The organism is Taibaiella soli (genome assembly GCF_003236175.1).
Lineage (GTDB): Bacteria > Bacteroidota > Bacteroidia > Chitinophagales > Chitinophagaceae > QKTW01.
Genome location: NZ_QKTW01000018.1, coordinates 1 through 115343 on the forward strand (window position 1 = coordinate 1; position 115343 = coordinate 115343).

Annotated in this window: 90 protein-coding genes and 4 tRNA genes (1 of these 94 running past the window's edge); 55 read left to right on the forward strand and 39 right to left on the reverse strand. The window is 43.5% G+C overall.

The genetic code is table 11. From position 1 onward, the window contains the following. Positions 1–533: hypothetical protein (locus DN068_RS12990; RefSeq protein ID WP_207798933.1), on the reverse strand; the 533-nt coding region annotated here is incomplete at its 3' end. 145 nt (positions 534–678) lie between these two features. On the opposite strand from DN068_RS12990, the gene DN068_RS12995 reads away from it, so the two are divergent. Then, positions 679–2964 carry a T9SS type A sorting domain-containing protein gene (locus tag DN068_RS12995; RefSeq protein WP_165836392.1) on the forward strand — a complete coding sequence of 762 codons (2286 nt, stop codon included), beginning with the start codon at positions 679–681 and terminating at the stop codon, positions 2962–2964. 297 nt (positions 2965–3261) lie between these two features. After that, positions 3262–5613 carry a T9SS type A sorting domain-containing protein gene (locus DN068_RS13000; protein WP_110999367.1) on the forward strand — a complete coding sequence of 784 codons (2352 nt, stop codon included), beginning with the start codon at positions 3262–3264 and terminating at the stop codon, positions 5611–5613. A 199-nt stretch (positions 5614–5812) separates the two neighbouring features. Here the strand turns inward: DN068_RS13000 and DN068_RS13005 are convergent, their stop codons facing one another. The 6 genes from DN068_RS13005 to DN068_RS13030 form a co-directional block, all read right to left on the reverse strand. Further along, positions 5813–6676, reverse strand: coding sequence for a penicillin-binding transpeptidase domain-containing protein (locus DN068_RS13005; RefSeq protein WP_110999368.1), 864 nt, complete (start codon positions 6674–6676; stop codon positions 5813–5815). Between the two features lie 220 nt (positions 6677–6896). Continuing rightward, positions 6897–8342, reverse strand: coding sequence for a TolC family protein (locus tag DN068_RS13010; RefSeq protein WP_110999369.1), 1446 nt, complete (start codon positions 8340–8342; stop codon positions 6897–6899). Between the two features lies 1 nt (position 8343). After that, positions 8344–11517 carry an efflux RND transporter permease subunit gene (locus DN068_RS13015; protein ID WP_110999370.1) on the reverse strand — a complete coding sequence of 1058 codons (3174 nt, stop codon included), beginning with the start codon at positions 11515–11517 and terminating at the stop codon, positions 8344–8346. A gap of 347 nt (positions 11518–11864) precedes the next feature. Continuing rightward, on the reverse strand, positions 11865–12965 hold the full coding sequence (locus DN068_RS13020; RefSeq protein WP_110999371.1) for an efflux RND transporter periplasmic adaptor subunit: 1101 nt from the start codon (positions 12963–12965) through the stop codon (positions 11865–11867). Positions 12966–13130: 165 nt separating this feature from the next. Next, a complete protein-coding gene (locus DN068_RS13025) occupies positions 13131–13559 on the reverse strand; it encodes a hypothetical protein (protein ID WP_123985341.1) in 429 nt (142 codons plus the stop codon). Positions 13560–13850: 291 nt separating this feature from the next. After that, on the reverse strand, positions 13851–14825 hold the full coding sequence (locus tag DN068_RS13030) for a M23 family metallopeptidase (RefSeq protein WP_110999373.1): 975 nt from the start codon (positions 14823–14825) through the stop codon (positions 13851–13853). A 458-nt stretch (positions 14826–15283) separates the two neighbouring features. Between DN068_RS13030 and DN068_RS13035 the strand changes: the two genes are divergently transcribed. The 5 genes from DN068_RS13035 (at position 15284) to DN068_RS13055 (ending at position 23958) form a co-directional block, all read left to right on the forward strand. Further along, a complete protein-coding gene (locus tag DN068_RS13035) occupies positions 15284–17305 on the forward strand; it encodes a T9SS type A sorting domain-containing protein (protein ID WP_110999374.1) in 2022 nt (673 codons plus the stop codon). A 221-nt stretch (positions 17306–17526) separates the two neighbouring features. Continuing rightward, positions 17527–18276, forward strand: a complete 750-nt coding sequence (gene gldF, locus DN068_RS13040) for a gliding motility-associated ABC transporter permease subunit GldF (RefSeq protein ID WP_110999375.1) — start codon at positions 17527–17529, stop codon at positions 18274–18276. Positions 18277–18348: 72 nt separating this feature from the next. Then, positions 18349–20079 carry a gliding motility-associated ABC transporter substrate-binding protein GldG gene (gene gldG, locus DN068_RS13045; protein ID WP_110999376.1) on the forward strand — a complete coding sequence of 577 codons (1731 nt, stop codon included), beginning with the start codon at positions 18349–18351 and terminating at the stop codon, positions 20077–20079. 18 nt (positions 20080–20097) lie between these two features. Further along, complete coding sequence (locus DN068_RS13050) at positions 20098–21180, forward strand: DUF4340 domain-containing protein (protein ID WP_110999377.1); 1083 nt, start codon at positions 20098–20100, stop codon at positions 21178–21180. Positions 21181–21453: 273 nt separating this feature from the next. After that, a complete protein-coding gene (locus tag DN068_RS13055) occupies positions 21454–23958 on the forward strand; it encodes a bifunctional UDP-N-acetylmuramoyl-tripeptide:D-alanyl-D-alanine ligase/alanine racemase (protein ID WP_110999378.1) in 2505 nt (834 codons plus the stop codon). 116 nt (positions 23959–24074) lie between these two features. On the opposite strand, the gene DN068_RS13060 is transcribed toward DN068_RS13055, so the two are convergent. Continuing rightward, positions 24075–27431 (reverse strand): GEVED domain-containing protein, encoded by a 3357-nt coding sequence (locus tag DN068_RS13060; protein ID WP_110999379.1) that lies wholly within the window; start codon positions 27429–27431, stop codon positions 24075–24077. A gap of 370 nt (positions 27432–27801) precedes the next feature. Here DN068_RS13060 and secDF point away from each other — a divergent pair, with 370 nt between their 5' ends. From secDF to DN068_RS13075, 3 genes are all read left to right on the forward strand, one after another. Beyond that, positions 27802–30924 carry a protein translocase subunit SecDF gene (gene secDF, locus DN068_RS13065; protein ID WP_110999380.1) on the forward strand — a complete coding sequence of 1041 codons (3123 nt, stop codon included), beginning with the start codon at positions 27802–27804 and terminating at the stop codon, positions 30922–30924. A gap of 321 nt (positions 30925–31245) precedes the next feature. Beyond that, positions 31246–31989, forward strand: coding sequence for an MlaE family ABC transporter permease (locus DN068_RS13070; RefSeq protein ID WP_110999381.1), 744 nt, complete (start codon positions 31246–31248; stop codon positions 31987–31989). A 315-nt stretch (positions 31990–32304) separates the two neighbouring features. Next, positions 32305–33924, forward strand: coding sequence for a T9SS type A sorting domain-containing protein (locus tag DN068_RS13075; RefSeq protein WP_110999382.1), 1620 nt, complete (start codon positions 32305–32307; stop codon positions 33922–33924). Positions 33925–34176: 252 nt separating this feature from the next. Here DN068_RS13075 and DN068_RS13080 read toward each other — a convergent pair whose 3' ends face one another. Together DN068_RS13080 and DN068_RS13085 are read right to left on the reverse strand one after the other, a co-directional pair. Beyond that, positions 34177–35295, reverse strand: a complete 1119-nt coding sequence (locus tag DN068_RS13080) for a mechanosensitive ion channel family protein (protein WP_110999383.1) — start codon at positions 35293–35295, stop codon at positions 34177–34179. A gap of 41 nt (positions 35296–35336) precedes the next feature. Beyond that, entirely contained in the window at positions 35337–36158 is an 822-nt protein-coding gene (locus DN068_RS13085; protein ID WP_110999384.1) for a 2,3,4,5-tetrahydropyridine-2,6-dicarboxylate N-succinyltransferase, read from the reverse strand. A gap of 273 nt (positions 36159–36431) precedes the next feature. Between DN068_RS13085 and DN068_RS13090 the strand changes: the two genes are divergently transcribed. From DN068_RS13090 to DN068_RS13100, 3 genes are all read left to right on the forward strand, one after another. Then, positions 36432–36506 (forward strand) — tRNA-Val (locus DN068_RS13090). A 26-nt stretch (positions 36507–36532) separates the two neighbouring features. After that, positions 36533–36607 (forward strand) — tRNA-Val (locus tag DN068_RS13095). 128 nt (positions 36608–36735) lie between these two features. After that, on the forward strand, positions 36736–37140 hold the full coding sequence (locus DN068_RS13100) for a DUF3052 family protein (protein ID WP_110999385.1): 405 nt from the start codon (positions 36736–36738) through the stop codon (positions 37138–37140). Positions 37141–37256: 116 nt separating this feature from the next. On the opposite strand, the gene DN068_RS13105 is transcribed toward DN068_RS13100, so the two are convergent. Further along, on the reverse strand, positions 37257–37763 hold the full coding sequence (locus DN068_RS13105) for a hypothetical protein (protein WP_110999386.1): 507 nt from the start codon (positions 37761–37763) through the stop codon (positions 37257–37259). Positions 37764–38230: 467 nt separating this feature from the next. On the opposite strand from DN068_RS13105, the gene DN068_RS13110 reads away from it, so the two are divergent. After that, on the forward strand, positions 38231–39004 hold the full coding sequence (locus DN068_RS13110) for a DNA-formamidopyrimidine glycosylase family protein (protein WP_110999387.1): 774 nt from the start codon (positions 38231–38233) through the stop codon (positions 39002–39004). Positions 39005–39045: 41 nt separating this feature from the next. Next, complete coding sequence (gene rmuC, locus DN068_RS13115) at positions 39046–40380, forward strand: DNA recombination protein RmuC (protein ID WP_110999388.1); 1335 nt, start codon at positions 39046–39048, stop codon at positions 40378–40380. 176 nt (positions 40381–40556) lie between these two features. Here the strand turns inward: rmuC and DN068_RS13120 are convergent, their stop codons facing one another. After that, the gene (locus DN068_RS13120; protein WP_110999389.1) at positions 40557–41663 is read right to left on the reverse strand and encodes a lipase family protein; all 1107 of its coding nucleotides are present in this window, start codon (positions 41661–41663) and stop codon (positions 40557–40559) included. A gap of 403 nt (positions 41664–42066) precedes the next feature. After that, positions 42067–43083, reverse strand: coding sequence for a homoserine O-acetyltransferase MetX (gene metX, locus DN068_RS13125; protein WP_110999390.1), 1017 nt, complete (start codon positions 43081–43083; stop codon positions 42067–42069). 115 nt (positions 43084–43198) lie between these two features. Here metX and DN068_RS13130 point away from each other — a divergent pair, with 115 nt between their 5' ends. The 4 genes from DN068_RS13130 to DN068_RS13145 all read left to right on the forward strand — a co-directional run bounded on the left by DN068_RS13130 (position 43199) and on the right by DN068_RS13145 (position 47471). Further along, a complete protein-coding gene (locus DN068_RS13130; protein ID WP_110999391.1) occupies positions 43199–43618 on the forward strand; it encodes an OsmC family protein in 420 nt (139 codons plus the stop codon). A 135-nt stretch (positions 43619–43753) separates the two neighbouring features. Then, the gene (locus DN068_RS13135) at positions 43754–44917 is read left to right on the forward strand and encodes a trans-sulfuration enzyme family protein (RefSeq protein ID WP_110999567.1); all 1164 of its coding nucleotides are present in this window, start codon (positions 43754–43756) and stop codon (positions 44915–44917) included. Positions 44918–45420: 503 nt separating this feature from the next. Next, positions 45421–46602: a hypothetical protein gene (locus tag DN068_RS13140; RefSeq protein ID WP_110999392.1), complete on the forward strand. Its 1182-nt coding sequence runs from the start codon at positions 45421–45423 to the stop codon at positions 46600–46602. Next, positions 46599–47471, forward strand: coding sequence for a tetratricopeptide repeat protein (locus DN068_RS13145; protein ID WP_110999393.1), 873 nt, complete (start codon positions 46599–46601; stop codon positions 47469–47471). Before DN068_RS13140 ends, DN068_RS13145 begins: the two co-directional genes overlap by 4 nt. Positions 47472–47550: 79 nt before the next feature. On the opposite strand, the gene DN068_RS13150 is transcribed toward DN068_RS13145, so the two are convergent. The 3 genes from DN068_RS13150 to DN068_RS13160 all read right to left on the reverse strand — a co-directional run bounded on the left by DN068_RS13150 (position 47551) and on the right by DN068_RS13160 (position 49565). Next, entirely contained in the window at positions 47551–48201 is a 651-nt protein-coding gene (locus DN068_RS13150; RefSeq protein ID WP_110999394.1) for an NAD(P)-dependent oxidoreductase, read from the reverse strand. 153 nt (positions 48202–48354) lie between these two features. After that, a complete protein-coding gene (locus DN068_RS13155) occupies positions 48355–48765 on the reverse strand; it encodes an RrF2 family transcriptional regulator (protein WP_110999395.1) in 411 nt (136 codons plus the stop codon). A 74-nt stretch (positions 48766–48839) separates the two neighbouring features. After that, a complete protein-coding gene (locus tag DN068_RS13160; RefSeq protein ID WP_110999396.1) occupies positions 48840–49565 on the reverse strand; it encodes a peptidase associated/transthyretin-like domain-containing protein in 726 nt (241 codons plus the stop codon). 89 nt (positions 49566–49654) lie between these two features. Here DN068_RS13160 and DN068_RS13165 point away from each other — a divergent pair, with 89 nt between their 5' ends. From DN068_RS13165 to DN068_RS13195, 7 genes are all read left to right on the forward strand, one after another. Then, complete coding sequence (locus tag DN068_RS13165; RefSeq protein WP_110999397.1) at positions 49655–50692, forward strand: quinone-dependent dihydroorotate dehydrogenase; 1038 nt, start codon at positions 49655–49657, stop codon at positions 50690–50692. Then, complete coding sequence (locus DN068_RS13170; RefSeq protein ID WP_110999398.1) at positions 50693–51472, forward strand: TerC family protein; 780 nt, start codon at positions 50693–50695, stop codon at positions 51470–51472. 220 nt (positions 51473–51692) lie between these two features. Continuing rightward, positions 51693–52712 (forward strand): tetratricopeptide repeat protein, encoded by a 1020-nt coding sequence (locus DN068_RS13175; RefSeq protein WP_110999399.1) that lies wholly within the window; start codon positions 51693–51695, stop codon positions 52710–52712. 264 nt (positions 52713–52976) lie between these two features. Further along, positions 52977–53630: a ribulose-phosphate 3-epimerase gene (gene rpe / locus DN068_RS13180; protein ID WP_110999400.1), complete on the forward strand. Its 654-nt coding sequence runs from the start codon at positions 52977–52979 to the stop codon at positions 53628–53630. A 29-nt stretch (positions 53631–53659) separates the two neighbouring features. Beyond that, entirely contained in the window at positions 53660–56113 is a 2454-nt protein-coding gene (locus DN068_RS13185) for a TonB-dependent receptor (RefSeq protein ID WP_110999401.1), read from the forward strand. Between the two features lie 153 nt (positions 56114–56266). Further along, positions 56267–56339: transfer RNA gene (locus tag DN068_RS13190), tRNA-Lys, on the forward strand. A gap of 117 nt (positions 56340–56456) precedes the next feature. Beyond that, the gene (locus DN068_RS13195; protein ID WP_123985342.1) at positions 56457–56933 is read left to right on the forward strand and encodes a hypothetical protein; all 477 of its coding nucleotides are present in this window, start codon (positions 56457–56459) and stop codon (positions 56931–56933) included. Positions 56934–57022: 89 nt separating this feature from the next. Here DN068_RS13195 and DN068_RS13200 read toward each other — a convergent pair whose 3' ends face one another. Further along, entirely contained in the window at positions 57023–57454 is a 432-nt protein-coding gene (locus DN068_RS13200; protein WP_110999403.1) for a VOC family protein, read from the reverse strand. Positions 57455–57955: 501 nt separating this feature from the next. Here DN068_RS13200 and DN068_RS13205 point away from each other — a divergent pair. The 5 genes from DN068_RS13205 to DN068_RS13225 all read left to right on the forward strand — a co-directional run bounded on the left by DN068_RS13205 (position 57956) and on the right by DN068_RS13225 (position 62077). After that, complete coding sequence (locus DN068_RS13205) at positions 57956–58525, forward strand: Crp/Fnr family transcriptional regulator (RefSeq protein WP_110999404.1); 570 nt, start codon at positions 57956–57958, stop codon at positions 58523–58525. 124 nt (positions 58526–58649) lie between these two features. Continuing rightward, positions 58650–59933, forward strand: a complete 1284-nt coding sequence (locus tag DN068_RS13210) for an adenylosuccinate synthase (RefSeq protein ID WP_110999405.1) — start codon at positions 58650–58652, stop codon at positions 59931–59933. A gap of 20 nt (positions 59934–59953) precedes the next feature. Continuing rightward, positions 59954–60559 carry a Crp/Fnr family transcriptional regulator gene (locus tag DN068_RS13215; RefSeq protein ID WP_110999406.1) on the forward strand — a complete coding sequence of 202 codons (606 nt, stop codon included), beginning with the start codon at positions 59954–59956 and terminating at the stop codon, positions 60557–60559. Between the two features lie 61 nt (positions 60560–60620). Beyond that, positions 60621–61070 (forward strand): carboxymuconolactone decarboxylase family protein, encoded by a 450-nt coding sequence (locus DN068_RS13220; protein ID WP_110999407.1) that lies wholly within the window; start codon positions 60621–60623, stop codon positions 61068–61070. A 365-nt stretch (positions 61071–61435) separates the two neighbouring features. Beyond that, positions 61436–62077 carry an HD domain-containing protein gene (locus tag DN068_RS13225; RefSeq protein WP_110999568.1) on the forward strand — a complete coding sequence of 214 codons (642 nt, stop codon included), beginning with the start codon at positions 61436–61438 and terminating at the stop codon, positions 62075–62077. A gap of 109 nt (positions 62078–62186) precedes the next feature. Here DN068_RS13225 and DN068_RS13230 read toward each other — a convergent pair whose 3' ends face one another. Next, positions 62187–62564: a VOC family protein gene (locus DN068_RS13230; RefSeq protein ID WP_110999408.1), complete on the reverse strand. Its 378-nt coding sequence runs from the start codon at positions 62562–62564 to the stop codon at positions 62187–62189. Positions 62565–62790: 226 nt separating this feature from the next. Between DN068_RS13230 and chrA the strand changes: the two genes are divergently transcribed. Next, the gene (gene chrA / locus DN068_RS13235) at positions 62791–63939 is read left to right on the forward strand and encodes a chromate efflux transporter (protein ID WP_110999409.1); all 1149 of its coding nucleotides are present in this window, start codon (positions 62791–62793) and stop codon (positions 63937–63939) included. A 119-nt stretch (positions 63940–64058) separates the two neighbouring features. Here the strand turns inward: chrA and DN068_RS13240 are convergent, their stop codons facing one another. The 5 genes from DN068_RS13240 to DN068_RS13260 form a co-directional block, all read right to left on the reverse strand. After that, positions 64059–65363 (reverse strand): TonB family protein, encoded by a 1305-nt coding sequence (locus DN068_RS13240; RefSeq protein ID WP_110999410.1) that lies wholly within the window; start codon positions 65361–65363, stop codon positions 64059–64061. A gap of 3 nt (positions 65364–65366) precedes the next feature. Then, positions 65367–65756 (reverse strand): BlaI/MecI/CopY family transcriptional regulator, encoded by a 390-nt coding sequence (locus tag DN068_RS13245; RefSeq protein WP_243630237.1) that lies wholly within the window; start codon positions 65754–65756, stop codon positions 65367–65369. Between the two features lie 105 nt (positions 65757–65861). Next, the gene (locus DN068_RS13250; RefSeq protein ID WP_110999411.1) at positions 65862–66323 is read right to left on the reverse strand and encodes a DinB family protein; all 462 of its coding nucleotides are present in this window, start codon (positions 66321–66323) and stop codon (positions 65862–65864) included. 9 nt (positions 66324–66332) lie between these two features. Continuing rightward, positions 66333–66716: a YciI family protein gene (locus DN068_RS13255; RefSeq protein WP_110999412.1), complete on the reverse strand. Its 384-nt coding sequence runs from the start codon at positions 66714–66716 to the stop codon at positions 66333–66335. Then, complete coding sequence (locus DN068_RS13260) at positions 66713–67294, reverse strand: dihydrofolate reductase family protein (RefSeq protein ID WP_110999413.1); 582 nt, start codon at positions 67292–67294, stop codon at positions 66713–66715. Before DN068_RS13260 ends, DN068_RS13255 begins: the two co-directional genes overlap by 4 nt. 134 nt (positions 67295–67428) lie before the next feature. Here DN068_RS13260 and DN068_RS13265 point away from each other — a divergent pair, with 134 nt between their 5' ends. Beyond that, on the forward strand, positions 67429–67854 hold the full coding sequence (locus DN068_RS13265) for a hypothetical protein (protein ID WP_110999414.1): 426 nt from the start codon (positions 67429–67431) through the stop codon (positions 67852–67854). Positions 67855–68190: 336 nt separating this feature from the next. Here DN068_RS13265 and DN068_RS13270 read toward each other — a convergent pair whose 3' ends face one another. After that, positions 68191–69066, reverse strand: a complete 876-nt coding sequence (locus DN068_RS13270; RefSeq protein WP_110999415.1) for an SDR family oxidoreductase — start codon at positions 69064–69066, stop codon at positions 68191–68193. A 77-nt stretch (positions 69067–69143) separates the two neighbouring features. Then, positions 69144–69722: a Crp/Fnr family transcriptional regulator gene (locus DN068_RS13275; RefSeq protein ID WP_110999416.1), complete on the reverse strand. Its 579-nt coding sequence runs from the start codon at positions 69720–69722 to the stop codon at positions 69144–69146. A 78-nt stretch (positions 69723–69800) separates the two neighbouring features. On the opposite strand from DN068_RS13275, the gene DN068_RS13280 reads away from it, so the two are divergent. Further along, positions 69801–69992, forward strand: a complete 192-nt coding sequence (locus DN068_RS13280) for a hypothetical protein (protein ID WP_123985343.1) — start codon at positions 69801–69803, stop codon at positions 69990–69992. Between the two features lie 20 nt (positions 69993–70012). Here the strand turns inward: DN068_RS13280 and DN068_RS13285 are convergent, their stop codons facing one another. The 4 genes from DN068_RS13285 to rpsO form a co-directional block, all read right to left on the reverse strand. After that, positions 70013–70324, reverse strand: coding sequence for a hypothetical protein (locus DN068_RS13285; RefSeq protein ID WP_110999418.1), 312 nt, complete (start codon positions 70322–70324; stop codon positions 70013–70015). A gap of 143 nt (positions 70325–70467) precedes the next feature. Further along, positions 70468–70539: transfer RNA gene (locus DN068_RS13290), tRNA-Gln, on the reverse strand. A 456-nt stretch (positions 70540–70995) separates the two neighbouring features. Next, positions 70996–73377 (reverse strand): polyribonucleotide nucleotidyltransferase, encoded by a 2382-nt coding sequence (gene pnp, locus DN068_RS13295; RefSeq protein WP_110999419.1) that lies wholly within the window; start codon positions 73375–73377, stop codon positions 70996–70998. 82 nt (positions 73378–73459) lie between these two features. Further along, positions 73460–73732, reverse strand: a complete 273-nt coding sequence (gene rpsO, locus DN068_RS13300; RefSeq protein ID WP_110999420.1) for a 30S ribosomal protein S15 — start codon at positions 73730–73732, stop codon at positions 73460–73462. Between the two features lie 269 nt (positions 73733–74001). Here rpsO and DN068_RS13305 point away from each other — a divergent pair, with 269 nt between their 5' ends. Then, positions 74002–74292, forward strand: a complete 291-nt coding sequence (locus tag DN068_RS13305; protein WP_110999421.1) for a helix-turn-helix domain-containing protein — start codon at positions 74002–74004, stop codon at positions 74290–74292. Positions 74293–74434: 142 nt separating this feature from the next. Further along, the gene (locus DN068_RS13310) at positions 74435–74716 is read left to right on the forward strand and encodes a DUF721 domain-containing protein (protein WP_110999422.1); all 282 of its coding nucleotides are present in this window, start codon (positions 74435–74437) and stop codon (positions 74714–74716) included. A 135-nt stretch (positions 74717–74851) separates the two neighbouring features. On the opposite strand, the gene DN068_RS13315 is transcribed toward DN068_RS13310, so the two are convergent. The 3 genes from DN068_RS13315 to DN068_RS13325 form a co-directional block, all read right to left on the reverse strand. After that, complete coding sequence (locus DN068_RS13315) at positions 74852–75550, reverse strand: YjjG family noncanonical pyrimidine nucleotidase (RefSeq protein ID WP_110999423.1); 699 nt, start codon at positions 75548–75550, stop codon at positions 74852–74854. Between the two features lie 102 nt (positions 75551–75652). After that, positions 75653–75973: a DNA-directed RNA polymerase subunit omega gene (locus DN068_RS13320; RefSeq protein ID WP_110999424.1), complete on the reverse strand. Its 321-nt coding sequence runs from the start codon at positions 75971–75973 to the stop codon at positions 75653–75655. Beyond that, positions 75960–76787, reverse strand: a complete 828-nt coding sequence (locus DN068_RS13325) for an outer membrane protein assembly factor BamD (RefSeq protein ID WP_123985344.1) — start codon at positions 76785–76787, stop codon at positions 75960–75962. Before DN068_RS13325 ends, DN068_RS13320 begins: the two co-directional genes overlap by 14 nt. 395 nt (positions 76788–77182) lie before the next feature. Here DN068_RS13325 and mraZ point away from each other — a divergent pair, with 395 nt between their 5' ends. From mraZ to DN068_RS13400, 15 genes are all read left to right on the forward strand, one after another. Then, on the forward strand, positions 77183–77644 hold the full coding sequence (mraZ, locus tag DN068_RS13330; RefSeq protein ID WP_110999426.1) for a division/cell wall cluster transcriptional repressor MraZ: 462 nt from the start codon (positions 77183–77185) through the stop codon (positions 77642–77644). A 12-nt stretch (positions 77645–77656) separates the two neighbouring features. Continuing rightward, entirely contained in the window at positions 77657–78568 is a 912-nt protein-coding gene (gene rsmH, locus DN068_RS13335; protein ID WP_110999427.1) for a 16S rRNA (cytosine(1402)-N(4))-methyltransferase RsmH, read from the forward strand. Then, the gene (locus DN068_RS13340) at positions 78568–78933 is read left to right on the forward strand and encodes an FtsL-like putative cell division protein (protein WP_110999428.1); all 366 of its coding nucleotides are present in this window, start codon (positions 78568–78570) and stop codon (positions 78931–78933) included. The genes rsmH and DN068_RS13340 overlap by 1 nt, the downstream gene beginning before the upstream one ends. A gap of 5 nt (positions 78934–78938) precedes the next feature. Further along, a complete protein-coding gene (locus DN068_RS13345; RefSeq protein WP_123985345.1) occupies positions 78939–81062 on the forward strand; it encodes a penicillin-binding protein in 2124 nt (707 codons plus the stop codon). Between the two features lie 9 nt (positions 81063–81071). After that, positions 81072–82538 carry a UDP-N-acetylmuramoyl-L-alanyl-D-glutamate--2,6-diaminopimelate ligase gene (locus DN068_RS13350; RefSeq protein ID WP_110999430.1) on the forward strand — a complete coding sequence of 489 codons (1467 nt, stop codon included), beginning with the start codon at positions 81072–81074 and terminating at the stop codon, positions 82536–82538. Between the two features lie 13 nt (positions 82539–82551). Beyond that, entirely contained in the window at positions 82552–83823 is a 1272-nt protein-coding gene (gene mraY, locus DN068_RS13355) for a phospho-N-acetylmuramoyl-pentapeptide-transferase (RefSeq protein ID WP_110999431.1), read from the forward strand. A gap of 286 nt (positions 83824–84109) precedes the next feature. Continuing rightward, positions 84110–85501: a UDP-N-acetylmuramoyl-L-alanine--D-glutamate ligase gene (murD, locus tag DN068_RS13360; RefSeq protein ID WP_243630238.1), complete on the forward strand. Its 1392-nt coding sequence runs from the start codon at positions 84110–84112 to the stop codon at positions 85499–85501. A 120-nt stretch (positions 85502–85621) separates the two neighbouring features. Continuing rightward, entirely contained in the window at positions 85622–86878 is a 1257-nt protein-coding gene (locus DN068_RS13365) for an FtsW/RodA/SpoVE family cell cycle protein (RefSeq protein ID WP_110999432.1), read from the forward strand. A gap of 9 nt (positions 86879–86887) precedes the next feature. Continuing rightward, a complete protein-coding gene (gene murG, locus DN068_RS13370) occupies positions 86888–87982 on the forward strand; it encodes an undecaprenyldiphospho-muramoylpentapeptide beta-N-acetylglucosaminyltransferase (RefSeq protein ID WP_243630241.1) in 1095 nt (364 codons plus the stop codon). A 6-nt stretch (positions 87983–87988) separates the two neighbouring features. Continuing rightward, the gene (murC, locus tag DN068_RS13375) at positions 87989–89347 is read left to right on the forward strand and encodes a UDP-N-acetylmuramate--L-alanine ligase (protein WP_110999434.1); all 1359 of its coding nucleotides are present in this window, start codon (positions 87989–87991) and stop codon (positions 89345–89347) included. Between the two features lies 1 nt (position 89348). Beyond that, the gene (locus DN068_RS13380) at positions 89349–90554 is read left to right on the forward strand and encodes a hypothetical protein (protein WP_110999435.1); all 1206 of its coding nucleotides are present in this window, start codon (positions 89349–89351) and stop codon (positions 90552–90554) included. A 27-nt stretch (positions 90555–90581) separates the two neighbouring features. Beyond that, complete coding sequence (ftsA, locus tag DN068_RS13385; RefSeq protein ID WP_110999436.1) at positions 90582–92015, forward strand: cell division protein FtsA; 1434 nt, start codon at positions 90582–90584, stop codon at positions 92013–92015. Positions 92016–92116: 101 nt separating this feature from the next. Then, positions 92117–93877: a cell division protein FtsZ gene (gene ftsZ / locus DN068_RS13390; RefSeq protein ID WP_110999437.1), complete on the forward strand. Its 1761-nt coding sequence runs from the start codon at positions 92117–92119 to the stop codon at positions 93875–93877. A 942-nt stretch (positions 93878–94819) separates the two neighbouring features. Beyond that, positions 94820–95404, forward strand: coding sequence for an RNA polymerase sigma factor (locus tag DN068_RS13395; protein ID WP_110999438.1), 585 nt, complete (start codon positions 94820–94822; stop codon positions 95402–95404). Between the two features lie 997 nt (positions 95405–96401). Further along, entirely contained in the window at positions 96402–98321 is a 1920-nt protein-coding gene (locus DN068_RS13400; protein WP_110999439.1) for a T9SS type A sorting domain-containing protein, read from the forward strand. 174 nt (positions 98322–98495) lie between these two features. On the opposite strand, the gene DN068_RS13405 is transcribed toward DN068_RS13400, so the two are convergent. The 3 genes from DN068_RS13405 to tyrS all read right to left on the reverse strand — a co-directional run bounded on the left by DN068_RS13405 (position 98496) and on the right by tyrS (position 103300). Then, positions 98496–99866: a hypothetical protein gene (locus DN068_RS13405; protein ID WP_110999440.1), complete on the reverse strand. Its 1371-nt coding sequence runs from the start codon at positions 99864–99866 to the stop codon at positions 98496–98498. Positions 99867–99987: 121 nt separating this feature from the next. After that, positions 99988–101940 carry a tetratricopeptide repeat protein gene (locus DN068_RS13410; RefSeq protein ID WP_110999441.1) on the reverse strand — a complete coding sequence of 651 codons (1953 nt, stop codon included), beginning with the start codon at positions 101938–101940 and terminating at the stop codon, positions 99988–99990. Between the two features lie 85 nt (positions 101941–102025). Continuing rightward, positions 102026–103300 carry a tyrosine--tRNA ligase gene (gene tyrS, locus DN068_RS13415; protein ID WP_110999442.1) on the reverse strand — a complete coding sequence of 425 codons (1275 nt, stop codon included), beginning with the start codon at positions 103298–103300 and terminating at the stop codon, positions 102026–102028. A gap of 232 nt (positions 103301–103532) precedes the next feature. Between tyrS and DN068_RS13420 the strand changes: the two genes are divergently transcribed. The 3 genes from DN068_RS13420 to porG all read left to right on the forward strand — a co-directional run bounded on the left by DN068_RS13420 (position 103533) and on the right by porG (position 110993). Continuing rightward, on the forward strand, positions 103533–104696 hold the full coding sequence (locus tag DN068_RS13420; RefSeq protein WP_123985346.1) for a putative type IX sorting system protein PorV2: 1164 nt from the start codon (positions 103533–103535) through the stop codon (positions 104694–104696). 42 nt (positions 104697–104738) lie between these two features. Beyond that, on the forward strand, positions 104739–109847 hold the full coding sequence (gene porU2 / locus DN068_RS13425) for a putative type IX secretion system sortase PorU2 (protein ID WP_110999443.1): 5109 nt from the start codon (positions 104739–104741) through the stop codon (positions 109845–109847). A gap of 282 nt (positions 109848–110129) precedes the next feature. After that, the gene (gene porG, locus DN068_RS13430; RefSeq protein WP_110999444.1) at positions 110130–110993 is read left to right on the forward strand and encodes a type IX secretion system protein PorG; all 864 of its coding nucleotides are present in this window, start codon (positions 110130–110132) and stop codon (positions 110991–110993) included. 711 nt (positions 110994–111704) lie between these two features. Here porG and DN068_RS13435 read toward each other — a convergent pair. From DN068_RS13435 to DN068_RS13445, 3 genes are all read right to left on the reverse strand, one after another. Then, positions 111705–112295 carry a DNA-3-methyladenine glycosylase I gene (locus tag DN068_RS13435; RefSeq protein ID WP_110999445.1) on the reverse strand — a complete coding sequence of 197 codons (591 nt, stop codon included), beginning with the start codon at positions 112293–112295 and terminating at the stop codon, positions 111705–111707. A gap of 1 nt (position 112296) precedes the next feature. Beyond that, positions 112297–113691: a histidine--tRNA ligase gene (gene hisS, locus DN068_RS13440; protein WP_110999446.1), complete on the reverse strand. Its 1395-nt coding sequence runs from the start codon at positions 113689–113691 to the stop codon at positions 112297–112299. 62 nt (positions 113692–113753) lie between these two features. Further along, positions 113754–114230: a low molecular weight protein-tyrosine-phosphatase gene (locus DN068_RS13445; RefSeq protein ID WP_243630243.1), complete on the reverse strand. Its 477-nt coding sequence runs from the start codon at positions 114228–114230 to the stop codon at positions 113754–113756. A 122-nt stretch (positions 114231–114352) separates the two neighbouring features. On the opposite strand from DN068_RS13445, the gene DN068_RS13450 reads away from it, so the two are divergent. Continuing rightward, positions 114353–115273 (forward strand): glycosyltransferase family 2 protein, encoded by a 921-nt coding sequence (locus tag DN068_RS13450; RefSeq protein WP_110999447.1) that lies wholly within the window; start codon positions 114353–114355, stop codon positions 115271–115273. Position 115274: 1 nt separating this feature from the next. Here DN068_RS13450 and DN068_RS13455 read toward each other — a convergent pair whose 3' ends face one another. Then, on the reverse strand, positions 115275–115343 hold the 3' end of the coding sequence (locus DN068_RS13455; RefSeq protein WP_110999448.1) for a DUF6798 domain-containing protein. 1521 nt of this gene lie beyond the right edge of the window; the window shows 69 of its 1590 coding nt (coding positions 1522–1590); the start codon falls outside the window, past its right edge — the gene reads right to left on this strand; its stop codon occupies positions 115275–115277.

The window sequence follows — 115343 nt, forward strand, 5'->3', positions numbered from 1 at the left end:
CCGATTTTTTGGGGGGACGTCATATTCCCATCGGTATGTGTATACTCTGAGCCTGTACCAGTATAAACTCTTGATTGCACGTCTTCTTTTACAATAAAGGGAATGCCAAAAGTTGGTATGAAATTAAGCTCAGTTGTTCTGTGTTTTCCTAAAGCGATACCAATCATTGGCATCAGATTCAGGCAGGCATTCTGATAATTTATAGACGCATCGTCATGGCTCAGCACAAAGCTTGTGGAGAATTTAGTCATGGATATTCCGGCTCCTGTTCCAAGTCGAAAGCGGGTTCCGATTTTCCATTGAAAACGGCCGGTAATGATTGGCAGCGGATGTTTTTGAGTCTCGACAGCTTCCGAAAATTTTCCGGTCGAAACAGCCCACGGACCGGATAAACCAGCGTCAATTGTCCAGCTGTCTTGTGCCTGAGCGGATATGTAAATGGCCGATGTGAAAAAGAGAAGGATGAATTTGCGCATAAGGTCAGGTGTGTTGTTTTTGCCTAAACAAAATAATTCAATCGCCATTGATTTCATATAGCATCTGGTTCTGGAATGTCACAGTATGATAATTTTTATTGTCATACCATGTGAGGTGCTATGATAGTGCAGTGATACTTTTTAAATTTGGTTATCGCTCATTTTAATGTCACCAAAAATGATAAAGAACTCTATCTTATTAATGACCGCAATATTTTGCATGGCAGGTGGACGTATCTATGCACAAAACTGTGGTACCGATGCGTATAACCAGAACTATAAAGCGCAACATCCCGAAGTGGCCGTTTATGAACAGCAATTGCAGCAGGAATTGCTGCAAAGCATGAAAAAAATAAATCTCAATAAGTTTGCCCGCACGACCAATCAAAACGAAACTACGGTTTACGATGTACCTGTTGTGTTTCACATTATTCACGATTATGGAAACGAATACATCAGCGATACCGTAGTGTACAATGTGCTGGAACGGGTCAATAGTGTTTTTGCCAAAACAAATTTTTCGGAACTGGCGGACATCTTTCCAAATTATGCGGGTGTAATACCTGGCACTACCAAAGATTACGTCGGTAAGGCCAATATTCATTTTCATCTTGCTACAATAGATCCGCAGGGTAATCCCACACATGGCATTACGCACCGCCGGTCTTATCTGGCTTACAGAGGAGACGACAACTGCAAATTTGACCAATGGACACCGGCATCTTATGCTAATATCTGGATCGTGGGGTCTATGGCTCAGATTAGTTCGGAAGGAGGCTATACATATGGCATTCCGGCCGCCAACGGAAATCCGTATATCGATGGAATTATACAGTCCTACGGGTATATTAATGTCAACAATAATCTCAGTCATCATTTTGGACATTTTCTGGGTTTGCAACATCCGTTCACAAGTGGTGGCTGGTGTGGGGACGACGGGGTAGACGACACACCGCCGGTTGGAGCTACAGGTGCGGTTGTAAATGGTTGTGTATTTGATACCTCATGTGCACACGGTTATTTGAAACAATACACGTACAATGAAATGATGACATTGTATGGTGAGATATATCCAGGCTTGTCTTTCAATCCTGTGGACAGCACTTCGTTAATCGACTATCCAGATACGTCGAATGCTCAAAATATAATGTTAGCCTACCCCTGTTCTAAAATGTTTACCTATGGACAAACACAGGTGATGCGCGCTGTACTCAACGGCACAATGGCCAATAGGAGCAATCTGATCAGTAGTTCGAATCTTACGGTAACCGGAGCGTTGGCTCCCTGGCCAGATCTTCAGCCAGTGGCCGATTTCTCGTTGAGCAGGGTCACGCAGAGCTTTGCGGATCATGTTCCGGCGGACAGAGTTTTCGGTTGTATGAATGATTGCACGTTTACTTTTACTGACCGTAGCTGGAACGATACCATTATTGATCGTCAATGGACGTTTTCCAACGGCGCAACCAGTCCAGTTGCCACTACACCAACTGTAACCAATAAATTCTCACAACCAGGTTGGGTGGATGTAACACTCACTGCAACCGGCAACGGAACGGGCAGCAGTACTATAACCCGGAAAGCTGTATTTGTCGCAGATACCGCGGCTATCAATCCGGATGGTTATTTTCAGGAATTCCGGCCTGGCGATATCAGTAACTGGCCCATGTTTAATTATTACAACAATGATTTCAAATGGTCTGCGTCGAAGTACGGCGTTTACGATACGACAGCTATTTGCTATAATAATTTTGACCCGCGTATCGACAATGTGTATTTGTTGGGCACGTCTGAATTGCTGGGTACACCCGGTGGCGATTATGACGATCTGTTTACGCCTGCTTTCGATCTCTCGGGTCCACAGTACACCTACAATTGTAACCTGAATTTTATGAGCGCTTCAGCTACGCGTGCTACCGTTTTTAGTGATATGAAAGATTCGTTGGAAATCTGGTATTCGATAGACTGCGCGCAGAGCTGGAAAGTGTTGAAGATATTCACCCAGGATTTGCTGCACAGACAAGGAATGGTCGCAACAAGCTATCATCCCGCATCGCCCGCAGACTGGACTTTTCAAAGCATCGATATACCGCAGAACGCAAAAACCAGTAAAACATTTTTCCGCTTTCGGTACAAGCCAGGTGTCAATAGTCATGGCTTTGGGACAGGAAATAATTTTTATATGGATCGTTTTCAAATCAATAATGTGCCTACCGGCGTAAACGCTGTAACGCTTGAAACAACAGGCTTAACGCTTGCTCCTAATCCAACTGTGGGCAGCACCAATTTGTATGTAAAAGGAGGTAGTGGGCAGGCACAGATTCGTGTAACGGATATTACGGGAAAGCTTGTGTATTGTACACAACAGGTCTTAAATGGAAATTTGGCTACTATAGAGATTCCTGCTGCAAGCCTTGCTGTGAAAGGTATGTATCTGGTACAGATAATTTATAACCAGCAAACGCATACAGAGAAGTTGATGGTATATTAAAGCTGAACGCCTGAGACTGAAAGCATGCTCTTTTTTTGAATGGAGTTAGATAAAAAAACAAGCCGTTCCACTGTATTGGAGCGGCTTTTTATTGCTGCTTTAAACGTCATGCTGTGGTAAAATGATTGTCATGAAATAAAACATCTGATGTATTTGGTCGTTGGAAACTCTTTGTGGTATTGCCTTTGCAGAGAATGTCACAGTAGGATAATTTAATTGTCATATAGGATTGGTTTGAATGTCTGTGTAGTGGTACAGTCTACTTTTGAAGTATCTCTATATTTTAAATATCACCTAATGACTAGAAAATCTATCTTATTTGTCTCAGCACTCACATGCCTCTCCGGCGGACTAGTTCGTGCACAGCAGGTTTGCGGCACGGATGAATTTTACAGGAAGTACAGAGCGGAACATCCTGAAGTCGCGGTTTACGAAAAGCAATTGCAGCGGGAATTGTTGCAAAACATGAAGCAATTGAATCTTCAGAAATTTGCCAGGACGACCAATGAAAATGAAGACATCGTTTACGATGTGCCGATCGTGTTTCACATCATTCATGATTATGGCGCCGAATATGTCAACGATACGTTGATTTACGCCACTGTTCAGGGTATTAATGAAGTTTATTCCAAAACAAATCTTGCGCAGATGGCTGGTGTGATTCCAACATTTGCAGGTGTTATTCCGGGTACAACGAAAGACTATATTGGTAAAGCAAATATTCAGTTTCATCTGCCGACAAAAGATCCGAATGGTAATCCGACTCATGGTATTACCAGGCGCAGGTCTTATCTGGCATCAAACGGTGATGAAAACTCTAAGTTTGACCAATGGGCACCAGACTCCTACGCGAATATCTGGATCGTAGCCAGGATGAGTGCCAATCACGATCGTGCTGCGGCTTATACAGTCCCGATTCCGGGCGCGGCGGCAAATCCGTATATAGATGGAATCAACTGTCTGTATGATTATACCAACCGCGACAACACACTTAGCCATGAGCTTGGTCACTACCTGAGCCTGGATCACCCATGGGGAAATACAAACAATCCGGATATTGCCTGCGGCGATGATGGTGTAGACGATACGCCACCTACAAAAGGCCATAATCCGCCACCGGCAGGCCAAAGCGGATGTACTCCGGCAAATTTGTATGATACTGTTTGTACACAAGGGTATTTCAAAAAATATTCCTACGATCAGATGATCACATTGTATGGTGAGATATATCCTGGTTTGTCTTTTAATCAATATGACAGCACCTCATTTATTGATTATCCCGATACAACGAATTCGCAGAACGTAATGGACTATACCTACTGCTCTAAAATGTTTACCTATGGGCAGACACAAAAAATGCGTGCGGCGCTGATCAGTACAGTTGCCAATCGTAATCATCTTTTCGCTGACGGAAATCTTGTAGCGACGGGCGCGTTGGAATCCTGGACAGATCTGCCTCCTGTGGCGGATTTTTCACTGGGTCGTATCAGTGGCAGTATTGGAGATAAAGTGCCTGCCGACAAAGTTTTCGGTTGTGTCAACAGCTATACTTTCACCTTTATTGACAGAAGTTGGAACGATACCATTGCCGGCCTGAGTTGGACATTCTCCAACGGCGCTGCCAATGCCACCGCATCTTCCAAAACGGTAACCAATACATTTTCAGAACCGGGCTGGGTGGACGTAACGCTAACGGCAACCGGAAACAATGGTTCAGGTAGTAATACGATAGAACGGAAAGCCGTGTATGTGGCTGATCTTACAGCAATCAATCCTGATGGTTATCTGCAGGAATTTAATCCGGCTGATATCGGAAACTGGCCCATGTTTAATTACTACAACAATAATTTTAAATGGTCGGTATCGAAACACGGCATGTATGATACAACGGCCATCTGCTATAATAATTTTGATCCTCGTGCCAATAACGCATATACTTTGGCCACATCAGAATTACTGGGAACGCCTGCCGGTGATTACGATGATATGTTTACACCAGCTTTTGATCTTTCGGGTTCACAATATGCAGCCAACTGCAATTTGAATTTTATGAGCTCCAGTACTTCCCGGACAACAGTGCCTGCAGATATGAGAGATTCACTGGAAATCTGGTATTCTACAGATTGTGCTAACAGTTGGAAGCTACTTACTATTCTAAGCAAGGGGGCATTGCATGTTCAAGGCATATCGGAAGTAAATTACAGTCCGGCGTGGCCTGCTGACTGGACGCTGCAAAGCATCAATATTCCTGCCGGGGCAAAATCCAATAAAACGTTTTTCAGGTTTCGTTATAAACCCGGCGCTGGCGCAAATGGTTTAGGTTCCGGAAATAATTTTTACATGGACCGTCTGCATATCAATAACATGCCGACAGGTGTAAATTCTGCGATGCTGGAAACAGCGGGCGTGACAGTGGCGCCAAATCCTACGAAGGGCAATGCAAATTTGTATGTAAAAGGTGGCAGTGGTCGGGCAGAAATTCAGGTTGCAGACATTGCCGGAAAGGTTGTGTATCGAACACAGCAGGCATTAAATGGAAATGTAACCGTCATCGACATTCCGGCTGCGAGCATTGCTGTGAAAGGGATGTATCTGGTGCAGGTAATTTCAAACCAGCAAACGCGTACCGAGAAGTTAGTGGTTTATTAAAGGCTGAAAGCTTGCTCGTGCGAATAACGGTCGGACGGTCAGTGTCGGCTGGCTATTATTCATTTTCAATAATACAAGAAAAGGTTGTCCCGTTCGGGACAACCTTTTCTATCAATTTGACTATTGTGAAGGTTTAAGTCATAACAGCTGTATACTTGGTACCTAGTACTTACTACTTAGTACTTGCCACTGCCCGAGGCTAGTTGATCGCTCCGTAGTCTCTGAGAATATTGTGAACAATATCGAGGCGGATTTTTGCCCAATCCTTTGTGGTATCGCCGTTCGGAATTTCGAAATTCTCTGCGAAGAAATAAGGATAAGCACGCATATTGCCTTTGTTCATAGATTCTTTCGGTTCTTTTACTGAAACCTCTCTTTCTGCGAAGCCAACTATCCAAAGCAACTGACGGCCTGGAAGATCGCTCCAGCCTGTTTTATAATACAGTTTATAACCGGCAGTATCTTCACGCAGCATCATACTGCGCACGATACGCTGAGAACGTTCGGAAAAAGGTAATTCATTGAAGTAGAGGCGTTTTACAAAGCCGAGTTGTTCGTCTGCGGAGATTTTTAGTGTATCATTCAGCCAGAACTGATCGATAGCGCCGCCGATACGCATATTGCCATATTTCGCAGTGTCAATATAGTGCTGCATCAGGTTTGGACCAATACGACGTGCCAGCTCCTGAAAGTAGCCTACATTGCTCAGCTTAAATGCTTCACGCATATTCATATCCTTGTTCCATTCAGGCTTCGAACGCACTACGCTGTCCCATTTAATCACCATCTGCTCGTCTGGTGCAATACCTGTTTCCAGGGCTACCAGTGAGTTGAAGATCTTAAATGTTGATGCCGGTGAAAATCGCTCCAGGCAACGGTCTTTGTTGTAATAATGGATCGATTCATGGTTGTTGTCCCGCAGGATAAAACAACTTTTCTGAATGCCATTATCCGTAAAATATTTGCTCCATTCGTCATGATCCTTAATGCGGCTTTCCCGGCAAGAAGAAAAAATAACGGCGGTCAAAGGAAGTAGAAAAAGAAAAATGCGACCTATACGCATATCAATGCAGATTTTTTGCAAAAGTAATTAATCAGTTGACAATGGACAATTGACAGTTGACAATGTCCATTGTTTGTTGGCACAGATACAAAATCATTTCAATGTCAGCAGTTTTTTTAATTTTTTTTATTGTCGGCACGGTAGCTACGGTTAAACATCCGTTGCGTCGCACATTTCGTCGGCAGTACTACTATTGAGGGTAACTGTCAATTGTTCACTGTCAATTGTCAACTGTAAAAGAGCCGCCTCCCAGCGCCCTATAAAGTTCTATCGATTGTGTAAATAATAATTTTCTTGCATGGTTTTCTTCAATCTCGGCTTCAAGCGCACTTTTTTGAGCCGTAATAATTTCCAGGTAAGTAGCGTAACCGGAAACATATAGATCACGGGCGGAAGAAACAGCATCCTGTAGTGCCTGCGTTTGTTGCTCTTTCATGTGTAGCATTTTTTTTGTTTGTTCCAGTTGCTGCATCGTCGTTACTACCTCGCGAACCGCGTTGAGTACCGTTTTCTGATACATGTAGTAGGCCTCTTTGTTTTGTGCAATGGAAATAGCGTAAGCAGCGCTGATCTGTTTTTGATTGAAAACAGGCGCTGTCAGTCCGCCGAAAATACCCCATACAAACGAGCCAGGGTTAAAAAGCAGCGAAGGATCGAACGCGTTGAAACCAACCGAAGGATTAATCGTCAGTGAAGGTAAAAATGCAGCACGTGCTACTTTTACATCTGCCTTAGCGGCTTGCAGTGATAATTCTGCTTCCTGGATGTCAGGACGATGCAGCAGCAAATCTGACGGAACACCTGTGTGTAGCCGCTCCGGAAGATTTTCAGGAGATAATTCCTTGCTGCGATCGATATGCGCAGGATATTGCCCCATCAGGAATCGTAGCTGGTTTTCCAGCGCTATGATTTGTTGACGTGTACTGTATTCAAAACTTTTGGTGTAGTACAGCTGCGCTTCAAACTGTTTTACCGCAAGCTCTGTAGCGCGTCCACCTTCTTTTTGCACCTTCACGATATCTAGTGCTGCTTCCTGTAGTTGCGTATTGCGTTTGACGATAAGCAATTCATTGTCGAGTGCCAGCAATTCATAATAAAGCGTTCCCGTTTGTGCGATCAGGGCAGTTGCAATGAGTTGCCTTCCTTTTTGAGTTGCCGCAAAACGTGCTATGGCAGCCTTTTTCCGGTTTCTTAATTTTCCCCAGAGATCAATTTCCCAGGAACTCCGCAACCCTAAATAATAATCCGGTGTGGGTGTAGGAATACGTTGCTTGTCGGAGATATTCTCAGAAAATTCCGTGTCATAGTTACCGACACCATTCATCGTATAATCTCCATAACGCTCTACGCCGGCCGTTGCCACCGCATTGATCGATGGCAATAAAGCTGCCTTAGCCATGCGTAATTGTTCTTTAGCAATCGTCACGCGCTGCAATGCAATCAGCATGTCCTGGTTGTTCCGCAATACAGAATCAATAACCGTTTGTAAATGCTGGTCTTTAAAAAACTGCTGCCAGGCGATGTTTGCGGCGTTGACGGAATCACTGTTGTGATATACATCGGTGGGTACAGAAACCGAATCTGGGATCTGTACGCGTTTTGCTGTGTGGCAAGATGCCAGCAGCAAAGCGCTGATTATAAAATATAGCAAGAATGATCTTTTCATTTTAATTGACTTGTTCTGGTAAAGAATGATGATGATGTTGCTGGTGGCGATTGGCTTTTCTGCGTTTGCTTTTTTCAGCGAGTGAGGCGAAAATCACATACAAACCTGGTGTAAGGACTAATCCGAAGATCGTACCGATCAGCATACCGCCAGCCGCCGCTACGCCAATGGAACGATTACCGGCAGCCCCTGCGCCACTGGCAATGCACAATGGTATTAACCCGGCAATGAATGCAAACGATGTCATGAGGATTGGACGCAAACGCGCGACCGCACCTTCTTTTGCAGCCTCTAAAACAGTGATCTTTTTTTCTTTCTGTTGCTGAATGGCAAATTCTACAATGAGAATCGCGTTTTTGCCCAGCAATCCAATAAGCATTACCAATGCCACCTGCGCGTAGATATTATTTTCCAGACCGGCAATTTTCAGCAATAGAAGTGCTCCGAAAATACCTGCGGGAAGTGATAGTATAACCGATAGCGGTAGAATAAAGCTTTCGTATTGCGCAGCCAGCAAGAGATACACAAATACCAGACATAACGCAAAAATGGCAGCGGCCTGATTGCCGGAAAGAATTTGTTCACGCGTCATGCCCGACCATTCATAACTGTAGCCGCGTGGTAATTTTTCTTTCGCTACTTTTTCAATCGCCTTGATCGCTTCACCACTGCTGTATCCCGGTGCAGCGTCACCATTGATCATTGCCGAAGTGTACATATTATAGCGCGTCAATTGCTCTGGTCCGTACACACGTTCCAAACGAATGAATGTGGCATATGGAACCATTTCGCCACGATTGTTTTTTGTGTACAGATTCAGAATGTCTTCTGGTTTCGTTCGGTATTGAGGTCCCGTTTGCACCATCACTTTATACAACTGTCCGAAGCGAATAAAATTTGTGGCGTAATAACTGCCCAGCAAGGTTTGTAGTGTAGACATTGCATTGTCAATTGTTACGCCTTTTTTCGCAGCCATATCCTGATCCACATGTATCAGGTATTGTGGAAAACTTGGATCGAAACTGGTGAATGCACTGCCAATTGCTTTTTCTTTTTTCAGCGCGGTAATAAAATCGTTCGCTACCTGTGCCGTCTGCGTCAGGTCCGTCGTTCTGTTTTTATCTAGAAGACGAAGTTCAAAACCACTGGCGTTACCGAATCCCGGTACGGTTGGCGGCGGAAAGAATTCAATCGTTGCATCTGAAATTGTTTGTGCTTTCTTTTGCAGTCGTGCCATGATTTGCTGCATGGTTTCTTTCCGATGATCCCAGCTTTTCAGATTGATCATTGCCATGCCGTAAGAAGAGCCCGCCACATCGTTCATCAAACTATAACCGGCCAGCGTACTGATGTTTTCTACAGAAGATTCCTGCTTTGTAAGATCTGAAACGGCTTCCAGTACTTTCTGTGTACGTTCTACCGTAGAGCCTGATGGTGTAGTAACATTCACATAAATCATACCCTGGTCTTCGGTAGGAATAAAACCACCCGGTAATATGCTGTTTACACCCCAGGCTGCAACACAGAAGAACGCCAGCATTGCAACTGTAATGCCTTTGCGGCCGGCAATACGGCCAACGATCGATTTGTATTTACGTTCTGTTTTGTCGTAATTTTTATTGAACAGCGCATAAAATTTTTGTAGTCCTGTTGCTTTGGTTGGTTTTGGTGAATGTTTCAGCAGCAGTGCGCAAAGTGCCGGCGTCAGGGTCAATGCATTGATGCCGGAGATAACAATGGCGACAGCGAGCGTCAGCGAAAACTGCCGATAAAAAACACCCACAGGGCCAGATAAAAATGCAACCGGAATAAACACCGCAGACATTACTAACGTGATTGCCACAAGTGCCCCGGATATTTCCTTCATGGCTTGTATAGCCGCTTGCAGCGGTGGTAAATGTTCTTCCGACATCTTTACGTGTACAGCTTCTACCACTACAATTGCGTCATCAACCACAATACCAATGGCCAGCACAAGTGCAAACAAAGTCAGCAGATTGATGGAGAAACCCATCGCCTGCATAAATGCAAGTGTTCCGATCAGGGCCACAGGAACGGCTAATGCGGGTATCAATGTAGAACGGAAATCCTGCAGGAAAATAAAAACTACGATAAATACGAGGATGAATGCTTCCAATAAAGTGCGCAACACTTCGTGAATACTCGCGTCCAGAAAGCGTGATACATCATATGCGTAGTTGTAATCCATGCCCGGTGGGAAGCTGGAGCTTTTCAGCTCATTCATTTTCTCTTTGATGTTGTGAATCACTTCCCGCGCATTTGAGCCTGGTCTTTGTTTGATCATGATGGAGGCAGAGGGGCGGCCGTCGGTTTCGGAAACCATACCATAGCTAAGCGTACCGAATTCTATATCGGCGAGCTCTTTGAGTTTAAGAATAGTACCGTCATCTGCGGCCTTGATGACTATGTTTTCATATTGTTCCGGTTCGAAGAATTTGCCTGTATAACGAAGCACATATTGCACGTCCTGCGCATGTTTTCCTGAACTTTCACCTGTTTTGCCGGGCGCTGCTTCTATATTCTGATGTTTCAATGCTTCAATCACTTCATCGGCAGAAACATTGTAAGCGAGCATTCGGTCAGGCTTTAGCCAGACACGCATAGAATACTCACGCGCGCCCATGATTTCTGCAAAACCCACGCCATCTATACGTTTCAGCTCTTGCAATACATTGATGTCCGCAAAATTGTAAATAAATTCTTCATCGGCAGCAGAGTCGGTACTCACGATATTGAGGTAAAGCAGCATGCTGTTTACTTCTTTTTCTGTAGTGACACCGGCCTTAATTACTTCTTCGGGAAGCTCATCAAGAATAGTAGTGACGCGGTTTTGCACGTTCACAGCTGCCTGATCGGGATCGGTGCCCACTTTGAAGAAAACCTGTATGAGCGTCATGCCATTATTGCTCGATACGGAGGTCATATAGGTCATGGCGGGAACCCCGTTGATAGCACGTTCCAGCGGCGTGGCCACTGCTTTGGTACATACCTCGGCATTGGCGCCGGTATACTTGGCCGTCACTGTTACAGACGGCGGTACAATGTCGGGAAACTGTGTAACTGGCAATGTGTATAAAGCCAGCACACCCAACAGTGTAATGATTATGGAGATGACCAGTGATAACACCGGCCTTTTTATAAATGTGGATGTCATTTTTTATTTCTGATTGGGATGAAGTCAAAATTCAAAAGTCAAAATTCAAAACAGGGTGAATCAAACGTGAAACGTCAGATGTTAAAGCACGGATTGTGGTAAAACACATGTCATCCTGAGCGGAGGCGAAGGACGATCGTCAATGGTCAATGGTGAACGGTCAATAAGAGTCGAGTAACGAACATGTCATGTCGACGCAAGGAGACATCCCGCGTAATGAGGATATAACTCGCGAATTGAAGCATGTCGTGCTTCGACTACGCTCAGCATGACAAAAGTGCTTCGAGCGCTTAGCATGACAAGGCAACGCTGCGCAGTTTTAAGCTTTAGGCTTTCAGCGTTGAGCTTTAGTATTTCGGTGCTATTTTGTTTCCGTCTTTAATTGTTTGAATGCCTTCATAGACCAGTATATCGCCCGGCGCTAAACCTGACTGCACAATGTAGTAGGCGCCGATACGCTGTTTCGGTGTAAAGTTCCTTTGATGTACAATGTTGGCCTGATCTACTACAAATACATAATTCTTGTCCTGAATTTCAAACACCGCCTTTTGTGGCACAAGTAATGCGTCTGCCACGTCATTGGTAATAATGATTTTTCCCGTAGCACCGTGTTTTAGCACTTTTTGTGGATTCGGAAATTTAGCGCGGAAGGCAATAGCGCCTGTACTTTTGTCAAACTCGCCTTCACCGGTTTCAATCTTTCCGGGGAAAGGATAGATGCTGCCATCTGCCAGTTGTAGTTGCACATCACCAAGCCAGGTGCTGTCTGCCGTATGTTTTCTTGATTTGATATGATGCAGGTATTCGTTTTCCGAAACCGAAAAATAAGCATGTACAAAACTGAGGTCAGATACGGTTGTCAGCAGCGCACCTTCATTCACAAGACTGCCCAGCTTTAGCGGTATACGGTCTATGACACCGCTGAACGGTGCGCGGATGGACGTATAAGAGAGTCGCGTCGCTGCATTGGAAACTACTGATTGCGCTTCAATGATGCGTGCTTTGGCAACTGCCTCTTTTGCCTCTGCTAATTGCTGTTCGGTTGCAGAAATGATTTTTTTATCTACGAGCAATTTCACCCGGGCTACTTCCAAACTGGCAGCACGCGCTTCGGCTTTGGCGCTGGTTAACGCTGCCTGCGCTTTCTCCAGTTCCATCCGGAATTCTTTGTCATTGATCTGAAACAGTAGATCACCTTGTTTTACTTCGCGGCCTTCGTCTACGGATATTTTTTCTAGGTAACCTGAAACTTTGGTGCGTATCTCTACGTTCTGGCGCGCTTCAATCGCCGCCACATAATTGCTGTGCAAAAATGTATCGGACTGGCTCAGCTTAATAACCGGATATACTGGCGGTTTTTCTGTTTCGTTTTTATCTGATGCTTTTATCTGGCAGCCGGCAATTGCAAAAGCCAATACTGCACACAAATAGAAGATGTGTTTGTTCATCACTGAAAATTCATTGCATGGCCGTCCGCAGTCGATTTATAACAAATGCGGCACAGCAATACAGCTAGTAAAGGAATAAGAGTAAAGCCTGTAAAAGGCAAAGACATTTTAAGCAGACAACGGATGTTGTCAACTAAATATAAATGTGGAGGGAAAAATCAGTGGTTAAAACAAGGCGAAACGATGCAGATAACTATAATACGCAGAACGTATTCCTTCGTCGTAAGTAAAATGTGGTGGCGGATTTTGTGCCGCGGGCGGATAGTCTGTAATCTCTTCCGGTGCCGGAATCGTTTGTGCTACCTGAACGCGGACTGACTTGGCTATATGATGTACAACGTAATCACAATGGGAAAGTGAAGAATCATTTTGACGATCGCCGAAACCTAGAAAATCAGCAAAGAAATCGCCGACTTCATTGACTACAAAATGCCGAAACGAACCGGAAAGTTCATGAACGTCAGCCTCGCCATATACATATTCATCTGTAGTAGGCGTAACGCCGGAACCATAACTGCCGGGCAACACGAAGCTCATCAAGCCCATGGCAATGATGAAAAGAATACATGCTGCTTTATTTATAATTCGGTTCAACGCCGCAAATTTACTTTATTCGGTTGACAGTTGACAATGGACAGTTGACAGTGTTTGTGTTTTAGTTTTTCCTGTGTCGAAGGACGCGCTGGAATCCTCCTTCTTTGAAGGTGTTAGAGTAGGCCTTGTCATGCTGAGCGCAGTCGAAGCATCGTGCACTGGCCTTTCTTTACCTCAGAAATGCGTATCTCGCGGGCCCCTTCCTGCGTCAGGGTGACATTTTTTACAATAACCCGTGCTTTGACATCTGACGTTTCACGTTTGACCATTCGCCATTGCCCATTCACCAACCTAGTCAAACGATTGGTTCGTAGAGCCTGCCATGCGGATCATACGTTCGTAATCGGTTGCCGAAAGATCGTTGAAGAAATAATGGATCGGGTCAATTTTTTGTCCGTTTCTGATTACTTCATAGTGGCAGTGCGGTCCCGTACTTTTTCCGGTGCTGCCTACCCAGCCAATTACCTGTCCACGTTTTACTTTCTCACCTGGGTGCACTTTTATCTTGATCATGTGACCGTATAAAGTGCCATATCCATAGCCGTGATTGATCACCACGTGATTGCCATAACCGCCATCATCATAAGAAGTAGAAACAATAGTTCCATCGGCAGTAGCGTATATCGGCGTGCCCAGTGCAGCCGCAAAGTCAAGACCCGTGTGCATTTTAGGCGTTTTGTAAATAGGGTCGATACGATAACCGAAACCCGATGCCATATGCGAAAGGTCTTTGTTGGAAATCGGTTGTATTGCCGGAATAGAAGCGAGCATCTGTTCTTTGGTCTGAACAAGGTGCTGCAGCGTATCATAAGATTTTGACTGAATCTGAACGCGGCCGCGTAAATCTTCGAGCTGACCAGTGACTTGTTCTGCGAGATCATCAGAACTCAGGTAAGCAAATTTCGCAGGATCTATTTTACTATAATTCTTTCCGTGGCGGACACTGTCCGGAAGCGGTGCAGATTCAAAAATGCTGCGATAGACATTATTGTCGCGGTCTTCAAGCTCCGTAATATTTTTATTGAGATCATTGATTTCTTTCTGCAGCAGACCGTATTTTTCATACATCGTCTGCATATCGCCACGCATTCTCTTTTCTTTCGGCGAATCAAGAAAGCGAAACGCAATTGCCACAATAATCAGGGCCGTCACCAGACTCGAAGATAAGAAACCCAATACCCGCAGCAATTTGGTACGCAGTGGCACTATGAGTTTCTCAAAACGATGTGTGGTAGTATTGTAGTAATATTTTTTAATGCGTTTCAATACAGACGAAATTGATCGGCAAAATTAACTGCTTCATTGCTAATAAGCAGATATAAAGAGTTTGTTTGTGTATCTGAATGATACAAAGCTATTTTTGATAAATAAAAATGATAATGTTTTTAAAAAGATAATTTTACATTTAGCTGATACCATAGGAAAGCTGCAAATAATATCTGTTTTCACTTTCCGACCTAAACCAAATCATACCGCATGAAACCATATCCAACCTCGTACGCACCGGCGTCGTTTGAAGGGGTGAGTCTTACACTTCGTGGCTCGCCAGTCAATCTTTCTCTTTTTTCAATTATTCCCAAAACCAGACAATTGTTCCGGGGCTGTTCGATATAATGGTCGCAACCTAAAGCAATCGTATCAGTTCGTACGAACGGGTCGCATCTCTATGCATTTTATCAACCTAAAATATTTTTTCCCCTTTTAAACACTAAACCAAAAACAACATGAAAAAAAATTACCACAAGAACGCAGGTGCGTTCCGGAGAAAGGCATGCCCGAAAAGTTTCCGTCAGTTGCTTGTCGGTTCAGTGCTTGCTGCATCTGCGTTTATGCCATCTTTGTCTCATGCGCAGACCAATGAGGTGTCTTATCTCCATTGGATTAATGATACCAAAAATTACTCAATGACACCGGCTACGCTCGGCGGTGTTGATGAATACCTCATGGCGGGTACCATTTTTGACAATTCAGGATCTGGCGCTTACAATCAGCAACTGCACTACCAGCGGGTAGATAATGGAGGGAATGTCATTTTCAGTTATTCATATGATGATTACAACCACCTCTATGACGAGCGGGTAGTGGGCAATGACTTGATTGACGATAATACGAGTGTGATTACCGCAATGCGCCGCGATCCTACCGGCCAAACAGATTGCAATATTGAAGTGCTGAGAGTGGATCATGGAGGTAAACTCATCAGCGGGAAGGTGATTCAAAGCATTATGCCTCCAGGTGATTATAACAATATGGTTCCTATGGGAACGTTGATCGTTGACAACCAGCTTTATATTTGTGGATATGTGGCGCCGAATGTAAACATGGGCATGTTTGCAGGACCCCGCAAAGCATTTGTGATCGATTATGATCTGGCCACTGATGCAGTAGTGAACGGCCATACCTGGGATTATACTTTTAGCGGAGGAACCACCTCCATATGGGATTACGATATGGCCATGCGTATGACGCTTACCAGCAATGGCTATATCTATGTAACCGGCGGTTGTAATGTGGTGCACCCGGACCCAGGTACCGGCGGCGATCAGTTCGTTGGCGGCGTAATGTCTATGATTATTGATCCGGGATCTCTCGCAGATATCGCGAATCAACCCTATTGTAGTCAGAACGTACAGAACGCGACTGAGAATGCGGAAAACGGTTTCGATCTTTTTGAAGATGGCGGCTTTTTTTATGTATTCAGCAATGGGTATGAAACGCGCGATAGCTTCTTCTATGGCACCAATCCGGGTTACAATCCAATTCCGAAACAATGGGGCGTTACCTGTCTCGATCCTAATTCATTGATGCCGGCATCCGGACAAGCATTTTATCGTGATCAGAGCATCAATAATGCATGGGGCGTCAATCTGGTAAGAGGTAATAATAGTGGTACCGTTATTTTAAGCGGCTATCAGAATAACCGTACCAGTAATAGTTATCCACTCACCGATGATAATAACATCAATCCGTTTCTTGCAGAGTTGGCTCCAGTCAATTTAGGCTCCTCTACCGTTATGAATTATTATTCCTGGAACACTTATCTCTCTCATGTAGGAACCGGAACTTATGGCACACAGCATGATTATAGTTACAGAGGATATAACTACTCCAATATTGCATGGGGGCCTCGTACTACGATCAGAAATGCTTCTGTGACTTCGGATATTATGATGACAGCTCCGGTGTTTAATTGGGGATTAGTTCCGCCGGGAATCGATTTGCTGGCAACAAAATTTGTCCGTACTTATTTTGATGGTACGACGACGTGTTCTTTTGATCCTGGTGCTACCAATGGTTCTTCGGAACCGGCAGATATTACCGGAACGCCTACTTCACAGCCAATCATAAGTGGTAATGTTTATTACGCGCAGGCCTTTGGTGAAAAATGGATACAGGACGATTTCCGTCCGGACAGAATACTTGACTGTAACAATGATGGTTTTTACCGCAAGGCAAATATGACAACGGTTCAAAATGCAAATGTCGAAGCTAAAGTTGCCGTAACGCTTTATCCAAACCCGGCAATTGATTATGTACAGGTAAAACTGGATGGTATTGCGGATGACGCGGCTATTTTGGTAGAAATGACCAGTATTACCGGCCAGAAAGTAGCGACACTTTACAAAGGAATCGTCGGAAATATGAACAGCAAGTTGAAACTACCTGAATTGGCTTCCGGAAGTTATATGGTAACTGTTTTCAATGGAAGCAAACGCCTGAGTGTGCAGCCATTGACTGTACGCTAGGGAAATGGATCTGATATGCATTTAATAATGCATGAGTATTTTTTAGAAGCGGGGTAAGCGAAAGGCTTATCCCGCTTTCTTTTTAGTCGTTTGAGGGAGATATTCGCAAAACGGATATGTATTTATAATCAGCTGAAGGTCATTTAACATTTCCCGGCAAGCGCAAAGCTGCCTTTATTTACTATTTTTGCCCACTTTCGGAAAGCGACAGTTACATAAACATGCGCAGTATATTTACTAAAGAAATCAATTCATTTTTCAGTTCCATAGTCGGCTATGTAGCCATTATGGTATTTCTGATCGCCTGTGGTTTGTTCATATGGATCATGCCAGACAGCAGTATCCTTTCTGACGATTACGGGTATGCCTCACTGGAGCGTTATTTTGATATGGCGCCATGGTTTCTGATGCTGCTGATTCCCGCGGTGACGATGCGTTCGTTTGCAGATGAATTTCGCGGTGGTACCATCGAGTGGCTTTCTACTAAGCCGCTATCTGAAATGGACATCATTGTCGGTAAATATCTCGCGTCGGTTGCGCTCATCATATTCGCCATTTTGCCAACACTGATATATATATATACCGTGAGCAGCCTTTCTGCAATTCCTGATAGTCTGGATAGCGGCGGCATTGTAGGTTCTTATATCGGTTTGCTTTTTCTGGCTGCCAGCTTTGCGGCGATCGGAGTATTTTGTTCTTCTGTGACCAACAATCAGGTAGTGAGCTTCCTTATTTCGCTTTTTGCTTGTTATCTGTTGTACAGCGGGTTTGAGTCGTTGAGTAAATTGTCTTCTCTGGTAGGTGGCGTAGATTATTACCTGAGCATGATCGGAATGTCTTTCCATTATAATTCCATCAGCCGCGGTGTGATTGATACAAGAGATGTCATCTATTTCCTTTCAGTAATTGCGCTGTTCATTTCGCTGACCAGACTTTCGCTGAACCGTCGCACATGGGATACTGCACAGTAATAAAGCGCACAACGGAAAATATTGATTTTTTAAAATACAGAATCTTTTAGCCGGAAACGGTCAATATAAAATATGGCAACAACCGCCTCATCAAAAAGAAAAAAGCAACAACGGCAGGCCACTGTCCGTATCGCCATAATGCTTGCCATTCTGGTGTGCGTAAATATGCTGGCTGCGCGTTTTCACTACGGTTTTGATCTGACGAAGGAAAAACGTTTTACACTTTCTGAGCCAACAAAAGATATGCTGCGCGAAATGAAAGGTACCGCCGTGGTGACGGTATATCTTCAGGGTAAATTTCCCGCCGGTTTTCAGCGTTTGCAGGAAGCTACAAGAGAACGTCTGACGTCTTTTAAAGAATATGCAGGAAATCACGTTGTGTATCGTTTCATAGATCCGTTTGAAGGAAAATCGGAAAATGAAAAAGCGGCGCTGTATAAACAGTTCGGCGATAAAGGCATTGAGCCGGTAAATCTTTCTATTAAGAGCTCCAGCGATTATACACAACAGATCATCATCCCATATGCGGTTGTTTCTTACAACGGTCGTGAATTGCCGGTAAAATTGCTGGAAACCCACCTGGGTCTGTCTGACAAGGAACAGCTGAATAACTCAGAGTCGCTGCTGGAATACAAACTGGCAGATGCTATTCACAAACTGATGTCTCCGGACAAAGCAGAGATCGCTTATGTAATGGGTAATGGTGAAGTGCTTGGTGAGCGTACTTATGACGCATTGACCACTTTGCAGAAACTTTATCGTGTAGATACTATTGATCTGAAGAGCGGTGCGGCTATCCCTACGGTTTATAAAACAATTATCATCAATCGTCCTACGGTTCCTTTTGACGATAAAGATAAATTTAAGCTCGACCAGTATATTATGTACGGCGGTCACGTGCTTTGGCTGATCGATCCGCTGAATGCGCCGGTAGACAGTCTGCGCAATTCACAGCAGTTCATTACTTCAGAATACAATCTTAATCTCGATGACCAATTGTTTAAATACGGTGTGCGTATTAACAATGATCTGATCGAAGATCTGCAGTGTAATAAAATTCCGGTCATCCAGGAAGGTAGCACGGCAGACCAGCCACAATACGATTTCAACAACTGGTATTATCTGCCGGTGTTTACGCCGTCTTCACATCATCCGATAGTAAACAATATGGATGCGATCATGGGCTTCTTTGTGAGCAGCATGGATACAATCGCCAATCCGGAAGTGAAGAAAACAATATTGCTGGAGTCTTCCAACTACAGCCGTGTCACGCCATCTCCAGTGCGTGTATCGCTTGCGATGACCAAGTTTGCGCCGCGTCCGGAATTGTTTAATAAACCGTTCCAACCGGTAGCGGTATTGCTGGAAGGTAAATTCCAGTCAGTGTTTCAAAATCGTCTGGCACCATCTTTCCTGAAAGTATTGAGTGACTCGCTGAAACAACCGTTCAAGGCTCAGTCCGATACCACGGGGAGCATGATCGTTATTTCTGACGGTGATATGTTGCTCAATGAATTTTCGCAGAACCAGGGTATGCTGGAAATGGGTTACTGGCGTTTCCCGCCAACCCGTTATGCAAACAAAGCATTTTTCCTGAACTGTATCGAATATCTGACTGATCATTCCGGCTTGCTGGAAGCACGTTCCAAAGATCTGCGCCTTCGTCTGCTGGATGCTGGCCGCGTTGGTAAAGAACGTACCCTTTGGCAGTTTGTAAACATCGGTATTCCTATCATCCTTGTATTGATTTTTGCTGCTTGTTACCTGTTCTTCAGAAAACGCAGGTACGAGAAGATTAAGTAAACTTTTTAAGAAGAAGAGATGCGTAAAACGATTTTATACCTGCTCGTTCTCGCCGTATTGGGCGTTGGGGTTTGGTATGTGCTTTTCAGGAATAGTGACAATAATATTTTTGGCGCTTCAGAAGCAGGCTTTACCATTCCGGATACGGGAAGCATTGGTAAAATATACATGGCGCGCACTGATGGTACGGGTGTTACTATTGAACGTGAAGGCAACGGCTGGAAGGTGAATAAACAATATGATGTTTTGAAGTCTTCCCTGAAAAGTCTGATGAGTGCTATGGCAAAACAAGTGGCTGATTATCCGGTTCCGGAATCAGAGCACAACATGGTGATTAAAAGCATTGCCGGTAATGGCGTGAAAGTAGAAGTCTACAACCGGGAAGGAAAGAAAATGCGTGTGTATTATGTCGGTGATGAAGTGCATAATTTTATGGGTACTTACATGCTGATGGAAGGTGCTAAACGTCCGTATGTAGTAAATATTCCGGGTTTTGATGGTTATCTGACGCCGCGGTATACTACCAATATCAAAGACTGGCAGGATCGTAACGTGTTTGATTTTTCTGCTGATCAGATCAGAAGTGTGACTATAAAATATGATGAGTCTCCGCTGAACAACTTCGTTATTTCTCAGGATGATAAAGGAAAGGTTTCCGTAAAATTGGATAGTAATCTGACTAATTTGAAGGAACTGAATGAGGAACGGGCCACTAAATACCTGACTTTCTTCCAGAATGTAAACTGTGTGGGTTATGTAAATGGCGCAATCGGTATGGATTCTATTATCCGTTCGGTGCCGAGACGCTGTACTGTTGATGTACTGGCGAAAGACGGTACCTTGAAACATATTGATGTATACTGGCATATTCTTGACCGCCGTAGTAAAAACACGCTGACGCCGATGAAGAATTACCGTAATGAATTTGACTCTGATCGTTTTTATGCAATCATGAATAACGGAAAGGACACCGCGGTGATTCAGCGTTTTATTTTCGATAAGATCTTCCGTAATGGTTATGAGTTCTACGAAAAAAATCTGGAGCCACAACCGGAAGAACATCTGGAAGGTGAGATCCAGAAGAAAATTCAAATGAAATAATTTAGAAAGTCAAAAGTCAAAGGTTTGCCTGATTGACAATATGGAGTTAAGCAAGGGTGCTGGAACGGCACTCTTGCTTTTTTATTCGTTTTGGCTGAAATTGACCGGCTAGTTATTCAGTTTGTCGATTTACTGTAGTTGATTATCAATAACAATACTTCGGCAATCAATATACAGTTGCATGGCCTGTTTTCAGTTAGCTTTAGTTTTTGACTTTTTAATTTAAACCCTAACTTGCTTATTATTCAGTTTTAAGTCTTAGCCGCAAAACATATGCTCGCCGCCCAACAAATCTGTGCCTGGAGTCAGGGAACATGGATGGCTTTTCATGCCGATATCGTAATAGAAGAACTCATTATAGACAGCCGGAAGATCAATGAGCCGGAGACTGCTTTATTTATTGCACTTAAAGCGCCGCGTCGCGATGGGCACAGCTTTATTGCCAGTGCTTATGATAAAGGTGTGCGCAATTTTTTAGTGCAGGAAGAAATCAATACTTCTGATTATCCCGGCGCTAATTTCATTCTTGTAAAGGATACGCTCAAGGCGTTGCAGCTGTTTGTAGCGCAATACCGCAAACAATTCAGCATTCCGGTAATCGGTATAACCGGCAGTAACGGAAAAACCGTAGTGAAAGAATGGTTGTTTCAGCTGTTGAGCAATAGTTTCAGCATTGCGCGCAGTCCTAAGAGTTATAATTCACAGATTGGCGTACCGCTTTCGGTGTGGCTGCTAGAGCCCGAAAACGAATTGGGCATTTTTGAAGCCGGGATTTCCCAACCCGGTGAAATGGAAAATCTGGAGCGCATCATCAAACCAGACATTGGCATCTTTACCAACATTGGTGAGGCGCACAGTGAAGGGTTTATGAATTTGCGTCAAAAGATCAACGAAAAACTGATTCTTTTCCGGAACGCCAAACAACTTATTTATTGCAGCGATCATCCTGAGTTAAATGAGGCAATGGCGCAATACATTCACCAGATAAAAGGAAATGGCAGCGAACCGGATCTTCAGTTATTTACCTGGTCGCAAAAGCACGAAGCAGATCTGCGTATTACGCGACTGGAGCAGATTGATAGCAAAACAAAAATAGAAGGACAATATCAGGGTGTCGATCTTGCGATCACAATTCCGTTTACAGACCCTGCGTCGGTAGAAAATGCGATTCACTGCTGGTGCACGTTGTTATTGCTGAAAGTGCCGCAGCAGGAAATCGAAAAGCAAATGGAGCAGCTGCACACTGTGGCGATGCGCCTGGAGCTGCGTCATGGCATTAATGACAGCACGCTTATCAACGATACGTACAATTCAGATCTTACCTCTCTGTACATTGCGCTTGATTATCTTGAACAGCAAAAACAACACAATCACCGCACGGTGATCCTGTCAGACATGCTGCAGATTGGCAAGCCCGATATGTTGCTCTATGAAGAGGTTGCAGAAGCCATAGCACGCAGAAATATTCAGCGTTTTATTGGTATCGGACCGGCTTTGTATAAAAGCAAATCATTGTTCAGAGCGCATAAAAAGCTGCGTAGCATTTTCTTCAAATCGACAGAAGAGTTTATTAAAAAACTGCACCTGGTCGATTTCGATAAGGATGCCATTTTGTTGAAAGGTGCACGTAGTTTCCGATTTGAAAAGGTATCCATTCTGCTGGAGCAGGAAGTGCATCAGACCGTACTTTCCATTGACCTCTCTGCCATGATGAATAACCTGAATGTTTTTCGCACGCGAGTTGCGCCGGGCGTAAAGGTGATGGCGATGGTAAAAGCATTTTCTTACGGAAGTGGTAGTTACGAAGTCGCTTATGCGTTGCAATACGCAGGAGTGGATTATCTCACCGTTGCTTATACCGATGAAGGTATTGCGTTGCGCAAGGCGGGTATCAGCTTGCCGATTATGGTGATGAGTCCGGATTCCGGTTCTTTCGACCGGATGATTGCCTGGAAACTGGAACCTGAAATTTTTAACCTCCGTTCACTGGAATTATTTACCCGTATGGCGCAAACGATGCAGGTAAAGGAATATCCGATCCATATCAAACTAGATACTGGCATGCATCGCCTCGGATTTATGGTACATGAATTACCAGATCTATTTACAGAGCTGGCGCAAAATGAACATGTAAAAGTGGCAAGTGTATTCAGTCATCTGGCGGGCAGCGAAGATGCGGGACTGGATGAATTCACGCGTCAGCAGGCCGCAGCATTTCGCTCTATGAGTGATTCGCTGACGCTGCAACTTGGCTACAAGCCTTATTTGCATTTGTGTAACTCGGCAGGTATAGCCCGTCATCCGGAACTGCATTTTGATATGGTTCGCCTTGGTCTGGGATTGTATGGTGTAGACGGCAGTGGTGTATTGCATGATGAACTGATACAGGTGGGTACGTTAAAAACGACGATTGCACAGATTAAAGAGCTTGATCCTGGAGAAACAGTTGGTTATAACCGTCGTGGTAAAGTAGATCATCCGATGCGGATCGCTACCATTTCTATTGGCTATGCAGACGGTTATCCACGAGCTTTGGGGAACGGGACTGCGCACGTATTGATTCACGATAAACCTGCAAAACTTGTAGGCGTTGTGTGCATGGATATGTGTATGGTAGATGTTACCGGTATCCCAGAAGCAAAAGAAGGCGATGAGGTAATTGTATTTGGTAGAGAACTACCGCTCACACAACTTTCACAATGGGCTGATACCATTCCGTATGAGATGATGACGGGTATTTCGCAAAGGGTGAAAAGGGTGTATGTGAATGAGGGATAAATTCAAATTCAAAAACAAAATGTCATTTGTTCCCGCGGATATGTTTTGATTTTTGACCTAAATAAAAAAGCGGCGGCCTACAATTTGTAGGCCGCCGCTTTTTATCATTTGAAAGATTACTTAGTAAGTGTCACACGTGCAGTGCCGGTATTGCCACTTGCATCGCGCAGTACTACAAAATAAGTACCGCTTGCAAAATGCGACAGATCGAGCACTTTACGGTTGGTGTTGCTGATATCTTCATGCAGCAGACCCTGGCCAACGCTGTTGTATACATCTACTTTCATGCTGACAGATTTGCCATTCCAATCCAGTGTCAGTAAACCGTTTGTTGGGTTAGGGAAGATGCTCAGTTCACTCATGTTGTATGTATTTACGTTCAGGAGTGTAATGTTCAGGATATTCGAAGAACCAGAGCTACAAGCACCGTTGGTAGCTACGCAGTAGTATTGGCCTGCTTCAGTTGGAGCATACGTTGGATTTGTTGCGCCAGCGATCAAGCCGTTAGGACCATACCATTGTACAGAAGCGCTTGTGTTAGCAACCAGCAAAGTTCCGATCAGAGAAATAACAGGAGCGCCCGGCGTTGGAAGACGAACGATTGCGATCTGTGCAGAGTTAACCGTGTCCTGTGTACGACAACCAGTAGCTGTAGCAATTACACGTACAGTAAGAATATCGCCGTCAGCCAGTGAATTACTGCTGTAAGTATTGCCGTTAGCAACAGGATTGCCGTTTACAAACCATGTGTAATCAGGATTTGCACCCATGTTTACCGCAGTTGCAGTATAAGCAAGTACTGAGTCCGCACAGCCTGGGTTGTTGCCCGCAGTCAATGCAGTCGTTACAGAAGTTGTATCCAGTTGGTCGATTTCGATAGACAGTGTGTTTGATGTTACAACAGGATTCGCTACACAGCTATTGCTTGAAGTCAGCACGCAAGTAACAACATCGCCGGTAGCGAGGGTTATACTTGTAAAAGTTATAGCGTTTGTGCCGGTAGAAACACCGTTGATTTTCCAGTCGTATGTTGGCGTTGTGCCTGGATTGACAGCAGTTGCAGTGAACGTGATCGTTTTACCTGCGCATGAAGGATTAGTACCAGCTGTCTGCGCAATATTTACTGTAGCCGTCAGTGGTGTAAATGTAACCGTAACCGGGCTGGATGTTACAGGACCAGAAGTTACACAGTGACTGCTCGATGTCATTTGTACTGTAACAACGTCGCCATTATTTAACGCAGTAGAAGCATAGGTTGTATTTGTAGCTCCCGGAATAGCGGAACCATTCAGCATCCATTGGTAAGTAGGAGCTGCGCCACCATTTGTTGGTGCAGCTGTAAAAGTGATCAACAGACCCGGGCAGCCAGGGTTACCAGTTGCAGTGTTTGCTACAGATGCAATCAGTATGTTGGTATGAGCAACTGTAATTACGTTTGAAGTTGCAGGACCATTGGTAACACATGAAGAAGAAGACGTCATGATTACTTTAACCAGGTCGCCGGCATTCAGTCCGCTTGGTGCTGTATAAGTAGCATTCGTAGCACCTGCAACAGCGATATTGTTTACATACCACTGGTAAGCAGGAGTAGCGCCGCCATTTACTGGCACAGCTGTAAAGCTCATCGGATCAGATGTACAGGCAGGATTCGTTGGCGTAGTGATAGAAACAGATGCAGACAGGTTATTTACGCGTGAAACGACAAATGGCGCAGAGAATACGCTGTCAGTTCCGCCGCAGGTAGCAGCGGTAGTGTAAAACATTTCTACTGTTACAATGCTGTTGTTCGTCAGCGTACTGTTGGTATACGTAGAACCGGTTGCACCGGCAACCAAAGTATTATTTACATACCATTGATAAGTAGGACTTACAGCATATTGATCAGGAGTAGCAGTAAATGTTACTGCGCTGGTCACGCATGAAGGATTGGCACTCGCTGTAACTGTTACAGTAGAGGTGCTGTGTGCTGGTCTGATGTACACTGTGTAATCTTCCGCCTGTCCATATGCCAATTGCGTACAAGGGCCAGGGGTAGTGCCAAGATCAGAAACGACGCGCATGCGGAGTGGCGTACATGTAGGCGCACTTGCAGGAACTGTAAATGAAGCTGTATGCGTTTTAGCATTGCTGCTGGTCAGAATCATTTCATTACTTGTGAATTGACCATCGTTATTGTAATCGATATAAGCTACACAGTTTTCATTGTTGTATTGATTCGTCTGAACAGTGATCGTGTAGTTTACGCCTACCATCAGGTTAGCGCGTTGCGAGCAAGTTCTGTCATAAAAAACTTTATAGCCATCAGTAGTATAACCACCAGAATTAGCCTGAAGGTCACTTACTTTCACACTGCGAGGACCGATGTCATATTGGTTGCCCGAGTTGGTGATTGTTGGTGTACACTGTGCTGCAATTACGCTTGTTGCTGCCGGAGGTGTAGCGCCCAGTGAGCTCAGCAGGCCAGAACGCAGTGATGTCAGATTGAAAATTACTTTGGTACGCTGACCAGCAGTAAAACGATTCTGACAGTTAGAATAGTTCATGAAATTTCTCTGTGTGTTCTGCCATGCAGCATTCGTACATGGGTTGATACCATTCGGACAAGTGCCTGGAGAATACTCCATCATTGGTTCTGTATCACACACCTGGTCGCCGTCTGTATTACAGTTGTTATTTGCCGGGCAACTAGAGGTAGTGCCACCCTGGAAGGTGTGGTAAAGACCCATTGCGTGACCGATTTCGTGCGGCAGTGTAATATCGCCTGCGTTGGATTGAGTAGCCAGCATGATGGTACCATCATATACCGGTGCAGCACCTGCGAAATAAGCAAAGCCCGCGGTGAATACCTGACCCGGAGTGGTACCGTCTTCACCGTCAATTTTATTTACGATCCAGATATTATAGTAGTCGTAAGTAGGCCAGCGATCATAATTTTTCAGCGTAGTATCATCCAGTCCGCCAACGTTACCATTTATATTGCCGTTAACGCCGGAATTAATGTATTGTTGATTAGTTACCGTATAGCGGTCAATACCACTGGTGCTGCCGCAGTTTGGATCGCGTTGTGCCAGTTTAAAGCGCAGTGGAATGTAAGCGCCGCCATTCGTAGAATCCGGATAGCCTGACCATGTGGCCGCGTATGATTTGTTCAGATAATCGATCATACTGATGATCTGAGCATCTGTTGGGTTGTATATTGATCCAATAGCGCCACCGGTATTCATTACGTGTACTACTACAGGAATTTCATAAACCGTTCCGCCCGCTGTATTGAGTATCAGTGCATTTGGGTTTGACAGCGACTGCATATGCTGCGCCCATTGCATTGCATTCTGCTGGATGGACTGATTGTAGGCAGGGTTGGTGGTCATCATATGCTGATGGATGGCATCAAAACCGCACACAGCCTGCGCCTTCGCTGATAAGACGGCACTACAACAGGCTAGGAAGAGTAGCGTAATTTTACGTATCATGTGTGTATTAAATTTATGTAAACCCAGATACAGGGTTCAGTGTCGTAAAAATAAAAGATTCGGGAGATAAATACTAATACATTGGAATATTTGACAAATGAAGCGACAAACGACCTAAGAATGCCTGTCTACACTCAGAAGTGATAGTTGGTCGCGCAATAAATATATAGGTTGTTCCAGCCGCAGAAAAAACGTTTTTCGAAGGTAGAATTTATGCATTGTTTTTGAGTATATATTAATCTTCCACGAAGTCAATAATATTTTTTTCTGAAACTATTTCAATCTTCTTTGCTAAAACTTCCTTTTTTTATATTAAATCCTATCTTTGCCCACTCTATTTAAAAAATTATTGTTATAATCTACAGCACCTATGCAATTAAAAGGGTTGGTTAAGTTTTTTACCGCAGCGCTCATCCTTATCTCGCTGTATCAGCTGTCGTTCACGTTCGTCGTGCGTAGCGTAGAGGGCAAGGCCCGCGCGCAGGCAAGCCGTGAAGCAAAGGCCCAGAATCCGGCCGTGGCAGGTGATGATTTGGCGAAACTGGTGGACGCACGCTACGAGGCTATCACGGACAGTTTACAAGGAGAAACAGTATTTAACGTACTCGTTAAAAAGTACACTTATCAGGAAGCAAAAGAACAAGAACTGAATCTTGGTCTTGACCTGCAGGGCGGTATGAACGTTACGCTCGAAGTTAGCCTGGATGAGCTCGTACGCTCTATGTCAAACAATCCGAAAGATGAAACGCTGAACAAGGCTATCGCTGATGCTAACAAGCTGAAAGCTAACAGCCAGGCAGATTTCGTAACGCTTTTCGGTCAGGCTTTCAAACAAGATAATCCAAATGCAAAACTGGCTTATCTGTTTACCAAACCTTCTGAAAAAGAAATTACGCTGAACTCGACTAACGATCAGGTTCTGGCTAAAATTCATAAAGAAGCAGCTGACGCGGTTAAACGTACGTACAATGTATTGCTGACCCGTATCGATAAATTCGGTGTGGCACAGCCAAACGTAAACCTGGATGAAAGTAAAGCGATCATCACAGTAGAACTGGCTGGTGTACGTAATCCTGAACGTGTTCGCGAATACCTTCAGTCTACTGCCAAACTGCAATTCTTCGAAACTTATACTAACCAACAGATCTATGGTGGCCTGATCTCTGCAAACACTGCACTGGCTGCTTACCTGTCTGGCGAAAAAGTAGATACTACTGCTACTGCAAAAGATACTACAAAAACTGCCGGAGTAACTGCCGCAGATACTACTAAAAACATCGCGAAAGCTGCTGATACAGGTAGTCTTGGTTCTTTGCTGGCTAACAACAAACCTGCTGCTAACGCAACTGGTAAAACGGCTGATTCTGCTGCTAATTCAAGAGACGAAGCAATCCGTAAAAATCCGTTGTTGTCTGTAATGATCATCCCTAATGATCTTCAGACAAACGAAGTGCCTACGGTTTGTTACGTAATGAAAAAGGATACTGCACGCCTGAATCATTATCTGCAACTCGATGTTGTAAAAAATAAATTCCCGAACAACGTACGTTTCGTATACGGTGCTGAAAACAAAGATGCCCGTCGCGATCCGAACGCTCCACTGCAAGTATATGCGATCCGCACTGTACCAGGTTCTGCTGATGCAAAACTGGAAGGTGATCACGTGACTGACGCTCGTATGGACTACAACCAGCTGACTGGACAACCAGAGGTTTCTATGGAAATGGATCCTACAGGTTCTCACATCTGGCGCAAAATGACTGCTGACAACAAAGGCAAGTATGTAGCGGTAGTTCTGGATGATCGTGTTTATTCTTCTCCGATTGTAAATGATGAGATCTCCGGTGGTCGTACTTCTATCAGCGGTCACTTCTCTCCACAGGAAGCAACTGACCTTGCAAACATCCTGAAGTCTGGTAAACTCCCTGCTCCTGCACGTATTGTTCAGGAACAAGTAGTAGGTCCAACACTCGGTGCTGAAAATATCCAGTCAGGTGTCATGTCACTCGCTGTATCGTTTATCATCATCTTCGTTCTGATGCTGGTTTACTATAACACAGGTGGTATCGTAGCAAACATCGCCCTGATTCTGAACTTGCTGTTCACGATCGGTATCCTGTCTGCGCTGCACGCAACACTGACAATGCCTGGTATCGCTGGTCTCGTACTGACAATCGGTATGGCCGTGGATACGAACGTAATCATATTTGAGCGTATCAAAGAAGAGCTTGCCGCAGGGCGTTCTTATAAAGATGCCGTGACAGAAGGTTACAAACGCTCTTATGCTCCGGTACTCGATGGTCACATTACACAGTTGCTGACTGCCGTGATCCTGTTTACTTTCGGTCTTGGTCCGGTACTCGGTTTCGCTACTACACAGATCATCGGTTTGCTGTTGTCTCTGTTCTGTGGTATCCTGGTATCTCGTCTGGTAACTGATATTTATACTAAACGTGAACGTCACTTCAACTACTTCACAGTTCTGTCTAAATCGATCTTCCGCAAAGCACACTTCAAATTCATCGAAGTTCGTAAGTACGCTTATATCATCTCTGCGGTAGTAGTACTCCTCGGTATTGGTTCTTATTTCCACGGTTTCGACTATGGTGTTGAATTCTCCGGTGGTCGTAGCTATACTATCAAGTTTGATCAGAAACACACTGTTACAGAAGTAAAAGACAAACTGAAATCTCACCTCGGTGATGAATTCCCTGTAGTAAAAACTATTGGTACAGATAACCACATGAACATTACTACTGGTTACCGTATCAAAGAAACGGGCATCAAAATTGACCAGGAAGTAAGCCAGAAAGTATATGAAGGTCTGAAAGCAGAAAATCTGATTCCTGCAGGTACAACTTTCGATCAGTATTCTACTAAATATCTGCAGCGTTCTGAAACCGTATTGCCAACGATCTCTGATGATCTGAAAGCAGGTGCGATAAAAGCAACAATCATTTCCCTGATCGCGATCTTCGTTTACATCCTCCTGCGTTTCCGCAGATGGCAGTATTCACTTGGTACGATCTTCTCATTGTTGCACGACGTTTGCGTAACATTGGCTGTGTTCTCGTTCTTCCGCGGTGTAGTACCTTTCGCACTCGAAATCGATCAGCACTTTATCGCTGCGATCCTGACGGTGATTGGTTTCTCGATGAACGATACGGTAATCGTATTTGACCGTGTACGTGAATACTTCCGTAAGTCACCGAACGAAGACAAGAAAAGCGTTATCAACCGTGCGATCAACGATACACTGAGCCGTACGATCATGACGTCTCTGACTGTGTTCCTGACGATCCTGATCCTCTTCATCTTTGGTGGTGAAGCGACTCGTGGTTTCTCTTTCGCAATGTTGATCGGTGTGGTTACCGGTACTTACTCTTCAATCTTCGTAGCTGCTCCGGTGTTGGTTGACATGGACAAAGGCGACAAACTGAAAGAAGAAGTAGATCGCGAAGCACATATTGAAGAGTTGAAAAAACTCGCTTAATTAAGACGCAATCTTTTTTAAATAGCAATCCCGCCACGTTTGTGGCGGGATTTTTTTGTGATGGTCTGTTGTGAGTGAAACCTGAAACGTCAAATGTCAAACCAGGGATTGTGGTAAATAATGTCACCCTCTGAGCAAAGTCGAAGGGCCATAGCACAATGCTTCGACTTCACTTAGCATGACAAGGCGCACCGGCACGAGCGCTAGTGCAGTTCCCGCAATAGGCATGCTTTCTGCCTTTGACTTTGGGCTTTCAGCTTTAAGCCTTATGCTTTCAGCTTTTAGTTTTAAATTTGAGCAACGACTCTATAGCTACGAGATATGATCAAGAAATTTTTAGACCATCTGGGGCGCTTTACGCTGATGCTGAAAGAAACCATCAACAAGCCCGAAAATGGAAAGGTTTACTGGATAGAATTTATGGAGCAATGTAACGATATTGGTATCCGTTCGTTGCCAATTGTTCTGATCATCTCTGTCTTTCTCGGAATGGTACTGACTGTGCAGACGGCTTATCAGCTGGTAAGTCCGCTGGTTCCAAAGCCGGTAATCGCTGGTATCGTTCGTGACTCTGCGATTCTTGAATTGTCACCGACGGTAATTTGTGTGGTGCTGGCCGGTGTGGTGGGATCTAAAATTGCGTCTGAGTTGGGGAATATGCGTGTAAGCGAACAGATCGATGCTTTAGAAATTATGGGTATCAATACCCGCACTTATCTGGTGTTGCCGAAAATTCTGGCGGCCATTATTATGGTTCCTTGTCTGATCATTATTTCCATTGCTGTAACCATCTGGGGTGGCTATATCGCCGGTATGTTCTCCAGCATCCTGAGCCGCGACCAGTTTGAACAAGGACTTGTTTCGGGATTCTTGCCATACAACTTGTTTTTTGCCATGGCAAAGGCGTTTGTATTCGCCTTTATCATTTCCAGTGTACCCGCTTATTATGGTTATTATGTGCAAGGCGGCGCTCTCGAAATCGGCCGTGCTTCTACAACCTCGGTGGTAGTAAGCTGTATTCTTATTCTGTTTGCAGATTATGGATTGACGGTGCTGCTGCTGTAAACGCTCGATGCATGAATGAATCGTCTTAAAAAAAGCAACAAGTTTTACTTGTTGCTTTTTTTATTACTCAGCGTGCCAGCCAGGTGCTTCAAACGTCGAATCCCTATTCTGGCGAATCCTGTTTAGAACGTTGAATATTTTTCAACTTTTTTGTAATCCTCATTCCTCCCTTGCCAGCTGATTTTTCATCGAATCACGCTGTGCTTATTTTCTTTCGCATGTTTAATGATCTGTTTTTCAGCCGGATATTTATTTACATTCGCCTGAGGTGCTTTGTCGCTAATGCATTGTCAGCGGGACGAAATTAAATGAGAAATGAGAAAAAGCTTTATTGTAAAAAAGTTGCTGGTTTTTAAAGCAGATGTAAAGGGACAGATGCGAAGCAATCTGCTGCTTTTATTTTTATTTGTTATTCTGCCGGTAATCGCGGCAGCTCAAAGGGAATCTTTTCCTGGTTATTTTAAATTCTATGATCCGGCGAATTCGGGCGTACCAACAGGATCCGACACAGCCAGTAAAGCCACCATTTTTCATGTTAGAAACATCGGACAGAATCAACTAAGTACCGGTACGATGTTTCTGATAAATACTTTTCGTGATGATGATACGATATGTGCGTGCCTGACCGGACACCAGATTTCTTCTTTTTTTCCCAGTGGCAATGTTGCACTCGGGCCATTTAGCGGGATGCATGCACTGCTGATGAATTATCTTGGCAAAGACTCCCTGGCAAGCATTGGCGGTATTAATTATACGCTTGCGCGACCGATACCCGGTTTTTCCAAAAGTTACATCACAGGCGGAGAATTGGTGGCTTACCGTTACGACCCAAACGACCTGCTGAAAATACAGCCCGATATTGCATTGATTTTACTTGACAAACGACAATTAACGGAATCTTCTTACGCGACATTAGGGTATGGCTTTGAAGATAATAACTGGACGACAGACAACTACTATTCGCTTAATCACCCATACACACAACCACAACGTATTCAGGACAACTATTCTGTTAACGTATTCGGATTGGGAGCTTCGGTTATAGAGGCAACGACAGCGTCTCCTTTTGGCGCGGGTGAAGGAAGCTCAGGTGGGCCAATTATCAAGCGGCCTCTTGCTCCTTCAAATGCTGGATATGTACGCGGGGTGTTAGTGTCAATACGACAACCTATCAGTCTATTCGACCAAATTACATTTCAAACGCTTAGTTATTCCAATAATGTCGTGTTTACCAAAATGAATGTTATTGAACAAGAAATAAAACGCCACTGTTGGAAAAATAGAGACAGCAATGAAATTATCAGCAATGGTCTGTATCGTAAATCTGTATTGGTTGATAATAAGACTAGTATTGAGCCTTACAGCCTGAAGCGAACGATAAGCAGTGTTTCGGATATCACCGGTGCAGCAGAAACCGGTCCTGCTAAAAAGAGCATAAAAACCTCTTATCTAAAAGGAGATCAATGCACGATAAGCGGGTTTACTTTGCCGGTAGTATATCCTGGCGGGACGGATTTCTGGCAAGTTGCTATCGTTGGAAAAGAAATTATAATAGGCGATGGTTTCAGCTATAATGCTTCAGGTTCATCAGAATTGAACATCGGTGCCATAGTGATTAATGGAGGTGCTGAGAGTAGCTTTTACAGGAAAGTGGATAGTAGTAGTGCCGCGTTACCGAATACAATCAATACTGAAGAAGGCCTGGACTTTAAAGTCTACCCTAATCCTAGTCCTGATGGTCGTTTTAATATTACGTTTCCAGAGCAGGGACAATATTGGGTAGTTGTTTACACTATCGAGGGAAAGGAGATTTACGCTGCAAGTTCTTCGGTCAATTCATTGCAACTTCCTTCAGTTGCACGTGGTACTTATGTTCTGAACATTTACCGGTTAGAAGATGGGAAGCCTATGTTTAAAAAACTGATTGTTTATTAAAGCGCTTTCTATGCTTCCGCGAGTATTGCGCAGGACCCCCATGTCTATTAGTTTTTGCCCAGATTGAATCGGGCGTTCTGAGCTTTCATAATTATCTGGAGACGTAGCATGGTCTGCACAGAATATTAAAATGAGCTGCTTAATTTGGTACTGTCGTTGCAATGTGCGACGCAACGAAGCTAAACCGGAGAGACTCTGCCGGTGACAAAAAGAAATGAAAAAAAATAGGAACGTTGCCCGCTGTCAATTGAATCAGGCTTTGCTGGATGGTTTCGGCCCCGTATATCGATCTACAATGTCGAAAAGCTGCAGATTGATTTCTTGCTTCACCGTATTGAGTGTGGTGCCGGTGAGTGGATAGGGAAGATGGTATATGACCATCACCTGAAAGGAATTTTCACCAAATGTTTCCACATTTACCTCTACAGGATCCAGAACCTGCGCGGTTTTCGTGACCATTTCTTTTAGCTCACTGATCATTTTAGACAAGTCACCCGGAGCTAAGCGATAGCGCACTGCAATAGGTACGCGTACGCGACGCATATTGCGCTGTGTTTGGTTTTCGAGCGTTTGTGAAACCAGATTTTTGTTGGGAATTACAAATACAGAACCATCTGCATGTCGCAAACGTGTACTACGGAAACCAATACTTTCAATCACACCTTCCAGTTCGCCCATTTTTATAGAGTCGCCTGTTTGAAAAGGTTTGTCTGAAAGCAACGTAAAAGCGGCGAAGAAGTTTTCTACACTTTCTTTCGCAGCGAGTGCGATGGCCACACCACCAATACCGAGACCCGTAATCAGCGCGGGAATATTGACATGAAAAACGCTGCCCAGTATCCAGAAGAAACTCATGGTCCAGGCAAACATTTTCGTTACTTCCCTCATGAGTGGCAACAGCTGCTGGCGCTCGCGATTGTGTTCCGTTTGTGCTTTTTCCAACGAAAGCTGAAAGAAGAAATCAAGCAGACGTACAATAAACTGCGTAACGAACAGGATCGTAAAAAACAGGAAAACATGATCCGCTACATCGCTCAGTGTGATTTCCAGTTTACTGTCGTCTTTATAACGATGTAAAACCAGATGATTCAGTAAAATGCCCATCTGGCTGATTGCTACATAAAACAAAATTGTTTGCAGCAATGCCCCCAGTGGTTTGCGGATGGTTTCTTCCAGTTCACGATTACGGCGCTGAGTATTAAACCGGGCTGTAAGCTTAGAAGTAATAAAAGTAAGTGCTTTGGTGAGGGGCTTTTTTAGTAAAAATGCAGCCAGTATAATACCAGCACACCAGAGGAGATTTGCGATGCGCTCTCCTCCGATGCGATTATCAATAAAATGCCAATCGATAGCCAGTAATATAGTATTCATGAGTTGGCTCAGTTAATGCAAGCAAGTTCGGCCTTTAAATTTTATACAGATACGTTGAAATCTCTCAGCGCATCATTAAGGCTTGTTTTCAGATCGGTAGAAGCCTTACGCTGACCAATGATCAGTGCACAACCTACCTGGTATTCGCCCGCAGGGAATTTCTTGGTGTAGCTTCCCGGAATTACCACGCTGCGTGCAGGGATGCGACCTTTGTACTCTACAGGTTCGCTGCCGCTCACGTCAATGATTTTTGTGCTGGCAGTGAGCACTACGTTTGCACCCAATACTGCTTCTTTCTCTACGATCACGCCTTCAACTACGATACAACGGGAACCAATAAAGCAACCGTCTTCGATGATTACCGGACCAGCTTGCAACGGCTCCAGTACACCACCGATACCAACACCGCCACTCAGGTGTACATGTTTGCCGATTTGTGCGCAAGAACCAACGGTAGCCCATGTATCAACCATTGTTCCTTCATCTACATAAGCACCAATGTTTACGTAAGAAGGCATCAATACTACATTACGACCAATGAATGCGCCGTAACGAGCTACTGCAGATGGCACCGCACGTACGCCGAGATCGGCATAGTTGCTTTTCAGGAGCATCTTGTCATAAAACTCCATCGGGCCTGCCTGCCATGTCTGCATCGTCTGGATACCGAAATACATCAGGATCGCTTTTTTCACAGTTTCCTGCACCTGCCAGTTGCCGTCTTCACCTTTTACAGCTACACGCAGGCGACCTTTGTCTACTTCTTCAATCACGTGACGAACGTTGTCTTCGTGATCAAGTTCTTTCAATAATTCTCTGTTTGCGAACGCAGCCTCGATCATCTCTTGCCAATTCTCTTGCATAGTATTGTTTTTACAGCGCGAAAATAATAATAGTAAAGGAGCCAGCTCAAAATTTGTTCGTCAATTGCTTTCGTATTTCGTCCAATCTGATTGCAAATTTTCTTGCGATTTCCCTTGGCTACCGTGATTCGTACAATTAGCTGACGCTGATAAACTTTATATTAGTGAATATTTTTTTTGAAGACTTTCTGAAAAAGGTTTGGAGAAATGAGAACCGTGCGTATCTTTGCAATCCCAAAACAACGGAGGTTGCTCGGGAAAAGGTCTTAAAAAGGAAGCATAGCTCAGCTGGTTCAGAGCATCTGCCTTACAAGCAGAGGGTCCGCGGTTCGAATCCGTGTGCTTCCACTTATTTTTTTAGTTCTTGTTATTGAGGAAGCATAGCTCAGCTGGTTCAGAGCATCTGCCTTACAAGCAGAGGGTCCGCGGTTCGAATCCGTGTGCTTCCACACAAAGCCGATAAGATTATTCTTATCGGCTTTTTTATTTTACCCATCCCTGAAGAGAGTCTCGCAGAGAATACTCCTTAGGCTGTCTAAAAGTTTTAACTTTAATCAGATCAAATTTTCTCCGGGGAATGGCGGGTTATTCTTCAAATTCACTTTCAAAAAAACTTGGACTTAAGGCAGGCCTCGAAGTTTGTATTATGCACGCGCCGGAAGATTATGCAGTGCTCACAGCCGATATCTATGATCAATTGATTTTTAAAAAAGAGGGTAGTAAAGAACTCGATTTTATTCACCTGTTTACGAACTCATTCGCTGAGTTGAAAAAGCAATTGCCGAAGTTAAAAACGCAGATTAAGAAGAACGGAATGATCTGGATATCCTGGTACAAAAAAAGTGCTGGGAAGCCTACAGAGCTTACAGAAAACATGATTCGTGATACTGCGCTGGCTATAGGTTTGGTAGATGTGAAAGTTTGTGCTGTTGATGAAGATTGGTCGGGATTGAAGCTGGTGTTTAGGATTGTGGATCGTTAGAAATTCAAAATTCAAAAGTCAAAACTGGCGCGAGAGTTAGCGTAGCGCTCTCGTGTCGAAACTTATATGCAGTCTCTGACTGCAGCACGAGCGTGATGCCAGCACCCGTGTGTATTCTATGGAAACAGATTAATGTTGTCTACGACAAACTTATGAAGCACTTCAATAAGTTTCGGTCTTAAAGCATAAAAACGATTTTCATAAAATTTGAATTCAGGTGTGCTGGATCTTGCTTTTCTTTCCTGAAATAATCGCTCTTGTTCTTTATCCTGTTCCTGATTAATTTCTGCAGCAGCGTTTAATATTGTAGCCATTTCTGGAATCATCAGATGTTTGTCGATTTGCTCTATGACGATGCTGAAATGATGTCCAATGGCGTAATACAGATTTTCTCCCGCTTCAAAGTCAAGCCAACCCGTTATTGCGACGACACATTTTTGTGCCGGATTTAATTGCTCTAAACCTCTGAAATAAATAAAGAAATGCTTCGGTAGATTTTCAATCGTTTCAATGGTATAGGCGATCTTTTGTAAGGCTTCTTCTTTATTGTGTTGGTATTTTTTTAGGATTCGTTCGGTGATCGTAAAGTGTTCTTCGTTGATAGCGAGCAACGCTCGATCCATATCAAATCCGTTTTCTGAAAGATGCTTGAGTGCAATACCTATTGTTACACCCGTTTCCTTGACAATGATATCTGCAATCTCGTTCTGGCGCTATGCTACAGCTTTTTTAACGTCACCATCAACAGCTTCCAGTATCAGCAGACCTTCTTTAATTCCGACCGGAATGCGTTGTCGAAATAGGGTAAGTTGCTGTTTGTGGCTATTGTTCATTGGCATGAAATTAATGAAATCGTAGCGTGTATTAAAGAGGCAGTCAGAGACTGCATTCGGGTTTCGACACGAGAGCGCAACGCTAACTCTCGCGCCAGTTTATGTCTTCGCTATATTAACACTCGCCTAGTGTAACGTGGGTTCCGCACATTTACCACATTCAACACATTCCCACATTTCATTTTTACATTTTCAAATTACCATTGCCAAATTATCGAATTGCCGAATTAGCCTACCTTTATACAAACACTTTCACTATGCCAGAATTACCGGATTTATCGGCCTTCAGCCACAATCTGCAAAAGAAGCTGAAAGGAAAAACAATCAGGAATATTGAGATCCATTCTGCAAAGAAATTAAATGCTACACATGCTGATTTTGAAAAGGCACTAAAACATCAGACGTTTAAAAAAATAGTGCGTGATGGTAAAGAACTTTATTTTACAACGAAAGATGGAACTGTCGTTGCTTTACATCTCATGTTGCGTGGGCAGTTATTTGTAGATGATAAAGAGCATAAAAGCGCTGTTGTAACAATTACATTTGATGACGATACTAAGTTTACGATGGCCGATTATCAAGGTCTGGCGAATATTCGGTTAAATCCCGAAGAACCGGACGCGCCGGATGCATTGGCAACCTCAGTGACGCTTTCTTATTTCAGAGATCAACTAGCATCCACTAAAGCAACGATCAAAAATTTTTTGTTAGATCAGCATAATTTACGCGGCATCGGTAATGCGTATGCCGATGAAATTCTCTGGGATGCCCGTATTTCGCCGTTTTCTATTTGCAGCAAAATTCCAGAGGAACAAGTGGAGGAATTGTATCATTCCATCAGAAAGGTTTTGGAGCACGCCGAAAAGCAGATCCTGAAATCAAACCCTGATATCATCAGCGGCGAAGTGCGCGATTTTATGGTGATTCACAATGCCAGCAAAACAGAAAGTCCGGATGGTGCAAAGATTCATCAAAAGGTTGCCGGAGGTCGCAAAACTTACTATACGGACGAGCAGGAATTGTTTAAATAAAATATTAGAAAATAGCATCTTTACAGGAAATAACGAGGATTATGATTGGTTATGGATTGATAGTCGCTGCTTTGATGATTGGTATTTTACTGGGTTGGATTATTGCCAGGTCTATGCAGTCGAAAAATGTTGTGAATGCAGCTGCGGTAGATGAAATAAGACAACAACTGAAAGATACGCAGCAATCGAAAGATGCGATAACAGGGCAATTGCAGGAGGCAAACAAAACGATCGCGAAACTGGATGCCATGCTGGATTTTAAACAAGAAAAACTGGAAACACAGGCACAGGAAATTGAAAATATAGGTCAGCGTTTTGAAGCGCAATTCAAAATACTGGCGAATAATATTCTTGAGGAAAAAGCAGAACGTTTTGCACAGCAGCAGGAGAGCAGTCTGAAAATTATTCTGGATCCGTTGAAGGAAAACATTCAAAACTTCAAACAAGAGTTTGAATCCAAAATCAAAACCGAATCAGACGAACGGATTTCTTTGCGCGAGCAAATCAAACAAATGGTTGGTCTCAACCAAACATTGTCTGAACAGGCCAACAGCCTCACACAGGCGCTTCGCGGGAATGTGAAACAACAGGGTAACTGGGGCGAAATGATCCTGGAGCGGATTCTGGAACACACCGGTTTGCAAAAGAATGTGCATTATTTTGTTCAGGAACGTTCGCAAAATGATTCTGGTCAAATCATTCAGCCGGATGTTGTTATTAAATATCCTGATCAACGTGTTATTATCATTGATGCGAAAGTATCACTGGTACACTACGAAAGTTATATTCAATCGAAAAACGAAACAGAGCAACAACAGAACCTCACGCTGATGATTCGTTCTGTAAAAGCGCATATCGACGGATTGAGTGCAAAATCTTATCATGAGTTTAATAATGCACTGGATTTTGTAATGATGTTCGTTCCTGTGGAAGCTGCTTATATTACTGTAATGCAGGCAGAGCCTGATCTTTGGCAATATGCATATCACAAACGTGTGCTGTTGATTAGTCCTACGAATCTGATTGCTGCTATGAAGCTGGTCAATGATCTTTGGCAACGCGATGGCGTGAACAAGAACGCGCAAAATATTGCAGATCGTGCGGTGAAGATTTATGAGAAGCTGGTAAGCTTTGTTGACAATTTTGAAAAAGTAGGAACGCAGATTGACCGGGCACATGATGTGTGGCAAGATGCGTTTAAACAACTTTCACGTGGTAAAGGAAATCTGATTAGTCAGGCAGAACAGATGAAACAGCTGCGTTTAAATACCCAGAAGAAGTTACCCACAACGATAGTGGAACAGGCAATGATGGAAGACGAAGCCTCCTCTAGCTCCTCCGAAGGAGGAGAACTCCCAACGCACGCTTCGGCTTGATGAGCGGTGAGTCGTCACTTGCTTGCGTAGAGTATTCATAATGTAGTTGAATTGCATAACCACACTGTCATGTCGACGGAAGGAGACATCCCGCGTAATATGGGATTCCGGCACATTTGGTCTCTGCTAGGATGGCAAACGTATCTACACTTTTTTTTGACTTTTGACTTTTGACTTTAAGGAACGTACCGTTCCGCCAGGTACAAATACGGGTCCATAAAATGATGCGCGAATACATTTGTTTTGCTGTCGGGGAAATGCCTGAAGTATTCAGCGTCTGCTTTTAGTACGATAATCGTTCCCGCAGGCATGTAACAGAAGCTGTTGTAGAATGGCGGCTTTTGCATTTCCGTCATCGTTTTAATCGCCTGTTTGTACATCATATCACCCAGGTATTTTTTATAACGTCGCAATAATTTATAGCCCGGATTTCTCAAGCGTTTGTAGCCAATATTGAAAACAAGATTGACCGGGAATTTTTGTTTCTTAATCAATTTTTGCGCGTCGGTAAATGGATTGACCGTATTAAAATCATGAACCGTCTGTAAGGTCAGCGGCGTTTCTGGCACCCAGTCCTCTGTATTCAAAACCGTAAAGCCCCAACCGCTGCGGGTCAGGTGATCATAGTCATAAGCGTAGTACAGATTGCCTGGTTTCGGTGCTGCACTACAGTAAGTTTTGATGGTAATATCCTGAGGTAATTGTTTCGTTCGTCGCAGATAATCGAAGTAGGAGCGTAGCAGGAATGCGATAGCGCCGCCCTGACTGTGACCCATAATGATGAAATCGTGAATGCCCGCTTTGTAACAGGAATCCACTTTCGGAATCATTGTCTGACAAATGGAAGCCATACCAATCAGCCAGCCTACATGTACAGCAGCTTTCGGATTATCCGCTAATTCGTAATGGAATTTTTGAGTATTTGAAAGTTGCAGATCGCCTTTTGCAGGAACCATTGCTGCGTAAAAGTTTTCGAGCCAGCTTACCATGTGTGCGGTAGTGCCACGAACGCTTAATACGGCTACCTTTTCCGACTTGTGAATCCAGAGATCCCAACGATTGTCTAATCCATTGACGGGCGACCGGTAAGTCCACTGAAAATATTGCGGATCGGGTATTTTCATTTTCCATGGCGTGTCCAATTGTCGTGCAGAAACCTTTAGTAACTCTTTGTATTCCTCAATGTCAAAACCCGCTTTGAGTACACTTCCCGACACATTTTTACTGAAGGTAAAAAGATAGAAACACAGACAAAAGGTGAATAAGCTTTTCAACAGTTTCATGGTGCGGATTTTTCTTAAAAATAGCTAAAAGCGCAAAGCTAAAAGCATAACGCTTTTCCTCATTTTATCTTACTGTATGAGGGTGCTTACGCAACACACTCGGCCTAAGGAAACTCGGCGTTAAGAAATGAAATGCAGACTGCGTAAAGCAATTATGATGGCTATAAGAATTGTTAGGTATGACTATAGATTTTCCTGGCATAGTAATGACGCCAAATAGTAAGCTTCAGATTGCCACGTTGTACCTCCCCGCAACAGCTGTATGCCTTCGTCGTCCTGAACGAAGTGTAGGGATTAGCCATAGTTTCCTTAAGCCTTGAATTTTTGGTTACTTTTTTTTCAGGAAAAAAGTGACAGACGACAAGGGGGCTTTAACAAGAGTGATGTATCAACGGCTGCCACTTTACCAGGTTAACCATTCACGAAGTTTTACCGAAATTTTTTCTGCTTCGACTAAAAAACCGTCATGGCCGTAACTGGAGTCAATAATTTCCAAGCGGCAATTAGGTAAATGCGCCGCGATAAATTTTTGTTCTTGTACTGGGCAAAGAATATCACTGCTGATACCTATCAGTAACGTAGGTGTTTTGATCGTCTGTAAAACCCCTTCTATCGATTGTTTCCGGCCGCGGGCAATATTGTGTGAATCCATTGCTTTGGTCAGATACCAATAGCTGTAAGCGTTGAAGCGCTTTGTTAGTTTATCGCCCTGGTAATTGATGTAAGAAGATGCCTTGAAATCCTCAATTTTTTCGTTGTCTTCATCCGTCTGTTGTGCTACCATCAGCTCATAATTACGATAGGTAAGCATGCCAATTGCACGTGCGGCCTTCAACCCTTTGCTGCCAGCTTCCGGAGTATTGGCATTCCAGCTGACGTCTGCTTCAATAGCCAGCCTTTGTGCTGTATGAATAGCAATGCCCCAGGCGCTTTCTGCAGGAGAAGTCGCCAGGAGGAACAGACGTTCTGCCAAATCAGGATTCATTACAGCCCATTCCATCGCCTGATACCCGCCCATGCTGCCGCCTACGAGTAATTTTATTTTTTCGATGCCCAGTTCCTTTCGCAGCAAATCATGCGCACGCACCATATCCCGAATGGTAATAGTAGGAAAACTGTGTAAATACGCTTGTTTGGTAATCGGATTCACATCTAGCGGGCCTGTGGAACCATATGCAGAACCCAGGATATTGGCACAGATGATGAAATGTTCGGCGGGGTCAATCGCGCAACCGGCTCCAATCATTCCCGGCCACCAATCGGCTACATCAGCATTAGCTGTGAGTGCGTGGCAAACCCATATGGCATTGTTTTTTTCGGCGTTTAATGCGCCATAAGTGCAATAAGCGATTTTAAGGGAAGGAAGAACCGTGCCGCATTCAAGCGGAAATGGCTGGTTGTACGAAAATGACTCCGTCATTGTTGGGATTTAATGCCGCAAGGTAAAAAATTAGCTGAAAGCTTAAAGTATAAAGCTGAAAGCTTCTATGCCATGGTTCTGAAATCCGCTTACATTTGTAAAAAGGATTTTTCATATGAACACGATAGAAATAGTGCGGACTATGGCCGATTTCGGCTTTGATGCCAAAGATGAAGCCGGTCATGTTATTAAAATGGATACCAGCGATGATAGCGGTGGAAAGAACTACGGCGCACGTCCGATGCAAACGCTATTGATGGGTCTTGGCGGTTGTAGTGGTATCGATGTGGTTTCTATCATGAAAAAACAACGCCAGGAGCTGACTCATTTTAAGATGATTATTAAGGGGCAGCGTGAAGCAGATAAAATCCCGGCGCTTTGGGAAAAAATCCACATCATCTTCGAGCTCGGCGGCAATAATCTCGATGAGTCAAAAGCCAAACAAGCAATCACGCTATCCATCGACAAATATTGTTCCGTTGCCGAAACCTTGAGAAGAGCAGGCGCGGCGATTACGTGGGAACTCCGGATGTGAGCTGTGAATAGTGAGTTGTGAGTTGTCCGTAATTATCGGGTATCAATGGTGCAAAACTCTACGAGCAACTCACAACTGACAACTGACCACTCACAAAAAAGCACTCACAATTCACAACTGACAACTCACAAAAACATGCATCCAACCACCAAAGCTATCCGTATCCAAACCGAGCGTACCAATGAAATGGAGCACGCAACGCCGATGTTCCTCACGAGCAGTTTTTGTTTTGATAATGCAGAAGACATGCGCGCTGCATTTGCCGATGAAACCGACGATAATATTTACAGCCGTTTCAGTAATCCGAATGTGCAGGAATTTACCGATAAAATTTGCGCGCTCGAAGGCGCAGAAGCAGCGTTTGCGACAGCGTCAGGTATGAGTGCAGTGTTTGCATCGTTCATGGCATTGCTGAAACAAGGCGATCATTTACTGGCCTGTAATTCCATTTTCGGAAGTACGCACACCATCATCACAAAGTATTTGCCGAAATACGGTATTGAATATAGTTATGTTAGCGCAGATAAGCCGGGAGAATGGGCCGCGGCAATTAAGCCGAACACCAAAATGATTTACATCGAGACACCCACCAATCCGGGTTTGGATCTCGTAGATCTGGAAATGGTAGGTAGGCTGGCGAAAGAACACAATCTTATTTTGAATGTAGACAACTGCTTCGCAACACCGGTGATTCAAACGCCCATTCAATATGGTGCAGATCTGGTGGTACATTCAGCTACCAAATGGATCGACGGGCAGGGACGCGTATTGGGTGGTGTGATTGCCGGAAGAAAAGATCTGATCAAAGATATTTATCTGTTTTGCAGAAGCACAGGTCCGTCGTTGTCGCCATTTAATGCTTGGGTGTTAAGCAAAAGTCTGGAGACGCTCGACGTGCGCATGGAACGCCACAGCAACAATGCTTTTTATCTCGCAGAAAAATTAGAAAATCATCCGAAGATCAGCTGGTTAAAATATCCTTTTCTGCCTTCGCATCCGCAATATGCGATTGCCAGGAAGCAAATGCAAAGCGGCGGTGGTATCGTTTGTTTTGAACTTGCCGGTGGATTAGACAGCGGGCGTAAATTTTTAGATGCATTAAAAATGCTCTCCCTCACAGCCAATCTCGGCGATACACGCAGCATCGCATCACATCCTGCAAGTACAACGCACGCCAAGCTCACCGAAGCGGAGCGTCAAGCCGTGAACATTACTCCTGGGCTGATTCGTATTTCGGTAGGATTAGAACATAGAGATGATGTGTTGAATGATATTTTGCAGGCGCTGGAGTTGTGTTGATAGGGAAAAAAAGGTAAATAGTTAAGTCGTAATAAACAAGAAATAGCTGTCTGTTTTCAGGCAGCTATTTTTTTGAAAAAAATCGTTTTCAGCAATCGTGCTAACGGAGCCAAGTTTGGAATTGTCACTCCGAATTTGATGGTGGTATTTGTCTTTATATCCATTTGATTGTGTGATTTGGCACGAAAAATGATAGTTCAATTGACTAATACTATTTTCTTACCGTCAAAACTAAAAAAATGAAAGGCGCAAAAAGATTGTCAATCGAGGATTTGAAAAAGCAACAATTCTCACAAAACGTAGTCACCAACATAAACGCGATACGCGGAGGTTTGACAGCTAAGAATTGTCATGAAGAAGAAAAGAAAACTTCTGAGATTGAAATGTTTCAGAGAATGATGAAAATCTTGAATTGATTGTTAACCTTTTGGTTGATTAAGAGCAAAATTTGATAGAATCCTTTCGTTGAAATTGCCTTTAATCAACCATTCTTCTTTTTTCTTATGATATTAGATTTTGAAGTTGATATTTCTTTTTTGGAAAACAATCTAATTGAATTTGCTAATACAATTCGAACTCTTTTGTTTGAAGAGAATGAATCCATCTTTGAATTTATTGATATCGAGAGTGACGAGATTTTTCTTGAACCGTCGTTGTTCTCCTATTTTTTAAACAAAAATTTGGGGGGAGAATCTCCCTCGTTGTTACAACTATTATGGGGATACATGCATCCTAATAAACGACCATCGAATGTTGAGGTAATTGCTGATTCCGGTGGAATCGTAGTATTGCCGAATTATGGGTACATTGTTTGGGAGCCAAGGAAGCGTGGCAGGCTATTTTGGGACAAAGAGCAAGGCGTTCCTTATTTGAAAGAGTCTAATTTAGTGGTGGACGTAAAAATATTAGCTCCGAAATTTTTAGAAGGTTCGAATATTCGGTTAGCGATTAATCAACCGGAATTTCTTTTTCTTGATAATGGAACGGATATCTCAGAACAGGTGTTAAACACGACGGAAAGGTTTACTTCGACAATAAATGTTGCCTGGAGGAAAATGAAAACAACGGTCGGTGATTTTACTAGTTTTTTGGAGCGTACGAACAGAGAACTAATTTTATTTAATAGTGCCACTCAATATTCCAGAGCGTCATATTCCTATTATGGTACAGCATTTATTAATGTCTGTCGCAAAATGCCTACCGAAGTTTTTTTTATTGATGACATAGCCCACCAATGCGGACATGTTTTATTTTATGCATTGTCCTTACCATCGGATATTTTTTTGAAACATGCCGTTGGAACACCGCTACGTGAATTCAATCGGATCGATTGGGAAACGAGAGATATTTATGGTTGTTTTCATGGACTTTTTACCTACACGACGATTGTTTTTTGCTTAGATAAATTTATTGAACAGGAACAAAAGTCTGCAAATCTTAAACAAGAGGCTATTGGGAGGCTTTGTTTTTACATGGATAAATTTAGAAGGGATTTAGCGCATATGCATAACGGTCGAATCCTAACGGAAAAAGGGTTTGAATACTTCGATATGTTTCAGTCGGGATATGATCGTATTTTAAAAAAATATAAACATTACATCAGGGGTTCTGACTTCTCGAACCAGAGTTATCTTTTTGATTTTTCGGCATATAATTTACTAAACGAAACAAAATTATTTTCATGAAAGCGATTTATGGGCGTATACTTACTTGTGTTTCTATGGTAATTTGCATGGCTTGTACTCAAGCACAGTCACTACCTGAACAAGCGCTCCAAAAGAGCGACAAATATAAGGACTCCATTTTGCATAATTATTTAGAGCAAGGCGCATGGCTGTTCCCTTATTATTCGGAAAGTTGGCAAATCTATGTAGACAGTGCTTTACTTTTTCTACCGCAAGAAGCTTATCTGTGGCAGCAAAAAGGAATGCCTTATTTCAAAAAGATGAAGTATCAGGCTGGCATGCGTTTTCTTGATAGCGCTGTGAAGTATGACAGAAGAAGCTATATCGATTACCGCGCGTTTATGAAATGTATTTTTCAAAAAGATTATGTCAGTGCATTGGATGATTTTTGGGAAGCAAAGAACGTAAACGGGAACTCCGGCGTAATGGACCATCCTTATAATTTTTACATCGGACTGTGCCATTTGCAGCTAAATCATTTCGACAGCGCTCAGATTTATTTAGAGGGTTGTGTTGAAGAACAATTAAAGAACATGGGAAAAGATTGGGTGCACCCACTGCGCACATTTTACAGTGGAGTTGCTTGTTTTGAAAATAACCAATATTCGAAAGCCATTGCCTATTTCGACCAGAGTCTGGAACGATATCCTCATTTCTCGGATGCAGAATATTACAAAGCGCGTTGCCTGATTGGCTTGAAAAAATTCAAAGACGCTTATTTATTGATGAATCAGGCCGATGAAGATTTCAACAAGCACATTACCATCAATGAAGATAATGCGATCTATGAAAGATACCCGTATCAGATTAGCCGAGGTATGCTCAATGGTTATATCAACATTCTGAAAAAAATAAATGACTCCCTGTAAAGTGGTTCAGTTATAAAACTTAAAGTCGCTCCGGATATCTTCGGTGCGGCTTTGCTACTATCAATCTTCGCAGCAACAATTAATAAGCTGCAGTAAAGCGTTGTTTGATAAACGTATTTTTTTCCAGCGCATCTACAATTGCCACAGAAAGATCTTCTACAGAAAGACGGCTTTCCCCTTTTTCGTCAAACACCGGATTGTCGCGACCAGTTCTATAGCGACCGGTCCGGCCTTCGGTGATGGCTGGGTTCATTAAAATCGCCGGGCTGAAAAACGTCCAGTCGAGGTTTTCTTCATTGCGGATATGTGCCAGGTAATCACGTGCACCGAGAGCGCCTTGTTTGTATTCCGCCGGAAATTGCGGTGTATCTACCAGTTGCACTCCAGGTGCTATTTCCAGACTGCCCGCTCCGCCAATAATTATGATGCGGCTTACACCAGACTTTTTCGCTGCGTTTTCAATAGAACGCGCGCCTTTCATAAAGTCCTCGTAGATGTTGGGATTCGTCCAACCGGGATTGTAAGCACTGATGATCGCATCATTTCCTTTCAATGCATTTGCGAGTTCATCTTCATTAAAAACATCTGCTTTTACAGCAGCAACATCAGGCAATGATTTCACGTTTTCCGGATGACGTGTAATAGCTGTGATTTCATGACCGCGGCGTTGCAGTTCGCTTAAAAGTGCTGAGCCTACAAAACCGCTGGCTCCGATAAGTGCTACCTTCATTGGATTTTATTTTTATTAAGTTAATAAATAATGTGATTAAATGTGTTGAATGTGTGCAATGTGTTTAATTGGTAAAAGGTTAATTCGTTAAATGGTTAAAGTGATCGGTCATATTTAATGTAATTAAAAATGTTACAGTTTTGGTTAAAAAAATTATTTGAACCGATGGCAAAATTCAGCCAGGGTAATATTACCCAGCTTTTGCAGTACTGCCAGTTCGGCTATATCGTACAATTCGTCTAAATGCTGATTGATCTGTCGGCCCACCGGGCAGGCAGGATTTGGTTCATTTTTATTATAACCTAGCAGGGATTCGTTTCTGACAGCTTTGTAAACGTCTGCAAGCTTTATCTGAGCGGCAGGTTTTGCCAAATAGCTACCGCCGTTTTTTCCTTCTTTCGTCGCCACCAGACCATGGTTTCGGAGATTGCTCACTTCTTTGCGTACTAATACTGGATTGATGTTAATGCTGGAGGCGAGATACTCGGATGACAGCAATTCTTCTCCTGCCTGCTCTAGCAATGTCAGGATGTGAATAGAAGTTGCAAATCGTCCGTTGTTCATTCTGTAATTTTAATTATTACAGTACAAAGGTAGGCTGTTTTCTCTTTCAGCCAAATAAAATTTGAAAGCCTGGATTATTGAGCGCCGCGTGGTATTGATCTGCGTGGGTTAACAACGCCCGAACGATAAGCCTTCACTGAGTTCATTATGAACGAGTAGAAGTCGTAGTCCGTCATGCCGCGAAGCTGGTCGTAAGAAGGCCGGAAATTCTTCAGATATACTTTCACGCTGTCGCCGGAAAGGCCGGTAAATCGCTTAACCACCTGGCTGTTAAATACGTAATCGATATATTTTTCTTTCTCAAAATCGGAGAAATCATCCTGGAAGGCCCAGATTTGCTGACTGTATTTGCTCATGGCCGAGAATGGGTGATTCATCTTCTGAGCGGTGCTCATTTTCGCATATTCCAGCTCGTGTTTATACAGTTCGTGTAGTTTGATACTGTCTTCTTTCCAGTCTTTTGTCTTGTTTTTTACCAGGTATTCCGGTAATTCTACAGGTGCCTGTTTCAGGAAAATTTTAAAATAAGGAGGAATGGATCCGGCCGGAACACGGAGTTTTTCTACTTTATAGCCGCTTTTATAAAAAAGAATAAGCTGGCCCTGCTCCAGCGTTACGGCGAAATTGCCGAGGCTATCGGCGGTTACCATTGTGTTGGTAAATATATTCTGTATGGTGGCACCTGCTATCGGTTGTCTGGAATCGTAGTCCATTATGCTGCCGTGAACTTGTTGGGCATGAGCATAGGAACAAAAAAGGAAAAACAATAAACCAAGCCAGCCGGCGATGTATTTATACATATGTCCGATAAAATTACATTTTCGATTTCAAGAGTAGAATCGCTTTTTGTTAAAAAAGGTTAAAAGCAGTCTTAGTATCTTTGGGCCCAATGTACAATTTAATCAGAAACATCCTTTTTCGCGTTGACCCGGAAAAAATACATTATTGGGCAATGCGTCGCCTCACTTTCGCGTATGGTCAACCGATGATGCGCAACTGGCTGCGTAAAAATTTTGTGGTTGAAAGCCCGGTGCTGGAGCGTACGCTCTGGGGAATTCGTTTTCCAAATCCTGTAGGACTTGCGGCCGGTTTTGATAAAGATGCCAGATTTTCTGATCCGCTGGCTTGTCTTGGTTTCGGTTTTATAGAAATCGGAACGGTAACGCCGCGTTCGCAACCGGGTAATCCAAAACCGCGTTTGTTCCGTCTTCCGGAAGATAAGGCCGTGATCAACCGGATGGGGTTTAACAACGATGGCGCTGCCGCTGCCGCTGAACGTTTACGCAATCGTAAGGAAAAAATTGTGATCGGTGGGAACATCGGGAAGAACAAAGACACTCCCAACGAAGATGCGATCAAGGATTATGAAGCAGGTTTCCGTGCTTTGTATGATACCGTAGATTATTTTGTGGTGAATGTGAGCAGTCCGAATACACCTGGGCTGCGTGCTTTACAGGATAAAGGCCCGTTGATGGAAATCCTGAATCGTCTGCAGGTGATCAACCAGGAATTGGGTAAACCCAAACCAATTGCGTTGAAAATCGCTCCGGACTTGACGAATGAACAGCTCGACGATATTATTGAAATTGTGACCAGTACTAAAATTGCGGGTCTGGTAGCTACAAATACAACCATTGACCGCTCTGGTCTTACCAGCGATCAGCAAAAGGTTGAGTCGATTGGTGCAGGCGGGCTTAGCGGAAAACCATTGCGCGAACGTGCTACTGAAGTGATTCGCTATATCAGCCAGAAAAGTAATGGTAACATTCCGATCATCGCCGTAGGTGGTATTTTTACAGCAGAAGATGCATTAGAAAAACTAAACGCCGGTGCATCATTGGTGCAGGTTTACACGGGCTTTATTTATGAAGGTCCGGCTATTGCGTCCAATATTTGTAAAGGAATTTTAAAAGCTGTAAAAAAATAAATGAGTTATTTATTGACGCCTGATGCGCTCATCAGTCTTGTAACCCTTGCGCTGCTGGAAATTGTACTTGGCATCGACAACGTAATCTTTGTGTCCATCGTAATGGGCCGTCTGCCGAAAGAGAAGCAAGGTGCCGCACGGAAAATATGGATGTTTACCGGTATTGCCATTCGTGTGTTGCTGCTGGTAGGTCTTGGCTGGCTGATGCATAACCCGCTTTCGTTTAATATCGTCGGTTATAAATTTGAACTCGGGGAATTTGTACAGATTATCGGTGGTATTTTCCTTTTGTTTAAGACCGTTTCCGAAATACATCATAAACTGGAAGGCGATGAACATGAAGCAGAAGAAAAACAGGAGAAGAAAGTGGTGGGCGTCACTCTAATGGCCGCTGTAGTGCAAATTATGGTAATCGATCTCGTGTTTTCGTTTGATAGTATGATTACCGCAGTCGGACTTGCAAAGCATCTCGAGGTAATGATTCTGGCCGTTGTAATAGCGATGTTTATTATGTTTTTGTTTTCGGGAAAAATCTCCGATTTCATTCATAAACATCCTACGCTGCAGATGCTGGCGCTTTCATTCCTGGTATTGGTTGGTTTTACGCTTTTCTTCGAAGGTCTGAAGCCGCTGCACCATCAGGAAATTCCGAAAGGTTATATCTATTTTGCCATGGCATTTTCGTTTATCGTGGAAATCCTGAATATGAAGCTGAGGAAACGTAGTTCAAAACCAGTGGAGCTGAGATCGCCCAAGGCGGAAGACGTGAATGGTGAATAGTGATTTGGCCTCCTCTAACTCCTCCAAAGGAGAGGATTCCAAACACGAGTAGCTGTCAATTATTAATAGAATGGGTGACAAAAACGGTCATCGCAAAGAAAAACATTTTGCGAAAAATGAGTCTGCATAATGCGACTCGCTATGAGCGTTCTCCTCCTTTGGAGGAGTTAGAGGAGGCTTGATACTAAATACTTGATACTTTTTAAATTAAGTTTGCCACATGTTAGGCGGAAAATTAAAATACATAGTAATACTTATTGCGGGAGCTTCTTTCCTTTTTGCTTGTAATGATAAAGGGAAGAAAACCAGTACTACTGCCGTGGATGCAGTTTATGAGCGTCCGGGCGTGAAAGACCTGACTGATCAGATTGCCAGTGATCCAAAAAACGCCAAACTGTATTATCAGCGTGGTAATGTACTCGTACGTCTGCAGCTGGATACTTTTGCCATCAAAGATTTTCAACAGGCGGCAAAACTGGACTCTACCAAGGCCGAATATTTTAGCGCTGTTGGTAGTCTGATGTTTGAGCACAAAGATATTTCCGGTTCTCGTCCCTGGCTGCAAAAGGCCATGCAACTGAATCCGAAAGATCCGCGTGCGCACCTGAAATTTGCCAAATTGTTGTTGTTTCTGAAAGAATATCCAGGCGCATTTGACGAGATTAATACTGTATTGCGTCAGGATGTGTATAACCCGGAAGCGTATTTCCTGAAAGGACGTATTTATCAGGATCTGAAAGACACATCAAAAGCAATCTCCAGCTATCAGACAGCACTCCAGGTTGCACCGGATTATCGCGACGCAATTATTCAGCTGGGAACGATCTATGCAGCCAAGCATGATCAGATTGCGATCAAGTATTATGATAACGCATTCAAACTGGATACATCAGATGTTTTCCCACTTTATGCAAAAGGCGTTTTTTATCAGGAGCTGAACAATATGGAAGCCGCCAAGGAAATGTATAAAGCTTGTGTGCTTCGCGATAATCAGTATGCCAATGCGTATTTTAATATGGGCTTCGTTTTGATGCAGCAAGATTCCACCGAGAAAGCATTGCGTCAGTTTGACCTCGTGACTAAAATCACACCAAACGATCCGGATGCGTATTATAATCGTGGGAAATGCCATGAAAAACTGGGACAAAAACAAGAAGCCATTGCTGATTACAAACAAGCGCTGGTGTTTGATAAAGACTATAAAGATGCGACTGCGGCGCTCAAACGTCTAGGCAATTGACAGTTGACAGTGACCAAACGGGACGCACAATTGACAATTCACAACTCATTTGTCAGGCTGAGCGGAGTCGAAGCCCGCATTTATCCTTCGACTCCGCTCAGGATGACACAGCGGGGAAATTGACCGCTCAGAATGACACAGAAGGGGAATTGACCGCTCAGGATGACACGAGATTGACCATTGACCATTGACCATTCATCATTCACCATTTTTGACTTTTACTCAAACAATCACAAATTTTAAATCTTAAATCTCCAATATACAATGCCAATTATTGCACCTTCTATACTATCAGCGGATTTTCTGAACCTGGGCCGCGACATTGAAATGGTAAACAACAGCGAAGCCGATTGGTTTCACCTGGATGTGATGGACGGACGTTTTGTACCGAACATCAGCTATGGTATGTCTATCATTTCTCAGATGAAAAAAGCAGCGAAAAAAACATTCGATGTGCATCTGATGATCGTAGAACCAGAAAAATACATCACCGAATTTGCGAAAGCAGGCGCTGATATCCTGACCGTTCACCTGGAAGCGTCTACGCATCTTCATCGCAACATTCAGGCGATCAAAGCTGCTGGTATGAAAGCGGGTGTTGCCCTGAATCCGCACACGCCAGTGCATATGCTGGATGATATTTTGTGCGATTTGGATCTCGTTCTGATCATGAGTGTCAATCCTGGTTTCGGTGGACAAAAATTTATTGATCACTCAATTCAGAAAATCCGCCAGCTGCGTAAAATGATCGAAGATCGCGGTATTGATACCGTTATTGAAGTAGATGGTGGTGTGACGCTGGAAAATGCGCCGATTTTGGTAAAAGCGGGTGCCGATGCCCTGGTAGCAGGAAACACGGTGTTCTCCGCGCCAGATCCGGTAGAAATGATCAAAAAGCTCAAAGCTGTCGGAAAATAATTCTATCTTTTAACCGTTTAGATGGTTATATGTTCCAAAAAATCGCCTGCCTGTTTCTATGTGTCTGCTTCGCGGTAACGTCCTTCGCCCAAAAAGGCATGGCGACGATCCACGGTATTGTCAGAGACGAACAGGGAAATGCTTTAGATGCAGCTACCATTGCGGTGCAGGGAACGGGTGTTGGTACCCAGTCCAGTACTGAAGGTAAATACCAGTTGGAAGTGCCTGCCGGTCATAGTATCACCGTGGTGTTTAGCTACCTCAACTATAACGCAGTTAAAAAGAACATGCAACTGCTGCATGGCGAAAAACGGACCATTGATATTACGTTGAAAGGCGGATCGAACGTACTTCAGGAAGTAGTCAAAAAAGCGGACAAACGTGGTGAAGCCGGGTCCGTTGTGCTTGATGCTCGTCAGGCCGATTATATGCCAAGTACAGTTGGCGGTATCGAAGGCATGATTAAGATGCTGGTTGGTTCCAACAATGAAATGACTTCGCAGTATTCAGTGCGCGGTGGTAACTACGATGAAAACCTTGTTTATGTAAACGATTTCGAAATCTATCGTCCATATCTCGTTCGTTCCGGTCAGCAAGAAGGGTTGAGCTTTATCAATCCGGATATGGTGAGCGGTGTAAACTTTTCTCTCGGCGGTTTTCAGGCGAAGTACGGCGATAAGATGTCCAGCGTGCTGGATGTAACGTACAAGCGTCCGAAGAAATTTGCAGCAACAGCAATGGTGAGTCTTTTAGGTGCTGGCCTTACTTTAGAGGGTGCTACCAAAAACGAACGACTCAGCTATATGGTGAGCATTCGTCAGAAAAGCAACCAATACCTTTTGCAGTCTCAGCCTACCAAAGGTGTGTACAATCCGTCGTTCACTGATTTTCAGGGAGTGCTTGATTATAAACTAAGTGAAAAATGGGACCTGGAATTGATCGCTAACTATTCACGTAACCGTTTTAGTTATGTTCCAGAAGAAATGACCTCGAGCTTTGGTGTGGTCAACCAGGCCTTTCAGCTCAGAGTGTTTTACGAAGGAAACGAAATCGATCAGTATGATTCCAAGTTTGGTGGTCTCTCCGCGACCTACCATCCCAATAAAAATTTACGCCTGAAATTTATGGCATCCGGCTATCAGACCGACGAAAAAGAAACGTTTGATATCAGCGGTGAATATCTGTTAGGCGAGTTGGAAACCGATATTGGTAAATCGAATTTCGGGCAGATCAAAACTTATCTAGGTACCGGTGTCATCCAGGATCACGGACGTAACTATCTCCAAATCGGAACAGGAGATGTGGGCCACCGCGGTTCGTACACGATGAAAAAACATTTCTTGTTGTGGGGCCTTGATGCGGCGTATTTTAGCATCAATGACCAGCTGCATGAGTGGGAACGCCGCGATTCATCAGGGTTTACGCAGCCGTACAATCCGAATGAACTGCAGATGGCAACACTTTATGATTCCAAATCCGATTTCACTTACATGCGTTATTCTGGCTTTGTGCAAGACAACTTCCGTGTGAGCGATTCTGTAGATCTTACATTTTCTGTTGGTGCGCGTTTCAATTACAGCACACTCAACAATGAGATGATTGTGAGTCCGCGTGTGCAGGCTGCTTACAAGCCGAAATGGAAGCATGATATCGTTTTCCGTGCCGCTGCAGGCATTTATGCACAGCCGCCATTTTATCGCGAAATGCGTGATCTGCAAGGTAACATCAACACAGATCTGAAAGCGCAGAAATCAATGCACATCGTTGCGGGAACAGATTATAACTTCAAATGGGGCAGCAGTCCGTTTAAATTCACAACGGAGTTTTACTACAAAAATCTTTGGGACCTCGTTCCTTACTTCTACGACAATGTGCGTATCCGCTATTATGGGCGTAATGACGCTGTAGGGTACGTTTACGGCGGTGAGATGCGTTTGTATGGTGATCTCGTAAAAGATGCGCCATCCTGGGTAAGCGTTGGCTTAATGAAAGCCGCGCAGAATATTACGGACAACAAAGTAACTTATAAAAATGCCGCAGGGCAGGATAGCGCAACTGTTGCGCCAGGTTATATTCCATTGCCTTCAGATCAGCGCGTGATGTTTGGCATGTATTTCCAGGATTATCTGCCGCGTAATAAAAACTTCCGCATGAACCTTAACCTGATTTACTCAACAGGTTTGCCGTTCAATGCGCCGAGTACTTATCCGGTGCTCAACAACCTTCGTCTGCCGGATTATAAACGTGTAGATATCGGTTTCTCTGCGCTGCTGCTGGATGGTGCGAAGACAGATCGTCCATCGCACAGTTTCTTCCGCAATGTGCAATCAATCTGGGCCGGTCTCGAAGTGTTTAACCTCTTAGGTATTCAGAATACGATCTCTTATTCCTGGATACAAGATCAGACATCGGGTAAAACATTTGCGGTGCCGAATAGACTTACTTCACGTTTGCTGAACGTAAAACTGATCGTAAAAATATAATTAGGATAAAAAATATTCTTTCTGTAATCCTTTTCCAGTAAGCGTTTGAAGGAAAGTTTGTAAAATTTTGCAACAAAGGTTTGGAAGGAAAGAGTTTCTGCCTATCTTTGCAGCCCATTCAGAAACAACGAAGGTTGCTAAAATGAAAGGAAAGATTCCGTAGCTCAGTTGGTAGAGCAATACACTTTTAATGTATGGGTCTTGGGTTCGAGTCCCAACGGGATCACAGAAAGCTTCACAGAAATGTGAGGCTTTTTTGTTTTTACCCAGGCACCCCGGCTCTGAAGGGAGGTGTTGTTTCATCAGCTCTGTCTATTTTGAAAAATATTTTAAAAGATTCCCTATGACCACGTTTCAACTTTTTTCGATTTTCTCACCAATCTTTGCGGCAATTACTGTTGCCTTTTTTACATTTCGATATGCGATTAAAAGCAAGAAATTTGATCTGCTTTATGCAAGTAAGATTCCTGCTTTTAAAGAAGTAGCTGCTAGATTAACAGACTTCAAAATGTCTTGTCTGGGAACATATGCGCAGTGTAAAGGAATGGGGTTTAATCCATATGAAGTAACCAATTCGGCACTTGGACATCGTACGGAAATTACTTTGGCGGTTGAGCAAAATGCGGTTTTTTTATCGGAAGTAAGCCGTAAGGAAATAGATGGTTTGCTAAATAGTATCGGTCACCTTTGTAATATTGAACTTTCATTAGCAGGAGGCTATGAGGACGATCGAGGAGATTACTCCGAGATATATCTAAAAGCGAGTGAAATGGCTGAAGGAATAATTAACTCACTTTATAGAGAATTGAACCTAATATAGAGGATTGCTTAAGATTTATCTATCCAATTAAGCAATGATAGAAGTTCAATGTCAAGTAAATAGAAAAGCCCCGCATGCGGGGCTTTTATCTAAGCTTCTTTCGTATCATAATCCACCATCCATTCAATCCCGTACTTATCTCTAAACATGCCAAAATAAGAACCCCAGGGACTATCTGAGATGGGCATCTCTACTGCTCCACCTGCGGAGAGGCCATTAAACAATTTGTCTGCTTCTTCTCTAGTTTCTGCGCTTATTGCAATTTTACTTCTGTTCTCGTTTTCGTTGGTTTTGCCCATAAATTCCGGAACATCGTTGCCCATCAGCTGGGTATGCTTGCTGATAGGCAATGCAATGTGCATAATTTTATTTTGTTCATTTTCCGCTATCGGAACGCCGGACCCTGCGAGGTCTTTGAACCGAATGACTTTTGTGAACTCGCCGCCAAATACTGATTTGTAAAAAGTAAACGCTTCTTCGGCATTTCCGTTGAAGTTAATGTGAGGATTGATCGTTGCCATGGTATTATAATTTGGTTTTAAATCAAAGCTACTGTTTGCTGACAATATAAATGCGGTGTGATTGCGTCAAAGAAGAGGGGGATTGTGCCATCTGTCACTTTTTGCTTAAACAAAAAGTAACCAAAAATTCAAGGCTTAAGGAAACTACGGCTAATCCCTACACTTCGTTCAGGACGACGAAGGCATACAGCTGTTGCGAGGAGGTACAACGTGGCAATCTGAAGCTTGCTATTGGCCATCTTCTAATTCCTGGCAAATCTATAGCTATGCACAACGATTCTTACAACCACCATAATTGCTTTACGCCGTCTGCATTTCATTTCGTAAAGCCGAGTTTCCTTAGGCCGGATGTGTTACGTAAATGCACGTTGATTCTATTCGCCTAAATCAGCAATCCTTCAATTTCGCTCAGGATGAGATAAAAATCAGACATCAACGATCAGACGTAAATTCTTGCCAAATGGCAATCCGAATTACAACTGGTGACGGTAATTTTGTGACATGGAAAAGCTGATTGCTTATTTGCTGAAGTTTGGGAACCTTACTGAGGAGGAATGTAAATTGATCCTGTCTAAGGCAGAATTGAAAAGCATTTCCAAAGGGGCTTATTTTTCACAAGCCGGCAAGGTCGCAAAATCAATTGGCTTCGTGAGCGATGGCGTTTTCCGGATCTGCTACTATAGCAATACCGGCGAAAGCTTTACCCGGTATTTCGTCTACGAAAACCGTTTCGTGGTGGATATGAATAGCTTTCAGGATGAGATTCCATCGGCAGAATATATAGAAGCGGTGACCGATTGTGAGGTGATTGCCTTTACTAAAGAGGATTTCCTCAGTCTTTCCGCAACTATTCCCGGCTGGAAGGATATCTTCTTTAAAATCACTTCTTATGTGCTTGAAAATAAACTGCGAATGACGAGCAATATGCTGGTGCAGGATGCACAAACCCGGTATCTGAATTTTCTGGATCACTATCCGGGATTGGCCAACCGCATTCCGCTCATCATGCTGGCGTCTTATCTGGGCATTACTCCGTCGTCCTTAAGTCGGATCAGAAAGAATATTCTTTAGTCAGACTGTTGCTTTTGTGACACCTGTCAACCTCAAAATTGGCCGGACTGGGTTTGCTATGTCCTGTAGTCAAAAAATTTAGAAGTAACCGATTAAATAAAAATCAAAAAAAACAACGATAAATATGGCAGTAGATGTAGTATTAGGTCTTCAATGGGGAGACGAAGGAAAAGGTAAGATTGTTGACGTACTGAGCGAAAGCTATCAATTAGTGGCCCGGTTTCAGGGTGGCCCAAATGCTGGCCACACGCTTGAATTTGGTGGCCGGAAATTTGTTTTGAATACCATCCCTTCCGGAGTATTCTCACCGAACACAGTAAACCTTATTGGTAATGGAGTAGTGATTGATCCGGTGGGTTTTAAAGCGGAGGTAGAAGGACTGAAAACACATGGTTTCGACTTGTTGACATCGGGTAATTTAAAAATCGCTAAACGGGCGCATCTGATCCTTCCGACGCATCAATTGCTGGATGCTGCATCTGAGCGAGAGCTGGGAACGAACAAGATCGGTTCCACGCTGAAAGGCATTGGGCCTGCATACATGGATAAGACCGGACGCAGTGGATTGCGCGTTGGCGATATCTTGTTGCCTGACTTCATGGATCGTTATCAGAAATTGGTAGCAAAGCATCAGTCCATACTGCTGGTACTTTATGGCGAGGTACCGGATTTTACGGATCGTGAGCAAGCTTTTTTTGATGGTGTCGAATTTCTGAAACAATTCGCTTTGGTGGATGCAGAACATCTCATTCATCAATGCTTGCAGGAAGGGCATCGCATATTAGCCGAAGGCGCGCAAGGGACATTGCTGGATGTTGATTTTGGCACTTATCCTTTTGTTACTGCTTCGACCACTATTACAGCTGGCGCCTGTATTGGATTAGGCGTTGCTCCGCAAAAGATCGGTGAAGTGATCGGAATTTTTAAAGCTTATTGTACCCGGGTTGGCGGCGGCCCTTTTCCAACGGAGCAGATCAATGAAATCGGCGAGCAGCTTCGTCAGACAGGCAAGGAATTCGGCGCAGTAAGCGGCAGGCCAAGAAGGACTGGCTGGTTGGATCTCCCCGCGTTGAAACAAGCAATACTGCTGAACGGCGTGACGCAATTGGTAATGACTAAAGCTGATGTGTTGGACAATTTTGAGCAGATCAATGTTTGCACGCACTATTTACAGGACAGCGTAAAGATTGACTATCTCCCGTATGAAATGGATCAGCATAACATTGAACCCGTTTATAAAACATTTCCAGGTTGGCAGACAGCCATTTCCAGTATGAGTACCGCGGCGGAAATGCCTGAAGCGTTAAAAGCGTACCTCAGGTTTTTAGAATCAGCACTTGGTTTGCCCGTAAGATATCTTTCTGTCGGTCCTGATCGTATGCAGACCATTGATCTGTTTAATAAGTAATAGTTTTCTCGCGTAAATTTATGAGACAAACATCCAATAACTTCACTCCCGTGACACAACCACTCCTTTCCCACATACAAAAATTCACTTCCATTCCGCCAGACAAAATCAGTTTGCTGGAGCCATTCTTCGAACATAAAACTTACAAGAAGAAAGAAGTGTTACTAGCGGAAGGACAGCGATGCTTTGAGAAATTTTTTATTGTGAAAGGTTGTGTGCATTTGTCTTACTTGCGGCAAAATGGAACTGAACAAACCGTGGACTTTGCGATGGAGAACTGGTGGACTTCTGACTTCTCTGCTTTTCCGACAGCTGCGGTTTCAAAATTTTCTATTCGTGCAACGGAGCATACAGAGGTATTAATTATTACCGCCGATCGTCAGCACGAATTACTGCAGCAGGTTCCGGAGCTGAATGAATATTTTCATCTGGTATTTCAAAGAGCTTATGCAGCCTGTCAGATGCGGTTCCGGTTTCTGTTCGAGTTTTCGAAGGAAGAATTATATCAGAATTTCCTGCAGAATTTTCCGGCGTTCGTGCAACGTGTACCGCAATATTTGCTGGCTTCATTTCTAGGCTTTACGCCTGAATATTTGAGCGAAATCCGGAAGAAATATCTTTCTTAAACAGGTTTAAGTAAAACGTTTTTTCGCTGTGCGAGCTTTGCCGTAACAAAACAAAAAAATTATGGCAAAAATTGTGAATCACCGCTTGGATGTGTGGAAACAAGAACCTTTATATTGGGAACTGATCTCGAAAATAGATAAGCGTGTATATGAGTCTACCGTTTCCAGAACGCTGATAGAGATGATTAAGATTCGTGTTTCGCAGATTAATAAATGTGCTTTTTGTATTGACTACCATACACAAGAAGCTTTGGCTAATGGAGAAACACAACGAAGGATATTCGCTTTATCTGCCTGGCAGGAAAGTCCATTGTTTACCGATGTAGAACGCGCGGTACTTCAGGCGGTAGAAGAAATGACTTACATTTTTAATCATGGACTTTCTGATAATGCTTATGAACAGCTTAAGGCGTATTTTACAGCGCAGGAGATAGCCGATATTTTCGTCTGCATCAGCCACATCAATTTTCTGAATCGTATCGGAATTTCTACGAAGACGCAAGCAGTTTAAATTAAAAATTCAAAAGCGTAAAGCAATTATGATGGTTATGAGAATAGCTATGTATGGTAATAAAATTGTCTGGCATCGTAATGAAGCCCAATAGTAGCTTTAACAATTGTTGCTGTATGCCTTCGTCGTCCTGAACGAAGTGTAGGGATTAGTCGGGTTTCCTTAAGCCTTGAATTTTTGGTTACTTTTTTTCAAGAAAAAAGTGACTCCCGGTATGGGCAAAGCAAAAAAGAGATTGTCTAAAAAAGCTTAACGCCAAAGGTTTAAAGCGAAGCTGAAAATCTTACCGGCGTTTGGTGCTTGGAATGTTGATTAGTATTCAGAAATCGCAAAATTCAAAAGTAAAATTTAAAACAGCCAAAGTCATGACTAATAAAATTATCGCCGGCGTAAAAATACCTGATAGTACGATTGCCAATCAGGCGACGGAATTATTGCGCGAACATGGTTCTGAATTGTTGTACAACCATTCGCTGAGAACGTTTCTGTTTGCATCTTTAAATGGCCGGCAAAATAAAATCAAATACGATCCGGAGCTTTTATACGTCAGCGCAGCGTTTCATGATTTGGGTCTGACGCCGCATTATCGCAGCGAGGATAAACGGTTTGAAGTGGACGGTGCCAATGCAGCAAGAGATTTTTTGATGAGTCATGGCATTCCTCCGCAAACACTACAATTGGTTTGGGATGCAATTGCATTACACACTTCGCCGGGAATTGCGGAGTATAAAGAGGCCGAAGTTGCGTTGTTGAACTACGGCGTAGCACTGGATGTAGTGGGTAAGGGGTACGATAAACTATCTGAGAATAATCGTGAAGAAATTCTGATGCAATTTCCTCGTCACGATTTTAAAAAGCATATCATTCCAACTTTCTTCGATGGTTTCAAACACAAGCCACACACCACTTACGGGAGTATCAACGCCGATATCTGTGCATGTATGATGCCGGATTATCAACGAAAAGACTTTTGTGATTTGATTCGGGAATCGCCATGGGAAAGCTGATGTCCGATTTTATGATCGCTGATATTTTTAGAAAACGGAGTTCATTTCAGTGAAAATAAAAGGAGCTTGTCTCAAATGTGGAAACAAGCTCCTTTTATTATTAGATATTCTACTCGGCCGGTTCCCAAAGCTCAATTGCATTGCCTTCCGGATCCAGGATATGTACAAACTTTCCGTAATCATAAGATTTTACTTCATCGATGATCGTTACACCGTTTTCTTTCAACTCTGCTACCAGAGCATCCAGATTTTCCACACGGTAATTGATCATAAATTCTTTTGTAGATGGTTCGAAGTATTTGGTGTCATCTTTAAACGGACTCCAAACGGTTGTGCCAGTTTTTTCAGGGTTTTCTTCTTCGCGCCAGTTAAACATGGTGCCATATTGAGAAACCGGCAAACCCAGGTGTTTCGCGTACCAGTCGTTCATTGCAGCTGTGTCTTTGCATTTGAAAAATATGCCGCCGATTCCGGTAACTTTCTTCATAAAATGGATGTTTTGGATGATGCTCTAATATAGGGAAATTTGCGCGTCTTATTTCTTCACAAGATAGTGGACATCCGGTTTTACGACAGAACTATATGAATGATAAATTATTTTTCTGTGGTACAGAAACGGCTTCCAGTTTCGGTGGATACATGGAGGGTGCAGTGATTGCAACGAAGGCTGTTGCGGAGAAAATCCTTAATTTCCATTGATTCCCAGACAAAACATGACACTAGAAAACGAATTAGAAAGTAAAGCAACGAAACTAAAGGAAATCGCTGTTTCCTGTTTAAAGCTTGGAACAATAGGTTTTGGCGGCATCGCGGGTATGGTTGCTACGATCGAAAATGAAATGGTGGTGCGCAGAAAATGGATCGATCATGAGCATTTTATGGATGTGCTGAGTACCTCTTATATCATTCCTGGTCCCAACGCTGTGGAAGTGGTGATGCATTGCGGAAAAGAGCGTGGCGGCCGCCTCGGACTTGTGGTGGCTGGTGTTTGTTATATTCTGCCGGCGATGTTAATCTGTCTGATCTTCGGTTATTTTTATCAGCGTTATAGTTCATTGCCCGATGTCCAAAATTTCATTTTTGGTTTGAGACCTGCGACCACTGCACTTGTTATTGCAACGGTATTGAGATTGGGACAGAAAACTTTTAAGAATAATGCAGTGTTGATCGGGCTTTGTGTATTGGTTTTTATCGGATCATTACTTGGTCTGAATGAAGTATTACTCATACTGGGCGCGGGTTTTATTAATTATTTGATATTCGCCGCAAAGGATAAATTTTCAACTTTTACCGGATTCGTTTTTGCACCGGTATTATTAGATATCGGTCATAATTATTCTAACAGCAGACTGTTTTTAATCTTTCTGAAAATAGGCGCCATCTTGTATGGTAGCGGCTATGTGCTTTTTGCGTACATGGATGAATCGCTGGTGCAAAACAATCATTGGCTAAGCCGGCAACAATTGATGGATGCAATTGCCGTCGGACAAATTACACCGGGTCCGATACTGTCGAGCGCTACGTTTGCGGGATATCTGGTTGCCGGTACCGCTGGTGGGGTGTTAGCAACAGTCGCTATTTTTCTGCCTTCATTTTTCATCTCATTCTTCTTACATCGAATGCTTTCCTCTGCAAGAAAAAGTCAGAAGCTGCGCCTTTTTCTCGATGGTCTGAGTGCGGCTTCTATATCTGTAATCGCTGTTGTCGGCTTGCATTTATTCAATGCGTCCATACAAGAATGGCACGGTGCCTTGATACTCGCAATTTGTCTCGCTTTAGTACTGATGAACAAAAAAATGAGTACCGTCGTTATTATTCTGATTGGAAGTCTTGGTGGATTTCTGCTGCAGCATTTCTGCTAAATACTTTAAATATAAACATCTGATGTTTGGCGTTTGAGTATGAAGTAGAAAAATAAAAACCGGCCACAAGTGCCGGTTTATTACGCTGTATTTTTTAACTTAAAACTTATCACTCGCCATCAGCATCCTTCATTCGCTGCGACCTTGCCATCTGGTGTGAAATTGAATGGTAGTAAACAAATTACCGGAATAGCACGTCCTTTCAGGATTCCTGGTCTCCAGTTCGGCATTTTCCTGACTACACGCAATGTTTCTTCGTCGAGCGCCGTATAGCCTGAAGATTTTTCCACATGTGGATTAATAATGCTGCCATCTGCGCCAACAGTAAATTGTATCAGCCCTTTGCCATGTTCGCCGCGCGCTTTTGCTGCTTCGGGATAGCGCATGTTGTCCTTTAGCCAACTGCTGAAATCACCATCGAAATGTGGCATTTTCTCTGCCGTTTTAAACACGATGGAACCATCCGCCATAAACTGAACTTCACCTGGTTTCGGTATGGCGTTCATTCTTTGGGCAATAGCGTCCAGTTGCGCCAGCGAGTCGTTCTGCGGGGCCGCGGCTGTTTGTGTTTCAGTTGTTTTTTTAGTTTGCGCTAATAAAACAGTGCTGACAAAAATGGCGGTTAAAACAAAAGCACTCATCACTAAATTGCGCTTTTGTGGTTTTCTTATTTTCTGCAACATCATGATTCTACGTTTTAGAGGGTGATGAAAAAATGAGTGAGTGATATGAAAAGAATGTTTGGTTCCGAATGTATGCGAAAGCAATAACGTGGCGTATTCAGATAAGTCCGCATTTTGGCTGGCTATCTGATCTGCTTCAAATTCATGGACCGTTTTTAGTTCGCGACCCAGTAACCAATGTGCCGGGGAGATCCAGAAAAGTACTTGTATAATTTGCAAAAAGAACGAATCATAACGGTGTCCTGATTGAATATGGGCGAGTTCATGTTGCAGTATCGTTTCATCTATTTCTTCGGAAGGAAAGAATATTTTTTTGCCGATTGTACCAGGGCCAATCCTAGTTTCTGTAAAAACCGTATAGCCTGCAAGTCGCTGCTGTTGGCCTTTTTTCAGACGACGATTGATTTGGAAATAAGAACCGATATAGACCAATGCCAGCAATGCGCTGATCGTAAAATAGCTGCAGATCAAAACAGTCCACCACGAAAAACCTGCGACCATATTAGCAGTATGTGTTGCTCCAATATTGATAGAAGGCAGCACCAGTTGCTGTACCACGTTTGTGCTTTGTCTCTCCACCGGAATACGAATGAAGGGCAGGATAGTGGGTAACAAAGTCGCGGCTAGCAGATAAGCGCGACTAAGACGATGATGCGGTTTGTTATACCCAATCAGTAAATAGATGCCCCACATTACAAAAGCGTAGAGACTTGCCTGCGTTAGATAGAGAAAGAATGACATCGCTTATTGTTTTTTCTTTTTCAGTGATTGAACAATGCTTTCTAGTTCTTTAATATCAAGATTTTTGTCAGCGACAAAGAATGAAATCATATCCGCAAATGAGCCATCGAAATAACCTTTTACAATTTGAGTAATGCTACGGCTGCTATATTCTTTTTTAGACACCAATGGCCGAAAAGCATTCGCATTTCCTAATGGCTCAATAGCTACAAATCCTTTCTCCGTCAGAATCTTCAAAATCGTATTGACCGTGTTGGCGTGCGGCTTTGGTGCCGGCATCACAGTAATAATGTCCCGTATCAGTATTGTGTTGTTGTCCTGCTGCCAAAGCGCTTGCATCACGCGTTCTTCAGCTTTGGTGAGTTGTGGCAGGTCTGTTTTCTTTTTAGGCATCTTTTGTTACTAAGTCTTTAGTAAATCTACTAAGTTTTTAGTAGTAGCCAAAATTTTTTATTGTTACAGGGTTAAAGACACAGACTTAATTAACCAATTACCTACTTAACCAATTAACTTTTTGAGAAGTACAATCTGTCCAAGGTGATAATGTGTGTGTTCTATAATGCCCTGAAGGTTTCTGTAATAGTTGCCATATTTGGGATCGGTAAAGTCTTCGTTCAGTTGGTTGTCTGGTAATGATTCAATTAGCGCTGCGAAATGATTCGCGTCGTTCCATGTTTTGTTCAAAAGCTGCTGCCAGTCTTCTTCCGATTCAATCTTTGGATGATGAAAACTGTATTCATCTTTTGCATTTAGCGCTTCGCCTTCCAACACTTTTGAAACAGCTGCGATATAGTAATTGATATGAAACACAAGCGTGGCAATAGTATTGAACGAATCAACCTTTGTGATTGCCTGTTTCCAGTCAACATCTGCAAGACTGTCTTTTAAATTGACGCTTGTCCAGTTGCCGCCGAAATATACTTCTCTCAGGTGTTTCGCTATTTGCGCGGTGATGTTCATTAATTAAGTTTATTGGTTCGGGTAAATATAGCCGGTTTGTTCTTCTTTCATTTTGATGGGTCTTAATTCGATAGTCGCAGATGGTACGTATTCAAATTCCGGATTTCGGCGCGCAATTTCAATGGCTTCGTTCAAATTATTAGCCAGAATATGGTAGTAGCCAACCTGTATCTCGTCGTCTGGTTCTATATTTCGCTGTTTCCAGCCGTCTGCGATTTTAGATATGATGCAGCCTTCACGCATCAATGGTTGTGCCGATACTAGTTGTCCGGCGTCTTTTAACTGTTTGATGTATAGCTCACAGGCTTTTACAAACATCAGATGTTTCTCTTCAGAAAAGCTCGCTTTGGCATTGCCGACATTACGTACGTGCAGCATGAATTCCTGTTTCATAGAAATTGTTCTTTGTCGAATGTTTCAGCCGGTACATAATTCAATAATACGCAGCCCGAATTAAAAATGCGTGAGGCAATCAGTTGCAAGTTTTGCAGTTGTGGCATTCCGGAAAAAAGTGTAGTGCCTTTGCCTAGCACAACCGGATCAATCATAATGCTGTAATGATCAATCAAGCCTGCTGCGGCCAGTTGCGTAATAACAGACCCACTGCCCAGAATCGTCATATCATTCTCCTCAGTGGCTTTCAATTGTTTTATAGTCTGTATGAGGTCGTCTTTTATGAGTTTGGTATTTTCCCAGGACGCTTCCTGCAAAGTGCGGGAGAACACTATTTTGTGTGCGTGATTCATGCCGCTGGCCACGATCGGATCATTTGTTTTGGCCATCTCTGTGGGCCAATAGCCAGCCATCATTTCGTATGTTTTACGTCCGAAAATCAGTGTGCTGTGCCCTTTCATAGATTCCGCGGCAAATTCATTTTCCTCAGGGCCGTGCCTGTGCCAGCTGATATCTTCATTCAGTCCTTTGTAATAGCCGTCGAGCGATGTAAAAACGAACATGGATAGTCTTGCCATGATATTAAGTTTTAGTGAACAGGAGAGAATACTCAAAATTAACGATCATAGAAGCAAAAAACTATTTGTAATATGCCATGGCAAACTGAGTCCGTCTCGAATTGTATAACCAATTTAAACTCAATCTAAACCCGATGAATTTCATCAAGCAATGCCTGCCTGCATTGATCGGCGGCTTCTTATTTACATCCTGTGCCAGCACTTATCAGGTTGTTCCGGTTGCATCCGATAATGTTGCACAAGCATCCATTTCTGTGTACAGAAAAAATATTCTCGACTTCTTGTACGGAGTAAAGATTTACAGCAATGACACTTTTATCGGCAAAATAGGCTCGAAGCGATATATTAAATGGGCCGTGAATGAAGGGCATTACGATATCAAAGCGAAATGTTTTGGTAAAGCGCATTATAGTCTGGATGTGCACGCTGCAGAAAATTATCAACTCGTTGTCGCAAAAACCGTGGGTCCTGCGCTGATTTTAAAAGTCAAATTGAAACCGGCAAAAAATACGATGGATTTGCAAGCTGTGAATCCGCCTCATGTAAAGGGTAGAGGTTAGTACTTGCACCAACTTTTAAAAAGAAAGGAAGAGTTTCGGATCGAGACTCTTCCTTTTTTACGTTGGTAATTAAATTTTGAAGCTGGGCTTTAACTCTCTTTTCAACATTCGTCCCGCTGTTCGCTATTACTCCTCGCTCCTTTCGTCGCTGCGGGGTAGCCGCTGCCATCGGGGCTATTATCTCTGCATCCGAAACTCTTATTGGCCGCGGATATTAAGTGCAAAGTCAAATAGCAGCACATCCGATGAACGTAATGCGTCGCAACGATGTTGAATCGGAGTTGCTATGCTGGCAACCTAATAATTATGCATTGCATTGTTGCAATGATCAGATAATTAGAAATATTTCCCTGTAATCATATCCTTTAAAAGTCCTTCCTGTTTTGGTTCCCAGCCCAGTGTTTTTCGTGTAAGCTCACTTGTAGCAGCGCAATCAAACGAAGCAAAATGTTTAAACCAACCGAAATGCGCTTCCGCACCGGCTTCATCTTTACTTACCACAGGCAGTTGTGTGCCTTTACCAATCGCCGTTGCGATCTCTATAAAAGGAATACCTTCTTCCGCAACGGCATGAAACACTTTTTGTTCTGGTTGTTGTTCAATGATCAGACGATACAGATTCGCTGCATCGAAACGGTGCACTGCAGGCCAGTGGTTGCTGCCGGCGCCGATGTAGGCTGCCTCTCCTTTCTCCTTGTCCATATTGATCACCATTGGAACGAAACCATGGTCGCCTTCGCCATGCGTTGTCGGTGGTAGTCGCAAGATATAGGCACCAACGGCACGAGCGGCTTCTTCAGAGGCTGCACGAGGCATGATATCGGAGCCTGGCGGGGTATCATTTTCATTGATGAGTCTTCCAGCCGCATTCATCAGACCAATGCCAGAAGTAACGACCATCGGCTTATTAGTGTCTTTCAGCGCCTCGCCCAGCGCAAGTATCACCTGGCGGTCGCTTTCGCAATTGGCTTTAAATTTTGAGAAATCGTGGTTGAAAGCAGTGTGGATAACAGCGTCGCATTGAGCTGCACCGGCTTTAAGACTTTCCAGATCTTCGAGATCGCCACGGTGTACTGCCGCACCGGCTTTAGAGAGGCCTTCGGCAGCGTTGTCTGTGCGGGCCAGTCCTAATATTTCATGACCAGCCTTTAATAATTCCTGTACGATTGCGGAGCCTACAAATCCAGAAGCTCCTGTAACAAATACGCGCATAATGATGATTGAATTTTATAAGGTAAAATTGAATCAAAGCATTTAGGGAAACATGGTCATTTGACCACAATTTCATTTTATCGGTGTGATTGTGCGTGGCGGATGCGTGTCAGCGTTTTCAATGAAATACCCAGATAAGATGCGATCATGTGCAGTGGCAATCGAGCCGGCAGCCCAGGTTGCGTGTTTACAAACTCTTCATATTTTTCTTCTGGTGTAGCGCTGAGTGTACTTAAAATGCGTTGGCGGCTACTGTAGATATTTCGAGAGATTAATTCCTGCGAAAGTGTTTTTAATTTCGGTATCTCAGCGAGCAATCGTTCAAAATCAGTTTTCGCCCAGAGTAAAACCTCGCTGCGCTCAACTGCTGCAATATTGAATTGTGAAGGCGTTTGCTTGTCGTAGCTTTCTACATCTAAAGTCCACGTGTTTTCAGGAGAAAACTGCAGAATGTGTTCACTACCATCGGCCACAGTGGCGAAATTGCGCAGTATGCCTTTTATTACAAAGATCTTATGGCGGCACACTTGTCCTTCCTGCAGCAATGATTCGTTACGCTGCAATGTGCGTTGTATTGCGGTGGCGCAGATATCTTCCAGTTCGCTGTCTGTGAATGATGCATGCGATTGCAGATATGTTTGAAAGCTGGTGAGCATAGGGTAAAATTAGTGAGAAATGATACTTGCAAATACATTGCAAGCATCAAAAATAGATTTGCTGGAAACTGAAAATCTATGATGTCGGAAAATCAAATGGCAACGCCGCAGATCAATCATTTGCTCAATTTGCATCTTAACGCAATTATCAACAAGATTGAAGTTGCTGTCCGGGAAAATCGCCGACCCTCTACAAAGATCATGGAGGAAATGATGGATCGTGATTTGACAGTGCGTGATTTGAAGTTGATGTTTGGTCGCCATCAGTAAGATTTACGACCTTCCGCGGATTATTTATCTGGTGTTTTTTCGCTCACAAAAGCGGACGGCATCAATTCAATATTATGCTTGCTAGCCACTTTTATCAATATGGGCATAATAATAGAAGCACCTGGTATCAATATAAAAGGAACTCCGATTCCGATTATTTTCAGGGAGTCCATTAGCTGGCTTTTTAAAAGATGATCTTCCTCTTCGCTTATTTTACCTTCAGAGATGTATTTGCGGATAATAATACCGGCTTCTTTATCTCTGGCGCATTCCGTTTTTATACCTAGTAAAAAATGATGCGCGTGTTCTTCAATAATGGCTTTTATATTCATTATTTACGGATTTTTTGCTACCTGCATTTCTTAATCCTTTCAAATATCAGGCCGGATATCAGAAAGCTTTTCAAAGGATGAAAATCATTTTTCCAAAAAAGAAAATAGGCGCTGATATAGCGCCTATTTTCTTTTAAAACTTGTAGTTCCATCTGGATTCGAACCAGAATCTTCTGAGTCAGAGTCAGACATGGTAACCGTTACACTATGGAACTGTGTCTTTTCTTAATGCAAAAATAATAAGCAGTTGATTCTTTTACAAATAGCTGCGTTCCTTTTTTTATACACATTTTAAAAAGCTGAAAGCCCAATGCCTAAAGCTGAAAGCTTGCCCGTATAATTTTAAATAAGTCGAAAATTGTGAATGGTCAATTGTGAATGCTCAGTCAATGTAGCTCATTGTGAAACGCGGATTGTAAAATTTTCTTTTCAAGGCTTTCAGCTTGGCAGTACAGTAGTATTTTAGCTCAATCGAGCGATCGTCGAAGGCCTGGCGTGATCGGGTTCCGACTGCCTTTTTTGCCTACTTTTTGGGCAAGCAAAAAGTAGGAGAAGAATGATTCGTTAGCTGAAATCAGTAGCGTAATAAAATCAGGGTTCGTTGGCTACCATAAAACAAGAGGTTGTCTCGCAATGAGACAACCTCTTTAAAATATATCAGTATGTTACACTTACAGTGACAAATCAGCATCATCAGCAGAAGGCTGCTGTTGTTGCTGCTCTTGCTGTGCAGGAGCTTCACTGTTGAAATCACGTCTAGGACGATCATTGCGGTCGTTGTTACGCGGACCACGATCACGATCATTGCCACGGCGGTCACCACCACGATCACCACGATCGTTACGAGGGCCACGGTCATTGCCACCTTCACGACGAGGACGGTCACCGCCTTCGCGTTTTTCAGGTTCTACATAACCTTCAGGTTTTGGCATCAAAACCTTGCGGCTCAGACGCAGTTTACCTGTTTTAGGATCCGTACCTACCAGTTTTACTTTTACTTTATCGCCTTCAGACAGTACACCGTCGAGGTTTTCGAGGCGTTTCCAGCTTACTTCAGAGATATGCAGCAAGCCTTGTTTACCAGGAAGGAATTCAACGAACGCACCGAAAGGAACGACAGACTTCACAGTTCCTTCGTATTCTTCACCGATTTCAGGAACTGCTACGATTCCTTTAATCCATGTCATCGCTTTGTCGATACCGTCTTTATTTGCAGAGAATACTTTTACATAACCTTTGCCATCTTTCTCTTCGATAGAAATAGTAGTACCTGTCTCACGTTGAATTTCCTGAATGATTTTACCACCTGGGCCGATCACCGCACCGATAAATTCAGTTTCGATAACCAGTTGTTCAATACGCGGAGTATGTGGTTTCAGTTCAGGACGGTAAGCAGGCATACATTCGTACATCGCATCAAGGATGTGCATACGGCCGCGGCGTGCTTGTGCCAGCGCTTGACGCATTACATCCATGCTCAGACCGTCTACTTTAATATCCATCTGGATACCGCAGATACCGTCACGAGTACCAGTTACTTTAAAGTCCATATCACCCAGATGATCTTCGTCGCCGAGGATATCAGTCAATACAGCCCATTTGCCATCAGTTGCACGAGAGATCAGGCCCATTGCCACACCACTTACGTGTTTAGGGAACGGAACACCTGCATCCATCAGCGCCAGTGAGCCCGCACAAACAGTAGCCATAGAAGACGAACCGTTTGATTCAAGGATATCAGAAACAACGCGTACTGTGTACGGATATTCCATACCTGGCATCATTTGTTCCAGAGAGCGTTTTGCGAGGTTACCGTGACCAACTTCACGACGACCCGGAGCACGCATTGGTTTTACTTCGCCAGTAGAGAATGGTGGGAAGTTGTAGTGCAGGATGAATTTTTCGTAGTTAGAAACAGCAGCGCTTTCTACCAGCAGTTCATCTTCAGCAGAGCCGAGTGTTGCAGTAGTCAGGGATTGTGTTTCACCACGAGTGAAGAGTGCAGAGCCATGTGGAGAAGGCAGGTAATTGATCTCCATCGCCAGCGGACGAACTTCATCCAGTTTACGGCCATCCAGACGGCGGCTTTCATCCAGGATCATGTTACGTACACCGTAGTATTGCAGGTCTTCGTAGTATTTTTTAGCCAAAGATTTATCAGCGTCAGCGATAGTTTCGCCTTCTGGCAAACCTTCGTTCAGGTGTTGCATCAGCTCCTCGCCGAGTGCTTTGAATGCAGCGCTGCGATCGTGTTTAGAAGAACCTGCGCGGGAAATTTCCATTACACGCGGCATTGCAAAAGCTTCCACTTTCGCTTTCAGTTCTTCGTTTTGTGGAGCAGGAGCAACTTCACGTTTCGTACCGGCGCCAACTTTATCACGGAGTTCAGCCTGAGCTTTGATCTGTACACGGATTGCGTCGTGCGCCAGCTCAATAGCTTTGATCAGGTCTTCTTCCTGACACTCTTTAGATTCACCTTCCACCATCATGATATTTTTCTCAGTGGCAGCGATGATGAAATCCATATCCGCATCTTTCATTTCAGAGCGGCTAGGATTAATTTTATATTCACCGTTGATACGTGCAATACGTACTTCGGAGATGATTTCCATAATAGGTACGTCAGAAACTGCGAGTGCAGCAGATGCCGCCAGACAAGCCAGTGCATCAGGCATTACTTCAGCATCAGAAGAGATCAGATTCACGATAACCTGTACATCACACAGATAATCTTCCGGGAACAATGGGCGCAGTGCACGGTCAATGAGGCGGGAGATCAAAACTTCAGAGTCGCTGAGACGACCTTCACGTTTAAAGAAAGAGCCTGGAATACGGCCGGCAGAAGCGAATTTTTCTTGATAATCTACAGTCAGCGGAAAGAAAGATTGTCCAGGTTTTGGTTCTTTATTTGCTACTACTGTAGCGAGCAGAACACTATTACCCAGACGCACGATGGCCGAACCGTCGGCCTGACGAGCAAGTTTGCCCGTTTCTATCGATATTTCCCGTCCGTCGTCCAGCTTGAACGACACGGAAATAGGATTAAGCGTCATACGTTGAGAGATTTAGCTATTAGTCATAAAAAAGCTATTCCCAACTTACAGAAAGTTGGGAATAGCCATAAATTTAGATATTTTACTTGCGGATTCCAAGTCTTTCAATCAGCGCACGGTAGCCGGTGATGTTTGTGCGGTTCAGATATTGCAACAAACGTTTACGACGTCCTACCATTTGCATCAGACCACGGTGGGTTGAGAAGTCTTTTTTGTTAGCTTGCAGGTGCTTAGAGATGTGGTTGATACGTTCTGTAAGCATTGCAATCTGAGCTTCGATAGAACCAGTGTTAGTTTCGCTGCCACCGAATTCTTTGTAAATCGCAGCTTTTTTGTCAGCAGATAAATGAGACATCTTTATTGTTGTTTTATTGTTTTCTAAAATTTCAGGCTGCAAAGATAGTCCTTTCTTTAATTAAACAACCATTTTTGTCGATTTTTTTCAACAAGATTATTATAGATAATCAACTAGTTAGAAAATAAGTAAACTTTTTGGTTAACTTTGTCTTGCAATGCCGGGATGTGTTTAATGCGGGAAATGTGTTTGCTGTGATGGCTGCACGCGCCGAAATTCCTCTTTAGGGGCCAGGGGTAAAACTTATAACGTACAACTTACAACTTAAAATGGCTAAAACATTTGAAGATCGTGTCGATAAAGAATATGGAAAGCCAGGCACCGCACGCCGGAATGCTTTTGAAGAAAAGACACAACTTTTCCTGATCGGTGAAATGATCAAAGAAGCACGCAAGGCTGCCGGTCTTACACAGGAACAACTTGCCGAACGTATCGGTACAAAAAAGACTTACATCTCCCGTCTTGAAAATGGTAAAGGGGACATACAACTTTCTACTTTATTCAGAATCGTAGAAGAAGGGCTGGGGAAGAAGGTGAGTATATTTATTGATGAAGGCTAGTTAATGTGGAGCATGTGTTTTAATGTGATGAATGTGTATGCTCCTACACATTGTCCACATTCAGCATCGGTCACATTTTATTTGTGTGCACATTGCCCACATTCGGCACATTGATCACATTTAATTTGTGTAATTTTGAGCTATGGGTTCCTACAGTATCGGCGAAGCAATTAATTTACTCTTAGAAAAATCCAAATGGAAACCTAAGGTGATAGAGCTGCGTATGCAGCAGGAGTGGGAAGAGATAGTAGGAAAAACCATCGCGAAATATACGCGCAATGTTTATCTCAAGAACAAACATCTGACGATTGCTACTGATGTCGCCGCACTCAAACAAGAATTGTCTTTCGGTCGTGAGCAGCTGATCAGTCGCATCAATGAATATTTCCAGGAACGAGTGGTGGAAGAAATCACTGTTAAATAAAAAACGAAGAGCGCTGATGTCGGCGCTCTTCGTTTTTTATTTGAGCTTAAAGCCTAAAACTGAACGATCAAAACTGCTCTTATTAATAAGCCTTCATAATTAAATTGGGAAAGCTTTAAACGTTAGGCTTTCAGCTTAGAATACCTTCATCAGATCACTCAGGCAAGCAATCTCATAGGTAGGCTTGCGGCTGTGTGTTAATTTTTTGGGGTTGAAATACACCTGATCCCAACCAGCATTAATAGCCCCCAGGATATCAATATCAATCGCGTCACCGATCATGATGCTTTCTTCGGCTTTAGCGCCAGCGGCAGCAAGTGCATATTCAAAGATTTCTCTGTGTGGTTTCAGACTGTTGCTTTTTTCGGAAGTAATCACTTCTTGAAAATAACCTGCAATACCGGAGAACTGCATTTTCTGCCATTGCGTGGTTTCAAAGCCGTTAGTGATGAGATGCATCGTATAGCGGCCGGAACAGTAGTCGAGCAGCTCTTTTGCATGTGGCATCAGCATTTTTTGCGTCGGCAGAATTTCCAGGTAAGCAGCACTCATTTCATAAGCCAGCGATGTGTCGCCGATCTTAAAATCGAGCAATGTATACCAGATGCGTTTCCAGCGCAGCTCTTCACGTTTGATAAACCCGTTTCTGAAACGTTCCCACAACCGGTCGTTATGTGTATTGTAGACTTGATAAAAAGCATCGAAATCTGTGATACCTATACTTTCGAGATCATATTCCTGATAGAGCTTTTTTAGCGTCTGTTCAGAGTTACTGTCGAAATCCCAGAGTGTGTGATCGAGATCAAAAAAGAGGTGTTTGTATGTCTTTCCCATTCCTTGTATGCCGCAAAGTTACAGCTTTTAAAAACCATCGATTGTAATAAAAAAGCTACCTTTTTCGGAGGTAGCTTTTTACAAAACGTTTATACCGGAAAATTATTTTTTACGGTAGTAGATTTTATCATCAAAGAATTCGTTTACAGCTTGTAACGCAGGGTTAGCCATACGTTCGTAGATGCGTGAAATTTCGATTTGTTCTTTGTTTTCGTGAATTTCTTCCAGACTGTCAGTGTGGGAGGTAAATTCATCCAGTTTTTTGTGCAGTTCTTCTTTCATTACCACAGAGATCTGGTTTGCACGACGTGCAATTACTGTGATAGATTCGTACAGATTACCTGTTTTGTTCTTGATAGCCACTACGTCACGAGTTTCTACCAGCGGATTAACAGAGCTGAGTGTTTTTTTATTGATGCTCATTGCGGAGTTTTTTTAAATAATTAGTAGCCAGAGATTGGTATTTTTCTGCGTCAGAATTGTATTTGGAAGCAGGATAAGTCTGTTTAAATTCCTGGTATGCGCTGAGGCAACTGGTAAAACGCTCTTCCTGTTTTTCCGGAACGCTTGCTTTCGCAAAATAATAGTATGATTTGATTACCATGTACTGGTAATAATCACTGCTTGCAGATTCAGGGTAGCTGTGGTTTACGCTTTTAAACGCCACTGCAGCTGCTTTGAACTGGTTGATGTTATAATACAGTTTGGCTGCACCTGCATCTTTCATCTCCAGTTTTTGTCTTGCTTCGTCGATATAGGTGTTTGCTTCCACGATACGTTTAGAGCCCGGATGCGTGTTGATATACGACTGCATTGCTTCCATCGCCTTTATCGTGTTGGTTTGCTCCAGCGAATACTTCGGAGACATCTTATAAAGACTTACGGCATGCATAAACTCGCATTCTTCCGCTTCTTTGCTGGAAGGGAAGAAATCAACGAAGTTTTTGAAATGGTAAGAAGCCGACAGATAGTCTTTCATGTTGTAATAAGAATACGCGTACTTGTAGTACATGGGCTCAAAGTTCTTGGTCCCTTTTACTACAGGCAGCAATCCCTGATACAACTCACTGGCATGCACAAAATCTTTCTTGTCAAAATACTCATTTGCCTTGGTGAGCTTATAATTTATGTCATTGCTCTTCAGTACTTTTTCGTAGTTACCGCAGGCGCTTAGGCCCAGCAGCAAAAAGCACAAACAATAAAGATAATTAGCACGATTTGGCATAGTGGGTGGCAAAAATAAGCATTTAGGCGCTTTAACCCTAATTTATTATGTAAAACTGTGTTAAAAGGAATTGCTATTTGTTTTTCATTGAAAAAACGCAGCGCTGATCTTTGGCGATTTTGCTTTCTTTTGGTCAATTTTGTCTATTAATGAACTTAAGCTCCCGCCGGCCGGGGGATTTTAGCCAATCGCTTAACTATTTAATTGTTAATGAATTAACAAGTTATTCACCGTTATGCACAGAATATTCACATTTACCTGTTGGTAACGTGTGATAAGTAGGTCTATGAGCGGCTCCAGTGCATGATTCTATGCATATATGGGATTGTGGATAAATATGTCTAAAGAAGTTTGTGTGAAAATGTGGGAGAATGTGTTACTTTGTGTAAGAAAAAGAAACTTAGCCCATGATGGGTTTTATCGGTGAATATGAAGTTGCAATCGACGCCAAGGGCCGCTTTCTGCTGCCTGCGGGGTTTCGTAAACAGTTGCCAGATGGCGCTGTAGGCAATTTCGTTGTCAACCGTGGTTTCGAAAATTGTCTTGCATTGTATCCGGTTGAAAGCTGGAATACACTGCAGGAAAAGCTCAGTACTATGAATGATTTTAATCCGAAGGTGCGTGAGTTTAAACGTCTTTTCCTGAACGGCGCCACAATGGTAGAGCTGGATAGTGCCGGCCGTCTTTTGTTGCCGAAACCACTGCAGGAATATGCCGGTATCAAAAAAGATATGGTCTTCTCTGCTCAGGGCAACAAAGTGGAGCTCTGGGATAAAGAAGCTTATTACGAATATTTACGTAAATCAGCGGCCAACTTTAGTGATCTGGCGGCTGAAGTGGCAGGTGGAGATTTTTTTAATCCTTTTTAAAGTTTGTAAAAAATGGAAGAATCTGCCTTTTACCACACAACAGTTCTTTTAAATGAGGCGGTTGATGGCCTTGCTATAAAACCTGACGGCGTTTATGTCGACGCCACTTTTGGCGGCGGCGGTCACAGCAGGTTGATTCTGGAAAAACTCGGTCCTGATGGCAAGCTGATTTCTTTTGATCAGGATGCAGACGCATGGCGAAATAAGCCGGATGATGCAAGACTAATTCCGGTAACCGAAAATTTCCGCTACATGCGCAAGTTTTTACGCCTGCACGGAAATCCGCAGGTAGATGGTATCCTGGCAGATCTTGGGGTGAGTTCTTACCAGTTTGATACCGCGGAGCGCGGCTTTTCGATCCGCTTTGACGGTCCGCTCGATATGAGAATGGATCAGCGCACGGAAAAGACAGCGGCCGGTATTTTGAAAACGTATTCTGAAGGCGAATTGCATAAGCTGTTTGAGCAGTATGGGGAAGTGAGGAATGCAAAACAGCTGGCAAAGCATATAGTATCCAGCAGGGATAAAATGCAGCTGACAACCATAGATTCTTTGAAGGCAATGATTGCCCCGGTGATGAAGGGAAATCCTAATCGCTATCTGGCACAGCTTTTTCAGGCACTTCGCATTGAAGTGAATGATGAAATGGGTGCGCTGCGTGATTTACTGGAGCAATCGGTACAATGTCTGAAACCGGAAGGCCGATTAAGTGTAATCACTTTCCATTCGCTGGAAGACAGGCTGGTGAAGCAATTTATGAAGAAAGGCAAATGGGAGGAGACAGTGGACATGTTTGGCAGGGTTACTGAACCTGCACAGCTGAAACCTTTAACTCCTAAGCCGATCGAGCCAACGGAAGAGGAACAGAAAAATAATCCGCGTTCAAGAAGTGCGCGTTTGCGAATAGCAGAAAAACTGGCATAATGGAAGAGAAAGTCCAGACAAATTCAGGAGAACCAACACCGGCACAACGCATCCGAAATGACTGGAAGGCGCTGCTGGAAAGAATTTCTTACAAAGGGATCGTTCACAACGTTCCTTTTCTGGGTTTTGTGGCATTGCTCGGCATTATCTATATCAGCAACAGTCAGCGGGCAATTGCAACGCAACGTGAATTGAACAAAGAAGAAAAAGTATTGAAAGAGCTTCGCTGGAAATACATGGACATTAAGAGTAAGCTCATGAATGCCGGTATGGAAGCCGAAGTAATCAGAAACGGATCGGGCATCGGATTGAAACCATTGATGTTGCCCGCTTATAAAATTGAAACAGACAGCGTAAAAAAATAGAACCAGTGTCGCAAGTAAGAAAAGATATCAGATTCAGAGTGTATGTAGCATTTACCTGCATATGCGTCTTTGGTCTGGCTATACTGATCAAAGCGGCAATGATTCAGGCAAAGGAAGGAGAAGAGCTTCGTAGTCTTTCGAACCAGATGCACATGCATGCAGACACAGTGTATGCAGAGCGTGGGAATATCTATTCAGAGGATGGTCTGCTGCTTTGTTCTTCCATTCCGCAGTTTGATGCTTATGTAGATTTTACGGTCATCCAGCGTGATACGTTCCGTAAATACAAAGATACATTGGCGCATTGCTTGTCTCGCTTGTTTGACAACGAAACACCTGCGTCTTATAAACAAAGAATGGAAGCCGCTTATCGTGATTCGGTACGTTATTTTCCACTGCGGAAAAACATGCCTTATTACGATTATCAGACGTTGCGCTCTTTTCCGATTTTCTGTAAAGGTTCACGTAAGGGTGGTTTGATTGTAGAGCCGAAAATCAAACGCATCAATCCTTATGGAATGCTCGCTTATCGTACTATTGGTTTGTGGCGTCCGGGAATCTGGAAAGATGGTAAGTTGCAGAAAAATGTAATTGGTCTGGAAGCAACTTACGATAGCATTTTGAGTGGCGTGAACGGCAGCCGTATGATGGAAAAAGAAACGGGTGGCGTATGGGTTCCGATTGACGGAACAGAAGTGGATCCGCAAAATGGCCGTGATGTAGTCACTACGTTGGATTTCGGTATTCAGGACGTGGCAGAACATGCGCTGAAAAGCGTGCTCGAACAATATGAATGTCTTTACGGAACTGCTATTGTAATGGAAGTGCAGACCGGAAAGATCAGAGCTCTTGTAAATCTGGGACGGCAAAAAGACGGCAGCTATTGGGAAGATTTCAACTACGCAATGATTCCTACTGAGCCGGGTTCAACCTTTAAACTGGTTACCCTGCTTTCGTTGCTTAATGACGGCTACATCAATGTGAATGATAACGTGAATGCAGAAGGTGGTGCTATTCGTTTTGGCAACCGCACCATGCGTGATTCACATCTCGGTTTGGGTGTGTTGTCGATCAAACAGGCATTTGCGCTTTCTTCGAATGCGGCGATGGCTAAGTTGGGCTTTCAGTATTATTCGAAAGACCCGCAAAAATTTGTTGATCACATCAAGAAACTGCACCTCAATCAGCGTACTGGTATAGATCTGGCCGGTGAACGCAGGCCGCGTGTGATAGAACCGAAAGACAAAGACTGGAGCGGGACTACGCTTCCGTGGATGGCTACAGGTTATGGTGTACTCGTTTCTCCGATGCACACTTGTATGGTGTACAACGCAGTGGCGAATGGTGGCAGAATGATGCGACCTTATCTGATTGATGCAATTCGTGAGTACGGTAAAGACATCAAGACATTTGAACCGCATGTTGTTGAAGAACACATCGCTGATTCAAACGCGATTGCTCAGTTGCAGTCTTGCATGAAAGAGGTGGTGTTTACCGGTACGGGTAAACACATCCAGTCACCATTTTACGGTATCGCCGGAAAGACAGGTACAGCGCAGGTTGCGGATAAAGGCATTCGTTATACCGATGGTGTTTATCAGGGTTCTTTCGTAGGTTATTTTCCTACCGATAAACCGCGTTATACCATAGCAGTTGTCATCAGAACAAAACCGCATTCTGGCGCTTACTACGGTGGTACTATTGCGGCGCCGGTATTTAGAATGATCGCTGATAAAATTTTCTCTACCGGAATTGGTGGTAATTGGGTGGGCCCGCTGGATAGCATTGCTGGTCTGGGTGATCAGAAAATGATTGCGAAAGCAGCAACGTATAAAAGTTACCAGATTTTGATGAAGGCAATGGGTAAAAATATTGATGCGGTGATTCCGAATCGTGCGATTGCGCAAATGTTTACCGATTCAGCAAAAAAACTTGCCGTGCAGAAAAAAGAACTGGTGAGTGGTATGGTGCCGGACGTAAAAGGAATGGGATTGAAAGATGCAGTTTACCTGCTGGAAAATCAGGGGCTGCGTGTGCAGGTAGAAGGAAATGGTGTAGTGCAAACACAATCAGTAACGGCTGGAACACCGGTTGTAAAAGGACAAACAATAGTAATACAGTTAAGTTAAAAGATAGAAATGCCCGTATTGCAGGAAATATTAGTGAATCTGAAACCGCAGAAAATTGCGGGGAATCAACAGACTGAAGTAAACAGTCTGGCTATCGATTCCCGCAAAGTAGCTGCAGGCACTGCTTTTATTGCGGTGCGTGGTTCTGTGGTCGACGGGCACGATTATATTGAAAAAGCAATTGCTTCAGGTGCATCGGTGATTGTTTGTGAAACAATGCCATCAAGCCTGAGTGAAAATGTTGCTTATATACAGGTAAAGGACAGCCACGCCGCAGCAGGACAAATTGCCGCAGCGTTTTATGGTTTTCCTTCTGAGAAAATGAAAGTAGTGGGCGTGACAGGAACCAATGGCAAAACCACAACGGCCACGTTGTTGTTCAATCTGTTTAAAGCGCTCGGTTATAAATGCGGATTGATCTCTACTGTTGATAATCATATTGACGAAATAGTAGAAACATCCACACACACTACGCCAGATGCGATTTCTGTACAGGCTTTGCTACGCAGAATGTATGATGCGAATTGTGCTTATGTGTTTATGGAAGTGAGCTCGCACGCTATTCATCAGCACCGCATTGAAGGAATCCATTTTACGGGCGCCATGTTTACGAACATTACGCATGATCATCTGGATTACCACAAAACATTTGATGAGTACATCCGTGTAAAGAAAAAGTTCTTTGATGATTTGCCGGAAGATGCTTTTGCATTGACCAATGCTGACGATAAAAGAGGGATGGTAATGCTGCAAAACACAGCCGCTGAAAAATGCAGTTATAGCTTGCGCATCCCTGCTACTTACAAAGGCAAAGTGCTGGAGAATAACCTGACTGGCCTGATTATGAATGTTGACGGACAGGAAGCACATTTCAGAATGATTGGCACTTTTAATGCCTACAATCTGCTGGCGGTTTATGGTGCTGCGATTCAGCTGGGTGAAGACAAGATGGAAGTGTTGGCGAAACTGAGCAATCTGCATGGCGCGCCTGGCCGTTTTGAAACCTATATGTCGCCGGTGGACAAGATTCTCGGCATTGTAGATTATGCACATACGCCAGACGCATTACTGAATGTACTGGCAACGATCAAGCAATTGCGTGGTGATGCACAACAAGTGATTACAGTAGTAGGATGCGGCGGTGACCGTGATAAAACCAAACGTCCGGTGATGGCAGAAGTAGCTTGTGAACATAGTGACCGTGTCATACTTACTTCAGACAATCCACGCAGCGAAGATCCGGAAGTGATTTTAAACGAAATGGAAGCGGGTCTGAATTTGACACAAAAAAGAAAAGTGCTGCGTATCTCTGATCGTCGCGAAGCTATCAAGACCGCAGTGAGTCTGGCCAATGCAGGCGATATCATTCTGCTGGCAGGTAAAGGACATGAAACCTATCAGGAAATAAAAGGAATTAAAAATCATTTTAACGATCGCGAGGAAATAACCAAAGCGTTTGAACTCTATAATAAATAACTAATAGCCACACATGCTCTACTATTTGTTTACATACTTGCGTGAGCACTTCGGAATGTTCGGAGCCGGTGTATTTTACTACATCACGTTCCGCGCGGCTATGGCTATTATTTTATCGTTGATCATTACCATGGTCTTCGGTAAAAAACTGATCAAATATCTGCAGCGCAAACAGATCGGGGAAACGGTTCGCGACCTGGGCCTGGCAGGTGAGAACCAGAAAAAAGGAACGCCAACGATGGGCGGGATGATCATCATTGGCGCCATTTTGATTCCGACGCTTTTGTTTGCCCGGATTGGAAATGTGTACATCGTTCTGATGATCGTTTCCACAATCTGGCTGGGGCTGGTTGGTTTTCTGGATGATTATATCAAGGTCTTCAGAAAGAATAAAGAAGGGCTGGCCGGACGTTTTAAGATATTAGGACAAATAGGACTTGGTGTAATAGTGGGTTTGACCATGTATTACAACGATCACGTAGTAATCAGCCGTGAAGTGGTAAAGGGGCAGCCGACTATTTACAACTCTACAGAACATATCGTTGGTGATCCGATCACCCGTAAAGATGAGAATGGAAAAACACATACTTATGTACAGGTGAGAACGGCTACAACAACGATTCCGTTTGTAAAAAGCCATGAACTGAGCTATGCAAAAATTGCGGGCATCTTTGGCGAAAAGGCAATCGATGTGGTAACGCCGATCCTTTACATACTGTTTGTAACGTTTATTATCACCGCGGTATCGAATGGTGCCAACATCACGGATGGTATCGACGGGCTTGCAACCGGTACATCGGCAATTATTGGCGTCTGTCTGGGTGTATTTGCATATGTGTCCGGTAACTACATTTTCGCAGACTATCTCAATATCATGAACATTCCGAACCTTGGCGAATTGTCCATTTTTATCGGAGCGTTTGTAGGAGCTTGCGTTGGTTTTTTGTGGTACAATGCTTATCCGGCGCAGGTGTTTATGGGAGATACGGGCAGTCTGGCTTTGGGTGGTATTATAGCGTCGCTGGCAATTATTATGCGTAAAGAATTGCTGATTCCGATCATTTGTGGTGTTTTCTTCGTAGAGCTACTCTCGGTGATCATACAGGTTTGGTATTTCAAACGCACAAAGAAAAAATATGGTGAAGGCCGCCGGATTTTTTTAATGTCGCCGCTCCATCACCATTATCAAAAGCTCGGCTATCATGAAAGTAAGATTGTGACACGCTTCTGGATTGTGGGAATCATGCTGGCGATACTGAGTATTGTGACGCTGAAAATGCAGTAATTGAATGGAATATGATTAATGTGGGGAATGTGCGCTTCGACTTCGCTCAGGGTGACAAGTGTAAATGAAATGTGTGAATGTGATTAATGTGGGGAATGTGACAAATGAATTCAAAATTCAAAAGTCGAAATTCAAAACCCTGCTCGCGCTGTAACTCCCCTTTAGGGGATGAGGGTGTGAGGATTGTGATAACAAATTTTTTAAACAAAACCCAAAAATCCCGCTTCAGGGGCTAGGGGTATAAACAAAGGATGAAATGGTTTCTACCATAACATCAACAAGTAAAATGACAGAACAACAAATGACAACAGGTGGACAAAAACGATTGATTGTACTTGGGGCAGGAGAAAGTGGCCTCGGTGCGGCTTTGCTGGGAAAACAGCAAGGTTGGGACGTTTTTGTCAGCGACGGTGGTGCAATTAAAGACAACTACAAAGATGCGATGCATCATGCAGGTATCGAATTTGAAGAAGGCCGTCATACCGAAGAAAAAATACTGAATGCACAATGCCTGGTGAAAAGCCCTGGCATACCTGATAAAGCGCCGATCGTGAAGAAAGTGCATGAAGCAGGTATTGAAGTGTGCAGTGAAATTGAATTTGGATTCCGTTATAAAGGTGATAGCAAGATCATTGCCATCACCGGCAGCAACGGCAAAAGTACTACGACCAAAATGACCTTTCACCTGCTGAAAGAAGCTGGATACGATGTGTCAATGGTAGGTAATATCGGCATCAGTTTTGCAAAGCAAATTGCAGAACAACCTACAGAATGGTACGTGATGGAAGTGAGCAGTTTTCAGCTCGATGACATTCACCGTTTCCGGCCAGATGTGGCAGTATTGCTGAATATCACGCCAGACCATTTAGACAGATACGATTATAAACTGGACAATTACATAGCTTCTAAATTTCGGATTACAGAGAATCAGACCGGCAATGATTTCTTCATTTTGAATCAGGACGACCCTGTAATTAACAAGTACATGTTGAATATGATTAGTGCCCATTCGCTTCACGCAAAAACTATCTATTTCACGATGAACAACGAGCAAAAGCTACCAGAAAATGAAGGCGGAATGATCCATGATGATGAGATGACCATCAATTATGGCGGTGAAGAGCTGAAAATGTCCATACACGACTTGTCGCTGCAGGGCAAACACAACCAGTACAATACTATGGCTGCGGGTATTTCTGCACGTATTGCCGGTATTCGCAGAGAAAAAATCCGTGAAAGCTTTGCAACGTTTGAAGGGCTGGAACATCGATTGGAGTTTGTGGCGACTGTTCGCGGCGTAGATTTTATCAACGACAGTAAGGCCACGAATGTAAACTCTGTGTGGTTTGCACTGGAAAGCATGAAGAAGCCAACGGTATTGATTTTGGGCGGTCAGGATAAAGGAAATGATTACAATGAACTGATGGAACTGGTGAAGGATAAGGTGAAAGCGATTGTGTGTATGGGTGTGGATAACGCGCCAATTCACAATGCTTTTAAAGGTGTGGTTCCGGCTATTATCGATACAGCAAGTGCTGATGAAGCAGTAAAAGCTGCTTTCTCAGTATCTGAAAAAGGAGATGTGGTTTTATTATCGCCTGCATGCGCCAGCTTCGACCTGTTTAAAAACTACGAAGACCGCGGCAAGCAATTTAAAGAAGCGGTGAAGGGATTGTAGTGGTGAATGGTGAATGGTGAATGGTCAAAGATGAAACGTCAAATTGATCATCGCGTTTGTTACCAGCAATGGGTTGGTGGGCTTCGAGGAGGCCGGATTTTGACTTTTTAATTCATAGTAATGCAAAAGATTTTAGAACGGATAAAAGGCGATAAAGTGATCTGGTCGGTAGTACTGTTACTATCGCTGATCAGCCTGATGGCCGTATATAGTTCTACGGGATCGCTTGCATATCGTATGGATAAAAATGCAAGCTATTACCTGATCAAACAGCTGTCGGTAATTGCCGTTGGTTTGTTGATCATCTATGGCGTGCACAAAGTAAACTATACCAAATTTGCCCGGATAGCCGTGATGCTGTACGTTATCAGTTTACCGCTGTTACTGTACACATTGTTTTTCGGTGCGAAGATCAACGAGGGTTCCCGCTGGATTAAACTACCAGTCGTGAATGTTACCTTCCAAAGCTCCGATCTGGCAAAACTGGCACTGTTTTTGTTCTTAGCGAGAATGCTGAGCATTAAGCAAGGCAGCATTAAAGATCTTAGAAAAGGTTTTATACCTGTGTTGGTTCCGGTGTTCCTTACCTGTGCATTGATTGCTCCGGCAAATCTTTCCACAGCACTGATGCTGGGCGCCACTTGTTGCATTCTTTTCTTCATCGGACGAGTACAGGTAAAACACATTATGTTGCTGGCGGTGGCCGGCATTATTGGTGTTGTGTTGTTATTCACCGTTTCCAAGATTACCGGCTTTGGCCGTGCGGCAACCTGGGAGCAACGGATCTCTGACTTCGCCGGAGGCAGTAAAAAAGACGGCAGCGTTAAAGGAGGAAAAAAAGAATCCGTGTACCAGGTATTGCAGGCAAAAATTGCGATTGCCAATGGCGGTGTCTTTGGTCTCGGCCCTGGTCACAGTCGTCAGCGCGATTATCTGCCGGAGGCATATTCGGATTTTATCTTCTCTAGTATTATTGAAGAATATGGCCTGGTAGGTGCAACTGCATTAGTGTTTTTGTATTTGCTTTTCCTCTGGCGAAGTATCCTGATCTTTAAACGATGTCCGTACGCATTCGGTGCATTCCTCGCGGTAGGCTTGAGTATGACACTGGTGTTTCAGGCAATGCTGAATATGGCGGTGAACGTACACCTTGTACCAGTTACGGGTTTGACGCTGCCGATGGTGAGCATGGGTGGTTCGTCGATCTGGTTTACAAGTATTGCCATTGGCATTGTACTTAGTGTAAGTCGCTATGTGGATGAAAACGAAGGCCGCAAAAAAGCAGCTAGCGAAAAAACTGAGAAAACTGCAACAGAAACAACGGAAGAAGAAGAAACATTAACTACAGATAAAAACGAAGCTCCGGCTTTAGCATAAATGAAACAGATGAAAGTAATCATAGCAGGCGGCGGTACAGGCGGACATATTTTTCCGGCTGTGGCAATCGGTCATGCCGTGCAAAGATTACAACCAGATGCTGAACTCCTTTTCGTAGGGGCGCAAGGCAAGATGGAAATGGAAAAAGTGCCGCAGGAAGGTTTTAATATCATCGGACTGGACATTGCAGGTTTTAATCGCAGCAATATGCTGAAGAATATCAGCCTGCCGTTTAAGCTGATCAAAAGTATTTTCAAAGCAAACAGCATTTTGAAAAACTTTAAACCCGATGTAGTCGTAGGTGTAGGTGGTTATGCGAGCTTTCCTATTTTAAAAGCCGCGCAGCGGATGGGGATTCCGACAGTGATTCAGGAACAGAATTCATTTGCCGGAAAAAGCAACCAGATACTGGCGCGCAAAGCAGCAGCGATTTGTGTGGCTTACGATCAGATGGATAAATTTTTTCCGAAAGAAAAGATCATCGTCACGGGCAATCCCGTTCGTAAGAGCATTGCACAATCAACCATAACAAGAGCAGAAGGGCAACAGTGGCTGGGCATGGATGCAGGGAAAAAGACAGTACTGGTGATAGGCGGTAGCCTGGGGGCCAAAGCAATTAACGAAGCGATCGATGCACATTTGGATGAGATCGTTTCCGACAAAGTGCAATTGATCTGGCAAACCGGTAAGCCTTATTACGAGCAAGCTGTGGAAAGAGCGAAAGCTTTTGGTGATAAAGTGAAGGTATTTGATTTCATCCGTCAGATGGATTATGCTTATGCAGCGGCGGATATCGTGATTTCACGCGCCGGCGCATTAGCTATTGCGGAACTGTGCATCGCAGCAAAACCTGTGATCTTCGTTCCGTATCCGTTTGCAGCAGAAGATCATCAAACCAGCAATGCGATGGCATTAGTAACGCAAAGTGCAGCGTTAATGGTCAAAGACGGCGAAGCCAAAGATTTGCTGGTAACAAAACTGAATACTTTACTGCATGATCAAAGCATGCAGCAAGTGATGACACAAAACCTGGAGAAAGCAGCTATAAAAGATGCCGACGAAAGGATTGCAAAGAAATTGATAGCACTCGCGAATAAAGGATAAGAAACAATGGATGTACAGCAACTGAAACGGATTTATTTTGTAGGTATCGGCGGTATCGGAATGAGCGCACTGGCACGTTTTTTCAAACAGCGTGGCGCCACCGTAAGCGGATACGACCGTACAGAAACTGACCTCACTAAAAAACTGGTGAGTGAAGATATTGCAGTGCATTATACAGACGATATTTCGCTCGTAGATAAAGAAGCTGAATTAGTAGTGTACACACCTGCTATTCCGGCCGATCAAAAAGAATTGAACTGGTATCGTGATAACGGATACAAGGTGTACAAGAGAAGCGATGTGTTGCAATGGATCACCGAAGCGATGTTTGCTATCACTGTTGGTGGCACGCATGGCAAGACGACCATTTCCACACTTACGGCTTATTTGCTGCGCGAAACCGGGTATGGTTGCAACGCTTTTCTGGGTGGCATTTCCGTCAACTACGAAAGCAATTACTGGAGCAGCGATAATAACGTTGCAGTGATAGAAGCGGATGAATACGATCGCAGTTTCCTGAAACTGTTTCCGGATATAGCTGTGCTCACCGCAATGGATCCTGATCACCTGGATATTTACGGTACTCCCGAACAAATGGAGGAAGCATTTATTCAGTACACAAAAAATATAAAACCCGGTGGCACGCTTATTGCTAAACATGGATTGCGTCGTGGTCATGAATTGGAAAGTTCGAAAAAGATCACTTACAGTTTGCAGAATGATGCAGCCGATGTGTACGCAACGAATATAGTGCAGCAAGACGGCGGTTATATTTTTGACATCATGGGGAAAGGGTGGATGCTACAGGATATTCATCTGCCGATTGGCGGAATGCACAATGTGGAAAACACAGTAGTGGCAGTAACTGTAGCGCATTTACTTGAAATCGATCATACGCTGATCAAAAAAGCATTGGCGGGTTTCAAAGGTATCAAACGCAGATTTGAATATGTGCTGAAGAACGATAAAATGGTGTACATCGATGACTATGCACACCATCCGGAAGAGCTGGCAGCACTCATCAAAAGTGCCAAACGTTTGTTCCCGGATCGCAAGTGCGTTGTAGCATTTCAGCCGCATCTGTTTAGTCGCACACGTGATCTCGCAGATGGCTTTGCAGAAAGTCTGGACCTCGCTGATCAGGTAATATTGCTGGACATTTACCCGGCACGTGAATTACCGATGGAAGGTGTTACCTCGCAAATGATCGCAGATCGCATGGGCAATCCGGTGCATACGATTCTGAGTAAAGAAGGGTTGTTGGAATTTGTAAAAGTGGCTCCGCTCGATCTGTTTATTACAGCCGGCGCAGGAGATATAGATAAGCTGGTACAACCGATTAAGGAAATACTGGAACAAAAATAAAATGGGCGAAAAGCGCAAAATATCGGTACGCAAAATATTGCAGGTGTTAGTTACCATTATCGTGACTACAGGCTGTGTATTGGCTATTACCAGCGCTTCCAGAATACAGGACAAGAAAGTAGTTTCCGGTATCAGGATCGCCATCAGAAATGAAAATGATTGCCGTTTTATAGACAAAGAAGATGTGCAGGAAATGTTGCTGGCCAATCGCCACATCAACATAGGAAGTACGCCGGTTGCCAAAATTGATCTCCACAAAATGGAACAGATCGCACAGGCAAATCCATGGATATCCGATGCACAGGTTTATATCGACAATCAGCAAGTTCTTTACGTGAATGTAACCCAGCGCATTCCTGCGTTACGAGTATTTGAAACTAACGGCAACAGTTATTATCTTGATACTGCACTGCATGTTTTGCCGCTATCGGACAAGTACGCACATTATTCAACGATTATTACCAATGCGCCGGAACTGAAGGACGATAGCATGAGCAAAAGCTTGAAAAGTCAGATGCTCACGATGGTACGGACAATTGAAGCGGACAGCTTCTGGAATGCACAGGTGCAGGAAATTGTAGTAACACCCGATCGTGAATTTCAGCTGATACCAGTAATGGGTAATCACCGTATTCTGATTGGCGATACCTCAGATCTGCAAGATAAACTGGACAACCTTTTTGCTTTTTATCAGCATGTACTTAACCGTATTGGCTTTGATAAATATCAGGTGCTCGATATCCGGTTCAAAGATCAGGTAGTGGCTTCGCCTTCGTTGCCATGGAAAGCACCGAAAGACAAAGCGATGAGTGATATGAACTGGGTGAAAAGCATTTTAGGAAATACCAAAGACGACGACAAAGGCGGTGACGGCGCAGCACAGACTATGGTGCAGCCAGTTTCGCCAGTTGTGCTCGGAGTAACGGCAACCCCGCCTGCGTCGAAACCGCAGGTTCAGCATAAAGAACCAGAAAAGCCGGTACACACTGCGGCACCAGCACCGAAACCGGTAGCAAAACCTGCAGCAATACAGGCGAAATCAAAAACAAACGAAACGAAAGCAAACGAAAAGAAAACAGAAGACAAAAAAAGTAACCATTCAAACGCAACTACCAAGGCGACTCCCGAAAAGAAAAAAAATCAGGAAGAGAAAAAGACCGGCGACAAAGCACCTAAATACATCTACCAGGGAAACAACGCTCATTAAACATCACACGAAACAAACAAGCGCAATATGAATAAGAATGAACAGCCCATCATTGTCGGCCTGGACATCGGAACTACCAAAGTTGTAGCGATCGCCGGCAGAAAGAACGAGTTCGGTAAACTCGAGATTTTGGGATACGGGAAAGCGGATAGTGCAGGCGTCGCACACGGAGTGGTTATGAATATTGAACAGTGTGTGCGCTCTATCGAGCAGGCCATTGAAAGATGCATCCAGTCAAACCCCAACCTTGAGATTAAAGAGGTTTATGTTGGGATCGCGGGTCAGCATATTAAAAGTATGCAGACGCGTGGTGACAGGGTTCGTATGGCCACCGATGAGGAGATCAGCAAGGCGGATATCGACATGCTGATTAAAGACCAGTACAAAACCTACATTCCGACGGGTGATCAGATCATCGACATTATCCCGCAGGAATATACAGTTGATAATACACAAACAACCTTCAGTCCGGTAGGGATGAACGGTGTGAAAATTGGCGCTAATTTTCACGTCATCACCGGCGATCGTAATGCCATCCGCAACATCAAACGTTGTGTGGACAAATCAAACCTCAGAACCAAAGACCTTGTACTGCAACCGCTGGCATCTGCCGCAGCAGTAATGAGTGATGAAGATCTGGAGGCAGGCGTTGCAATTGTAGATATCGGCGGTGGTACTACCGATATGGCCGTGTTCTACGATGGTATTTTAAAACATACCGCTGTTATTCCATATGCTGGTGTGAATATCACAAACGATATCCGCAACGGTCTGGGTGTATTGCGTGCCCAGGCAGAGCAGATGAAAGTACAGTTTGGTACGGCACTGGCTGATGAAGCTAATGCGAATGCCTATATCACAATCCCTGGTCTGCGCGGTTTACCACCGAAAGAGATCTCTGTGAAAAACCTCGCGCACATCATTCAGGCGCGTATGCAGGAGATTATGGACTACGTGGTGTACCATCTGAAACAAATTGATCTTGATAAGCGTTTGTACGGCGGTATCATCCTTACGGGTGGCGGCGCACAGTTGAAACATATTATCCAGCTTACAGAATATGTAACTGGTCTGGGTGCACGTATCGGTTATCCGAACGAACATCTGGCAGGCCGTGATGCCGAAAAGCTGATGCACCCGATGTATGCAACTTGTATCGGTCTGATTCTGCGTGGTTATCATGATTTCGAAAACGGTCGTCTGCGCTTTGTAGGCGATGGCGGAAACCTGATCCATGCAGAGCTCGATGAACCAATTCCGGCTGTAAATACGCAACCGCTCAATGTACCGCAGGCGGCACCTGCTACCACAGACAGCGAAGTAATTTCAGAGATTGAGGAAAAAGAAAACATCCGTCAGCGCAACGAGCGTCGCAACGAAACCATGAAACGCTTGTTTGACCGTATGAAGGGTAAGTTTATGAGCCTTTTCGAAGAAGTGGATGATCAGGAAATGGAATAATGTGAATAAGTGTATAAAAAAATTGTATTAAATATTCTAACAATAATAATTTGCTTAACCAACTCAAGAGAGAAATTACTAACCCCCCCAAAATAAGCATTATGATACATTTTGAAATTCCCAAAAATCAGTCATCTATCATTAAGGTGATAGGTGTGGGTGGTGGCGGTAGCAATGCCGTGAACTACATGTACAATCTCGGTATTGACGGCGTGGATTTTATCGTATGCAACACAGACTCCCAGGCACTCGCTTTGAGTCCTGTTCCTAACAAAATTCAACTGGGGCCGCATCTCACGCAAGGTCTTGGCGCAGGTGCCAATCCCGAAATTGGTAAACAAGCCAGCGAAGAGAGCATTGAAGATATTACCAAGATTCTCAAAGTAAATACACGCATGGCTTTTATCACGGCCGGTATGGGCGGTGGTACGGGTACTGGCGGTGCACCGGTAGTATCTAAAATCTGTCGTGAGTTGGGCGTACTTACTGTAGGTATCGTTTCTATGCCGTTTACCTACGAAGGTCGTAAACGTATGAAACAAGCCCAGGAAGGTATCGACCGCATGCGTGAGCATGTAGATACAATCCTGATCATTTCAAACGATAAACTGCGTATGCAGTTTGGTAATCTGCCATTTACACAGGCTTTTGCGAAAGCAGATGATGTGTTGGCAACAGCCGCAAAATGTATCACAGACGTAATTAATACTACTGGTCAGATCAACGTTGACTTTGCGGACGTATGTACCGTAATGAAAAACGGTGGCGTAGCAATCCTCGGTAGTGCAGCAGTGGCCGGTGAAAACCGCTCCCTGCATGCCGTAGAGCAGGCGCTGAACTCTCCGTTGCTGAACGATAATGATATCCGCGGCGCGAAATGGATTTTGCTCAACATCACTTCTTCTGCAGGTGAATTTGAACATACCATGGATGAAGCGGAAGCAATCCAGGCTTATGTACAACAGCAAGCCGGCGATAATTGTGATGTAATTCTCGGTATGGGTCACGATCCTAGCCTGGAAGACAAAATCGCAGTTACCATCATTGCAACTGGTTTCAATCACAAAGAAGTTGCTCCGGATCCTGCTATTACTAAAAGACAAGAATCAGAAAAAATCATCGTTCAGTTGGGGGAGGTTATAGCCGAATCTAAAACTCCTACAGCGGTTGCTTCGGCTGCAACCACTTCCTCCATTGACCCGCTGGCTCCCGTGTTGGTAGAAATGCCAACCACTCCTTCCTTCACCGAGACTCCGACCATATCTGCACCCGTATTTACACCAGCTGCTGCGCCTGTGTCATCTGTACCTGTGCCGGAACCAACTAAAAACGACCTCTTCAGCTTTCAGCCGGTTGAAAAACCTGCAATGCCTGAACCGGTTTACAATGCTGCTCCTGTAAATAATACACCAACTGCTGCGGTAAATGAAGTGTTCAATAACACTGCTAATACGGCTGCTTCCTCCGTTCCAGTTGCTTCGCAGGAAACTTTGCTGCAAATGGTGATCAAAGATGAACTGAAAACCGAAGCGCAAAACGCAGCTTTCCGAATTGGCGAGCATGTGCTGAGCGCCGAAGAGCTTGAAGAAAAACGTCGTTTCGAAGATCAGAAAAGAGCTTTGGAAGAACGAGCAGAACGTCTGCGCAAAATGAGCTTTAACGTAAAAGGCACAGAAAGCAACGACGAAATGGAAAATGTACCAGCCTATGTTCGCCGCAACATGGATGTTGATAACGGACTCGCTTCCGCAAGCACATTCTACAGCGGTTATACGGTAGGTATGAACGAACCGAAACCAAATAACAACGAAGCGTCTATTCAGACACTGAATACATTCCTGGAAGGTAAAAAACCTGACTAAGAATCAGACTCTCTTTTGTTTTATAATTTCATATTGCGTAGCTCCTGTTTTCTAACAGGAGCTTTTTTATTTGTTAGTGTCTAGTAGTAAATATTAAGTATCAAGTTGTAGTTAATTAGACCAACATTACGCGGAGATCTCCTGCCCAACGGGAGTTATAGCCCCTCGGGTCATTGTAAGGAGTGACCAAACGGCAATGCTGTGCGGACGACATGGCAATCTGATTTCGCGGAAGGAAAATTTACGCTTCACGTTTTGTCACTTCTTTTGATTGCGCGTACACAATTATTAGCGCCAATGACACATTTAGGAAATGAGTTCAAATTCAAGGCGTTTAGTTTGGCAGTACAGTAACACTGAAGTTGATCGTGCGACCGCCTAAACCACGGAGTGATCTGGTTTAGGCTGCCTTTTTTGCCCTACTTTTTTTGCAGAAAAAAAGTAGGAGAAGAATGATTCGAAGCTTGCTAGAACTACTATCGTCTAATCAAGGTGTCATTCCCTTTTGATTACGGGCACCGAATAATTAGTCAGGGTGACCGACGCCAGCAGGCTGAACGTGAGTAGCCGTAGTAACAACACGAGCACTCACAACTCACCACTGACAACTTACCCCAAAATCAGCGATCAAAACATCAGCCATCAGCCATCCTCTTTATCACACAAAAGTCATTTCCTAAACACCATTTCCGCTACACAATATTTCTAACCGTTTTACGTTGAGCCTCCTTTATAATTGAAAACGGGGAATATTATGCATCAATTCTGAAAAAACTTTGAGAAAATTTTGGTGGATTCAATTATTTTAACTTTTTTGCAACGCATGTCATCCCGACATGTTTTTTTCTAATTTAAATTATCGTCTATCGAAGCATACGCTACTTAAAACACAATCCACAAAAATGATGTGACCTGTACGTTACATTTTTTAAGTAGAATCATATGCAATCCATCCGCCAACTTTCAGACGCAGAACTGATTCATGCATTCCTGCACGGACAGGAAAGGGCTATCGAAGTACTGATCACCCGCTATAAAGACAAAGTGTACACTGCCATCTTTATGCTGGTAAAAGACAAGTACATTGCCGAAGACCTTTTTCAGGAGTCTTTCCTGAAAATGATCCGTACCATGCGGGAAGGCCGCTATTCCGAGCAAGGGAAATTCCTGCCCTGGGCTATTCGCGTAGCGCATAATCTTTGCATGGATTATTTCAGACGCGTGCGTCAACAGGTTTCCGTTACCTTGCCGGATGGTCGCGATATCATGGAGATACTTCCGTTAGCCACAGAAAGCCCGGAAGATGCTATGGAGCGCCGCCAGACGCATGAAGGTGTACGGCAGTTAATCGATCGTCTGCCCGAGGAACAACGTGAGGTTATTATTCTTCGCATGTACGGCGATCTTTCCTTCAAAGAAATTTCCGACATCACCAATGTTAGCATCAATACCGCATTGGGCCGTATGCGCTATGCTTTGATCAATCTGAGAAAGATGATCACAGACAACCAGCTGGTGCTACGTTAGCAGGCTGCCGGGTTCTGATGTCAGAGGGATGCGGATGACGTTGCGCGCAGCGTCTGTAATACAATAAGAATAGAAGCTCACAGTGGTCATAGCACTATTGTGAGCTTATGTTTTTAGCCATTCCGATGGAGAAAAATTATGGGAAAGCAAACAAAACAAAACTCATAAATTTTACCTCATAAATCATAATTAATGGCGTGCCCCTCCGGGTCGCGCTATTCGCTGCAAGTCCTCACTCCGCGTTGCTCCGCTGTGGGCTTTCCGCTGCTATCACTCACGCTTTTTCAGCTGGCGAATGAGGTTTGATCTTGAATTTGAAGCAACTGCCTGAAATTCTAAGAATACTGCACTTGTGATTTTTTTGAAACGTCTGATGTTTGAGACATCTGATGTTTCGATAGTTCGATATTTGTGTTTATTGCCCGGATGTTTTAATCGCAGATCGATTTTTAAGCTTCTACCTTTTTACATCCTGCACTAAATTAAATTGCGTGACGCCGATAGCTCCTCCCAAGAGAACGTTTACGGTATCTCATTCGATTTTTGGGTTTCCATAAAATCGCACCGAAGCGATAAGCATATTCTGCAGTCAATAATTTCAATCGTCATAACCAATAATTTATGCTCCCCAAATTTTGTTATCATTGATAACAATCAAATAACAATTATAATTTGTTTGCTAATTAAATATTTTTCTAATTTTAATCTACGAAAGAAATCAAGATTTTACACGAAAGGAAGCAAGAGTTTAATTACAATACTAATCGTTTAAAACTACCCCCGAAATGAGACGAATAAACTATCCTTCGCTTAGAGGCGATTCATGCCTCTGCATTCCAAAGACGCAAAGACGGGTCAAAAAACTTATCGGGTATAGCCGTACGCGCAGTTAATCGCGTTGATACAGGTTATGGTACTTTATACATACTTACCTCTAGAAGAGGTACAGGGAAAGCTATGTTTATCATTCATTCATTATAACTAAACCACCCCCTTTATGAGCAGCTCAGCTACACATCTCGACAATGTTGTAAAAACAACGAATGGCCGCAGGCCCATTTTCGCAAACCTCTTTACGAAAGGTTCCTCTTTAAAACACAAGGCTCTTTTTCTTTGTTCGGCTCTGACACTCTTTGTAAGCTATGAAGCTTCCGCGACTATCTATTTTTCTAATGCAACCGGTAATTGGAGTTCTCTTTCCAGCTGGGCGAAAACCGATGGCAGCGGCGGCACTGTTTCATCACTTCCCGGTGCAGCAGATACGGTAGTTATCAGAGGCGGTAACAATATAACAGTAGATGTTTCCACTGCTGTTTGTGGCGTATTACGTTTAAGCAGTATTGCGGCGAACACCGCAGGTACTATTACATTTGCAGCCGCATCACAACTTGCAGTTTCAGGCGACGTTATCATTGGTGGTAGCACTGGTCAGCAAAAAGGTACAATCGTTATGACAGCCGGCGGCATGTTACAAATTGGCGGCGGTGTGACTATTAATAGTCTGAATTCATTCACAGCAGGTGCTGGTACAATTGCATACAGCGGTGGTCCGCAAACTGTATCAAATGGCCTTGGAGCTTACAATAATCTTACTTTAAGTGGCAGTGGTAATAAAACAACAACTGGTATTACTGTAAATGGTACGCTTTCATTGCAAGGGAATGCTTTGGTAGGCAATAGTTTTACTTACGGCACCAATGCCATCTTGGAGTATAAAGGCGGCTCAGCGCAAACTACTGCCAACAATGAATTTCCTGCTACGATGAATGCCAAAGTGGTTATAAACAATGCTGCAGGTGTTACACTGAACGCAACAAAAACTTTAGGCACTACCAGCACGCTTACTCTTACTTCCGGTAAGTTGAATGTGGGTAATGATACACTGACAATAAGCAACAGTTCTGCCACAGCAGTTACTGCAAGTAGCAGCAATTATATCGTTCTGGGCACTTTAACTGGTAGATTGGCATATCCTACAATGACAACTGCTACTTACACTTTTCCGGTAGGAAATAGTACGTATTATCTGCCTGCTACAGTGGCTCCTGCTTCTACTCCGTCAGGTTTTTCTGTGGGAGTGTTTCAAGGCGCAACTATGAACGGCACACCTTTAGGCACGCCGTATACCGCCAGTGCTAAAAAGGCAATGGTTGATGCAATGTGGGATGTAGCCCGTACAAACGGAAGCAGCAGTGCAGCGATTTCGTTGACCTGGGATCCAGCGTTGGTTGGTGAAACTATGTCCGGATCTTCTGGAATAAATATCACGATCTCTCATTTTTCGGGTGGATGGCAGAATGCTACAGCAAGCGCTTCAAACACAACAACTACAGCTTTTGCAACATTTAGTAGCTTTTCTCCGTTTGGTGTGAGTCTCGCCGCAACGCCGCTGCCAATTGTTCTCGAATATTTCAATGGTTCTGTAGTAAACGGTAACGCAGTATTGCAATGGGCAATGGGTAACAATGATGCACGTCAGATCCTGATGGAAAAAAGCACTGATGGTAAATCATTCGGTACGCTTGCGCAGATCGCAGTTAGCAATACCAATGCTTATGAATACAAAGATGCAATGGGTGCAGGAGCCAACAATTATTACCGCCTGAAAATGGTAGATAACAATGGTACTGTTACTTACAGCAACGTGGTAAATCTGAAGACTAACAAATTTGGCAGCACACCGATCACTATCTCTCCAAATCCTGCGAAAGACCTGATCAGTGTAGTATATCCACTTACGTCTTCTGAAGCGACACTTAATATCGTAGACATGCAAGGTCGTGTGGTGTACAAACAAATTGTAGCTACCAACACTGACCAGGGTGATGTTAACATCAGCACACTCCCGGCAGGTATTTATGTACTGCGTATGGATGCGGGTGTTTCACAAATTCAACAACTCTTCTATCACCAATAAAAGCTGCATGAATGATAAAGGGAAGTATCTGTCGAGGTACTTCCCTTTTTCAGTTTTATGTGGTTTGTGCTGCTGTCGTTTTTGTTTTAAGAATCGTACGTTTTAAGTTGCCGACTGGCCGACTTCTTGAGGTTTGAGGTTTAACATCTGACGTTTCCCATCTTACTTGAATTCTTATTGCGCCAGCTTATATCCGGCAACTGTGTCTTCAAATTTGAAATATCTTTTCGGCAACGTATCATATTTATACAGCTCCCAGTTTGTGAAAAATGTTTGGGGTTGTCCTAATGCCCAAAAGAGTTGATCTGGACTTTCTTTAATTATGATCGATGCAGTTTTATTCGTTTCAGTTGTAGACAAGAGCCAGAATTCAAATGCAGTACCCCAGGTCGTTAGCATCGTGTCTGCCGGTACGTTAGCAGCAGCCATCAGCGTTTTTTCGTTTTGATACTGATGCAATATTTTCCGTTCCATGTTTAAGCGCGCCGTATAAATGGTGTGTGTGGCGAAAATACGTGCAGTGCCGGTAATGCATATAGCAGTCAAAAGTATTGCAGCATACTTTGGGGTAATCGTTGGTAATACATCGTAGAGGAGTGGAACCGCCATAAAAACGCCCAGTGGCAAATACATGTTTTCAATGTAGTATGCGTTTGTGCCATTATCCGGATAAGAAACATTTACGAGCACTAATAAACCAACCATATAGCCGGTAAACAAGGCAAGTTGCTTCCATTTTTTCTGTGAAATATAGGTAACAGCTATCCAGATTGAAATAACCGGAATCCAATAATAAATTTTAATACAATTCTGCAGAAAAAACTGGGTAGCGTAAATCGAGAAAAAATGGCGGATATTTTTAAAAGAATGTGCCGCATTCCCCATCGCATGCTGATCATAAGCAGTGCCGAAAAAGCATTTTTTTATTACAAGGATCACCAGATAAAAAATACCCGCGGCAATGAGTGATTTCCGTTGTTCAAGCGATTCATTGCTCTGCAGCAGAAAAAAGAAAATGAGGAATGAGAAGACAAATAATAACAGGGGGTGAAAAAACGCGAGCACCAGAATACAGGTAAATATCCAGACCTGAAATAGTGGCTTAGTCTTATCAACCGGGCCGTTTAAGGATGCGAAGAATACCATGCACAACGAAATCGCCTGCGGAAGTTCCGATTGCATCCAGTAAAAGGTATGACTTGCAAATAGTAATTGGGAAAGCAATAGTACTAGTCCCATTTTATAATTCTTAAATAGAAATCCACAAGCCAGGTAGCACAGGAAATAATAAATGCCAAATCCAATCGAATATCCCATCATGATTGTATCCAATGGCATTTTCATTTTCGTAAGGAGCAGCGGATATATCTGTGTCAAAGCGGCGCCAAACCTGAAATTTTGAATAGCGAATGCACCATCTTTCACAATATTAAAAAGGTGGAAGGCGATGTCAATAAAAATGCAGCGTTCTTTATAGAAAGCTATCGCCAACAAGATCACTACTAAATAGAAAGCACAAAAAAAGTAATAAAGCTTTTTAATCATGGTTTACGGTTGCAGATTTTTGAGTCGTAAGTAATAAGTTGCAGTAGTAAGTTGTAAGTTTTTAAAATTCCCCCACAATTCATATACGCAACTTATTACTTAAAAATTATACCTCATAATTTTACCGCGCCAGATCTGCCAGCATTGCTTTTGCGCGCTCATTCTGCGGATGTTTTTGCAACAGGTGCTCCAGGCATTTTTGCGCTTTATTATTTTGCATCTGACTATGATAATAAACAGCCAGGTTGATCAGCATTTGTTCGTTATCGGGATCCAGCATTTGCGAACGGCTTAAAAATTCATAAGCCATCGTGTTGTTGCCTTCCTGCATGTATAAAAATCCAAGGTTGGTATTGGCCACTGCATAATTTGGATTTTCACTGATGATAAAGCTGTACACTTTTTGCGCTTCTTCATATCGGTTCATCGATAAAAGTGCTATGCCGTATTTACTTTGGAAATCCAGTGAATAAGGCCAGATGGTAGTAGCTTGTTTATACCATGGCAAAGCTTGTGGCGCTTGTTGCAGTTGCATGTAGGACTCACCAATCCGGTAGGCCGTCCAGGCATCTTTCATATCTGCAGGCTGTATTGCAGCAGCGTATCCCGCTACTTTATTATAATCGTTCAGCAGAAAATAAGCACGAATGAAATCACGGTTTTGTTTTTGATTTGCTTCTACGTCGGCCTGCTTGTTCAGGTAAAAAATGGCAGAGTCGAGCAGCCCTTTGTTCTGATTGTAACGTTCATAAAACTCCATGTAAGCGCGCGCTATCGTAATAGCATCGACATTGTCGTTGTTGAAACATTTCAATCCAAGGAAAGCGGTGATTTTTGGTTCCAGGGTATCGTTCTGCGGACGTTTACGGATGTAGTGATCGGTAACAGCTACGTGCGGAATATCAATGCTGCTATTGTGCGGCATATGACAGGTCACGCAGTCATTATTTTTCGTTGCGCGGATTTCTGGTTTTTCACTACACTGCACTTGTTTCGCAACAGCACCATGGCAGCTTTGGCACGCATTAAGATATTGACTGCGCGGTGTAAATTTCACTGACACGTGCGGATTGTGACAAGTAATACAACTCATTTTTCCCGAAACCACATAGCACTGGCTTTTCTTCATGCGCTCCACATGTGAAGCCATAATCATTTTATCGCGTGCCCCTTCATATTCGGGCATAAACACGTTCATCACTTCACTGAGTTTCATGCCGGGATGAAAATCGAAAAATGATTTGCCGTCATTCAGTACTGAGATACCCTGTAAATGGCAACGCTGACAAACATTGTTTTGCAGATCAGTTGGCAAACGGCGCGGATTCACAATTGTATAATCCGGTCCTTTGGAAGTATCAACAATATTGCCCGCTTGTTTTTCCTGCACATGCAATGAACCCGGACCATGGCAACGCTCACAGTCGATACCCGTTTTCAGACTCACAAATTTGTTCTGGCTGTTTGCTTCAAATTGTGGATAGCCATTGTGACAGCTCATGCATTCAATCTCAATCATTCGCCCAAAACGGCTGCTGGCGCCATTTTCAAAACCCGGTGCCAGATCCCATTTTTTCTTTTGGGTATAGAATGTAATTGGTGCCTGATATAAATAACCGTTTACATTAAAAATGTGTGAGTTGGTGTGCTGGCCCGAGCCTACAATATAATCGATCTTCTGAATGCGCTTGTGTACCGTGTCTTTGCCTGCAAGGCGAAATTCCATGATGTACAGCGAATCATTGTTCCAGTAAGGTTTGTAATAAAAATCAAGATCCTTATCATAGACCAGCGCATGCGCCGGAGAAAAATCAGCAGCTGATTTTTGTCGCGTAGCATAGTCGAACGACTGGCCCATACCTGTCTGGCTAAATGTGCGATATACATCTTCGTGGCAGGTGCGACAAGTTTGCATGCCCACATAATGTACGGTCGTATCGTACACATTGCGCCACGGTGATCCTTCAGCTTCGCCGCCGGATTTATCGTTCTTTGGACTATTGCAAAAAAAGGTGGGCAATGTTGCGCCCACCAAAGCCAGTGTAATTAATATAGTTCTGTAAAAACGGGACAACTTATTGAAGATTGAAAATTTTTGATTTACGATTGACGACGTGAGTGAAAATCCACACAACAAAAAAACAACTTCTAACGCAGGCTTAGTTGAAAATAGCGAGCGTATATTTTTTGCCTTTTTGAACCAGCAAATAACGATCGTTCAGCAAATGTTCTGTTTTTAATACGAAATCAATTCCGGACACCTTTTGTTTGTTGATGCTTACGCCGCCGCCTTGCACCATTTTACGCGCTTCGCCTTTTGAAGGGAATACGCCGCTTTCCGCCAGGAAAGAAACAATATCGACACCTTCGGTTAATGCATCTTTGGTTGCAGTAACCTGAGGTAACGCATCCATGACTTCCATAAATTGTTTTTCGCTTAACGAACGCAGAAAATCAACAGTGTCATGCTGGAAAAGTGCGGCTGAAGCTTCCTTTGCGAAATGCAGATCCTGTTCGCTATGTACCAGAATAGTCATTTCGTCAGCAATTGCTTTTTGTACCAATCTCAAATGTGGTGCTGTACGGTGTTCTTCAATCAATGCCTGCAGTTCTGCTACAGGTTTAAATGAAAATACCATAGCCATACGTTCTGCATCTTCGTCTTTCAGATTCATCCAGAATTGGTAGAATTGGTACGGAGAAGTACGGTTCGGATCGAGCCAGATATTACCACCTTCCGATTTGCCGAATTTGCTGCCGTCTGCTTTTGTAATCAGCTTACAGGTCATGGCAAAAGCCTCGCCGCCGCCTTTTTTGCGGATGAGCTCAGTACCCGTAGTCATATTGCCCCACTGATCGGCGCCGCCCATCTGCAGTTTAATATTTTTATTGTTGTACAGGTAGTAGAAATCGTAGCCCTGAATCAGTTGGTATGAAAACTCCGTAAAAGACAAACCCGTTTCCAGGCGCTTTTGCACAGAGTCTTTCGACATCATATAATTCACCGTAATGTACTTTCCTACATCACGGATAAAATCGAGGAACGAAAAATCCTTAAACCAATCGTAGTTATTGATCATAACAGCCGCGTTTGGCTTGCGCTCCTCAAACTCAAGGAATTTTTCCAATTGTTTGCGGATTCCTTCACAATTTTTAGCCAGCGTGTCCATATCCAGCAGGTTGCGTTCCGCTGATTTGCCTGAAGGGTCACCGATCATGCCGGTAGCGCCGCCAACCAATGCATAAGGTTTGTGGCCGGCACGCTGCAAACGCATTAAAAGTGTAATAGGCAACAAACTGCCCACGTGAAGACTATCAGCTGTAGGGTCAAAACCGATATACCCTGCTGTCATTTCTTTATTCAGTTGTTCTTCAGTACCAGGCATAATATCCTGCACCAAACCTCTTGCCTGTAGTTCTGCTATCAGATTCATCTTGATCAAATTCTGGGAATGCAGACAAAAATAATAGTATTGCGTTGATTTTTGCCATCGAACGCTCAGTTATATAGAATGCTAAATTTATATGGCATCCTTTTTGAAATACAGGGTATGTTGTTATCAAATTGAAAAAGTACAGTTATATTAATTTGAAAAACAGTGAATGGCAATAAGCTGTGGATATTTACGTTAAATTTGTGTACATTCTGTTAAATTTCTCCTATTCATGAAGAAAAGGTTAGCCTTATTTTTAATTCCCGTTCTGTTCGCGGGGCAAAAAGCTCTGTCTCAGACCAGAATATATGTAAATGAATATTTGAATATTGGCGTTGGCGCACGGGGACTCGCCATGGCGGGCGCGCAATCGGCTACCAGCAATGATGTAATGTCGGGATATTGGAATCCTGCGGGGTTAATGCAGGTGGAAGACGATTTGCAGGTTGGTCTGATGCACGCAGAATATTTTTCAGGAATCTCGAAATATGATTTTGGTTCCATTGTGAAGCCGCTGAAAGGCAAAAAAAGAGTAGTGGGTTTTTCGGTACTCCGCTTTGCTACTGATGATATTGCGAACACAATAGACCTTGTACAACCCGATGGGTCTATCGATGAAAGTAAAATCAAGTCAATGTCGGCGGGCGACTATGCATTTTTGCTTTCCTATGCGCAAGGGCTCAATATCTTTAAAAAGAATCCGAACATTCATACCAATATCGGTGCCAATGCAAAGATTATATATCGTAACCTGAGTTCGCTGGCTAATGCCTGGGGTGTAGGCGTAGATGTCGGTATACAGACTACTTACAAGCAATGGTATTTTGGATTGATGGCGAAAGATATCACCACTACTTACACGTCCTGGAGTTTTAATCTTAGTGAGCACGATAAACAAGTGTTTGGTGCGACCGGCAATGAAATTCCAGTGAAATCTTATGAAGTGATGTTGCCAAGATTCAATTTTGGTGTGGCCAGAGACCTTTTAAAACCAGGAAAAAAATTCCAGGTAATGGCAGAGCTGGATGCTGATCTTACAACGGATGGTAAACGTAATACTTTGATAAGTACCAGTGGTTTTAGCATCGATCCGCATATGGGTGTGGAGGCTAGTTATAAACATACCATCTATCTTAGAGCTGGTATAGGTAATATTCAGCGCGTTCTTGATGACCGGGATACTACCAATCAATCAAAATACACTTTGTTTCAGCCAACGGTGGGCGTAGGAATTAAGCTGAAAGCGATCGTTGTCGATTATGCATTCACCAGTCTGCAAACACAATCCAATCCATTATACACACACATCGTCTCACTGAGAATAAACGTAAATCCTGTGGCCAAAAAGAAAAAGGGATCAACACCTGATGACATTTCTGCGCCATCTTCGAAGTAAACACACAATCTTTCAAAACTAGCTATCAATACAAATCTGAGTATGAGACGCCTTTATAAAATGCTTTTTTTCATTGCCGGACTGCTGGGTATATCTCAGGCATATGCACAACAGTACGGGAATGAGTGGATAGATTACAGCAAGACTTATTATAAATTCAGAGTGGGAAAAAATGGCATTTTCCGGATCTATAAAGCGGCATTGGATGCTGCGGGTGTACCGGTAGGCACTCCCGGAAGTCAGTTTGTGCTGTATTCAAGAGGGCAGCAAATTCCGATATATGTCACTACTGACAATACTTTCAGCACAAATGACTATATAGAGTTTTACGGCAAGATGAATGATGGTAAACAAGATACCGAGCTATACGGAGATCCCAATATCCAGCCAAATGACCGGATGAGCTTGTTTTCCGATACTGCAAGTTATTATCTGACATATGATAATTCAACGAATCCTCATAGTCATTATGTGGGTATCAATAATCCGATTTCCGGCACGCCTGTACCGGTGCCGTATTGTATGTTTACGTATAGTTACAGCTTTAAAAACGTATTTACACCCGGTTATAGCTATGCGTCAGGTTATTCATTTCCATCTTCCCATTTCGACCGAGGTGAAGGTTTCGTACAGCAGTTTTTTCCGCCAAGCTATGCGCCCGTTTATACACTCCTGGCACCCAACCTGGTGCCAAACGGCCAGGCAGCAACAATCTCTACCGGTGTAGCCGCGTTTTCCTACTATAATAATCACTATTTAAAAATCAATCTCAGCGGTAATCTTATTGCGGATTCTGCTTATGGTCCTGTAGATACTAAAAGATTTAGTCTCTCGGTGCCGGCGTCAAGTCTTGTTGCAACAAATCCAGTACAGTATGCACCTTATAATGCAGGTACCGGATATGACCAATGGGGTGTTTCGTTTATAGAACTTATTTACCCACGCAGTTTTGATGTAAGTGGTGTGGATTATTTTGAGTTTAATTTACCAGCAGCGGTAACCGCGACAAGTAACTATGTGGAGTTTACCACTTATTCGGGCGGTGCACCGCGTCTATATGATGTAACCAATCAAAAGTGGTATACAGGGGATGTTACCAGCGTTCCTGGTAAGGCGAGATTTTTATTGGATCCAACAGGTCTCGATCGGGAAATGGTTTTATATGCCCCTACAAGTACTAACATAACATCGCTTTCTTCTGTAAAGAATAACATTCATTTTACGGACTATTCACAAACTGCTAATCAGGGGAATTATGTTATTGTTTCTCATTCACAATTGATGCAGTCTTCTAGCGGGAATAATTTTGTGAATGATTATAAGACCTACCGTAGCAGTGCAAATGGCGGTAGCTATCAGGTTGTAGTGGCAGACGTAAGTGAACTCTATGATCAGTTTAGCTGGGGGATCGATAACCATTCGTCCTCTATAAAGCATTTCATGAAATATGCTTATGACAAGTGGACGCGCAAGCCTGAATTTCTTTTCCTGATCGGTCGTGGTATGTCTTATTCCAATTATCCAGGTTACTTAGCTAATCCTTCGTCCTATCCTTATCCAATTGTACCAACCTATGGTGAACCGGGAGCAGATCTGGATTTTGTAACGCTTAACGGCAATCGCTCTATGAATATAAGCGTAGGGCGCTTCTCCGCCTGGAACGGCGATGAGATTGGTATTTATCTCGATAAAATCAAATCTTTTGAAGCTGCATTGAAATCTCCCGCGCTGCCTACTTATTTAACAGAACTGTGGAAAAAAACAGTGTTGCATATTGCAGGTTCCAGCGATGCCAGCTTGCAGCAGTCGTATCTCATTCCAACACTTAATTCAGGTGCTGTAATACTTAACGATACCTCTATGGGGGCAAACACTACTTTGATTGCAAAGAACACAACGAACCCCGTTGACAATATTGGTAGTGCCACTATTGATTCAATGATCAATGCCGGATTGTCTCTGATTAGTTTCAATGGGCACGCTTCATCTGCAGGTTTCGATTTTAACTTAAATAATCCGGAACAATACCATAGCTCGCCAAGATTTCCATTTTTTATCGGTTTAGGTTGTGATGTGGCGACTATATTTTCGTTGCTCTCGCAAAAGACAATTAGCGAACGTTATCTGGACGCAACTACTGGTGGATCCACAGGTATGATAGCCGCGAACAATATCAATTTCCCAGACTTTCATACTTACTACTACCCGGCTATGTGCGGTTATATCTCTAAACTGGCATATGGTAAAACAATTGGTGAACAATACAGGTACTCTTACGATAGCATGATGACCTATGCGCATACTTATGATAGTATTACTGGACCTGGCATTACGGCAAGACAAGGATATTTCATGACCCACCTGGAAAGCCTGTTATTGCAGGGCGATCCGGCATTGCATGTCTATTCTTCGGACAAACCTGACTATCACGTGAGTGTGGATGGTATATCCACCGTCCCTACACCTGTTACCACCAGTGGAGACTCTTTTAAACTGAAAATTGTCAATTATAATCTGGCAAAGGCGATCTCTGATACCGTAATATTGAAAGTAGAACACATAAATCCAGCGGGAACAGTAGTAACGATTGGTAATTATCCGTTGGTGAATCTCTATAATTCAGATACCATTTTGGTGAGCGTGCCGATCAATCATACGGCAGATCTGGGGCTGAACAAATATCGTGTAACAATCGATGCACCGAATAAATATGACGAGGTAAGTGAAACAAACAATACAGCGACACTGGAATTATTCATTTACAGTGATAACCTGATTCCGGTTTATCCTTATGAGTTTTCAATTGTGAACCAGCAGAATATTACGCTGAAAGCTTCCACACTAAATCCGTTCCGTCCTGTCGGAAAATATCGTTTGCAGATTGACACGACAATGCTTTTTAATAGCCCGTTGTTGCAACAAACTGCTGTGACCAGCCCCAGTGGAGTCATTTCTTGGACGCCAACTATGAGTTATCGCGATAGCACGGTTTACTATTGGCGCACTACTTATGACAGTGCAATAAATGGCAATTACAACTGGTCGGCCAGTTCGTTTATTTATCTGGCACAGGGCACTCCGGGTTGGAACCAATCTCATTATTACCAATATCAAAAAGATGGCTATAGTACATTGTCGTTAGATAGCGATCGCAAATTTCGTTTTGGAGTTACCTACCAGTCTATTGAGGTCTGGAATAAAATCGCTATTTCAGGTGCTGACGCATCAGCGAATGTACAGGTGAAAGTTGATGATGTTACCGCCCAATATGCGGGTTGCAACCTTAATGGTACAATCCAGGTAATGGTGTTTGACTCTGCAACAGGAAAACCTTGGGTTAATGCAAATCCAACAGCAACAGGCTCCTTAGCCCCATGTTTTAGTAATACGGTAGACTATAATTGTTTTGAATATTCACTGAATACAGCAGCTAGTCGTGATGCTGCAAGACGATTTATTGATAGTATCCCGTCAGGGAATTATGTGATGATTCGTAACTATGTCCTTCTTCCCGGCCAATACTATCAGCCAAGTTATGTAGATCAATGGAAGGCAGATACTTTGATTTATGGTAGTGGCAATTCTTTGTATCATTCCATTTATAATCTTGGTTTTAATCTGGTCGATTCTATGAGTAGCACTAGGGTGTTTGTTTTCTTTTCCCGCAAGCATCGTACCGATTTTCCTTTGTTCCAGCAGGTTGGTCCTACAAACGATAATAGTCAGACAACTGGGTTGATTCATCAGCTGTTTAAGATTCCGGTTCGCTCCGGAAATGGAGAACTGTTAAGTACCGTTATCGGTCCCGCACTACAATGGCAGAATCTGAAATGGAGAACAAGCGCTCTTGATACCGGCGCTCAGTATGACAGCTCGTATGTTCATGTGGTAGGTATTGACAATAATAGTAATGAAACAAGCCTTTACACCGGGATCTCCAGAGATACTTCACTGAGCTGGATTGATGCGAAGGCGTATCCGAAAATCCGTTTGGAATGGTATGGGCGGGATACCATTTTGCGGAGCAGTCCGCAGCTGAATTACTGGCGAGTATTATATTCGCCTGCACCAGAAGCAGCTCTGAATCCTGCGAAGCACTATACATTTACAGATACGCTGCATACCGGGCAATTGCTGAATTTCTCGGTAGCTATTGAAAACTTAACTTCTATAGCGATGGATAGCATGTTGGTGCGCTATAAAGTCATCGATGCAAACAACGCTTCACATGTAGTGGGTTCAAAACGATACAGAAAATTGCCTGGCAGCGATACGCTGAATGCTGACTTCAGCTTCGATCCGGCGGCGTATCCTGGTCTCAATCTCTTCTATATTGAAGCTAACCCTGATAACGACCAGCCCGAACAATATCACCCGAACAATCTCGGTTATATTCCGTTCAAACTGATTGCCGATAAAGTGAATCCTTTGGTGGATGTGACTTTTGACGGCGTACACATTCTGAACGAAGACATCGTTTCTGCGAAACCACTCATTAAAATTTTGCTGAAAGATGAGAATAAATATCTGGCACTTGATGATACCAGTCTGCTGGACGTTTATATGCGTTATCCGCAGGATCTGCCAAACACGAAGAGAAAAGTCCCATTTGACGGATCTGTGTGTAAGTTCATTCCTGCGAACGTATCGACGGGTAAAAATGAAGCGACTATCGAATATCGTCCTGCTTTGACACAGGATAGTACGTACGAATTGTTTGTAACCGGCCGTGATAAATCAGGCAATAATGTAGAAGGGACGACGACCGATTATTCTATCGCCTTTAATGTGTTCAATACACCGAGCATCACAAATGTGCTGAACTATCCGAATCCGTTCTCAACTTCGACGGCGTTTGTATTTACGGTAACGGGTTCTCAGCTGCCTTCACAGTTCAAAATTCAGATCCTGACTGTTACCGGTAAAGTGGTAAGAGAAATTACAAAAGGGGAACTCGGTCCATTGCACATAGGACGAAACATTACTGACTATAAATGGGATGGTCGCGATCAATACGGTCAGGTGCTGGGTAATGGTGTGTACTTGTACCGTGTGGTGACTACACTCAACGGTTCAGATATGGATCACTGGAATACCGGCGCCGACAAATATTTTAAACACGGTTACGGTAAAATGTATATCATGCGTTAAAAAAACATGATTTGTCAGCTTGAGTTATAAAAGAAATCGCCAGTGAAAAACGGTTTCATAAAACAGGCAATCGCAAATCTCAAATGTCCAATCGCAAATAAAAAAGGTTGCCGGAAACGGTAACCTTTTTTATTTGCCTGAGGCTTTTGTTTTTGTAAAAATGTTTTTTATCTTTCGACTATCATCATCAGTTTTTAACAAAAACTTTTAAAACCGTTACTTATAAAAAGGCGCCGAATGCCTTATAAAGTGCTCGGTTTTATTAATTTATAAAATATCCAGATGAAACGTTTTTTACTCTCCTTGGCATTGCTGCTACCTATGTGCTCACAAGCGCAATCACATCATGAGATAGGTATTATGGCTGGTGTGTCGAATTATTATGGAGACTTGCAAGACAAAGTTTTTGCTGATTATGGATATAAGCCAATGGGCGGTATTATCTATAAATACTTCTTTAACCCGCATCTCGGTCTCCGTTTCGGAGCGAGTTATGCGCAGATTACCGCTGCCGACAGCCTTTCGGGTTCACAGGTAAAAAGAGACCGTAACCTGAGTTTTGCTTCCAGCATTTTTGAAGTACATGGTGGTCTGGAATTAAACTTCCTGCCGATTGACATCGATCGTATGAAAGTGACTCCGTATATCTTTGCGGGTATCGGTGTATTCTACTACAATCCTTATGCGAGTGCGCCAACTGGTGAAAAAGTATATCTGCGTCCGCTGAGTACAGAAGGACAAGGATTGCCACAATATCCTGATCGTAAAGAATATGGTCCGATCGGTGTTTCATTCCCGATTGGCGGTGGTATGAAATTCCTGGTGGGTAAAACACTTGTAATTACTACTGAATTAGGTTTCCGCTATACAACTACGGATTATCTGGATGACGTAAGTAAATCTTACGTAAACCTGGATACGCTTGCAGCTTTCAAAGGTGCGCAGGCAGCTCAGATGTCTTTCCGTGGTGATGAAACTAAAAACTGGGATGGTCACTACTATCCGGATTACAAATATCAGCGCGGCGATAGCAAAGCCAATGACTGGTATTGGTTCGGTGGCGTTTCTGTATCTATCTACTTCCGTGCATTCGGTAACGTAGGTCAGTATATTCAGGCACATTGTCCGAAGATGTTTAAACACTAATCCTCGATTTGATAATATTGAAGTCCCAACGGTAACGTTGGGACTTTTTTTATTTGGCGTGCCCCTGCGGGTCGGGCTATCCATTTCAAGTCCTCGCTCCACTTCGTTCCGCTGTGGGCTTTCCATTGCTATCCCTCACGCTGTGGTTTCGCCGAGCTGATTTTTTACGGATGGTATGCTCAATAGTAGTACCGCAGATGAACGGAGCGACGCAACTCAGGCCAGACCGGAGTAGGAATGCCTGTGGCAAGAAAATAAACAATGGGATTGATTAGGTTCCGAACCGGGTACAATACTCAATTTGACAGGGTGGAGGGTGGTTAAATTGATGTATAAGGGCGGTTGCGGACGGGGTCGGATATGGTTCTTTACAGTGTGTAATATGGTTTGAAACGGTGTATGGGGTGGTTAAACTGCGGGTTATACCCGGTCCGGAATCATGGATGCTCCGGTTAGTAACGGTATAGAAGCCGGTTAAATTGAGTATAGAACCCGGTCTGATACAGGGGTAAGGGTAGTTCCGGATAGTATTGAGGGCAGTTCAGGAAATGTTCATACCTGGTAAAATAGAGAAAGGAGACCCGTGTAGGACTCCTTTCTCTATGGTAATTTTGGTTATCGGGATGCGTTCCGGACGAGGTGGTACGCGACTGGCGCAGTATATCGAAAGGTCCCGTTGTTGCTGTTTGAGTAAAATCAGACATCAGAAAATCAGCGATCAGACATTTTTTTCACTTCCTTATGTCGCGGGCAGCTCATGATATGGTCATTGACGATGCCTGCGGCCTGCATAAATGCATAGCAGATTGTAGAACCCACAAACTTAAAGCCACGCTTCTGCAGATCCTTGCTCATCGCATCAGATTCCGGACTGGTAGCCACAATTTCACTGATGCTTTTGCGCTTTGTATCGATCGTTTTGTGATTGGTAAACTGCCAGATGTATTTATCAAACGTGCCAAATTCTTTCTGCACTTCAAGGAAACGCTGTGCATTTGTTACGGTAGCCCGAATCTTCAGTTGATTGCGGATAATGCCCGCATCTTGCAGCAAGGTTTCTATTTTCTTCTCTGTGAATTTAGAAACCTTCACCGGATCGAATCCGGCGAAGGCTTTTTCAAAATTCTTTCGTTTATGCAATATGGTTTTCCAACTGAGCCCCGCCTGAAAGGCGTCGAGAACCAGAAACTCAAACAGCTTCTGATCATCATGCAGCGGTGTGCCCCATTCTTCGTTATGATACTGGATCATGAGCGGGTCGTCGCCTGGCCAGGAACAGCCCGGAGCTTCAGTGCTTGCCATACTAACTATTTTGAATGAGGTTAATACATTCTTCTAAAGACACCATTATCTGTTCGCCTGTTACAAAGTTTTTTAAGCTCAGTTTATTGCTTTCACGTTCGGTATCGCCTGGTAAAATCACGAAAGGCAACCCACGTTTATTAGCATATTTCATTTGCTTGTCGAACTTCGCCGCATCCGGATAAATCTCAGCAGCAATTCCCGCCTGACGTAGCTGTTGTAACACAGACAATGCATAGGTTTCATTATCACCGCCGAAGTTGAGCAGCAATACTTTTGAGCCAGTTACCAGTTGGTCCGGGAAGAGATTCAGTTCTTCTATTACATCGTAAATACGATCGATGCCGAAGGAAATACCCACGCCGGATAAGCCTTTCAGACCAAACAGGCCCGTAAGATCATCATAACGGCCGCCGCCGCCGATACTGCCCATTTTCACCGCGCCGCACATTACTTCTACGATAAAGCCCGTGTAATAATTGAGACCACGGGCCAGGCTGATATCCACCATCACGGTAGAAGACCAGTTTTTGTCGGCCAGCTGCTCGTGGTATTTGGTAATATTTTTCAGCTCTGCAATGCCAGCCATGCCGATAGCACTGCTTTGCATCATTGTTTCGAGCGCAATGATTTTTTCATCGTTGCTGCCGGTGAGGTCAATGACTGTTTTGATTTTCTCAGCACCTTCAGCCGAAATGCCACGTTCAGATAATTCTTTTACAACACCGTCCCAGCCAATTTTGTCGAGCTTGTCGAGCGCGATGGTCATTTCCATCATCTGATCCGGAACGCCGGCAATTTCTGCAAGACCTGCCAGCAGTTTGCGGCTGTTGATCTTGATGGTAATCTGTGGCACTTTCAGTTGTTCGAATGCCGCGCGGTAAATACAAAGTAATTCCGCTTCATTCACCAATGAATTGCTGCCCACCACATCACAGTCACACTGCCAAAACTCTCTGTAGCGGCCTTTTTGCGGACGATCGGCACGCCATACCGGTTGCATCTGGTAACGGCGGAACGGAAACGCAATTTCATTCTGATTCATCACAACATAACGTGCAAACGGAATCGTGAGATCGTAGCGGAGTGCACGTTCTGTAACAACCGGGCTAGAGTAGGAGCGTTCCATGATCTTACTCCATTCCTGGTTCATTTTTTCTTTATCGGCATCTTTTTGAGCGTGCATGCCGTTGTTCAAAATTTTAAAGATCAGACGGTCGCCTTCCTCGCCATATTTGCCCATCAGGGTGGTGAGATTCTCCATAGACGGCGTTTCCAGCGGTTGGAAACCGTAGAGTTCAAAAATGGAACGTAATGTGCCTAATATATATTGACGCTTGCGAACTACTTCGGGAGAAAAGTCGCGCGTGCCTTGAGGTATTGATGGTTTAGACATAAAGTCAAAAATAAAATTCAAAAAACAAAAAATAGATTTTAGCAACTGTCAACTGTCAATTGTCAACTGTCAATTGTATCAGGAACAGCATAGCGCTGCACAATCGCATCGCAAGTCTGGTCGATCAGCTCATATACTGGCTCAAAACCAGCTTCACCACCATAATACGGATCAGGAACCGACTCGTTGCTGTCTGGTTTCAGTTCGTTGAGAAACAAAACTACTTTGCTCATATCTCCATTGAAGCTGCCGATGTTTTCAATTTCATAATACACGTCTTTAGCCATCGCATAGATCTTGTCGTAATTCTTGAAGTCCGCCTTGATAAAACGTCTTGCGCGTTGATGGGAAATATCAATACCATGATTCGCACAAACTTTCTGAGAAAAGCGATGGGGTGCTTCACCCACATGAAAAGACTCCGTACCGGCAGAATCCACTGTCCAGTCAAGATGGTGTTGATTGATTTTTTCTTGCATCACGCCTTCCGCAATCGGAGAACGGCAGATATTGCCGAGGCAGACCATTAAAATGCGCATATTAAAACGTTAATGTGGCAAAGTTAATGGGTTAATGAGTTAATAGGTTAATAAGTTAATAGGTTGACACGACAGAGGGGTAAACCTTTGCGGGCCGTGAGAAAGTAATATCTTTAGCGATCATGGGAAATGGCATATCTATTTTAATTATTACTTATAATCGTCCTGCTGATCTGTTGGAATTACTGCAAAGTCTGGGTAACCAAACCAACGCATCGGCGGTGCTGGATGAAGTTTTAGTGCTGGATAATGCATCTACGGTTTCCTATGATTCAGTCACTGATTACATTGCACAGCGGCCAGACCTCAAGATCAATTTTATTCAGTCCGATGAAAATCTGGGTGTGGCGCGTGGTCGCAATAAGCTGATGACAATGGCCAGGGGCAAATGGTTGTTGGTGATTGATGATGATGTTTTATTCCTGAAACCAGACGATCTGCAGCGGATTGCCCGCTATCCTGAGAAGCCATTTTTCGCAGATACCAATACCGCCGTTTTTGATCTGCGTGTGATTTATTACGATACAAAAGAAGTACAGATCACAGCCTTCCCACATAAAAAGTACGATCAATACAAGGATAAAAAGCAGTTTTTAACCTCATACTATATCGGCTGTGCGCACCTCTTGCGCCGCGATGTACTGGATATAACGGGTGTTTATCCTACAGATTTCTTTTATGGTATGGAGGAATATGATCTTAGCTATCGTATACTGGACGCGGGTTTTACAATCGGGTATGATGATGAGGTAACGATTGAACATAAAGAATCGCCGTTAGGAAGACAGCCGAATGCACAGAAATTGCAGATGCAGTGGGTGAATAAAAGCAAAGTGGCCTGGCGTTATTTGCCGTTCCTGTACTTTGTTTCCACTGCTTTTATGTGGAGCCTCCAATATCTTAATAATACCAAATGGGATATCAAAGGATTTTTCGGAGGTATTGGAAAAGTGATGCAGATTCCATTCAAAGAAAAAAGAAGACGCGTAAGTAGTACAACGATAGATTATTTGAATAAAGTGCAGGCCAGACTTTGGTTTTAGCCTAGTGAAGATTGTTTTTTATTAACGCGTAATTTCCTTCTGTATGCACAATATTTAACGTGTCGCCTGC

Excerpts from the sequence above, each read along its gene's own strand:
- DN068_RS13200 (WP_110999403.1), bottom strand. The coding sequence starts at position 57,454 with ATGGCAACGATCAATCCTCACATTAACTTCAACGGAAATGCCGAAGAA.
- ftsA (WP_110999436.1), top strand. The coding sequence starts at position 90,582 with ATGAATAAGAATGAACAGCCCATCATTGTCGGCCTGGACATCGGAACT.
- mraZ (WP_110999426.1), top strand. The coding sequence starts at position 77,183 with ATGATGGGTTTTATCGGTGAATATGAAGTTGCAATCGACGCCAAGGGC.
- DN068_RS13105 (WP_110999386.1), bottom strand. The coding sequence starts at position 37,763 with ATGGATCGAGCGTTGCTCGCTATCAACGAAGAACACTTTACGATCACC.
- DN068_RS13275 (WP_110999416.1), bottom strand. The coding sequence starts at position 69,722 with ATGCTCACCAGCTTTCAAACATATCTGCAATCGCATGCATCATTCACA.
- DN068_RS13400 (WP_110999439.1), top strand. The coding sequence starts at position 96,402 with ATGAGCAGCTCAGCTACACATCTCGACAATGTTGTAAAAACAACGAAT.
- DN068_RS13210 (WP_110999405.1), top strand. The coding sequence starts at position 58,650 with ATGGCAGTAGATGTAGTATTAGGTCTTCAATGGGGAGACGAAGGAAAA.
- murC (WP_110999434.1), top strand. The coding sequence starts at position 87,989 with ATGGATGTACAGCAACTGAAACGGATTTATTTTGTAGGTATCGGCGGT.
- DN068_RS13130 (WP_110999391.1), top strand. The coding sequence starts at position 43,199 with ATGAACACGATAGAAATAGTGCGGACTATGGCCGATTTCGGCTTTGAT.
- DN068_RS13195 (WP_123985342.1), top strand. The coding sequence starts at position 56,457 with ATGACCACGTTTCAACTTTTTTCGATTTTCTCACCAATCTTTGCGGCA.
- DN068_RS13305 (WP_110999421.1), top strand. The coding sequence starts at position 74,002 with ATGGCTAAAACATTTGAAGATCGTGTCGATAAAGAATATGGAAAGCCA.
- ftsZ (WP_110999437.1), top strand. The coding sequence starts at position 92,117 with ATGATACATTTTGAAATTCCCAAAAATCAGTCATCTATCATTAAGGTG.
- DN068_RS13005 (WP_110999368.1), bottom strand. The coding sequence starts at position 6,676 with ATGCGTATAGGTCGCATTTTTCTTTTTCTACTTCCTTTGACCGCCGTT.
- DN068_RS13270 (WP_110999415.1), bottom strand. The coding sequence starts at position 69,066 with ATGCGCGTATTTGTTACAGGAGCTTCTGGATTTGTAGGCTCCGCAATC.
- DN068_RS13035 (WP_110999374.1), top strand. The coding sequence starts at position 15,284 with ATGAAAAAAAATTACCACAAGAACGCAGGTGCGTTCCGGAGAAAGGCA.
- DN068_RS13140 (WP_110999392.1), top strand. The coding sequence starts at position 45,421 with ATGATATTAGATTTTGAAGTTGATATTTCTTTTTTGGAAAACAATCTA.
- rmuC (WP_110999388.1), top strand. The coding sequence starts at position 39,046 with ATGATTGGTTATGGATTGATAGTCGCTGCTTTGATGATTGGTATTTTA.
- DN068_RS13260 (WP_110999413.1), bottom strand. The coding sequence starts at position 67,294 with ATGGCAAGACTATCCATGTTCGTTTTTACATCGCTCGACGGCTATTAC.
- DN068_RS13315 (WP_110999423.1), bottom strand. The coding sequence starts at position 75,550 with ATGGGAAAGACATACAAACACCTCTTTTTTGATCTCGATCACACACTC.
- DN068_RS13085 (WP_110999384.1), bottom strand. The coding sequence starts at position 36,158 with ATGCAAGAGAATTGGCAAGAGATGATCGAGGCTGCGTTCGCAAACAGA.
- DN068_RS13205 (WP_110999404.1), top strand. The coding sequence starts at position 57,956 with ATGGAAAAGCTGATTGCTTATTTGCTGAAGTTTGGGAACCTTACTGAG.
- DN068_RS13220 (WP_110999407.1), top strand. The coding sequence starts at position 60,621 with ATGGCAAAAATTGTGAATCACCGCTTGGATGTGTGGAAACAAGAACCT.
- DN068_RS13010 (WP_110999369.1), bottom strand. The coding sequence starts at position 8,342 with ATGAAAAGATCATTCTTGCTATATTTTATAATCAGCGCTTTGCTGCTG.
- murD (WP_243630238.1), top strand. The coding sequence starts at position 84,110 with ATGACAGAACAACAAATGACAACAGGTGGACAAAAACGATTGATTGTA.
- DN068_RS13215 (WP_110999406.1), top strand. The coding sequence starts at position 59,954 with ATGAGACAAACATCCAATAACTTCACTCCCGTGACACAACCACTCCTT.
- DN068_RS13060 (WP_110999379.1), bottom strand. The coding sequence starts at position 27,431 with ATGATACGTAAAATTACGCTACTCTTCCTAGCCTGTTGTAGTGCCGTC.
- DN068_RS13145 (WP_110999393.1), top strand. The coding sequence starts at position 46,599 with ATGAAAGCGATTTATGGGCGTATACTTACTTGTGTTTCTATGGTAATT.
- DN068_RS13000 (WP_110999367.1), top strand. The coding sequence starts at position 3,262 with ATGACTAGAAAATCTATCTTATTTGTCTCAGCACTCACATGCCTCTCC.
- DN068_RS13020 (WP_110999371.1), bottom strand. The coding sequence starts at position 12,965 with ATGAACAAACACATCTTCTATTTGTGTGCAGTATTGGCTTTTGCAATT.
- rpsO (WP_110999420.1), bottom strand. The coding sequence starts at position 73,732 with ATGTCTCATTTATCTGCTGACAAAAAAGCTGCGATTTACAAAGAATTC.
- DN068_RS13100 (WP_110999385.1), top strand. The coding sequence starts at position 36,736 with ATGGCGGGTTATTCTTCAAATTCACTTTCAAAAAAACTTGGACTTAAG.
- metX (WP_110999390.1), bottom strand. The coding sequence starts at position 43,083 with ATGACGGAGTCATTTTCGTACAACCAGCCATTTCCGCTTGAATGCGGC.
- DN068_RS13340 (WP_110999428.1), top strand. The coding sequence starts at position 78,568 with ATGGAAGAGAAAGTCCAGACAAATTCAGGAGAACCAACACCGGCACAA.
- DN068_RS13395 (WP_110999438.1), top strand. The coding sequence starts at position 94,820 with ATGCAATCCATCCGCCAACTTTCAGACGCAGAACTGATTCATGCATTC.
- gldF (WP_110999375.1), top strand. The coding sequence starts at position 17,527 with ATGCGCAGTATATTTACTAAAGAAATCAATTCATTTTTCAGTTCCATA.
- chrA (WP_110999409.1), top strand. The coding sequence starts at position 62,791 with ATGACACTAGAAAACGAATTAGAAAGTAAAGCAACGAAACTAAAGGAA.
- DN068_RS13165 (WP_110999397.1), top strand. The coding sequence starts at position 49,655 with ATGTACAATTTAATCAGAAACATCCTTTTTCGCGTTGACCCGGAAAAA.
- DN068_RS13070 (WP_110999381.1), top strand. The coding sequence starts at position 31,246 with ATGATCAAGAAATTTTTAGACCATCTGGGGCGCTTTACGCTGATGCTG.
- DN068_RS13080 (WP_110999383.1), bottom strand. The coding sequence starts at position 35,295 with ATGAATACTATATTACTGGCTATCGATTGGCATTTTATTGATAATCGC.
- DN068_RS13185 (WP_110999401.1), top strand. The coding sequence starts at position 53,660 with ATGTTCCAAAAAATCGCCTGCCTGTTTCTATGTGTCTGCTTCGCGGTA.
- DN068_RS13050 (WP_110999377.1), top strand. The coding sequence starts at position 20,098 with ATGCGTAAAACGATTTTATACCTGCTCGTTCTCGCCGTATTGGGCGTT.
- DN068_RS13245 (WP_243630237.1), bottom strand. The coding sequence starts at position 65,756 with ATGCCTAAAAAGAAAACAGACCTGCCACAACTCACCAAAGCTGAAGAA.
- DN068_RS13450 (WP_110999447.1), top strand. The coding sequence starts at position 114,353 with ATGGGAAATGGCATATCTATTTTAATTATTACTTATAATCGTCCTGCT.
- DN068_RS13240 (WP_110999410.1), bottom strand. The coding sequence starts at position 65,363 with ATGTCATTCTTTCTCTATCTAACGCAGGCAAGTCTCTACGCTTTTGTA.
- DN068_RS13285 (WP_110999418.1), bottom strand. The coding sequence starts at position 70,324 with ATGAATATAAAAGCCATTATTGAAGAACACGCGCATCATTTTTTACTA.
- DN068_RS13255 (WP_110999412.1), bottom strand. The coding sequence starts at position 66,716 with ATGAAACAGGAATTCATGCTGCACGTACGTAATGTCGGCAATGCCAAA.
- DN068_RS13320 (WP_110999424.1), bottom strand. The coding sequence starts at position 75,973 with ATGAGCATCAATAAAAAAACACTCAGCTCTGTTAATCCGCTGGTAGAA.
- hisS (WP_110999446.1), bottom strand. The coding sequence starts at position 113,691 with ATGTCTAAACCATCAATACCTCAAGGCACGCGCGACTTTTCTCCCGAA.
- DN068_RS13225 (WP_110999568.1), top strand. The coding sequence starts at position 61,436 with ATGACTAATAAAATTATCGCCGGCGTAAAAATACCTGATAGTACGATT.
- secDF (WP_110999380.1), top strand. The coding sequence starts at position 27,802 with ATGCAATTAAAAGGGTTGGTTAAGTTTTTTACCGCAGCGCTCATCCTT.
- DN068_RS13250 (WP_110999411.1), bottom strand. The coding sequence starts at position 66,323 with ATGAACATCACCGCGCAAATAGCGAAACACCTGAGAGAAGTATATTTC.
- DN068_RS13445 (WP_243630243.1), bottom strand. The coding sequence starts at position 114,230 with ATGCGCATTTTAATGGTCTGCCTCGGCAATATCTGCCGTTCTCCGATT.
- DN068_RS13405 (WP_110999440.1), bottom strand. The coding sequence starts at position 99,866 with ATGATTAAAAAGCTTTATTACTTTTTTTGTGCTTTCTATTTAGTAGTG.
- DN068_RS13135 (WP_110999567.1), top strand. The coding sequence starts at position 43,754 with ATGCATCCAACCACCAAAGCTATCCGTATCCAAACCGAGCGTACCAAT.
- DN068_RS13310 (WP_110999422.1), top strand. The coding sequence starts at position 74,435 with ATGGGTTCCTACAGTATCGGCGAAGCAATTAATTTACTCTTAGAAAAA.
- DN068_RS13120 (WP_110999389.1), bottom strand. The coding sequence starts at position 41,663 with ATGAAACTGTTGAAAAGCTTATTCACCTTTTGTCTGTGTTTCTATCTT.
- porU2 (WP_110999443.1), top strand. The coding sequence starts at position 104,739 with ATGAGACGCCTTTATAAAATGCTTTTTTTCATTGCCGGACTGCTGGGT.
- DN068_RS13420 (WP_123985346.1), top strand. The coding sequence starts at position 103,533 with ATGAAGAAAAGGTTAGCCTTATTTTTAATTCCCGTTCTGTTCGCGGGG.
- tyrS (WP_110999442.1), bottom strand. The coding sequence starts at position 103,300 with ATGAATCTGATAGCAGAACTACAGGCAAGAGGTTTGGTGCAGGATATT.
- DN068_RS13230 (WP_110999408.1), bottom strand. The coding sequence starts at position 62,564 with ATGAAGAAAGTTACCGGAATCGGCGGCATATTTTTCAAATGCAAAGAC.
- rpe (WP_110999400.1), top strand. The coding sequence starts at position 52,977 with ATGCCAATTATTGCACCTTCTATACTATCAGCGGATTTTCTGAACCTG.
- DN068_RS13380 (WP_110999435.1), top strand. The coding sequence starts at position 89,349 with ATGGGCGAAAAGCGCAAAATATCGGTACGCAAAATATTGCAGGTGTTA.
- DN068_RS13160 (WP_110999396.1), bottom strand. The coding sequence starts at position 49,565 with ATGTATAAATACATCGCCGGCTGGCTTGGTTTATTGTTTTTCCTTTTT.
- murG (WP_243630241.1), top strand. The coding sequence starts at position 86,888 with ATGAAAGTAATCATAGCAGGCGGCGGTACAGGCGGACATATTTTTCCG.
- DN068_RS12995 (WP_165836392.1), top strand. The coding sequence starts at position 679 with ATGACCGCAATATTTTGCATGGCAGGTGGACGTATCTATGCACAAAAC.
- DN068_RS13015 (WP_110999370.1), bottom strand. The coding sequence starts at position 11,517 with ATGACATCCACATTTATAAAAAGGCCGGTGTTATCACTGGTCATCTCC.
- DN068_RS13155 (WP_110999395.1), bottom strand. The coding sequence starts at position 48,765 with ATGAACAACGGACGATTTGCAACTTCTATTCACATCCTGACATTGCTA.
- DN068_RS13265 (WP_110999414.1), top strand. The coding sequence starts at position 67,429 with ATGAATTTCATCAAGCAATGCCTGCCTGCATTGATCGGCGGCTTCTTA.
- DN068_RS13170 (WP_110999398.1), top strand. The coding sequence starts at position 50,693 with ATGAGTTATTTATTGACGCCTGATGCGCTCATCAGTCTTGTAACCCTT.
- DN068_RS13055 (WP_110999378.1), top strand. The coding sequence starts at position 21,454 with ATGCTCGCCGCCCAACAAATCTGTGCCTGGAGTCAGGGAACATGGATG.
- DN068_RS13435 (WP_110999445.1), bottom strand. The coding sequence starts at position 112,295 with ATGGCAAGCACTGAAGCTCCGGGCTGTTCCTGGCCAGGCGACGACCCG.
- DN068_RS13150 (WP_110999394.1), bottom strand. The coding sequence starts at position 48,201 with ATGAAGGTAGCACTTATCGGAGCCAGCGGTTTTGTAGGCTCAGCACTT.
- rsmH (WP_110999427.1), top strand. The coding sequence starts at position 77,657 with ATGGAAGAATCTGCCTTTTACCACACAACAGTTCTTTTAAATGAGGCG.
- mraY (WP_110999431.1), top strand. The coding sequence starts at position 82,552 with ATGCTCTACTATTTGTTTACATACTTGCGTGAGCACTTCGGAATGTTC.
- gldG (WP_110999376.1), top strand. The coding sequence starts at position 18,349 with ATGGCAACAACCGCCTCATCAAAAAGAAAAAAGCAACAACGGCAGGCC.
- DN068_RS13365 (WP_110999432.1), top strand. The coding sequence starts at position 85,622 with ATGCAAAAGATTTTAGAACGGATAAAAGGCGATAAAGTGATCTGGTCG.
- DN068_RS13350 (WP_110999430.1), top strand. The coding sequence starts at position 81,072 with ATGCCCGTATTGCAGGAAATATTAGTGAATCTGAAACCGCAGAAAATT.
- DN068_RS13075 (WP_110999382.1), top strand. The coding sequence starts at position 32,305 with ATGAGAAAAAGCTTTATTGTAAAAAAGTTGCTGGTTTTTAAAGCAGAT.
- DN068_RS13110 (WP_110999387.1), top strand. The coding sequence starts at position 38,231 with ATGCCAGAATTACCGGATTTATCGGCCTTCAGCCACAATCTGCAAAAG.
- pnp (WP_110999419.1), bottom strand. The coding sequence starts at position 73,377 with ATGACGCTTAATCCTATTTCCGTGTCGTTCAAGCTGGACGACGGACGG.
- DN068_RS13175 (WP_110999399.1), top strand. The coding sequence starts at position 51,693 with ATGTTAGGCGGAAAATTAAAATACATAGTAATACTTATTGCGGGAGCT.
- porG (WP_110999444.1), top strand. The coding sequence starts at position 110,130 with ATGAAACGTTTTTTACTCTCCTTGGCATTGCTGCTACCTATGTGCTCA.
- DN068_RS13280 (WP_123985343.1), top strand. The coding sequence starts at position 69,801 with ATGATGTCGGAAAATCAAATGGCAACGCCGCAGATCAATCATTTGCTC.